The 91,371-nt window shown below is 71.9% G+C and carries 77 protein-coding genes, 1 pseudogene and 1 riboswitch; of the genes and pseudogenes, 39 read left to right on the forward strand and 39 right to left on the reverse strand.

The features are described from left to right. The coding region (locus tag AZE13_RS37430) for a hypothetical protein (protein WP_220127555.1) at window positions 1-202 on the reverse strand (202 nt) is incomplete at its 3' end. 178 nt (window positions 203-380) lie between these two features. Between AZE13_RS37430 and AZE13_RS03285 the strand changes: the two genes are divergently transcribed. The 6 genes and pseudogenes from AZE13_RS03285 to def all read left to right on the forward strand — a co-directional run bounded on the left by AZE13_RS03285 (window position 381) and on the right by def (window position 6,919). Beyond that, complete coding sequence (locus AZE13_RS03285) at window positions 381-1,085, forward strand: sigma-70 family RNA polymerase sigma factor (RefSeq protein ID WP_220127556.1); 705 nt, start codon at window positions 381-383, stop codon at window positions 1,083-1,085. Next, window positions 1,082-1,507 (forward strand): mycothiol system anti-sigma-R factor, encoded by a 426-nt coding sequence (gene rsrA, locus AZE13_RS03290; protein WP_066926564.1) that lies wholly within the window; start codon window positions 1,082-1,084, stop codon window positions 1,505-1,507. The genes AZE13_RS03285 and rsrA overlap by 4 nt, the downstream gene beginning before the upstream one ends. A gap of 305 nt (window positions 1,508-1,812) precedes the next feature. After that, a pseudogene (locus AZE13_RS03295) lies at window positions 1,813-3,186 on the forward strand (HD-GYP domain-containing protein); the annotation flags it as partial. 263 nt (window positions 3,187-3,449) lie between these two features. Further along, window positions 3,450-4,793 (forward strand): HD-GYP domain-containing protein, encoded by a 1,344-nt coding sequence (locus tag AZE13_RS03300; protein WP_107288224.1) that lies wholly within the window; start codon window positions 3,450-3,452, stop codon window positions 4,791-4,793. Window positions 4,794-5,203: 410 nt separating this feature from the next. After that, window positions 5,204-6,205 (forward strand): tetratricopeptide repeat protein, encoded by a 1,002-nt coding sequence (locus tag AZE13_RS03305; RefSeq protein WP_066926566.1) that lies wholly within the window; start codon window positions 5,204-5,206, stop codon window positions 6,203-6,205. A gap of 69 nt (window positions 6,206-6,274) precedes the next feature. Then, entirely contained in the window at window positions 6,275-6,919 is a 645-nt protein-coding gene (gene def / locus AZE13_RS03310; RefSeq protein WP_066926568.1) for a peptide deformylase, read from the forward strand. A 113-nt stretch (window positions 6,920-7,032) separates the two neighbouring features. Here the strand turns inward: def and AZE13_RS03315 are convergent, their stop codons facing one another. The 6 genes from AZE13_RS03315 to AZE13_RS03340 form a co-directional block, all read right to left on the reverse strand. Then, on the reverse strand, window positions 7,033-8,946 hold the full coding sequence (locus AZE13_RS03315; RefSeq protein ID WP_066926570.1) for a transglycosylase domain-containing protein: 1,914 nt from the start codon (window positions 8,944-8,946) through the stop codon (window positions 7,033-7,035). A 142-nt stretch (window positions 8,947-9,088) separates the two neighbouring features. Continuing rightward, entirely contained in the window at window positions 9,089-10,144 is a 1,056-nt protein-coding gene (locus AZE13_RS03320; protein WP_066926572.1) for a ribonucleotide-diphosphate reductase subunit beta, read from the reverse strand. 2 nt (window positions 10,145-10,146) lie between these two features. Continuing rightward, entirely contained in the window at window positions 10,147-12,600 is a 2,454-nt protein-coding gene (locus tag AZE13_RS03325) for a ribonucleoside-diphosphate reductase subunit alpha (RefSeq protein ID WP_107288225.1), read from the reverse strand. 180 nt (window positions 12,601-12,780) lie between these two features. Further along, window positions 12,781-12,882: riboswitch (cobalamin riboswitch) on the reverse strand. A gap of 212 nt (window positions 12,883-13,094) precedes the next feature. Beyond that, window positions 13,095-14,711 carry a monocarboxylate uptake permease MctP gene (gene mctP / locus AZE13_RS03330; protein WP_181690254.1) on the reverse strand — a complete coding sequence of 539 codons (1,617 nt, stop codon included), beginning with the start codon at window positions 14,709-14,711 and terminating at the stop codon, window positions 13,095-13,097. Between the two features lie 86 nt (window positions 14,712-14,797). Next, window positions 14,798-15,064: a DUF3311 domain-containing protein gene (locus AZE13_RS03335; RefSeq protein ID WP_079123691.1), complete on the reverse strand. Its 267-nt coding sequence runs from the start codon at window positions 15,062-15,064 to the stop codon at window positions 14,798-14,800. 234 nt (window positions 15,065-15,298) lie between these two features. Then, complete coding sequence (locus AZE13_RS03340; protein WP_066926577.1) at window positions 15,299-16,057, reverse strand: GntR family transcriptional regulator; 759 nt, start codon at window positions 16,055-16,057, stop codon at window positions 15,299-15,301. Window positions 16,058-16,298: 241 nt separating this feature from the next. Here AZE13_RS03340 and AZE13_RS03345 point away from each other — a divergent pair, with 241 nt between their 5' ends. Genes AZE13_RS03345 through AZE13_RS03360 form a run of 4 tightly spaced genes read left to right on the forward strand, consistent with a single transcriptional unit; the run spans window position 16,299 to window position 21,008 of the window. Next, window positions 16,299-17,567, forward strand: coding sequence for an extracellular solute-binding protein (locus AZE13_RS03345; protein ID WP_066926578.1), 1,269 nt, complete (start codon window positions 16,299-16,301; stop codon window positions 17,565-17,567). Window positions 17,568-17,614: 47 nt separating this feature from the next. Then, window positions 17,615-18,616, forward strand: coding sequence for a carbohydrate ABC transporter permease (locus AZE13_RS03350; protein ID WP_079123646.1), 1,002 nt, complete (start codon window positions 17,615-17,617; stop codon window positions 18,614-18,616). Next, window positions 18,613-19,443, forward strand: coding sequence for a carbohydrate ABC transporter permease (locus tag AZE13_RS03355; protein WP_066926580.1), 831 nt, complete (start codon window positions 18,613-18,615; stop codon window positions 19,441-19,443). Before AZE13_RS03350 ends, AZE13_RS03355 begins: the two co-directional genes overlap by 4 nt. Before the next feature lie 8 nt (window positions 19,444-19,451). Continuing rightward, a complete protein-coding gene (locus AZE13_RS03360) occupies window positions 19,452-21,008 on the forward strand; it encodes a glycoside hydrolase family 3 protein (RefSeq protein ID WP_066926582.1) in 1,557 nt (518 codons plus the stop codon). A gap of 86 nt (window positions 21,009-21,094) precedes the next feature. Here AZE13_RS03360 and nagB read toward each other — a convergent pair whose 3' ends face one another. Then, window positions 21,095-21,877 (reverse strand): glucosamine-6-phosphate deaminase, encoded by a 783-nt coding sequence (nagB, locus tag AZE13_RS03365; protein ID WP_066926584.1) that lies wholly within the window; start codon window positions 21,875-21,877, stop codon window positions 21,095-21,097. A 140-nt stretch (window positions 21,878-22,017) separates the two neighbouring features. Continuing rightward, window positions 22,018-22,791, reverse strand: a complete 774-nt coding sequence (locus AZE13_RS03370; protein ID WP_066927204.1) for an SDR family oxidoreductase — start codon at window positions 22,789-22,791, stop codon at window positions 22,018-22,020. A 140-nt stretch (window positions 22,792-22,931) separates the two neighbouring features. Here AZE13_RS03370 and AZE13_RS03375 point away from each other — a divergent pair, with 140 nt between their 5' ends. Both AZE13_RS03375 and AZE13_RS03380 read left to right on the forward strand, forming a co-directional pair. Then, the gene (locus tag AZE13_RS03375; protein ID WP_066926586.1) at window positions 22,932-23,588 is read left to right on the forward strand and encodes a TetR/AcrR family transcriptional regulator; all 657 of its coding nucleotides are present in this window, start codon (window positions 22,932-22,934) and stop codon (window positions 23,586-23,588) included. A gap of 395 nt (window positions 23,589-23,983) precedes the next feature. After that, window positions 23,984-25,456 carry a sensor histidine kinase gene (locus tag AZE13_RS03380; RefSeq protein WP_066926588.1) on the forward strand — a complete coding sequence of 491 codons (1,473 nt, stop codon included), beginning with the start codon at window positions 23,984-23,986 and terminating at the stop codon, window positions 25,454-25,456. Window positions 25,457-25,669: 213 nt separating this feature from the next. Here the strand turns inward: AZE13_RS03380 and AZE13_RS03385 are convergent, their stop codons facing one another. Then, window positions 25,670-25,927, reverse strand: a complete 258-nt coding sequence (locus AZE13_RS03385; RefSeq protein WP_003983230.1) for a WhiB family transcriptional regulator — start codon at window positions 25,925-25,927, stop codon at window positions 25,670-25,672. Between the two features lie 319 nt (window positions 25,928-26,246). Then, window positions 26,247-27,230 (reverse strand): diacylglycerol/lipid kinase family protein, encoded by a 984-nt coding sequence (locus AZE13_RS03390; RefSeq protein WP_066926590.1) that lies wholly within the window; start codon window positions 27,228-27,230, stop codon window positions 26,247-26,249. A gap of 187 nt (window positions 27,231-27,417) precedes the next feature. On the opposite strand from AZE13_RS03390, the gene AZE13_RS03395 reads away from it, so the two are divergent. After that, window positions 27,418-27,888 (forward strand): hypothetical protein, encoded by a 471-nt coding sequence (locus AZE13_RS03395; RefSeq protein WP_066926592.1) that lies wholly within the window; start codon window positions 27,418-27,420, stop codon window positions 27,886-27,888. A 31-nt stretch (window positions 27,889-27,919) separates the two neighbouring features. Here the strand turns inward: AZE13_RS03395 and AZE13_RS03400 are convergent, their stop codons facing one another. From AZE13_RS03400 to AZE13_RS03420, 5 genes are all read right to left on the reverse strand, one after another. After that, entirely contained in the window at window positions 27,920-28,576 is a 657-nt protein-coding gene (locus tag AZE13_RS03400) for a hypothetical protein (RefSeq protein ID WP_066926594.1), read from the reverse strand. A 56-nt stretch (window positions 28,577-28,632) separates the two neighbouring features. Further along, a complete protein-coding gene (locus AZE13_RS03405; protein ID WP_066927206.1) occupies window positions 28,633-29,592 on the reverse strand; it encodes an RNA polymerase sigma factor SigF in 960 nt (319 codons plus the stop codon). Window positions 29,593-29,635: 43 nt separating this feature from the next. Then, on the reverse strand, window positions 29,636-30,049 hold the full coding sequence (locus AZE13_RS03410; protein ID WP_030413515.1) for an anti-sigma regulatory factor: 414 nt from the start codon (window positions 30,047-30,049) through the stop codon (window positions 29,636-29,638). Window positions 30,050-30,693: 644 nt separating this feature from the next. Continuing rightward, window positions 30,694-31,605 carry a 1-aminocyclopropane-1-carboxylate deaminase/D-cysteine desulfhydrase gene (locus AZE13_RS03415; protein ID WP_066926596.1) on the reverse strand — a complete coding sequence of 304 codons (912 nt, stop codon included), beginning with the start codon at window positions 31,603-31,605 and terminating at the stop codon, window positions 30,694-30,696. Between the two features lie 129 nt (window positions 31,606-31,734). Beyond that, window positions 31,735-31,968 carry a hypothetical protein gene (locus AZE13_RS03420; RefSeq protein WP_066926598.1) on the reverse strand — a complete coding sequence of 78 codons (234 nt, stop codon included), beginning with the start codon at window positions 31,966-31,968 and terminating at the stop codon, window positions 31,735-31,737. A 187-nt stretch (window positions 31,969-32,155) separates the two neighbouring features. Here AZE13_RS03420 and AZE13_RS03425 point away from each other — a divergent pair, with 187 nt between their 5' ends. Both AZE13_RS03425 and AZE13_RS03430 read left to right on the forward strand, forming a co-directional pair. Beyond that, window positions 32,156-33,091 (forward strand): glutaminase, encoded by a 936-nt coding sequence (locus tag AZE13_RS03425; RefSeq protein ID WP_066926600.1) that lies wholly within the window; start codon window positions 32,156-32,158, stop codon window positions 33,089-33,091. A gap of 100 nt (window positions 33,092-33,191) precedes the next feature. Then, window positions 33,192-33,425 (forward strand): hypothetical protein, encoded by a 234-nt coding sequence (locus AZE13_RS03430; protein WP_066926602.1) that lies wholly within the window; start codon window positions 33,192-33,194, stop codon window positions 33,423-33,425. An 82-nt stretch (window positions 33,426-33,507) separates the two neighbouring features. Here the strand turns inward: AZE13_RS03430 and AZE13_RS03435 are convergent, their stop codons facing one another. The 3 genes from AZE13_RS03435 to AZE13_RS03445 form a co-directional block, all read right to left on the reverse strand. Continuing rightward, the gene (locus AZE13_RS03435; protein ID WP_066926603.1) at window positions 33,508-34,470 is read right to left on the reverse strand and encodes a beta-ketoacyl-ACP synthase III; all 963 of its coding nucleotides are present in this window, start codon (window positions 34,468-34,470) and stop codon (window positions 33,508-33,510) included. Window positions 34,471-34,670: 200 nt separating this feature from the next. Beyond that, the gene (locus AZE13_RS03440; protein ID WP_066926605.1) at window positions 34,671-36,983 is read right to left on the reverse strand and encodes a heavy metal translocating P-type ATPase; all 2,313 of its coding nucleotides are present in this window, start codon (window positions 36,981-36,983) and stop codon (window positions 34,671-34,673) included. A gap of 155 nt (window positions 36,984-37,138) precedes the next feature. Next, entirely contained in the window at window positions 37,139-38,119 is a 981-nt protein-coding gene (locus AZE13_RS03445; protein ID WP_066926607.1) for a helix-turn-helix transcriptional regulator, read from the reverse strand. A 114-nt stretch (window positions 38,120-38,233) separates the two neighbouring features. Between AZE13_RS03445 and AZE13_RS03450 the strand changes: the two genes are divergently transcribed. Further along, complete coding sequence (locus AZE13_RS03450; protein WP_066926609.1) at window positions 38,234-39,799, forward strand: MFS transporter; 1,566 nt, start codon at window positions 38,234-38,236, stop codon at window positions 39,797-39,799. Between the two features lie 157 nt (window positions 39,800-39,956). Next, on the forward strand, window positions 39,957-41,042 hold the full coding sequence (locus tag AZE13_RS03455) for a magnesium and cobalt transport protein CorA (protein WP_066926611.1): 1,086 nt from the start codon (window positions 39,957-39,959) through the stop codon (window positions 41,040-41,042). Between the two features lie 35 nt (window positions 41,043-41,077). Here AZE13_RS03455 and AZE13_RS03460 read toward each other — a convergent pair whose 3' ends face one another. Continuing rightward, on the reverse strand, window positions 41,078-42,376 hold the full coding sequence (locus AZE13_RS03460) for a CynX/NimT family MFS transporter (protein ID WP_398780090.1): 1,299 nt from the start codon (window positions 42,374-42,376) through the stop codon (window positions 41,078-41,080). After that, window positions 42,373-43,128, reverse strand: a complete 756-nt coding sequence (locus AZE13_RS03465) for a FadR/GntR family transcriptional regulator (RefSeq protein WP_066926613.1) — start codon at window positions 43,126-43,128, stop codon at window positions 42,373-42,375. The genes AZE13_RS03460 and AZE13_RS03465 overlap by 4 nt, the downstream gene beginning before the upstream one ends. A 130-nt stretch (window positions 43,129-43,258) precedes the next feature. On the opposite strand from AZE13_RS03465, the gene crcB reads away from it, so the two are divergent. Further along, window positions 43,259-43,696 carry a fluoride efflux transporter CrcB gene (gene crcB / locus AZE13_RS03470; protein ID WP_066926614.1) on the forward strand — a complete coding sequence of 146 codons (438 nt, stop codon included), beginning with the start codon at window positions 43,259-43,261 and terminating at the stop codon, window positions 43,694-43,696. A 260-nt stretch (window positions 43,697-43,956) separates the two neighbouring features. Here the strand turns inward: crcB and snpA are convergent, their stop codons facing one another. Continuing rightward, window positions 43,957-44,622 carry a snapalysin gene (gene snpA / locus AZE13_RS03475; RefSeq protein ID WP_066926616.1) on the reverse strand — a complete coding sequence of 222 codons (666 nt, stop codon included), beginning with the start codon at window positions 44,620-44,622 and terminating at the stop codon, window positions 43,957-43,959. 219 nt (window positions 44,623-44,841) lie between these two features. On the opposite strand from snpA, the gene AZE13_RS03480 reads away from it, so the two are divergent. After that, window positions 44,842-45,801 carry a LysR family transcriptional regulator gene (locus tag AZE13_RS03480; protein ID WP_066926619.1) on the forward strand — a complete coding sequence of 320 codons (960 nt, stop codon included), beginning with the start codon at window positions 44,842-44,844 and terminating at the stop codon, window positions 45,799-45,801. Window positions 45,802-45,861: 60 nt separating this feature from the next. Here AZE13_RS03480 and AZE13_RS03485 read toward each other — a convergent pair whose 3' ends face one another. After that, window positions 45,862-46,290 carry a DUF4440 domain-containing protein gene (locus tag AZE13_RS03485; RefSeq protein ID WP_066926621.1) on the reverse strand — a complete coding sequence of 143 codons (429 nt, stop codon included), beginning with the start codon at window positions 46,288-46,290 and terminating at the stop codon, window positions 45,862-45,864. A gap of 437 nt (window positions 46,291-46,727) precedes the next feature. Between AZE13_RS03485 and AZE13_RS03490 the strand changes: the two genes are divergently transcribed. The 3 genes from AZE13_RS03490 (at window position 46,728) to AZE13_RS03500 (ending at window position 49,606) form a co-directional block, all read left to right on the forward strand. Beyond that, entirely contained in the window at window positions 46,728-46,994 is a 267-nt protein-coding gene (locus tag AZE13_RS03490) for an acyl carrier protein (protein ID WP_066926623.1), read from the forward strand. Between the two features lie 13 nt (window positions 46,995-47,007). Continuing rightward, window positions 47,008-48,228, forward strand: a complete 1,221-nt coding sequence (locus AZE13_RS03495; protein ID WP_066926625.1) for an aminotransferase class I/II-fold pyridoxal phosphate-dependent enzyme — start codon at window positions 47,008-47,010, stop codon at window positions 48,226-48,228. 154 nt (window positions 48,229-48,382) lie between these two features. After that, a complete protein-coding gene (locus AZE13_RS03500; protein WP_066926627.1) occupies window positions 48,383-49,606 on the forward strand; it encodes a beta-ketoacyl-[acyl-carrier-protein] synthase family protein in 1,224 nt (407 codons plus the stop codon). 150 nt (window positions 49,607-49,756) lie between these two features. Here the strand turns inward: AZE13_RS03500 and sodN are convergent, their stop codons facing one another. Beyond that, the gene (gene sodN, locus AZE13_RS03505) at window positions 49,757-50,152 is read right to left on the reverse strand and encodes a superoxide dismutase, Ni (protein ID WP_066926630.1); all 396 of its coding nucleotides are present in this window, start codon (window positions 50,150-50,152) and stop codon (window positions 49,757-49,759) included. Window positions 50,153-50,348: 196 nt separating this feature from the next. Here sodN and sodX point away from each other — a divergent pair, with 196 nt between their 5' ends. Beyond that, a complete protein-coding gene (sodX, locus tag AZE13_RS03510; protein WP_066926632.1) occupies window positions 50,349-50,810 on the forward strand; it encodes a nickel-type superoxide dismutase maturation protease in 462 nt (153 codons plus the stop codon). Here the strand turns inward: sodX and AZE13_RS03515 are convergent. From AZE13_RS03515 to AZE13_RS03535, 5 genes are all read right to left on the reverse strand, one after another. Further along, complete coding sequence (locus tag AZE13_RS03515) at window positions 50,714-51,379, reverse strand: CGNR zinc finger domain-containing protein (protein ID WP_066926634.1); 666 nt, start codon at window positions 51,377-51,379, stop codon at window positions 50,714-50,716. The genes sodX and AZE13_RS03515 overlap by 97 nt on opposite strands. Before the next feature lie 212 nt (window positions 51,380-51,591). Next, on the reverse strand, window positions 51,592-51,906 hold the full coding sequence (locus tag AZE13_RS03520) for a hypothetical protein (RefSeq protein WP_147264599.1): 315 nt from the start codon (window positions 51,904-51,906) through the stop codon (window positions 51,592-51,594). A 95-nt stretch (window positions 51,907-52,001) separates the two neighbouring features. Continuing rightward, the gene (locus AZE13_RS03525) at window positions 52,002-52,754 is read right to left on the reverse strand and encodes an amino acid ABC transporter ATP-binding protein (protein WP_066927214.1); all 753 of its coding nucleotides are present in this window, start codon (window positions 52,752-52,754) and stop codon (window positions 52,002-52,004) included. A 101-nt stretch (window positions 52,755-52,855) separates the two neighbouring features. Next, window positions 52,856-53,800: an amino acid ABC transporter permease gene (locus tag AZE13_RS03530; protein ID WP_066926638.1), complete on the reverse strand. Its 945-nt coding sequence runs from the start codon at window positions 53,798-53,800 to the stop codon at window positions 52,856-52,858. A 75-nt stretch (window positions 53,801-53,875) separates the two neighbouring features. Then, on the reverse strand, window positions 53,876-54,850 hold the full coding sequence (locus AZE13_RS03535) for an ABC transporter substrate-binding protein (protein WP_066926640.1): 975 nt from the start codon (window positions 54,848-54,850) through the stop codon (window positions 53,876-53,878). 555 nt (window positions 54,851-55,405) lie between these two features. Between AZE13_RS03535 and AZE13_RS03540 the strand changes: the two genes are divergently transcribed. The 5 genes from AZE13_RS03540 (at window position 55,406) to AZE13_RS03560 (ending at window position 60,033) form a co-directional block, all read left to right on the forward strand. Then, window positions 55,406-56,635, forward strand: a complete 1,230-nt coding sequence (locus AZE13_RS03540) for an NADP-dependent malic enzyme (protein WP_066926642.1) — start codon at window positions 55,406-55,408, stop codon at window positions 56,633-56,635. Window positions 56,636-56,803: 168 nt separating this feature from the next. After that, a complete protein-coding gene (locus AZE13_RS03545) occupies window positions 56,804-57,766 on the forward strand; it encodes a zinc-binding dehydrogenase (protein ID WP_066926644.1) in 963 nt (320 codons plus the stop codon). Window positions 57,767-57,951: 185 nt separating this feature from the next. Then, on the forward strand, window positions 57,952-58,161 hold the full coding sequence (locus AZE13_RS03550; protein ID WP_066927217.1) for a helix-turn-helix domain-containing protein: 210 nt from the start codon (window positions 57,952-57,954) through the stop codon (window positions 58,159-58,161). Between the two features lie 3 nt (window positions 58,162-58,164). Next, window positions 58,165-58,749, forward strand: coding sequence for a Clp protease N-terminal domain-containing protein (locus tag AZE13_RS03555; protein WP_066926646.1), 585 nt, complete (start codon window positions 58,165-58,167; stop codon window positions 58,747-58,749). 117 nt (window positions 58,750-58,866) lie between these two features. Next, window positions 58,867-60,033, forward strand: a complete 1,167-nt coding sequence (locus AZE13_RS03560; RefSeq protein WP_066926648.1) for a serine hydrolase domain-containing protein — start codon at window positions 58,867-58,869, stop codon at window positions 60,031-60,033. Between the two features lie 103 nt (window positions 60,034-60,136). Here AZE13_RS03560 and AZE13_RS03565 read toward each other — a convergent pair whose 3' ends face one another. From AZE13_RS03565 to AZE13_RS03575, 3 genes are all read right to left on the reverse strand, one after another. Further along, window positions 60,137-61,354, reverse strand: coding sequence for a PadR family transcriptional regulator (locus AZE13_RS03565; RefSeq protein WP_066926651.1), 1,218 nt, complete (start codon window positions 61,352-61,354; stop codon window positions 60,137-60,139). A 2-nt stretch (window positions 61,355-61,356) separates the two neighbouring features. After that, complete coding sequence (locus AZE13_RS03570; RefSeq protein WP_066926653.1) at window positions 61,357-62,307, reverse strand: DUF4097 family beta strand repeat-containing protein; 951 nt, start codon at window positions 62,305-62,307, stop codon at window positions 61,357-61,359. A gap of 208 nt (window positions 62,308-62,515) precedes the next feature. Next, a complete protein-coding gene (locus AZE13_RS03575) occupies window positions 62,516-62,698 on the reverse strand; it encodes a DUF6104 family protein (protein ID WP_066926655.1) in 183 nt (60 codons plus the stop codon). A gap of 385 nt (window positions 62,699-63,083) precedes the next feature. Here AZE13_RS03575 and AZE13_RS03580 point away from each other — a divergent pair, with 385 nt between their 5' ends. The 7 genes from AZE13_RS03580 (at window position 63,084) to fxsT (ending at window position 75,963) form a co-directional block, all read left to right on the forward strand. Then, a complete protein-coding gene (locus AZE13_RS03580; protein ID WP_066926657.1) occupies window positions 63,084-63,527 on the forward strand; it encodes a CU044_2847 family protein in 444 nt (147 codons plus the stop codon). Then, the gene (locus tag AZE13_RS03585; protein ID WP_066926659.1) at window positions 63,527-65,806 is read left to right on the forward strand and encodes a trypsin-like peptidase domain-containing protein; all 2,280 of its coding nucleotides are present in this window, start codon (window positions 63,527-63,529) and stop codon (window positions 65,804-65,806) included. Before AZE13_RS03580 ends, AZE13_RS03585 begins: the two co-directional genes overlap by 1 nt. Window positions 65,807-66,217: 411 nt before the next feature. Beyond that, complete coding sequence (locus AZE13_RS03590; RefSeq protein ID WP_066926661.1) at window positions 66,218-67,318, forward strand: AAA family ATPase; 1,101 nt, start codon at window positions 66,218-66,220, stop codon at window positions 67,316-67,318. A 5-nt stretch (window positions 67,319-67,323) separates the two neighbouring features. Next, entirely contained in the window at window positions 67,324-70,953 is a 3,630-nt protein-coding gene (locus tag AZE13_RS03595; protein ID WP_258527551.1) for an SAV_2336 N-terminal domain-related protein, read from the forward strand. Window positions 70,954-71,057: 104 nt separating this feature from the next. After that, complete coding sequence (locus AZE13_RS03600; protein WP_066926663.1) at window positions 71,058-71,270, forward strand: YxD-tail cyclophane-containing RiPP peptide; 213 nt, start codon at window positions 71,058-71,060, stop codon at window positions 71,268-71,270. A gap of 285 nt (window positions 71,271-71,555) precedes the next feature. Then, on the forward strand, window positions 71,556-72,746 hold the full coding sequence (locus AZE13_RS03605; protein WP_066926665.1) for an FxsB family cyclophane-forming radical SAM/SPASM peptide maturase: 1,191 nt from the start codon (window positions 71,556-71,558) through the stop codon (window positions 72,744-72,746). 133 nt (window positions 72,747-72,879) lie between these two features. After that, window positions 72,880-75,963: an FxSxx-COOH system tetratricopeptide repeat protein gene (fxsT, locus tag AZE13_RS03610; protein ID WP_079123648.1), complete on the forward strand. Its 3,084-nt coding sequence runs from the start codon at window positions 72,880-72,882 to the stop codon at window positions 75,961-75,963. Between the two features lie 7 nt (window positions 75,964-75,970). Here the strand turns inward: fxsT and AZE13_RS03615 are convergent, their stop codons facing one another. The 5 genes from AZE13_RS03615 to AZE13_RS03635 all read right to left on the reverse strand — a co-directional run bounded on the left by AZE13_RS03615 (window position 75,971) and on the right by AZE13_RS03635 (window position 84,176). Next, a complete protein-coding gene (locus AZE13_RS03615) occupies window positions 75,971-77,170 on the reverse strand; it encodes a GDSL-type esterase/lipase family protein (RefSeq protein ID WP_066926667.1) in 1,200 nt (399 codons plus the stop codon). Window positions 77,171-77,292: 122 nt separating this feature from the next. Next, window positions 77,293-81,114, reverse strand: a complete 3,822-nt coding sequence (locus AZE13_RS03620) for a multifunctional oxoglutarate decarboxylase/oxoglutarate dehydrogenase thiamine pyrophosphate-binding subunit/dihydrolipoyllysine-residue succinyltransferase subunit (RefSeq protein ID WP_066926670.1) — start codon at window positions 81,112-81,114, stop codon at window positions 77,293-77,295. Between the two features lie 250 nt (window positions 81,115-81,364). Next, entirely contained in the window at window positions 81,365-82,567 is a 1,203-nt protein-coding gene (locus tag AZE13_RS03625; protein ID WP_258527552.1) for an ATP-binding protein, read from the reverse strand. Continuing rightward, window positions 82,564-83,304, reverse strand: a complete 741-nt coding sequence (locus AZE13_RS03630; protein ID WP_066926671.1) for a response regulator transcription factor — start codon at window positions 83,302-83,304, stop codon at window positions 82,564-82,566. The genes AZE13_RS03625 and AZE13_RS03630 overlap by 4 nt, the downstream gene beginning before the upstream one ends. 74 nt (window positions 83,305-83,378) lie before the next feature. Continuing rightward, window positions 83,379-84,176, reverse strand: coding sequence for a spermidine synthase (locus AZE13_RS03635; protein ID WP_066926673.1), 798 nt, complete (start codon window positions 84,174-84,176; stop codon window positions 83,379-83,381). 158 nt (window positions 84,177-84,334) lie between these two features. Here AZE13_RS03635 and AZE13_RS03640 point away from each other — a divergent pair, with 158 nt between their 5' ends. The 3 genes from AZE13_RS03640 (at window position 84,335) to lon (ending at window position 88,757) form a co-directional block, all read left to right on the forward strand. Beyond that, the gene (locus AZE13_RS03640; RefSeq protein ID WP_107288243.1) at window positions 84,335-85,219 is read left to right on the forward strand and encodes a rhomboid-like protein; all 885 of its coding nucleotides are present in this window, start codon (window positions 84,335-84,337) and stop codon (window positions 85,217-85,219) included. A gap of 161 nt (window positions 85,220-85,380) precedes the next feature. Then, window positions 85,381-86,193: a pentapeptide repeat-containing protein gene (locus tag AZE13_RS03645; RefSeq protein WP_066927227.1), complete on the forward strand. Its 813-nt coding sequence runs from the start codon at window positions 85,381-85,383 to the stop codon at window positions 86,191-86,193. A gap of 137 nt (window positions 86,194-86,330) precedes the next feature. Next, window positions 86,331-88,757 (forward strand): endopeptidase La, encoded by a 2,427-nt coding sequence (lon, locus tag AZE13_RS03650; protein ID WP_066926675.1) that lies wholly within the window; start codon window positions 86,331-86,333, stop codon window positions 88,755-88,757. A 200-nt stretch (window positions 88,758-88,957) separates the two neighbouring features. Here lon and AZE13_RS03655 read toward each other — a convergent pair whose 3' ends face one another. After that, window positions 88,958-89,917: a lysozyme gene (locus AZE13_RS03655; RefSeq protein WP_079123650.1), complete on the reverse strand. Its 960-nt coding sequence runs from the start codon at window positions 89,915-89,917 to the stop codon at window positions 88,958-88,960. A gap of 281 nt (window positions 89,918-90,198) precedes the next feature. Here AZE13_RS03655 and AZE13_RS03660 point away from each other — a divergent pair, with 281 nt between their 5' ends. After that, window positions 90,199-90,705 carry a MarR family winged helix-turn-helix transcriptional regulator gene (locus AZE13_RS03660; RefSeq protein ID WP_066926678.1) on the forward strand — a complete coding sequence of 169 codons (507 nt, stop codon included), beginning with the start codon at window positions 90,199-90,201 and terminating at the stop codon, window positions 90,703-90,705. A 101-nt stretch (window positions 90,706-90,806) separates the two neighbouring features. Here AZE13_RS03660 and AZE13_RS03665 read toward each other — a convergent pair. Next, on the reverse strand, window positions 90,807-91,371 hold a 565-nt coding region (locus AZE13_RS03665), incomplete at its 5' end, for a hypothetical protein (RefSeq protein ID WP_066927231.1).

Raw genomic sequence — 91,371 nt, forward strand, 5'->3', positions numbered from 1 at the left:
CGCCGCCCGCCGCCCGCCGCCCGCCGCCCGCCGCCCGCCGCCCGCCGCCCGCCGCCCGCCGCCCGCCGCCCGCCGCCCGCAGCTTGTGGTCCGCCGCCCGTGGTCCAAGGGCGGCCGGAGAAAAGGCGGCGAGGGCGGGAATGATCCGGTGGACCGTGCTGTTGAGGCTGTCGTACGCACTCGAGTACGTCCGGTGAAGCACGAGAACGGGAGACCGCCGCATGGGAATCGCTTGCCCGGCCCGCACGGCCGCTGACCTGCCGTGGTCGCAGATGCAGGTGGCTCAGTCCGCCCTGGCTGGAGCGGCGGCGGCCCCGGATCGTCGTCTATTCTCCGAATCGGGTGGGTCCGTTTCCGGATCCGCGACGGTGTTGGAGGAGGTGGGTTCGGTCACTGGTACCGACGCAGGGGCCGACGGCACGTCTGAGGAGCAGTCCGCGCGCCGCCAGGAGAGTGTGGCCGAACGCAACGCGCGATTCGAACGGGACGCCCTCACCTTCCTGGACCAGATGTACTCCGCCGCACTGCGCATGACGCGGAATCCGACGGACGCCGAGGACCTGGTGCAGGAGACGTACGCCAAGGCGTACGCGTCCTTCCACCAGTTCCGGGAGGGCACCAACCTCAAGGCCTGGCTCTACCGCATCCTCACCAACACCTTCATCAACTCCTACCGCAAGAAGCAGCGGGAGCCGCAGCGCAGCGCCGCCGACGAGATCGAGGACTGGCAGCTGGCGCGCGCCGAGTCGCATATGTCGACGGGGCTGCGCTCCGCCGAGTCCCAGGCGCTCGACCATCTCCCCGACTCGGACGTGAAGGCCGCCCTCCAGGCGATCCCGGAGGAATTCCGTATCGCCGTGTACCTCGCGGATGTCGAGGGCTTTGCGTACAAGGAGATCGCGGACATCATGGGGACACCCATCGGCACGGTGATGTCCCGGCTGCATCGTGGGCGGCGCCAGCTGCGCGGGATGCTGGAGGATTACGCCCGTGAGCGCGGGCTGGTTCCGGCGGGGGCGGCGGCCGTGGACCCGCAGGCCGCGCGGACGTCGGAGTCGCACGACCGGAAAGGCTCGGGATCATGAGCTGCGGAGAGCCGCACGAGAAGGACTGCTCAGAGGTCCTCGACCACCTCTACGAGTATCTCGACCGCGAGATGCCCGCCGGGGAGTGCGTGGAATTCCAGGAACATCTCGACGAGTGCCACCCGTGCCTGGAGAAGTACGGTCTGGAACAGGCCGTCAAGAAGCTCGTCAAGCGCTGCTGCGGCCATGACGACGTCCCCAGCGATCTGCGCTCCAAGGTCATGGGCCGGATCGAGCTCATCCGGGCCGGCGAGGCCGTCCCCGAGGTGAACGTCCTCGATCAGGCCCGGCACGAACAGGCACAGCGGGAGCGGGCCGAGGCGGCCGCCGCCTCGGCGCAGGCGACCGGCCGGCCCGAGGAGACCGGCGGCGCCGACACCCCCGACGCGCGCACCGACGCGGACGCGGACGCCGCGCGCTAAGGCGCTAAGGCCTGTCTCTCCGGCGTCGCGAGGCTGGGGGGCACCTCCCTGTTCGAGAGAAGCCGAGAGCTCGGGGGGAGGGGTGACGACAGGGCCCGGGCCCTGTCGCCTCCGAACCATCGGGCACGCCGGCGTGAGCGGTATCAGGTGCGGTTCACCCTAAGGGGTGAGGGGTGGGGCGATTCCTCCCGCCCGATCCGCTGATGGGCCCTTCCCGCCGCCCCGGCGCCTCTATTCTCGCCGAACCCCATTGCCGCACGGACGGACAGCCGTCCGCATGCGAGGGGCACGGTGAGGAGGGCGCGATGCGGGAACTTCCGGGGGCCGCGCGATGGTATGTCGGCTGTGCGGCCCTGGCCGCCGCGCTGTGTGCCGCTCCCGCCTTACGGCTCGGCGCCGACGCCCCCTGGAGCACCGCCCTGGCCCTGGCCGTTCTCTACGCACTGTGCGAACAGGTCCGCCGCTGCCCGCCGTTGGGCGGCCGGGCGCTGTACGGCGGAGGCGCCGGTCCGGAGCCCGGCGGCTTCCCCGCCCGCTGGGCGAGCCCCGTCCTGCTCGCGGCGGCCGGGCTGCTCCCTCCGCCGCTGGCCGCCCTGGCCGCCGTCCCCGGGGCGCTGCTCGCCCCGGCCGAGGAGCGTGCGGCCGCCGCCCGCAGGATCTGGCACGCCGCCGAGCCGGCGCTCGCCTGCTACGCGGCCGCCCAGGTCTTCCGGATCATCGGCCACCACCCGCTGTCCGCACCGCAGTTCCCCGCTCTGCTGCTGCCGGCCGCGGCGGCCACGGTGGCCTTCTGCGCGGTGCTCTCCGCGCTCGACGGCGGGGTGCTGATCGCCGCCGAGCGGCATCCCGTACGCACCGCCTGGCGCGGACTGCTGACCCGCTCGCTGGGGCCGTACCTGGTGCACGGTCCGGCCGGGCTGATGATGGCGGTGCTGTGGGGCAGCCCGTACGGGCCGCCGGCGGCGCTGCTGGTGCTGCCGCCGATGTACCTCTCCTGCTGGGGCTTCGACCGGTACCACCGCGAACGCGCCGCCCATCGGGCCACCGTCCGCGCCCTCGTACAGGCCGTGGACATCAAGGACCGCTACACCCGCGGGCACAGCGAGCGGGTCGGCCGGGCCTCGGTGATGATCGCCCGGGAGCTGGGTATGCCGGAGGACCGGACGGAGGTGCTCAGGTTCGCCGGCACCCTGCACGATGTCGGCAAACTCGGCGTGCCCACCCGGCTGTTGCGCAAGGACGGGCCGCTCACCCCGGAGGAGCGCCGGGTCATCGAGCTGCATCCGGAGTACGGACACGAGATCGTGCGCGGTATCGGCTTCCTGGGGGAGGCGCGGTCGGCGATTCTGCACCACCACGAGCGGCTGGACGGCCGTGGCTACCCCTATGGCCTGAAGGGACATCAGATCCCCGAGTTCGCACGGGTGGTGGCGGTCGCCGATGCTTTCGACGCGATGACCTCCACCCGCTCCTACCGTCGGGCCAGGCCGGTGCCGGCGGCGCTAGCCGAGCTGCGCCGGTGCGCCGGCGCGCAGTTCGACCCGCGGATGGTGCGGGCGCTCGCGGCGTCGCTGGACCGGTACGGCTGGGACCCCGGTCCGGGGCCCGGGCCGGTGGCGGCGGAAGCGGCCGCGGCGGAAGCGGCTGCGGAGCCGGCCGCGGTGCCGGGCACGCCGGGCGTGGTGCGGGACGGCGTGCGGCACGCGATGCGGGGCGGTGGAGGAGGCAGAGGAAACGTCACATCTGAGGGGGTCGCCGGGGTCGCCGGGGTCGGTGGCGCGGCGGTGCGGGACGCGGCGCAGGATGTGGCCGTGGCCGTGGCCGTGGCGCCCGGGCCGGCACCGGAACGGGCCGCCTCTTCTCGCCCCTCAGGCCTCTCAAGCCCCTCAGGTCCTTCAGGCCCCTCGGCCCCCTCGGGCCCCGCCGGTCAGGGCGGTGGCCGATGACGCCCGCGCCCGAGGAGCCCCCTGACGCCTGCCGGGCCGGGAGCCCGCCCGGCCCGCGCCGCCGCGGCGTCCCCGCCGTCCGCGGCCGGGTCGTGGCCGCCGCCGTCCACTTCCCCGCCGCCGCCCTGGCGTGCTGGTCGCTCGGCCGGACGCTCTGGGACGGCCTGGCCCGGCCGGGTGTCGCGCTGGCCTTCGGGGCCCTGATCGCGGTCGGTGAGCTGGCGGGACGGAGCCCGGCGCCGGCTACCGGGTACGGCCGGGCACCGGAGGAGCGGTCCGGCGCACCGCTCGCCGCCGCCGGTGCGCTGGCGTACGCGTTGCTCGGCGAGGCCGGCGGACGGCCGACGGCGCACGGCGTCCCGCAGACCGTGGCCGTCGTCCTGGCGGCCGGTCTGGTCGGCCTCGTGCCGCGGGCCGCCCGGGGCCGCGGGCCCGCGCTGGACCCCCTGGCCCGCCGGGTGCTGACCGTCGGGTTCGCCGCCACCTGCTCCCAACCCCTCTATGCCACCGGGGCGTTGGGAAGCCGGCCGGCCTCGGGGCCGGCCCATCCGCTCTTCCTGGTCGTCCTGCTGGCGCTGGCCACGCTGTGCGACGCGGTGCTGGCGGCCGCGCTGGCCCGGGCCCGTACCGGCCGGCCGTACGGGCCGCTGCTGCGCGACGAGTTGCGGGCGCTGCCCGGACCCGGCGCCGCCGTCTGCGCCACCGGGGTGGTGATCGCGCTGGGCACCGCCGTCGCCGGGCTCTGGGCGCTGCCGGTGTGCGGTCTGCCGCTGCTGCTCACCCAGTTCGCCTTCCGCCGGTTCGCGGCGGTTCGCGCCACCTGCCGCCAGACCATCGCCTCGCTGGCCCGGTCGACCGAGATCGCCGGGTACACCCCGTACGGCCACGCCCGCCGGGTGGCCGCGCTCAGCCGCGCGGTGGGCCATGAACTCGGCCTGAACGCACCGGACCTGGACATACTGGAGCACGCCGCCCTGATGCACGACATCGGCCAGCTCTCGCTGCTGGACCCGGTGCCGGGCGGTGCCACCGCCCCGCTGCCGCCCGCCGAGCAGCGCCGGATCGCCCTGCTGGGCGGTGCCGTTGTCCGGCAGACCGGGGCCCCCGCCGAGGTCGCGGCGATCGTCGAGCGGCAGGCCGATCCGTACCGGGACCAACCGGTCACGGCGCGTATCGTCCGCACCGTCAACGCCTACGACGATCTGTCCGGCGGGAGCGCGGGGCCCGGCGGACGGCTGTGCGCCCTGGAACGCCTGCGGCTGGCCACCGCGCGGGACCACGAGCCCGGGGTCGTCGAGGCGCTCGCCCGCGTCCTGGCACGCGACGGCCGGGCCGGGTGAGGGCCCGGGGGCGCCTGGAGCGTACGGGACGTGTGGAGGTGCGCCGGGGGCGGGGAACGGGGCGCCGATCAGGGCACCGGCCCGGGCCGCGGGCGCATGCCTGGGGACGGGAAACCCTGGGCAGAATCCCTGTGCGGGCGCCTGCGCCGGCGCCGCGGAACCGTGGCCCATGTCATGGAACCCACGGGTAATGAGCGCCCCGCGAGATGGGCATGGTTGGATGCGAAGGAAGCCCCTCTCAGGGGGATTCAGGGGGTCGGCGAAGAGCGACGGGCCGCCGGGGGCGCAGCAAACCAGGCTGAGCCCGACGGCAATCTGTGGCAGGTTGTCGAGTGGGCCCCCAATAGGGCCCGGGGCGCCGCTCGGGGCACCACCGGAGCGGCATCGAAAGCAACCAGCAGGCGGGAATCGTGAGGATCTTCGGCAAGGTACGGCACCGGCCCTCCGCCTCGTGGCGGCAGGCGACCGACCGCGCTTTCACGCTGATCGGCGACGGCCGTTACGAGGACGCGGGCGCGCTGCTGACCCGCGCCGCGGACCTGGAGCCGTGGCTGTCGGAGTCCTGGTTCAACCTCGCGCTGCTGCACAAGTTCCGGCATGACTGGGAGCAGGCCCGGGCGGCCGGGCTGCGCGCGGTCGCGCTGCTGGACCGTGAGACCGGGGCGCCCGACTGGTGGAACGTCGGGATCGCCGCCACCGCCCTCCAGGACTGGCCGCTGGCCCGCCGCGCCTGGCAGGCGTACGGCCTGAAGGTCCCGGGCGAGGGCTCCCCGTCCGGCGAACCGCTCGGTATGGCCCTGGGCAGCGCCGCCGTCCGGCTCTCCCCGGAGGGTGAGGCCGAGGTGGTCTGGGGCCGCCGGCTGGACCCGGCCCGTATCGAGGTGCTCTCCATCCCGCTGCCGTCCTCCGGGCGGCGCTGGGGCGAGGTGGTGCTGCACGACGGCGTCCCGCACGGCGAGCGCACCACGGCCGCCGGTGACGGCGGTGCCACCAGGGCGTATCCGGTGTTCGACGAGATCGAGCTGTGGGCGCCCTCGCCGGTCCCCACCTGGGTGGTGCTTCTGGAGGCCGCCACGGAGGCCGACCGGGACGCCCTGGAGCGGCTGGCGGCCGACGCCGGTTTCGCCGCCGAGGACTGGTCGTCCTCCGTGCGGCTGCTGTGCCGTACCTGCTCGGAGAGCCGGATGCCCAGCGACGAGGGCGACGGCGAGCATCTGGACCCGCACGATCACAGTGAGCCGGGTCACCCCGGCCCGCTGGGCCACCGCACCGCGGGCTCGGGCTCGCTCTGGGTGCCGGAGCGCGAGTGCGGTATCGCGGCGCCGTCCGGCCTGGTCCGCGGGCTGCTGGACGGCTGGGTCGCGGACAGCCCGGACACCCGGGAATGGCGCGATCTTGAAGAGGTCTGCTGAGCCGCCTCGCGTGCCCCCGTAGGCTGTATGCGACTGATCAGGGTTTTGTGAGGAAGGCGTACGGCGGAGATGGCCCAGCAGCCGGTGTTTGATCAAGAGGGTGACCAGCGCGTGGACGAGGAGTTCCTCGACGACGTCACGGACGCGGCGGAGCGGGAGGCGGCCCACCGGGAGCGCGGCACCTCGCGGCCGATCACGGTGGTCGGCAATCCGGTGCTCCACAAGGAGTGCAAGGACGTCACGGAGTTCGACGACGGGCTCGCCCAGCTGATCGACGACATGTTCGCCAGCCAGCGCACCGCCGAGGGCGTGGGCCTGGCCGCCAACCAGATCGGTGTGGACCTGAAGGTCTTCGTCTACGACTGCATGGACGACCAGGGCGTCCGGCATGTCGGCGCGATCTGCAACCCGGTGCTGGACGAGCTGCCCGCCGACCGCCGGGTGCTGGACGACTCCGGCGAGGGCTGCCTGTCCGTGCCGGGCGCGTACGCCGACCTGGCCCGGCCCGACTACGCCGTGGTGCGCGGTCAGGACGCCAAGGGTGAGGCGGTCGTCGTCCAGGGCACCGGCTACTTCGCGCGCTGCCTGCAGCACGAGACCGACCACCTCTACGGCTACCTCTACATCGACCGGCTCAGCAAGCGGGACCGCAAGGACGTGCTGAAGCAGATGGCCGAGCGGGAGCCGCGCTACCCGGTCGTCGCCAACGACTGAGGCCGGCAACTGAGGCCGGCGACTGAGGTCAGTGGTCGGCGTGGGGCGCCCGGTGCTCGGTACCGGGCGCCCCGTCGCTGTTCCAAGGGCGTCCTGTCCCCGTCCCGCCGTCGTCAGGCCGTCCCCTGGCAGGCGCTCCAGATCTGCGGCGGCAGGGCCGTGCCCAGTGTCTTGTCGTCGCCGCCGACGCCCTGCAGGGGCAGCAGGTCGGGCGCTCCGGGCTGGTTGCGGAACAGGGTGACGGCCGTGGTCGGCTCGTCCTTCCCGCCCGTGCCGCCGGCCGTGGTGCCGAAGGCCGGGCCGGCCGCCGGGCTGCCGACGAACCAAGCCGACTTCATCCGGTCGCCCGGCTCCGTGCGGCCCGCCACGACCGGCCGGGCCCCGGACAGCCCCGGGCTCCGCCGGCCCAGCCCCTCCAGGGTCGCCGAGACCTCCTGGGCGACCCCGGCGTCGATGACCTGCCGCGGCTCGGCGCGGTCGAAGCCGCTGATCGCCGTGCCGTCGTGGGTCACTTTGGACACCGCGTACGGGTCGGCGTGCAGCCCGTCGTTGACGAAGGTGGTGTAGGCGCTCGCCAGCCGTATCGCGCTGGGTGCCGAGGTGCCCAGCGGGAAGGTCTGCTCCAGGCGCGCCAGGCTGTCCTCGTGCAGTCCGGCGGCCACCACGAGGTCCTTGATCCGCTCCAGCCCGATCCGCTGCCCGGCCTGCACGAACGGCAGGTTCTCGGCCGTCAGCAGGGCCCCGCGCAGATCCCCGGGGCCGCGCCGCCGGTCCGCCGGGGCGGCCTCGGCCGCGTCGGTGCCGTCCCAGGCCTGGTCGGCCTGCCGCTGGAGCGCGGCCGCGAGGACGAACGGTTTGAACGCCGAGCCGACGGGGACCGCCGTGGTGTCCGCGTTGTTGGTGAAGTGCCGGGTGGCGTCCGCGCCGCCGTAGAGCGCGACGACCGCGCCGTCCCCGGGCCGTACGGAGGCGGCGCCGAACTCCACATAGGCGTCGGCGGCGCGCTTCTTCGGGTCGAGGTTCTTCCGGCGGACGTCGTCGACCGCCTTTTCCAGGCGGCGGGTGCGCTCCTTGTCGAAGGTGGTGTGCACGCGGTAGCCGCCGCGTGCCAGGTCCTTGTCGGTCAGCCCGGTGGCGGCCCGGACGAACTTGTTGGCCACATCGACGAGATAGCCGGTCTGGCCCGCCTGGCTGGTGGGTTTCGACGGCGCCCGGGGCTCCGGGAAGACGGTGTACCGGGCGCGTTCTTCCTCGCTCATCGTGCCGGTGGCGACCTGCCGGTCGAGTATCCATTTCCAGCGGTCCACGGCCCGTTCGTGGTTGGCCTCGCTCAGTCCGGGGTCGTACTGTTCGGAGCCTTTCAGTACGGCGGCCAGCAGGGCGCCCTGACTGGGATCGAGGTCCTTGGCGTCGATACCGTAATACGCGTGGGCGGCGGCCTGGATTCCGTACGAACCGCGGCCGAACCAGCTGGTGTTGAGGTAGCCGCGGAGAATCTCCCGCTTGGTCTTCTGGTTGCTCACCTTCAGCGCGATGATGAATTCCCGCACTTTACGGGTCACCGTCTGGTCCTGTGAGAGATAGGTGTTCTTCACATACTGCTGGGTGATGGTGGAGCCGCCCTGGGTCTCCTCGCCGGAGACCATATTGACCGCGGCGCGGGCGAGGCCCTGGAAGGAGACCCCGGCGTCGTCGTAGAAGGTGGCGTTCTCCGCCGCGATCACGGATTCCTGGACGGATTCCGGCACCTTGTCGAGCGTGACGTTCTGCCGGTTGACATCGCCCACGCTCACCATCTGGCTGCCGTCCGCCCAGTAATAGACGGTGGCTTCCTTGCCGGCCAGCGCGTTCTCGTTCGGAATGTCGATCTTCGCGTAGACGAGGGCGAACAGCCCCGCCAGGCAGAGCACGCAGAACGAGAGGGTGCCGAGCCACAGCCGCCATGACGGCAGCCAGCGGCGCGGACCCTCTCGTCCCGTGCGCGGATAGTCGATGAACCGGCGACGACGCCCCTTCGTGCCCTTCATGCCCACTGAGATGTGGCGGCCGGTGCCCCGGTTGCCGAGGTAACAGAACGCTCACATTGGCGGGTTCCCAGGCCGTGGGGCCTAAGGACGGAAGGGGTGAAGCGGACGAAGGGGGTGAAGAGGCGTCGCCGGTCCGGGAGTTCTAGAACTCGTCGTCGAAGGAGACCGAGCCCTCGACCGCCACCTGGTAGGCGGAGGCCCGGCGCTCGAAGAAGTTCGTCAGCTCCTGGACGTTCTGCAGCTCCATGAAGGAGAACGGGTTCTCCGAGCCGTAGACGGGCGCGAAGCCGAGCCGCTGCAGCCGCTGGTCGGCGACGCACTGGAGGTACTCGCGCATCGACTCGGTGTTCATGCCCGGCAGGCCGTCACCGCACAGGTCCCGGCCGAACTGCAGCTCCGCCTCGACGGCCTCCTTGAGCATCTCGGTGACCTGCTGCTCCAGCTTGTCGTCGAAGAGGTCGGGCTCCTCCTCGCGGACCGTGTCCACCACCGAGAACGCGAAGTCCATATGCATGGATTCGTCGCGGAAGACCCAGTTGGTGCCGGTGGCGAGCCCGTGCAGCAGACCGCGCGAGCGGAACCAGTAGACGTAGGCGAAGGCGCCGTAGAAGAACAGGCCCTCGATGCAGGCGGCGAAGCAGATGAGGTTGAGCAGGAAGCGCCGGCGGTCGGCCTTGGTCTCCAGCCGGTCGATGCTCTCGACCGAGTCCATCCACTTGAAGCAGAACTGGGCCTTCTCCCGGATGGACGGGATGTTCTCCACCGCGGCGAAAGCGGCCGCGCGGTCCTCCGGGTCGGGGAGGTAGGTGTCCAGCAGCGTCAGATAGAACTGGACGTGCACCGCCTCCTCGAACAGCTGACGGCTCAGGTACAGCCGCGCCTCGGGGGAGTTGATGTGCTTGTAGAGGGTCAGGACCAGGTTGTTCGCCACGATCGAGTCGCCGGTGGCGAAGAAGGCCACCAGACGGCCGATGAGGTGCTGCTCACCGGGGGAGAGCTTGGCGAGGTCGGCGACGTCCGAGTGGAGGTCGACCTCCTCCACGGTCCAGGTGTTCTTGATCGCGTCGCGGTAGCGGTCGTAGAAGTCCGGGTACCGCATGGGGCGCAGGGTCAGCTCGAAGCCCGGGTCGAGGAGGTTCTTCTCACCGGTGGTGGCGGTGTGGGCGGCGGCCGCGTTCTTCTCGGGTGCAGTGGTCATGATTACTGGCATGCCTCGCAGGACTCGGGGTTTTCCAGGGAGCAGGCGATGGCCTCGGGGTCGGCCGCCTGCGGGGGGACGGTGGCCGCGGCGGCGGTGCCGCGGGCGGACTGGGCGATCCGGGTCGCCGGACGGGAGCGCAGGTAGTACGTGGTCTTGATGCCGCGCTTCCAGGCGTAGGCGTACATCGAGCTGAGCTTGCCGATGGTCGGCGAGGCCATGAACAGGTTCAGCGACTGGCTCTGGTCGAGGAACGGGGTACGGGCCGCGGCCATGTCGATCAGGGCGCGCTGGGGGATCTCCCAGGCGGTGCGGTACAGCGCCCGGATCTCCTCGGGGATCCAGCCGACCTCCTGCACCGAGCCGTTGGCCTCGCGCAGGGCGTCACGGGTCCGCGCGTCCCACAGCCCGTGCGCCTTCAGGTCCTCCACCAGGTAGGTGTTGACCTGGAGGAACTCACCGGACAGGGTCTCCCGCTTGAACAGGTTGGAGACCTGCGGCTCGATGCACTCGTACACCCCGGCGATGGAGGCGATGGTCGCGGTCGGGGCGATCGCCAGCAGCAGGGAGTTGCGCATTCCGGTCGTGGCGATACGGGCGCGCAGCGCCGCCCAGCGGTCCGCCCAGCGGGGCTCGGCGTTCGGATAGTGGTCCGGGTGCAGCACACCGCGGGCGGTGCGGGTCGCGGACCAGGCCGGGTGCGGGCCGTGCCGCTCGGCGAGGTCGGCGGAGGCCTCGTACGCGGCGAGCATGATCCGCTCGGAGATCCGGGTGGACAGCTCCCGCGCCTCGGGCGAGTCGAAGGGCAGCCGCAGCCGGAAGAACACGTCCTGCAGGCCCATCAGGCCCAGACCGACCGGGCGCCAGCGGGCGTTGGAGGCACCGGCCTGCTCGGTCGGGTAGAAGTTGATGTCCACGACGCGGTCGAGGAAGGTGACGGCGGTGCGGACGGTGGCGTCCAGCTTCTCCCAGTCCATCACCTCGGCCCCGGCGGCACCGTCCGCGGCGAGGTGCTCGGCGAGGTTGACCGACCCCAGGTTGCAGACCGCGGTCTCCCCGTCGTTCGTCACCTCCAGGATCTCGGTGCACAGGTTGGAGGAGTGCACGACCGAGCCCGGCTCGGCGGTCTGGTTGGCGGTGCGGTTGGCGGCGTCCTTGAAGGTCATCCAGCCGTTGCCGGTCTGCGCCAGGGTGCGCATCATCCGGGCGTACAGCACCCGTGCCGGGATGGTCTTGACGGCCCGGCCCTCGGCCTCGGCCCTGCGGTAGGCGGCGTCGAACTCCTCGCCCCACAAGTCCACCAGCTCCGGGGCGTCCGACGGGGAGAACAGCGACCAGTCGGCGTCCGCCTCCACCCGGCGCATGAACTCGTCCGGGATCCAGTGCGCGATGTTCAGGTTGTGCGTACGGCGGGCCTCCTCGCCGGTGTTGTCGCGCAGCTCCAGGAACTCCTCGATGTCCGCGTGCCAGGTCTCCAGGTAGACACAGGCGGCGCCCTTGCGCCGGCCGCCCTGGTTCACCGCCGCCACCGAGGCGTCCAGCGTGCGCAGGAACGGCACGATGCCGTTGGAGTGCCCGTTCGTACCGCGGATCAGCGAACCGCGGGCGCGGATACGGGAGTACGAGAGGCCGATGCCGCCGGCGTGCTTGGAGAGCCGGGCCACCTGGTGGTACCGGCCGTAGATGGAGTCCAGCTCGTCCAGCGGCGAGTCCAGCAGATAGCACGAGGACATCTGCGGGTGGCGGGTGCCGGAGTTGAACAGGGTGGGGGAGGAGGGCAGGTAGGACAGCGAGCTGGTGAGGCGGTACAGCTCGGCGACGTCCGCGAGCGCCCTGGCGGAACGGTCCTCCGCCAGTCCGCAGGCCACCCGCAGCAGGAAGTGCTGGGGCGTCTCGATGACCTGGCGGGTGGTGGGGTGGCGCAGCAGGTAGCGGGAGTGCAGGGTGCGCAGCCCGAAGTAGCCGAAGCGGTCGTCGGCCCCTTCCGCCAGCGCGGTGTCGACCAGCGCGTCCAGCCGCTCCGCGTGCGCGCGCACGAACTCCGCCGTCTCGTCGGCGATCAGCCCCTCACGGTGGCCGACCTCGATGGAGGCGGAGAAGGCGACCGCCCCCTGTCCGGCCGCCTCCTCCGAGATCGCGAGGGTGAGCAGGCGCGCGGCGAGCCGGGAGTACTGCGGCTCGTCACCGATCAGCCCGGCCGCGGCGTCGATGGCCAGCGACCGCAGCTCGGCCTCGTCGGAGCCCGGGTGCCGGCCGCGGAGGGCGGCGGCGGCCACCTTGCCGGGGTCGGTCGCGGTGAGGTCCTCGGTCAGCCGGGTCAGGGTGCGCAGCAGGGCGACACCGGGACCGTCCTGCCCGTCCACGGCCGGTACGCCGTCGGCGGGGGCGGCAGGCGTGGTCACCGCAGGCGGCGCGGCCTCGGCGTCTGACGCGGGCTCCGTTGGCGCGATGGTCACGTGATGTCTCCCTCACTCGGCGGGGGCCTGGAGGGGAGGGCGCGACGGGCGCACGCGGGCATACCGCACCCCGTTACGGTCAGGGGTGCGCGGGCACACCGCGCGGCGTCCACCGGCCCAACCCTCGGGACCCGGACGTATCGACATCCGCGCCGATGGTGGCGCGGACGTACCGTCGGCAGGTCCTCGGACTTCACGGGCGCGCGGCCGGGCCGGCATCGGGCCACTGGCGCGCCGCCTTCACCGTTGCGGGACAGTTCCGGACTCCCACCGGATTCCCCTGCGACGACAGCGAGGACGAGCATACATGTGGTGGTGGCTCATCGCGTGCACCCCCACATCTAGTGTGTTGTGAGTGATCGCACGGTGTCTGTCAGTGGTCTCGCCCGGGCCGCGGGCCGGGGCGGGCACCGGGGCCGCGCACCGGGGCCGGGCGCGCGAACGGGCCGCCGCGCCGGGGGCGCGACGGCCCGTGCCCGTCAGCTGTCGGTGGCTCAGTGTCCGCTCGGTGCGCCTGCCGTCGCCGCCGGCAGGCCGGCCGTGGCATCCTCCTCGCCGGCGTCCGCCGTGTAGTCGGCGGGGCTGGTCTCGTCGGTGCCGTCGGGGGCCTTGACCGCCTTGAGGACGAGCGTGAGGACGACCGTCACCACGACGTTCAGCGCGAAGGCGGTCAGGCCGATGTAGCCGATCTCACCGATGCCGGGGATCTCCGCGCTGGAGCCGCCGAAGTGGGCCTGGGTCGGGCTGGCGACCCCGTAGGCCGCGAGGGTGCCGTAGAGCATGCCGGCCGCCCAGCCGGCGAGCAGCGCCCACCGGTGGAACCAGCGGGTGAACAGGCCGCCGACCAGCGCCGGCATGGTCTGCAGGATCCAGATGCCGCCCAGCAGCTGGAAGTTGATGGCGACGGTTTTGTCCATGGTCAGGACGAAGACCAGGGCGCCGACCTTCACCAGCAGCGAGACCAGCTTGGCGACCTTGTGCTCCTGCTCGGGCGTGGCGTCCCGCTTGAGGAAGTCCTTGTAGACGTTGCGGGTGAACAGGTTCGCCGCGGCGATGGACATGATGGCCGCCGGCACCAGGGCGCCGACACCGATCGCGGCGAACGCGACGCCGGCGAACCAGCTGGGGAACACGTCCTCGAACAGCTGCGGGATGGCCAGTTGCGGATTGCCCTGGATGTCCGTACCGGCCTTGATCGCCATGAAGCCGAGCAGAGCCAGGAATCCCAGCAGCAGGGAATAGAGCGGCAGGATCGTGGTGTTGCGACGGATGACGTTGCGATTCCGGGAGGAGAGCGTGGCGGTGATGGAGTGCGGGTACATGAAGAGCGCGAGCGCCGAGCCGAGCCCCAGCGTCGCATACGCCCATTGGGCGTTGGGGCCGCTGACCAGCTCGCCGCGGGGTTTGCCGGGGACGGCACCGGGCTGGGCGAGCGCCTTGTCCGCTGCGTCGAAGATCGCGTCGAACCCGCCCAGTTTGATGGGGATATAGATGATCGCCACGATGATGACCAGGTAGATCAGGCCGTCCTTGACGAAGGCGATCAGCGCGGGGGCGCGCAGGCCGGACGAGTAGGTGTAGGCGGCCAGCACCGCGAACCCGATCAGCAGCGGCAGGTCCTTGACGAACCAGTTGGTGTGTTCGCCGCCGCCGATGCCCATCACGTCCAGCACGGCCTGGATACCGACCAGTTGGAGCGCGATGTACGGCATGGTGGCGAGGATGCCGGTGAGCGCCACGGCCAGTGACAGGCCCTTGGAGCCGAAGCGTCCGCGCACGAAGTCGGAGGTGGTGACGTAGCCGTGCTTGTGCGAGACCGACCAGAGGCGGGGGAGGAAGGTGAAGATCAGCGGATAGACGAGGATGGTGTACGGGACGGCGAAGAAGCCGGCCGCGCCCGCCGCGTAGATGGCCGCCGGGACGGCCACGAAGGTGTACGCCGTGTAGAGGTCACCGCCGAGCAGGAACCAGGTGATCCAGGTGCCGAAGCTGCGTCCGCCCAGGCCCCATTCGTCGAGGCTGGCCGACTGCTCGGCCTTGCGCCAGCGGGCGGCGAGGAAGCCCATGACCGTCACGGCCAGGAAGAAGAAGACGAAGACGGCGAGCGCGATGCCGTTGACGCCCTGGGTGGCGGAGGCGGCGAGCGCGGCCGGGGCATCCGGGGCGTACGGTGCGCCCGCCGGGGGGCCGTTGAAGGTCACTGGGACGCACCGCCCTTGCGGGCGCGCTGCTCACGCTGGACGAGTTTGTACGCCACCGCCGTCAGCGCGGTCGAGATCGGCACCCACAGCATCTGGTACCAGTAGAAGAACGGGATCCCGATGACCTTCGGCTCGACCCTGGCGTACGAACTCACCCACAGTATGGCGATGAACGGGGCGAGCAGGCACAAACCGGCAACTATCCGGGTCGGGGTGACGATCTGTCTGCTGGTCGGCGATCCGACCGGTCCTGGTTCTGGCATCAGCGCGGCTCCGTCCGTGGCGATGTCCCTGGTGATCTCCTGTGCGATCGGCTGGAAATCTAGGACAGGGCCGCGGTGCCCGTCACTAGCTGTCCGCATATCGGTACGCCGTCTACGCACAGCGGGCGGCGTGGTCCGGAGAGCCGCCCGCTCCGGATGCCACGCCGCCGTGGGGCGAGGCCGCACTGCCGTGGGTGGGGCGACGTCGCGCCGCCGTAGGACTGGCCCGGCCTCTCAGTCCGCGGGCCGCCGCAGCCGCGCCACGAACTTGTAGCGGTCGCCGCGGTAGACCGAGCGCACCCACTCCACGGGCCGGCCCTGGGCGTCGAGCGAGTGCCGGGAGAGCATCAGCATCGGCAGGCCGACGTCGGTGCCCAGCAGGCCGGCCTCGCGCGGCGTGGCCAGCGAGGTCTCGATGGTCTCCTCGGCCTCCGCGAGGCGGACGTCGTAGACCTCGGCCAGCGCGGTGTAGAGCGAGGTGTACTTGACGAGGTTGCGGCGCAGCGCGGGGAACCGCTTGGCGGACAGATGGGTGATCTCGATGGCCATCGGCTCACCGCTGGCCAGCCGCAGCCGTTCGATGCGCAGCACCCGGCCGCCGGGCACGATGTCCAGCAGCCCGGCGAGCCGGTCGTCGGCGGTGACATAGCCGATGTCCAGCAGCTGGGACGTCGGCTCCAGGCCCTGGGCCCGCATGTCCTCGGTGTACGAGGTCAGTTGCAGGGCCTGGGAGACCTTGGGCTTGGCCACGAAGGTGCCCTTGCCCTGGATGCGCTCCAGGCGGCCCTCGACGACCAGCTCCTGAAGGGCCTGCCGCACGGTCGTGCGCGAGGTGTCGAACTCCGCGGCGAGGGTGCGCTCGGGCGGGACGGGGGAGCCGGGCGGGAGGGTCTCGGTGATCTCCAGCAAGTGCCGTTTGAGGCGGTAGTACTTGGGCACGCGGGTGGTCCGTGTGCCGCCCCCGTTCTCGGCGCTGCCCCCGTCGGTTTCCATGACCCGCCCCTCCGACTCCTGTCGTGCTGCCGTCACCGGCTCCTCCGTACATAGCGGCTCACATCGTGGCACGGGCGGGTGCTCCGTGCTCCTTCGCAGGTCCCGGCGTGCCAGATGTCGGTCCGGTAACGGACCTGACAGCGACTCTTATACACCCTTGACACCCCAAAAGGTCTAGGCCAAGCTGCGGGAACTGGTCTAAACCATTAAAGACCACACCCGGCCTTTAGGGGAGAGCGCGATGAAGCGTGGACTCATAGCGGCGACTATGGTCGCGGGAATGCTGGTGAGTGTCGCTGCCTGTGGGTCCAGCGGCGGGAACGAGGCGGGCGCGGATGGCTTCAAGGGCCAGAAGCTGACCGTTTGGGTGATGGACGGGTCCAATCCGCCGGAATGGGCCAAGCGGGTCTCCGAACAGTTCACGAAGAAGACCGGAGCCACTGTCGATTTCAAGGTCCAGCAGTGGAACGGAATTCAGCAGAAGCTGAGCACCGCGCTCTCCGAGGACACCCCGCCGGACGTGGTGGAAATCGGCAACACCCAGACCGCCGCCTACGCCAAGGCCGGTGCCCTCGTCGATCTCGGCGATCTGAAGAAGGAGATCGGCGCCGACTGGAACGACGCCTTCAACAAGGCCTCGGTGGTGGACGGTACGCAGTACGCACTGCCCTGGTTCGCGGGCAACCGCGTGGTGATGTACAACAAGAAGATCTGGGCGCAGGCCGGCCTCAAGGAAATCCCCAGGACCCGCGCCGAGCTCTTCCGGGCCTTCGACGCCATCAAGCGGAAGACCGACGCCGAGCCGCTCTACCTCCCCGGCCAGAACTGGTACTTCTTCGACGGCCTGACCATCGGCACCGGCGCCGACCTGGTGAAGAAGGAGGGCGGCAGGTGGGTCTCCAACCTCGGCGACCCCAAGGTCTCCAAGGCCATGGACATCTACCGGCAGTACCAGGCCTTCAGTACCGCCCCGAAGAACAAGGACGAGGCCACCCCGCAGCAGGCCGACGTCTTCGCCAAGGGGAGGACCGGCGCCGTCATCGGCATGGGCTATGAGGCGGTCACCGCCGTCAAGGCCAACCCGGATATCAAGGACGACATCGGTTTCTTCACCATTCCGGGGGAGACCGCGGACAAGCCCGAGGGCGTATTCCTCGGCGGCTCCAACTTCGCCGTCGCCGGTATGGGCAAGAAGCAGGAACTCGCCAAGGAATTCCTGAAGATCGCCCTGTCGAAGGAGAACGACGCGCAGATGGTCAAGGAGTCCGGCTGGACCCCGAAGTCCCCGGCCCTGGCCGAGGCCGCCAAGGAGAATCCGGCTGCCGCGGCCGCCGCCCCCGCGGCACTGAAGTCCGGCGGCACCACTCCGCTGATTCCGCAGTGGGCCGCGGTGGAGAACGTACCGAACCCCATCAAGAACTATATGACCGCCGTGCTGAACGGTAAGTCCCCGGCCGATGCCGCCAAGGACATCGAATCCGAGATCAACGCACGGCTCGCCAAGCAGTAATCCCCGGACTCGGGGAGACCGGACGGCAAGGAGGGGGAGCAGGGCCCATGGCAGTGCAGCTCGACGACGCGGCGGAGCGGACCGCGCCGCACCACGACAGGGGAGGAGGCGCGCCGCCCGCCCGTGGCGGCAGACGCGCCCAGCCGGCCGTGAGCGGCGCGCCCTACCTCCTGCTGCTGCCGGCCCTGCTCGCCACCGCCGTCTTCCTGGGCTGGCCCATGGTCCGCAATCTGGTGCTCTCCTTCCAGAACCTCAACATGAAGGAGCTGATCCAGCGCCTCACCGACTGGCGCGGGCTCGGCAACTACCAGGAGATCCTGGGCAGTGAGCAGTTCTGGCGGGTCACCCTCCGCACCCTCGTCTTCACCGCGGTCAACGTCACCCTGATCATGGTCCTCGGCGCACTGATCGGACTGCTGCTGGCCCGGCTCGGCAGCAAGATGCGCCTCACGCTGTCCCTCGCGCTGGTGCTGGCCTGGGCCATGCCGCACATCGCCGCCACCACCATCTTCCAGTGGCTCTTCGACTCCCGTTACGGCGTCGTCAACTGGGTGCTGGACCGGCTCGGCTGGCACGCGATGGCCCACTACGACTGGGTCGGCACCCAGCTGTCGACCTTCTTCGTCATCACCGTGCTGATCGTCTGGCAGTCCCTGCCGTTCGTGGCGCTCAACCTCTACGCGGCCACCACGACCGTCCCCCAGGAGCTCTACGAGGCGGCCCGGGTGGATGGCGCCGGGGCCTGGAAGGTCTTCACCTCCGTCACCTTCCCGTTCCTCAAACCGTTCTTCCTCGCCACGACGTTCCTGGAAGTCATCTGGGTCTTCAAGGCGTTCCCGCAGATCTTCGCGATCAACGAGGGCGGCCCGGACCGGCTCACCGAGACGCTGCCGATCTACGCCTTCACCGAGGGCGTCGGCAACCTCCACTTCGGGATGGGTGCTGCGATCTCGCTGCTGACGATCGTGGTGCTGCTGGCCATGACCGCGTACTACCTGCGCCTGACGCTCCGGCAGGAAGCGCGGGAGGAGAAGGAGGACGCGCTGTGAAGCGCTCGCTCGCCGGCCGCGTCTGGCCCAACGCCGCGGCGGCCGTACTCGCCCTCGGATTCGCCTTCCCGGTCTACTGGATGTTCAACACGGCCTTCAAACCGACCCGGGAGATCATCAGCGAGGACCCGGTGTGGTTCCCCTTCCACGGCACCGTCGAGCACTTCGCCACGGCCGTGCGGGCTCCCCACTTCTGGACCCTGGCCGGCAACTCGGTCGTGGTGACCGTGCTCGCCGTCGGCCTGTCGCTGGTCATCGCGCTCTGCGGGGCGTTCGCCGTCACCCGGATGCGGTTCAAGGGGCGCCGGGGCATCCTGCTGACCTTCATGGTCGCCCAGATGGCGCCATGGGAGGTGATGGTGATCTCGATCTACCTGATCGTCCGGGACGCCGACCTCCTCAACAGCCTGGTGCCGCTCACCGCCTTCTACACCATGATGGTGCTGCCCTTCACGCTGCTGACGCTCCGGGGCTATGTCGCCGCGGTGCCCAAGGAGCTGGAGGAGTCCGCGATGGTCGACGGCTGCTCCCGCCGCCAGGCCTTCCTGAAGGTGGTCTTCCCGCTGCTGGCCCCCGGCCTGATGGCCACCTCCCTCTTCGGCTTCATCACCGCCTGGAACGAATTCCCGCTGGTACTGGTCCTCAACAAGGAACCCGCCATGGGCACCCTGCCGCTGTGGCTCTCGCAGTTCCAGAGCCAGTTCGGCGACGACTGGGGTGCCACCATGGCCGCCGCCTCGATCTTCGCCGTCCCGATCCTGGTCCTCTTCCTGTTCCTGCAACGCAAGGCGGTCGGCGGTCTCACCTCCGGCGCAGTGAAGGGATGACGCAGTCCATGACCTCTCTCTCAGGTTCTGCACGCTCGGTACGCTCCGCCGACACCCTCACCCGCGACGCGCTCACCGTCCTGCAGCCCGGCTTCACCGGCACCACCGCCCCGGACTGGCTGCGCCGCCGGCTCGGGGAGGGCCTGGCCGCGGTCGGCCTCTTCGGTCGCAATGTCCACGACCCCGAACAACTCGCCGCACTCACCCGGCAGTTGCGGCGGGAGCGCGACGACGTCCTGGTAGCCATCGACGAGGAGGGCGGCGACGTCACCCGCCTCGAAGTGCGCGGCGGCTCCTCCTTCCCCGGCAACCACGCCCTGGGCGCCGTCGACGACACCGCGCTCACCCGCCAGGTCGCCCGGGAACTCGGCCGCCGGCTGGCAGGCTGCGGGATCAACCTCAACTGGGCGCCCTCCGCCGACGTCAACTCCAACCCCGCCAACCCGGTCATCGGCGTCCGCTCCTTCGGCGCCGACCCGCACCTGGTCGCCCGGCACACCGCCGCCTACGTCGAGGGCCTGCAGTCCGCCGGTGTCGCCGCCTGCACCAAGCACTTCCCCGGACACGGCGACACCGCCGTCGACTCCCACCACGACCTGCCGCGGATCACCGCCGACCTGGCCACCCTCCAGGACCGCGAACTGGTGCCGTTCCGCGCCGCCGTCGCGGCCGGTACCCGGGCCGTGATGAGTGCGCACATCCTGCTGCCCGCCCTGGACGGCGACCGCCCCGCCACCCTCAGCCCCGCCGCGCTGCACGGCCTGCTGCGTGCCCCCGCCACCGAGGGCGGGCTCGGCTTCGACGGGCTGATCGTCACCGACGGGATGGAGATGCAGGCCATCTCCGCCATCTACGGCATCGAGCACGGCAGCGTACTGGCCATCGCGGCCGGCGCCGACGCCATCTGCGTGGGCGGCGGACTCGCCGACGAGGCCACCGTCCTGCGCCTCCGCGACGCCCTGGTACGGGCGGTGCGCACCGGCGAACTGCCCGAGGAGCGGCTCGCCGACGCCGCGGCACGGGTGCGTGCCCTGGCGCGCTGGACCCGGGGTGCGGGCGCGGGGGAGGGGGCCGCGCCCGCACTCGGTATCGGTCTCACCGCCGCCCGGCGCGCCCTGCGCATCACCACCGGCGACCGTCCCTACGAGCCGCTCACCACCCCCGCCTATGTCGCCGCCTTCACCCCCCTCGCCAACATCGCGGTCGGGGACGAAACCCCCTGGGGCGTCGCCGCCGAACTCTCCTGCCTCGTCCCCGGCACCGCGACCGCCACCTACCCGGCCACCGCCCCCACCGGCACCGGCTCCCAGGTCGACGGCCTGCTCACCGCGGCCGGCGACCGCCGGATCGTCGCCGTCGTGCGTGACGTCCACCGCCACCCCTGGATGGCCGACACCCTGCGTGCCCTGCTCGCCGCCCGCCCGGACACCGCCGTCGTCGAGATGGGCGTCCCCCAGTCCGCGCCCCAGGGCGCCCTCCACATCGCCACCCACGGCGCCGCCCGCGTCTGCGGCCAGGCCGCCGCCGAGGCACTCACCACCCGGACCCCGCCCGGCGCGGGGTGAGCCCGCCGGTCCCGGATGCACCGCGGCCGGGGCACCCCGTGGGACCGCCCCGGCCACGGCACCGGCGCGACTCCGCCGGGATCTGCCTAGAGCCCCTGCCACTCCGGCTTCGCTGCGTAGGTGGCGCGGAAGTAGTCGGCGAGCTTCAGCTTGGAGGCCGCGGCCTCGTCGACGACCACCGTGGCGTGCCGGTGGAGCTGGAGCGCCGACGCCGGGACCAGCGCGGCGACCGGGCCCTCGACGGCGTGGGCCACGGCGTCCGCCTTGCCCTCGCCGGTGGCGAGCAGCACCAGGTGGCGGGCCTCCAGGATGGTGCCGATGCCCTGGGTGATGACGTGGTGCGGGACCTCGTCGAGGCTGTCGAAGAACCGGGCGTTGTCCTCCCGGGTCTGCTGGGTGAGTGTCTTGATGCGGGTACGGGAAGCCAGCGACGAGCAGGGCTCGTTGAATCCGATGTGCCCGTCGGTGCCGATGCCGAGCAGCTGGAGGTCCACTCCGCCGGCTTCGCTCAGCGCACGGTCGTACGCCTCGCAGGCGGCCTGGACGTCCTGTGCCGTGCCGTCGGGACCCATGAACGCGTCCTCGTCGAGACCGAGCGGCTCGACCACCTCGCGCAGCACCACCGAACGGTAGGACTCGGGGTGCCCGGCCGGTAGGCCGACATACTCGTCGAGCTGACAGATACGGGTCCGCGAGGCGTCCACCACGCCGCCCCGGACCTTCTTCGCCAGCGCCTTGTAGATGGGCAACGGGGTCGAGCCGGTGGCCACACCGAGCAGCGCGTCGGGCTTGCGGCGCACCAGGGTGGCGATTGCCTCCGCGATCAGCTCGCCGCCTGCCGTGGCGTCCGGAACGATGACAACTTCCACGCTTTGGCCTGCCGTTCTGGAGAGTGGTCCTCTGCGGTCATGTGGTATAGACCAATCTATCAGAGGGCGGATCCCCGGTCCCGGTGGTATGGGCGGCCCCGGTGGTGCGGGTGGTCCGGTCCGGCGGTGTGGGCAGGGCGTCAGAGCAGGGCGCCTCCCGTCGTATCGATCCACTGGCCCGTCACCCACCGGCTGTCGTCCGACGCCAGAAAGGCGATGACGTCCCCCACGTCCGTCGCGTCCGCCAGCCGCCCCAGCGGTGACATCGCGCCCGCCGCCCGCCGCCCCTCGGCATTGGCCGCACCCCGCAGCCGGTCGGCGTTCATATCGGTGTCCACCACGCCCGGCGCCACCGCGTTCACCGTTATCCCCCGTGGGCCCAGGTCCTTGGCCAGGGTCGAGGTGAAGACGTCGACCGCACCCTTGGTCATCGCGTAGGCGATCAGGTCGGGCCTGGCGGCGCCGCGCGTCAGCCCCGTCGAGACATTGATGATCCGCCCGCCGTCCCGCAGGCGGGACAGCCCCTGCTGGACGATGAAGAAGGGCGCCTTGGTGTTCACCGCGAAGAGGTGATCGAAATCCTCCGGCGCCACTTCGCCGATGCCCTTGAGCGTCCCGTCCAGCGCCTTGTTGATCCCGGCGTTGTTGACCAGGATGTCCAGCCCCTCGGCCTGCTCGTCGAACGCCGCCCACAGGGCTTCGGCGTCCCCCGGCGCGCCCAGTTCGGCCTTGATGGCGAAGGCCTCGCCGCCCGCGGCCACGATCGCGCCGACCGTCTCCTCGGCCGCGGTCCTGTCCCGGCCGTAATGCACACCGACCCGCGCGCCGTCCCTCCCGAGCCGCTCCGAGACCGCCCGGCCGATGCCTCGGCCGCCGCCCGTCACCAGTGCCGTCCTGCCGCTGAGTGCACCCATCGTGATGCCCCTCCCCTTGTCCATGGCCGGCGCCCCCTTCCGCGGGAGCGCGCAGCTCTCATCCGGCGAGCAATTTCTGTATCGCTCGCTACATAAAAACCGTAGCAGGCTTCCGTACCGACCGCTATAAAATTCCTCCCATGGCGTCCAAGGAAACGAAGCAGCGCGGCCGACCCCGGTCCTTCGACCGCGAGACGGCCCTCGAACAGGCGGTCCGGTCCTTCTGGGAGCAGGGCTACGAATCCACCTCGATCGCCGACCTCACCCGCGCCATGGGCATCAGCGCCCCCAGCCTCTACGCCGCCTTCGGCGACAAGCGGGCGCTGTTCGACGAGGTCGTGGCCGAGTACGGGCGTCACTACGGCGGTTTCATCTCGCGCGCCGTGGCCGAGGAACCGACCGCCCGCAGTGGGGTCGCACGGGCACTGCGCGAGGCCGCGATCGAGTACACGCTCCCCGGCCGCCCCCGTGGCTGCCTCGTGATCAGCGCCGCCCTGAACATCTCACCCGGCTCCGCCGAAGTCGCCGCATCCCTGCGGGAGATGAGGCGGTCGAACATCGGTGAGATCGAGAGCGCCGTCCGCGCGGACATCGCCGCCGGTGAGCTCCCCACGGATACGGACGCCACCGCGCTGGCCGACTACGTGGGCGCGGTCATCCAGGGAATGTCCCAGCAGGCGCGGGACGGTGCCGAGCAGTCGTCGCTGGAGGCCGTCGCCGAACTGGCCATGAAGGCCTGGCCCGAACGGCCGGCGGCCCGGCCGGAGGCCCCCGCCGTCGCCCGCCCCGTTCCGTAGCGAGACCGCCGGCGCACGCACCGCCCATGGAGGCCGGGGGAGGAGGCGCGGGAATTCGGGCCGAAAACACCCGCGGGCCGCGGCACCGGGACAGGACCCTCAGCCTGTCCGGCACCGCAGCCCGGAGCTGACATCGGCCGGCCCGCCGTACGGGCGGGAGAGCGACCCCTGTGCGGCAGGGGCGCCGCCCCGTCCTGGGGGCCGGTCGATCGGAGGCCTCGGCGCAGTCAGGGCAGAGAGCGCCTCGGGCCTCGTTCCGCTCTCCTGTGCGGGGAGAGCGGAGGCCTTTGCTGAATTGTGGACTAGACCATTCGTGGTTGTCCATGGGTATGCGGGCACAAGACGGACCCGCACCACGGACACCGTACGCCGGTAGGCTCCAAGGTGTGCCCTCCATGAACGATCTCGTACGCCAGCACACCGCTCTGAGCGACTCCGACCTCGAGTGGCTCCACATGCTGGTTTCGGAGTGGCAGCTGCTCTCCGACCTGTCCTTCGCCGATCTCGTGCTGTGGGTTCCCACCCTCGACGGCACCCGCTACGTCTCGGTCGCCCAGATGCGGCCCAATACGGGCCCCACCTCCTACCAGGACGACATGGTGGGCCATCTCGTCCCCCGGGGGCGCCGTCCGATGCTGGACTCCGCCTTGGATGAGGGCCGCATCGTACGCGAGGGCGACCCCGAGTGGCGAGAGGAGGTACCGGTACGCGTCGAGTCCATCCCGGTACGTCGGGACGGCCGGGTGCTCGGGGTGATCGCCCGCAACACCAATCTGCTGACCGTGCGCACTCCCAGCCGGCTGGAGCTCACCTACCTCCAGAGCGCCTCCGACCTCGCCCAGATGATCGCTGCCGGAACGTTTCCGTTCCCCGGTCAACAGGTCGACATGGATGCCTCACCGCGCGCCGGCGACGGGCTGATCCGGCTCGACGCGGACGGCGTCGTCCAGTACGCCAGCCCCAACGCGCTCTCCGCCTACCACCGGCTCGGCCTCGCCGCCGATCTGGTGGGCCACCACCTCGGCCGGACCACCGCCGAACTGGCGCCCGCCCGCGGCCCGGTGGACGAGGCCCTGGTCAAGCTCGCCAGTGGCTGGGCACCCCGGGAATTCGAGGTCGAGGGCAACGACGGGGTGATCCAGTTGCGCGCCATTCCGCTCAAACCGAAGGGTGTGCACATCGGTTCGCTGGTGCTGCTGCGCGACGTGACCGAACTGCGCCGCCGTGAGCGGGAGCTGATCACCAAGGACGCCACCATCCGGGAGATCCACCACCGGGTGAAGAACAATCTTCAGACGGTCGCCGCGCTGTTGCGGCTGCAGTCCCGCCGGATGGATTCCGAGCAGGGGCGCGAGGCCCTCAACGAGGCGGTACGCAGGGTCGGTTCGATCGCCATCGTGCACGAGACGCTGTCCCAGAACCTCGACGAACGGGTCGAGTTCGACGACATCGCCGACCGGGTGCTGGCCATGGTCGCGGAGATCTCACCCGGCAAGGTGATCACCCGTCGCACCGGACGCTTCGGCATTCTGGACGCCGAGGTGGCCACACCGCTGTCGATGGTGCTCACCGAAGTGCTGCAGAACGCCCTGGAGCACGCCTTCGACCAGGCCGAACAGGGCGTCGTCGAGGTCGGCGCGGTGCGCGGCGGCAGCCGTAAGGAACCGCGGCTGCTGGTCACCGTCCAGGACAACGGCCGGGGGCTGCCCGAGGGGTTCGATCCGCACCGCGCCGGAAACCTGGGGCTGCAGATCGTACGCACCCTGGTGGAGGGGGAGTTGGGCGGGCAGTTCGACATGGTGCGGGCGCCCGAGCGCGGCACCAAGGTCCTGCTCGATGTGCCCGTACGGCCCGAGAAGCAGCACTGAGACCGTCCGCAGTACTGAGACCGTCCCGAGGCGGCATCGATACCGGGGCGGGGCGGCCGGCGCCGGACCCCCGGCGCACAGCAACAAGCCCCGGACCACATGGTCCGGGGCTCAAAGCTCTCGCGATGCGATAACGGCCGGGCTTCTCGGCGCCGGTGGCGCATCGGGGGTACTGCGCGCTGCGGCTCGGGGGCCACGGGGCGGGCGGCTGGCTCAGGCGCTGGCGTTGCGCGCCCGGTTGCGAGCTGCACGGCGCTTCATCGCGCGGCGCTCGTCCTCGCTCAGACCACCCCAGACGCCGGAGTCCTGGCCGGACTCGAGCGCCCACTGCAGGCACTGCTCCATGACGGGGCAGCGGCGGCAGACGGCCTTGGCTTCCTCGATCTGCAGCAGCGCAGGACCGGTGTTGCCGATGGGGAAGAAGAGCTCGGGGTCTTCCTCGCGGCAAACGGCGCGGTGACGCCAGTCCATGGCTGCTTCTCCTCGTGTGACGGGATCGTTGCTTGTGAATGTGAACGCTTTCACGAATCCCTCCACAAGGGAAGGCCCGAACTCCAGTTGCGAACTGGTGCGGTCCCGTGGGATGAGGAGGAGGATTCGGGCTCTCAAGGAAGGGCCGTCAGAGCGGCCGTCCCGATCGCCATGAAGAGACTCGCAAACCTCGGCTGCGGATACAACCCCTTCCGGAAACTTTTTTTTGATTCCTTGGTGTCGCCTCGGTCACAGCCGTCATTCCAGGGGGTGGGAACCAGTCTAAACGTTCGAGTGAAAGGACTTTAGGCCCTACTGCTCACACAATCACACGCAGTGCACGGCGAACGCCTGTGAACGTCACGCTCGTACGCACGCCCAGATGGTCACCGTCCATCTGAAAGGGCAGCGGAACCTGCGAATGCAAGGTGAAGCTTGTGAGGTCGTGAAGCGAGAGCGCGTGCTTGCCGTGGGGGCCGCGATCGGGCGTCGACGTCAGCAGCTGGGTGGCGTAGCGGGCCACCGCGGACGACGAGAGCTTGCTCAGTGCGAACAAGTCGAGCCCGGTGTCGAACGAGGCCTCCGGGGACGGGTAGATCGGGCGATTGCCCAGGTAGGACCAGGGTGCGGTGTTGCAGATTATGGCCATGGCGAGGTTCTCGACGACCTCCGGGGCGCCCTCGTCACCGCCCGGACGTTCGAGGGTGATCACCCCGCGCCGGCGGTTCGCCTCGCCCAGGAACTGCCGTACGACCTGTCGCATGTAGAGGGCATGGGTCGAACGCTTGCCGCGTTCCCGCTGCTGCTCGACCCGGCCGACGACACCGGCGTCGAAGCCGAAGCCCGCGCAGAACGTGAACCAGCGCTCCGGCACCCCTTCGTCCTCGGTGCCCGGTGTTCCCGCGGCCAGGCCCAGACCGATGGTGCGCTCACTCCCGTCCCGCAGCGCGTCCAGGAGCGCACCGGTCGCCTCCACGACGTCATTGGGCAGTCCCAGCGCGCGGGCGAAGACGTTGGTGGAGCCGCCGGGAACGACCGCCAGCCGGGGGTGCGAGTCCGGATCGGGTCCGTTGGCGAGCAGCCCGTTGACGATCTCATTGACCGTGCCGTCACCGCCGAGCGCCACGACCAGCTCGGTCTCCCCGCCCTCGGTCGCCTGCCGGGCCAGATCCCGGGCGTGCCCGCGGTACCGGGTCTCGGCGATCTCCAGCTTCAGATCGCTGGCGAGGGCGTGGGCGAGGACTTCACGGGTGCGGGCACTGGTGGTGGTAGCTGCGGGATTGACCACGAGGAGTGCGCGCATGTGCAGAGCGTACCTACTTGCCGGTACCCGGCCTCACGCCCCGTCCCGATCCCGCTCCGGGGCCCGCCCCGATCCGGTCTCACGGCCTGTCCCGATCCGGTCTCGCGCCCTGTCCCGATCCGGTCTCGCGGCCCGTGCCCTACGGGGCGTACCCGGCTCGGCGGGTCGCCACCGCTACCCTGCTGGGGTGAGCAGTCAGCAGAAGAAGTCCGCCAAGAGCGCCGCCGGCACCGCCGCCGCGGCCGCGCCGGCCGCGCCGAGCGGGCCGCGCCCCGCCCGGCTGAGCGCCGCCGCGGCGGTCACCGGAGCCGAGGGGCTCGCGCTGGCCGCCCTCGGCGCGTACATGCTGATCATGGGGCTGGTCGGTTCACCGGACAGCCCGCGGCAGGCGGAGACGGGCGGGCTGACCGTGCTGGCGCTCGCGGTGCTGCCGCTGGTGGCCGCGCGCGGGCTGTGGCTGCGCCGCCGCTGGAGCCGGGGCCCCTCGCTGATCACCCAGATCGTGGCCCTGCCGGTGGCCTGGACGCTGGTCAAGGGCGGTGGCGCGCTGATCGCCGCCGGCGCCGGGCTGGCGGTGGCCGCACTCACCGTGCTCGTTCTGCTGGTCAACCCGACAGCCACCGAAGCCCTGGGCATCGGACCGCGGGAGACACCGTAGGATCCTGGCCGCGGCTGAAGCAGATCCGCTCCTAGGGCCGCGGTGTGCTGTCCGAGCGCCACATGGTGAGGCGAGGGTGTCCCGGCAGTTCGGCGCGGCCGGTGGACCACAACAGGGTGAGCCAGGGATCCGCACCGCCCGGAGCCTCGGGAAACAGACGGGCGAGCACCCGCGAGCAGAGAGCGGAGGGCGGGGTCCAGGCAAGCCCGAAGCCTTCCGCCACATCGTGCATGTGCACCAGCGTTTCCTGCACCCCCAACGCCGCGAAGCCTTCGGGGTCCGACACCCCGGCGGCGTGGTGGGCGCGGACCCGGGGCGGGGTCGTCCGCACCATGGCGACCAGCAGCGCGCCGCACGCCTCCAGCACTTGCACCAGGCCGGCCGGACCCGCGTCACGGTCCGCGTAGGCGAAGACCATGGGTCCGTCCGGCCTCTTCTGACGCAACGCGAAAGGCACATGGGTGTCCAGCGGCGGGCTCTGCGGCCCCAGCTGCACGGCGTAGTAGAACAGGTCGTTGGCGAGGTGCTCGACGGTCTCCCAGCAGTCCCACTCCAGCGAACCGGCCTTACCGCCCCACCCCTCCGGGGGCGCGTCCCGAAGGGTGTCCACGGCGAGCCGCACGGCAAGGCCGACGTCGTCCGCGGTGACGGGAGACCGGACTGATCCGGTGTCGGCTGATCGAGACATGACAGCACCGTAGCGCGGGAGAAAAGGGCGCCCCCTTCCCACCGGCCAGGGGCGGGTCACTCCTCCACGAGGAGTTTGTCGCGGAGCTGGGCGAGGGTGCGGGCCAGCAGGCGGGAGACATGCATCTGGGAGATGCCGACCTCCTGGGCGATCTGCGACTGGGTCATATTGCCGAAGAAGCGGAGCAGCAGGATCTTCTTCTCGCGCGGCGGGAGGTCCTCCAGCAGCGGTTTGAGGGATTCGCGGTACTCCACGCCTTCCAGCGCCTCGTCCTCGGCGCCGAGGGTGTCCGCGACCGCCGGGGACTCGTCGTCCGTGTCGGGGACGTCCAGGGAGAGCGTGCTGTACGCATTGGCGGACTCCAGACCCTCCAGGACCTCCTCCTCGGAGATCGACAGATGCTCGGCCAGCTCGTGGACCGTGGGCGCCCGGCCGTGCCGCTGGGAGAGCTCCGCGGTCGCCGTCGTCAGCGACAGCCGCAGCTCCTGGAGGCGGCGCGGTACGCGGACCGCCCAGCCCTTGTCGCGGAAGTGCCGCTTGATCTCGCCGACGACGGTGGGGGTGGCGTACGTGGAGAACTCCACGCCGCGCTCCGGATCGAAGCGGTCCACCGACTTGATCAGGCCGATCGTGGCGACCTGGGTCAGATCGTCCAGCGGCTCGCCGCGGTTACGGAAGCGGCGGGCCAGATGTTCGACGAGCGGGAGGTGCATACGGACGAGGGTGTTGCGCAGCTCGGCCCGTTCCGGGGAGCCCTCGGGCAGCTTGCGCAGCTCGTGGAACATCGCCCGGGCGCCGCCGCGGTCCGGTGGCTCCTGGGAATGCTGTTGATCCCGCAGCGTCTTGTCGGCGGCCGGCGCGTCGTGCTGCTGCGCCTGCCGGCCCTGCTGCTCGCTCTGGTCCATGTGGTCCGCCCGCTCTGCCTGCTCCGCCGCGTCCAAATGGCCGCCGTGGTCGTCCACGCCCACCGGATGCCGCCGGGCGTGCTGCTCGGGGATGGTCGCACTGGACGCCATCCGCCCGCCGCGTTCGAGATCTTTCACGGGGCCCCCTGTTCGGTCATGACGGTCCGGGACCGGCGCCGCGCTCCTTGTACAGACTGATGGTGACCGTCCGGTCCTCGGCGACAGTGGAATCGACCTTGCCGGCCAGTGCGGAGAGCACCGTCCAGGCGAAGGTGTCCCGCTCCGGGGCCCGGCCGTCGGTCGTCGGGGCGGACACGGTCACCTGCAGTGCGTCGTCGATGAGGCGGAAGACGCAGCTCAGCACACTGCCGGAGACGGCCTGTTGCAGCAGGATCGCGCAGGCCTCGTCGACCGCGATGCGCAGATCCTCGATCTCATCGAGGGTGAAGTCCAAGCGGGCTGCGAGCCCGGCCGTGGCCGTACGCAGCACAGACAGGTAGGCACCCGCAGCGGGCAGACGGACTTCCACGAAGTCCTGAGTCCCGGGCTCGCCTGCGATCTGGGACACCCTCACCTCCAAGGTGGCACAAGCTGGTTGAGCTGTAATTGCGCGATATTCGCGTTATTGGGGATATTTCACGCCGGTCCTTTCTCCTGTCGGGTTGAAAGGAGAACGATTCGGCGCTGCACATGGTTCGGCTGTGACGCTATCGCGATCCGTGGGCCGGTGTCGCCCGGAAGGAGCACGACCCTCCTCCGGGGGAGGCGCCGTCCTCCGGTCGCCGGACGCCACCGCTGTCACTCATTGTAAAACTATGGGTACGTACAGTGGCTAGGGGGTGTGCGCTGCCAATTCGAGGCTGATTACGCTCTGTTGACGCGCCAGGCGCCCGCGAGGTTGTGCAGCGCACTTCCAGTGAGCCGGAAGACCGCCCGTTCGTCCATGGGCCGTGCACCGCTCGATCGGTAAAAACCGATGGACGGTTCATTTCATTCCGGGACTGACCACGCGAAACCCTCGTGGCCGCGGCCCATGTGGATCTTCGTGGGGGTGGTGTGTGGTGCCTTGTCCCGGCCGCCGCCGTACATCCCGGGGTGCGGCCGCGGGCCTCCGGACGGAATACCCTGCGTGCCCATCTCTCCCACCACGTTCCGGTCGTCACACCACGCGCCTGAAGGAGCCCGGAGGATCCTGCGGGGGCCCGCGTGGGGTCAGGGGGCGCCGGTGACGACCGCGGCGACCGTGCTGCCGCGCGGGAACGCGCCCTCCTCGGCCAGGCTGGTGAGTCCGTAGAGCAGCTTGGCGACGTAGCTCCGCTCCAGGGGGAGGCGGTGGCGCTGCTCGAAGGCGTCCGCGAAGGCATCGAGCTCGGGGGTGCGGCGGGCGTATCCGCCGCAGTGGAAGCGGTCGTCCAGGCGCCAGCTGCCGCGCGGGCCGCCGAACGCCGCCTGCTGCAGCCGCTCGACCGCCTCCTGGAGGAAGTGCGGACGGCCTCCCTTGAGGACCGGAATGCCGATCGCGTGTCCGTCCTCTCCCAGGCCGGCAGCGAGGCCCGCCAGGGTGCCGCCGGTGCCGCAGGCCACCGCGACCGTGCCGGCGACCCCGCGGAGCTCCTCGCCCAGCGCCACGCAGCCCCGGGCGGCCAGCGCATTGCTGCCGCCCTCCGGTATCAGCCGGAACGCGCCGAACCGGTCGTGCAGTGCGGCGAGCACCTCCGGGTCGTCCTTGCGGCGGTACCGGCCCCGGTCGATGAAGTGCAGCCGCATACCGTCGGCGGCACAGCGGGCCAGGGAGGGGTTGAGCGGTGCGTCGGCCAGCTCGTCGCCACGGACCACGCCGATGGTGGCGAAGCCGAGGAGGCGGCCGGCCGCCGCCGTGGCCCGCAGGTGGTTGGAGTACGCCCCGCCGAAGGTCAGCAGCGCGTGGTCACCCGCGGCGGCCGCGGCCCGCAGGTTCGGCTCGAGCTTGCGCCACTTGTTGCCCGGAAGATCCGGGTGGATCAGATCGTCCCGCTTGAGCAGCAGCCGTACGCCGCGCCGCGCGAAGGCCTCGTCGTCGATCTCCTGGAGGGGAGAGGGCAGCTGCGGGCGCAGCGCGGCGGCGAGGTCGACGGGGGCGGTCATCCCTCCATTGTGCGGGTGTGCGGGCCGACGAACGCCGGGCCGGGCCGCAGTCGGTGCGACCCGGCGCAGCCGGAGTGAGGGCCGCAGCCAGGACGACCGGACGCAGTCGGGATGACCGCGTCCGTCCCGTCATCCGCGCAGGAAGCCGTCCCCATGGGTGGAGATATGGGCCTCCAGGGTGCTCAGCGCCTGCTGTGTCGCCTCTCCCGAGCCGCTGCCCCGCTTCTCGGCGTAGTACGCCGCGCCCAGCTTTCTCAGCAGGTCGTTGCCGGCGCGCATCGCCTGCACCTCTTCGACCTTCTGCTTGCCCTGCTCCAGCCCGTGACGGGCCTGTTCCTTGGCGCGATCCAGAAACCCGGCCATAGAGCCACCTCCGTGTGGTCCGTGTCGTAAGGGATCAACGGCTCGGGCGGCCGTGGGGTTCCCGTGCCAGGCTGGTGGATCACGAGGAAGTGCGCGACCCGGAGGGGCCATTCGGTGTACCGGCGTACCGAGCGCCGGCGGGGGGCTCCGATGGGGGCACCGCTCACCTCGGGTTAGCGTGTCCGACATGGACTACCAGGGCGTTCTCGAGGAGGTGGCGGCCTACGCCAGGCCGTTCGTACGGCACGGAAAGGTCGCCGACTACATACCCGCGCTGGAGCGGGTGTCGGCGGACCGTTTCGGGATCGCGATCGCCGACATACACGGTGCGGTGTACGGCGTGGGCGACTGGGAGGTGCCGTTCTCCGTCCAGTCCATCTCCAAGACGTTCTCCCTGGCGCTGGTGATGGCGCAGAGCCACAGCAGTCACGGGAGCCAGGGTGACCACGACATCTGGAAGCGGGTCGGCCGGGAGCCGTCCGGTACGCCGTTCAACTCGCTGGTCCAGCTGGAGGCGGAGAACGGCATTCCGCGCAATCCGTTCATCAACGCCGGCGCTCTGGTGGTCACCGACCAGCTGCAGACCCTGACCGGTGACGCGAGCACGTCGATGCTGCACTTCCTGCGCGAGGAGAGCGGCAATCCGGACGTCGCCTTCGATCAGGCGGTGGCCGACTCCGAGGCCGCGCACGGCGACCGCAATGCCGCACTGGCGCACTTCATGGCGTCCTTCGGCAACCTGGAGAACCCCGTCTCCAGCGTCATCGAGCACTATTTCTGGCAGTGCTCGATCGAGATGAGCTGCCGCGATCTGGCCGTCGCGGGCGGCTTCCTGGCCCGCCACGGGCTGCGCGCCGACGGCAGCCGGCTGCTGGAGGCGCGCGAGGCCAAGCGGATCAACGCGGTGATGCTGACCTGCGGGACGTATGACGCGGCCGGGGAGTTCGCCTACCGGGTGGGGCTGCCCGCGAAGAGCGGCGTCGGCGGCGGCATCATCGCCGTCATCCCCGGCCGCTGCACGCTGTGCGTATGGAGCCCCGGCCTCGACGCCCGCGGCAACTCCGTCGCGGGGGCGGCGGCCCTGGACCACTTCACGACGCTGACGGGTTGGTCGGTGTTCTGACGCGCCGGGGTTTTGGGGGTCGGGGGTTGCCCCGGTCGCGGGGCTGGCGTTGTGGCCGTCGATCCGCTGGCGCATCGTTGGCGTGAGGAGGTGCACCGCCATGGAGCACGAGATTCGCGCCGAGTACGAGGAAGGTGTCCTGCCGCACGAGGACACCCCGGTCAAGCTCTGGCACATGACGCGGGTCGGGACCACCACGGCCATGTGCGGGCGGGACCTCGCCCCGGCCGCCGCCACCCTGCCGGCCGACGCCTGGGGCGATGCCGGCGCCAAGCCGTTCTGCCGCCTCTGTGGCGTGCTGTACATGGGTGAGCATCCGGCCGATCCGGCGTAGTGCAGCGGACGGCATCCTGACGCCCGGATGCCCGCACGTACAGGATGCTGTCCCGCAGCCCTGCCCCCCAGCCGCTAGCGCCTCACGGGCAGCGGATGACCTGGCCCGCGTACGAGAGGTTGCCGCCGAAGGCGAACAGCAGGACCGGGTCACCCGGGGCGATTTCACGGCGTTCGACCAGTTTGGACAGGGCCAGCGGCACGGATGCCGCGGAGGTGTTCCCGGAGTCGACGACGTCCCTGGCGATCACCGCGTTGACCGCGCCGAGCCGCTCCGCGAACGGCTCGATGATCCGCAGATTGGCCTGGTGGAGCACCACACCGGCGAGGTCCTCGGGCCGGATCCCGGAGCGTGCGCAGACCTCCCGGGCGATGCCCGGCAGCCGGGTCGTCGCCCAGCGGTAGACGGTCTGGCCCTCCTGGGCGAAGCGGGCGGGCTCGCCCTGGATCCGTACCGCTTCGCCCATCTCCGGAACCGATCCCCACAGGACCGGTCCGATCCCCGGTCGGTCCGGCCGCTCCGGCCCGTTCTCGTCGCAGGCGGTGACCACCGCGGCTCCGGCCCCGTCGCCGACCAGCACACAGGTCGTACGGTCCGTCCAGTCCACGACGTCGGTGAACTTCTCCGCCCCGATGACCAGCGCATGGGTCGCGGCGCCGGCCCGTATGGCGTGGTCGGCGGTGGCCAGGGCGTGGGTGAAGCCGGCGCAGACCACGTTGAGGTCCATGGTGGCAGGGGCGGCCATCCCGAGGCGGGCGGCGACCCGGGCCGCGGTGTTGGGGCTGCGGTCGGTGGCCGTGCAGGTGGCGACCAGGACCAGGTCGATGTCCTGGGGGGCGAGGCCGGCCGCGGCCAGGGCCTTGGCCGCGGCGGCGGCCGCCATCGCGTCGACGGTCTCGTCGGGCGCCGCGACATGGCGGGTGCGGATACCGACCCGGCTGCGGATCCAGGCGTCGTCGGTCTCGACGATGCCGGCGAGATCGTCGTTGGTGAGCACGCCGGAGGGCTGGTAATGGCCGAGAGCCAGGACGCGTGACCCGGTCATGAGTTCAGTTCCCCTGTACGTGGACGGTGGCTGCTGCCTCACCAGTCTCACCCGCCGGTCCGGGCCGGCGGGTGAGCGATCCGCCAACGTTCCGGCGCCAGATCTGGAGACAGGTGCCAGAACCGGAGGTCCCGGTGGTGCCGGAACCAGAGGTCCCGGTCCCGGCCCCGGCGGTGCGGCTCGGCCCCGTACGGCTGGGCTCAGCCCCGTACGTCCTCCTGGACCAGTGCCCTGAAGCGGCGCAGCCGCAGGCTGTTGCCGACGACGAAGACCGAGGAGAAGGCCATCGCGGCGCCGGCGATCATCGGGTTGAGCAGTCCCGCGGCGGCCAGCGGGAGCGCCGCCACGTTGTAGCCGAACGCCCAGAACAGGTTGCCGCGGATGGTGCCGAGGGTGGCCCGGGCCAGCCGGATGGCGTCCGCGGCCACCCGCAGGTCGCCCCGTACGAGGGTGAGGTCACCGGCCTCGATGGCGGCGTCGGTGCCGGTCCCCATCGCCAGGCCCAGGTCGGCGCGGGCGAGCGCGGCCGCGTCGTTGACGCCGTCGCCGACCATCGCCACCGAGCGGCCCTCCGCCTGGAGCCGTTCGACCACGGCGACCTTGTCCTCGGGCAGGACCTCGGCGATCACCTCGTCGATACCGACCTCGGCGGCCACCGCCTCGGCGACGGCCTTGTTGTCCCCGGTCAGCAGCACCGGCGTCAGGCCCAGCGCGCGCAGGCTGCGGACCGCTTCGGCGCTGGTCGGCTTCACCGCGTCGGAGACGACCAGCACCGCCCGCGCCGCACCGTCCCAGCCGACGGCCACCGCGGTACGGCCCTCGGCCTCGGCCGCGGCCTTGGCCTCGGCCAGCGCGGTCGGCAGGGACTGCGACCACTCGGTCAGCAACCGCTCGCGGCCGACGAGGACGGCATGCCCCTCGACCACGCCCTGGACGCCCAGGCCGGGGACGTTCGCGAAGTCCTCGGGGGTGGGCAGCGCGGCGCCGGTACGGGACGCGGCGCCGGTCGCGATGGCGCGCGCGACGGGGTGCTCGGAGGCGTGCTCCAGCGCGCCGGCCAGCCGCAGTACCTCCGCCTCGTCGGCGCCCTCGGCGAGGTGCACGTCGGTCAGCGTCATCACGCCGGTGGTGACCGTGCCCGTCTTGTCCAGCACGATGGTGTCGGCCTTACGGGTCGACTCCAGCACCTCGGGACCCTTCAGCAGGATGCCGAGCTGGGCGCCGCGGCCGGTGCCGACCATCAGCGCGGTCGGCGTGGCCAGCCCCAGCGCGCACGGGCAGGCGATGATCAGGACGGCGACGGCCGCGGTGAAGGCGGCCACCGCGCCGGCCCCGGCGACGAGCCAGTAGCCCAGGGTGCCGAGGGCGAGCACGATCACGACCGGGACGAAGACCGCGGAGATCCGGTCCGCCAGCCGCTGCGCCGCGGCCTTCCCGTTCTGCGCGTCCTCCACCAGCCGCGACATCCGGGCGAGCTGGGTGTCCGCGCCGACCCGGGTGGCCTCGACGACCAGCCGCCCGCCCGCGTTGACGGTGGCCCCGGTGACGGTGTCCCCGGGGGAGACCTCTACCGGGACGGACTCGCCGGTGAGCATCGACGCGTCGATCGCGGAGGAGCCCTCCAGGACCGTGCCGTCGGTGGCGACCTTCTCCCCGGGGCGCACGACGAAGTGGTCGCCGACGCTCAGTTCGGCCGTGGGGATACGGGTCTCCTTCCCGTCCCGTAGCACCGCGACGTCCTTGGCGCCCAGCTCCATCAGGGCCCGCAGCGCGGCGCCCGCCTTCCGCTTCGAGCGCGCCTCGAAGTAGCGCCCGGCCAGGATGAACGTGGTCACGCCGGCCGCGGCCTCCAGGTAGATCGCGCTGCTGCCGTCGGTACGGGTGAGGGTGAAGGCGAACGGGTGGGTCATTCCGGGCATACCGGCATGCCCGAAGAACAGCGCCCACAGGGACCAGCCGAATGCCGCGAGAGTGCCCATCGAGATCAGGGTGTCCATTGTGGCGGCGCCGTGCCGCAGGTTGGTCGCGGCCGCCCTGTGGAACGGCCAGGCGCCGTACACCACCACCGGGGCGGCCAGGGTGAGCGAGAGCCACTGCCAGTACGTGAACTGCAACGGCGGCGCCATCGCCATGAGCACCACCGGGACGGTCAGGGCGAGGGAGATCAGCAGCCGCTGCCGGAGTGCGGCGAGCCCGGCGGCGGCCGGTTCGTCCGGGCCGCCCCGGCCCGCGCCGGCGGCGGGCTCGTCCGCCGGGCCCGCGGCCGGCGCGGGGGCCGGCGGCTCGGGGACCGTGGCGGTGTAGCCGGTCTTCTCCACGGTGGCGATCAGGTCCGCGGTCCGGACCTCGGCGCCCTCCGCCACCGCCACCTGTGCCTTCTCGGTGGCGTAGTTGACGGTGGCGGTGACCCCCTCCATGCGGTTGAGCTTCTTCTCGATGCGGGCGGCGCACGAGGCGCAGGTCATCCCGCCGATCTCCAGCTCGACGCGGTGCTCTCCGATCGCGGTGGCCATGCGTGCTCCTCGGTGTGCGGCGACTGCGCGCCGCTCGGTGCCGCTGTGCGCGGCGTGCGGTGCGGCGACGGTGGTGGCTGCCGTGCTGCGCGGGTGGCGACTCTCTGCCACGGTGCGCCATCCAGGGCAACCATATACCCCATGGGGGTATTCCGTCACGAGGGATCCGCCGCGCTCCCGCCCGCCGCCCGGCTCACCCGGCCGCCCATCTCCCGCAGGTACGCCACCAGCTCCGGCGGTTCGTCCACGGTGAACTCGCGCCCCAGCAGCGCCAGCCGCATCGCCAGCCACTCCAGTGACTCAGAGGTGCTGTGCCAGCGGCAGGACGCCTCGTCGAGCGCCTCGACCTCGCCCGCCGCCGGTCCGCCGAGCCGGGCGGCCACCTCCGCGGCGGGCGCGTACACCGTCGCCACCGCCCGGTGCGTCCGCGTCATCCCCTGCATCCGCGCACGGACATACGCGCCCGCGTCGGCGGCCGGCAGCTCCCGGGGCGTGGCCCGGACGCCGGTCGGGAACGGCTCGCTCAGCCGGTCCACCCGGAAGATCCGCCAGTCCTCGCGGTCGTTGTCGTACGCGACCAGGTACCAGCGCCGCCCCGCCGCGACCAGCCGGTGCGGTTCCACCAGGCGCTTGCTGACCGCCCCGGCGCCCGCCCGGTACCGGAAGCGCAGCCGCTCGTGGTTGGTGATGGCCGCGGCGAGCACCGTCAGATGCTCCGGGTCGACGGTCGGCCCGCCGTCGCCGGGCATCGGGACGGTGGCCGTGCCGAGTGTGCCCACCCGCCGCCGCAGCCGGGCCGGCAGGACCTGTTCGAGCTTGGCCAGCGCCCGTACGGACGCCTCCTCGATGCCCGCGATGGTGTGGCCGGCCGTCGAGCGCAGGCCGACCGCGATGGCCACCGCCTCCTCGTCGTCCAGCAGCAGCGGCGGCATAGCGGTGCCCGCGGCCAGCCGGTAGCCGCCCTCCGCGCCCATCGTGGCGTGCACCGGATACCCCAGGTCCCGCAGCCGCTCGATGTCGCGGCGGATCGTCCGGGAGGTGACCCCCAGTCGCTCGGCCAGCTCGCGGCCGGGCCATTCGCGCGGGGTCTGCAGCAGGGACAGCAGATTCAGCAGTCGTGCCGACGTCTCACTCATGGCACCGATGATGCCCGTCCTAGTAGGACCACAGCTGTCCTACATCACGTCTACTGTCGAGGACGAACGCCATCCGGAACATCCGGAGCCACCACCCTTGGAGAACCGCACCCCATGACCACGACCGCCCCCGCGCCGGCCGACCGCAGACGCTGGATAGCGCTTGCCGTCGTCCTCACCGCCAGCTTCATGGACCTGGTGGACGCCACGATCGTCAACATCGCCATTCCGAGCATCCAGCGGGACACCGGCGCCACCTTCAGCGCGCTCCAGTGGGTCACCGCCGGATACGCCCTCGCCTTCGCGCTCGGCCTGATCACCGGCGGCCGGCTCGGTGACATCTTCGGCCGCAAGCGGCTGTTCCTGCTGGGCATGGCCGGATTCACGGTCGCCTCCGCGCTGTGCGGGCTCGCCGCGACCCCGGGGATGCTGGTCGGCGCGCGGGTGCTCCAGGGCGCGATGGCCGCGCTGATGGTGCCGCAGGTGCTGGCGATCATCCACGTCAGCTTCCCGGCGCACGAGCGCGGCAAGGTCTTCGGGATGTTCGGCGCGGTGATCGGCCTCGGCGCGGTCTGCGGCCCGCTGATCGGCGCGCTGCTCACCGAGGGCAACCTCTTCGGCCTGGAGTGGCGCCCGATCTTCCTGATCAACCTGCCGGTCGGCGTGGTCGGCATGCTGCTCGGCCGCCGCTTCATCACCGAGTCCCGCTCCCCGAACGCGCTCCGCCTCGACCTCGTCGGCACCGCACTGGCCACGGCCGGTCTGCTGATGCTGCTCTACCCGCTCACCCAGGGCCGCGAGTCCGGCTGGCCGGTGTGGGGCTTCGTCTCGATGGCCGCGAGCCCGCTCGTGCTGGCCGGGTTCGTACGGTACGAGCGCGCCAAGTCCCGCAAGGACGGCTCGCCGCTCGTCGAGCTCTCCCTCTTCAGGGTGCGGACCTTTGCCGCCGGTGCCGGTGTGCAATTGACCTTCGGCGTCGTCACCGGCCTCTTCTTCCTGATCTGGACGCTCTACATGCAGCTGGGCCTGGGCTGGAGCCCGCTGCGCGCCGGGCTGACCGGCGTGCCGTTCTCGCTCGCCTGCTCGGTCGCGGCCGGCATGTCCGTCCAGAAGCTGGTGCCGCGTCACGGCCGCAAGGTGCTGCAGGCCGGTGCGCTGATCATGCTGGCCGGTGCGCTCCTCTACATCTGGCAGGCCGGGCACTACGGCACCGCCATGCAGTCCTGGCAGATGGCGCCGGCGATGCTGCTGATGGGCGCCGGTATGGGCCTGATCGTCGCCCCGATCACCGATGTGGCGATCTCCGAGGTGCCGGCCGAGCACTCCGGTTCGGCGTCCGGCATCTTCAACACCACCGGCCAGCTGGGCATGGCGCTCGGCCTCGGGCTGTCCTCGGTGGCGTTCTTCGGCGTCGTCGGTGACGCGGGGGAGAGCGGCGGGGCGGCGGCCGGCGCCGCGGCGGGCACCGCGTTCATCGACGCCACCACCCACGCCCTGTGGTGGGTATCCGGCGGCCTGGTCCTCGTCTTCGGCCTGCTGTTCCTGCTTCCGCGGCGGGTCCGTGCGCAGCATCCCGCGGCGGCGGACACCGTGGCGGACAGCGCGACGGACACCACGACGAAGACCACGACGGACGAGGCCGCGGGGGAGCGGGAAGCGGAGCCGGCGCTGACGTCCTGAGCGCCCGGGGCCCGGTGGTCCGGCGGCCGGCGGTCCTGGGGCGCTGATCCTCGGGCGCCGGCCCACGGTGCCGGATGAACGAGGGTCCTGGGCAGGCCAAAACCCGCCCAGGCCCTACGCCCCGCCACCCGCCGCGGGCCATACTGTCCGGGTGTCGATGATCCGCAACCTCCGCAAGGCCGTCCGGCTGCCGCAGCCGCGCAGCCGGGGCGTCGACCTGAGCCACCCGGCACGCTCGCCGCTCGGCACCGCCGTGGTGAACTGCGCGGTCTACGTGGACGGCGTACGCCAGGACGGCGACCACCCGGCCGACGCGGCGATACGCCGGGTCCGGGACACCGGCCGGGGGTTCGTCTGGATCGGGCTGCACGAGCCGTCCGAGCGGGAATTCTCCGGCATCGTCGAGCTGTTCGGGCTGCACCCGCTCGCCATCGAGGACGCGGTCCACGCCCATCAGCGGCCGAAGCTGGAGACCTACGACGACTCGCTGTTCACGGTGTTCAAGACGGTCCGCTACGTCGAGCACGACCGGCTCACCGACACCAGCGAGGTGGTGGAGACCGGCGAGATCATGGTCTTCACCGGCACCGACTTCGTGATCACGGTACGGCACGGCGGGCACGGCTCGCTGGGCCCGCTGCGCGAACAACTGGAGTGCGACCCCGAGCAGTTGGCGCTCGGCCCGTCCGCCGTGCTGCACGCCGTCGCCGACCTGGTCGTGGACGACTACCTCGACGTCACCGCCGCCGTCCAGGACGACATCGACGACGTCGAGAGCGAAGTCTTCTCCGTCCGCGGCAGCCGCGGGGCCGGCCGGATCTACCAGCTCAAGCGCGAACTGCTGGAACTCCGGCGCGCGGTGGCCCCGCTGGACCGGCCGATGCGGGAACTGGCGACCCGGCCGATGCGGCAGGTCGACTCCCGGATCAAGACGTACTTCCGGAACGTCGCCGACCACCTCGACCGGGTCACCGAGCAGATCACCGGCTTCGACGAACTGCTCAACTCCATACTCCAGGCCCACCTCGCCCAGGTCACCGTCGCCCAGAACGAGGACATGCGCAGGATCAGCGCCTGGGTCGCGATCCTCGCCGTACCGACCATGGTGTGCGGCGTCTACGGCATGAACTTCGATCACATGCCGGAGCGGCACTGGACATTCGGCTATCCCCTGGTGATGTCCCTGACCGTGGCCCTCTGCTGGGCCATCCACCGCGGCTTCAAACGGAACGGCTGGTTGTAGGCGGAACGCCTGGCCGCCGTCGTGGCCGCAGGCGGCTACCGCCCGGCCACATGCCGGGGGCGGGCCGCGCCCCAGCCCGCCGCGATCTGCGGGATCAGCAGCGCCAGCAGGACCGCCAGCGGCACCGTCCAGCTGCCGGACGCGTCATGTACGGCGCCCAGGACGGACGGGCCGGTCGCGGCGAGGATGTAGCCGAAGCACTGGGCCATGCTGGAGAGCTGGGCGGTGTGCCGGATGTCCGGGGCGCGCTGGACGATGAAGAGCAGCGCCAGGCTGATCGCCGCGCCCTGGCCGAGCCCGAGCAGCACCGTCCAGACGTACGCGCCGCCGACCGGCGCCACCAGTACGCCGGTGAACGCCGCCGCACACAGCAGCGCGGCCAGGGCGGCCAGGGCGCCGGCCCGCAGCCGCCGGCCGACGATCACCGGGGCGAGGAACGAGCCCGCGATGCCCAGCAGCGAGGAGAAGGACAGCATCCAGCCGGCGTCACCGGCGCTCATCCCGGCGTCCGTGAACATCGTCGGCAGCCAGGCGGCCGCCGCGTAGTAGCTCAGCGACTGCAGGCCCATGTAACCGGTGACCTGCCAGGCCAGCGGGTCACGCCACAGCCCGCGCACCGGGTGCGCCGCCTCGCGGGCCGCGCCCGCCGGAACCCGCGTACGGGCGCCGGTCTGCGGCAGCCAGAACACCAGCGCCAGCAGCGCCGGCGTACCCCAGCAGGCGAGCGTGGCCTGCCAGCTGAGGCCGGCGGCCTGCTGGACGGGCACGGTGATGCCGGCCGCCAGGGCGGCGCCGCCGAACAGCGACATCGAGTACAGGCCGGTCATCAGCCCGGCCCTGGCCGGGAAGTCCCGCTTGATCAGGCCGGGCAGCAGGACGTTGGCCACGGCTATCCCGGCACCGATCACGATCGTCCCGGCGAACAGCGCCACGACCGAGTCCAGCAGCCGCAGCGCGGTGCCCGCGCAGATCAGCGCCATCGTGCCGAGCAGCGAGCGCTCCATGCCGAACCGCCGCCCCAGCCGCGGCGCGACCGGTGCCAGCAGGCCGAAGCAGAGCAGCGGCAGCGCGGTGAGCAGACTCGTGGCGGCGGCCGACATCCCGCTGTCGGTACGGATGGTGCCGGCCAGCGGTGAGACCGCGACCAGCGCCGGACGCAGGTTCAGGGCCAGCAGGATGACACCGACGCCGATGTACAGGGCGCGCCGCCGCCCGGCGATGCCCGGGGCGGCGCCCGTGGACCGGGGCGGCGCGGCCGGCGCTCCTGTGGAGGCGGTGCCCGTATCGGGGGCCGTATCGGGGGCCGTACGTGTGGCGGTCCGGTCCTGGATCACTTCTGCGCTCCCTTCGAGCGGTCGGCACCGGCACCGGCAGCGGCGTCGGGGGTTGCGGTGTCGGGGGTGTCGCGCAGCGCCGCCATGCCCTCGGAGAGATGCGCCAGCGCCGCGCGTTCGGCGGCCTCGGGGTCCTGTGCCTCGATGGCGTCGACGATGGCCTCGTGCGAGGCGTACTGGTTGCGTACGGACTCGGGGACCGGGGCGCCGACGACGGACTGGAGCGTCGAGCGCAGCGCGTCACTGAGGTGGTCGTACAGCTCGGCGAGGACGCTGTTGTGCGCCGCACCGGCGACGGCCCGGTGGAAGTCCATGTCCGCGTCGACGAAGGCGGCCAGATCACCGCTCTTCCAGGCCCGATCGCGGACGGCGAGGGCGGTGCGCAGCGCGGTGACGTCCTCGTCGGTACGGCGCTGGGCCGCGTAGCGCGCGGCATCCCGCTCCAGCGAGGCGCGCACCTCGAACGCCTCCAGGTCGCCGGCCCGCCGCAGTCTGCGCTGGACGGCGGCGCCGAAGCCGCTGCTGGCGCGGACGTAGGTGCCGTCGCCCTGGCGTGGCTCCAGCATCCCGGTGTGCACCAGGGCGCGGACCGCCTCGCGGACGGTGTTACGGCCGACGTCGAGCTGTTCCACGAGCACCGGTTCGGCCGGGATCTTCGTCCCGACCTGCCATTCGCCACTGGCGATCAGGCTCTCCATCTGCTCGATGACCAGATCCACCAGGTTGGTACGGACAGTGCTCCGCAGCGGCATGGGCCATCCTCCGATCTCATTTCACCGGTGATGGGAACATCCCATGTTTGGTGCTGTCAAACGGCCGGGGGCGCAAACCGGCGGTCGGCGGGCGGGTTAGCCTGAGGGCGCCGATGATCTCGGGAGACCTATGAACGAGCGAGCCCGCCGGGCCAGGCCCTGGCAGGGGCAGTGGCCGGTGATCGGCGCGGTGTCCGCGGGCGGTGCCGTGGGGGCCGCGGCCCGTTACGGCGCCTCGCTGCTCTGGCCCGCCGGGCCCGGCGCCTTCCCCTGGACGACCCTGGCGGTCAATGCCGCCGGCTGCGCCCTGATGGGTGTGCTGATGGTGCTGATCACCGAGGTCCGGTCGGCCCACCGGCTGCTGCGCCCGTTCCTCGGCACCGGCGTGCTCGGCGGCTTCACCACGTTCTCCACCTACGCGGTCGACGTCCAGCGGCTGGTCGGCGACCGGCAGCCGCTGCTCGCCCTGGCCTACCTCGCCGGTACCGTGCTCGCCGCGCTCGCGGCCGTATGGCTCGGGGCGGCCGGCACCCGCGCCCTGCTCGTACCGGGGCAGCGGACGGGCTGAACCGGGACGCGTCGACGAGCGGAACGCGCGGAAGCGGGCGAACGCGCGGAAGCGGTGGGGCCCGGGAAGGGCCCCACCGCTCTGGGCGGCGCAGGAGATGCGAGGGCTGGTGGGGATACGGGGGCCGGCCGTCAGGTTCCGGCGCCCGTCAGCCCCAGGCCGGTCGCGGACCGCGCACCGTCGGCCCGGTCCGGACCGCGGGCCACCGCCGGACTCATGAAGCGGGCAGCCGCTTCACGGTGCGGGCGCTGTGACGCCCGTCAGGACGTGGCGCCGGTGCGGATGCCCTTGAGGCCGTTGGCCCAGAGCTGCTCCACCTGGCCGCGCTCGTTCTCGTCCGGCTGGGTGTTCTGGCAGGACGGGCCGGGGCCGCCGCCGGACATCAGCTCGCTGCACGGACCCTCGTAGTGGTCCGGCAGGCCCAGCACATGGCCGGTCTCGTGCGCGGTCACGCGGGTCGAGTTGTACTCCTGGTTCTGCTTGTAGTCCAGGAAGACGAAGCCCTTGCCGTGGCCGTCGGTGCTGGCGTACGAACCGCGCGGGTCGTCGCCCTCGCGGTACTGGAAGTCGCCGCCGCTGCCTTCCTGCAGCTGTACGTTCTTCACGGCGCTGTTCCAGATCGACGCGCTCTCGGCTATCTGGCTCTTGAACGTCGGGGCCGCGCTGGCGTCGTAGGTCACGGTGACCGAGGCCGCGCCGGGGTTCGCCTTCAGCTTGGCCCGGGCCGACTTCACCACGGCCTCGAAGAAGGCCTTGGTGTCCGCCTTCTCGGCCGCCGAACCGTTGTACGCGGCGATCGAAGCGGGGGTGCTGTGGCCGGAGTTGGCGGGCGAGGGGGAAGCGGCCGAAACCGGCGCCGCTGCGGTGAGCGCGGCGGCGAGGCCCAGACCGAGCGCCGCCGACAGCGCCGTCTTGGGAGATCTCATGTGGGGGGCTCCTTAATTTCCGAGGGCCGTACGGTCGCCGTGTGGGGCGGCGACCGGGGCCCTGCGGATTTCTTGGTGCCGTTGAGTGTGGAGGGAATTCACCCGGAAGACGGAGATGCCAAGTAGCGATAGTGCGAGCCAATACCCCGGGGAAAAAGGCAAGTTACGGCCGGTTTGAGAGTCTGGTGTGAGGGGCACCGTCGTCGTTATGCTCCGGACGTGGAGCTTGAGGTAAGGCATCTTCGCGCGCTGTGCGCCATCGCGGACTCCGGCAGCGTACGCAAGGCGGCGCGGCAGCTCGGCATGACCCAGCCGTCTCTGACGACCCAGCTCCGCCGTATCGAAAAGGCCCTGGGCGGCCAGCTCTTCTTCCGCGAACCGACCGGCACCCGGCCCACTCCGCTGGGGCATTCCCTGCTGTGCCGGGCCAGGCCGATAGTGGCCGAGATGCAGGCGCTGGTGGACGAGATCGCTTCGGCCTCGTACCGTGAACAGGGCGCCCGGCTCCGCATCGGCAGTACCAACAGCCCCGCGGTGGCGGGCTGGCTGCGCCGGCTGCGGGTGCGGCTGCCGGAGACGGACACCACGATACGGACCGATGTGTCCGCCAACGCGCTGCTGCACATGGTCGCGTCGGGTCAGCTCGACGTCGCGTTCGTGCACGAGGTCGAGGGCTCGCCGCTCCGCGTCCCCGATGGTCTCGTCGAGCATGAACTCATCGCCAGGGAGCCGCAGTTCATCGCCCTGGCGGACACCCACCCGGCGGCCGCGCAGGAGGTCGTCCGGGTCGCGGACCTCGCCGAGGACCACTGGATGGTCGATCCGACGGTGGACGGCGAGTGGGCCGGCCTGCGCCGCATCTGGACCGCGGCCGGTGTCGACCCGCGGGTGGTGCACGGCGACTACCTCACCACCGTCGACCTGGTCACGGCCGGTGAGGTGGTCACCCCCTGCCAGCCGACCGCCCGTTCCCGGCCCGGCATGGCCATCCGCCCGCTGTACGGCGACCCGCTCGCCGTACGCCTCTTCATGGCCTGCCGTCAGGACGGCGCCCTGGCCGCCTCCCCCGAGGATCTCTTCGCCGACCTGACGGCCTCCTACATGGAGATCGCCTGGGCGAGCGACGCCTACCGCGAGTGGCTCATCCGCCACGACCCCCCGCTGCCGGTTCCCACGTGATCCGGCCAGGCCGCCCGGTCGGTACCGGGTGGCCTGGCCGGCCCGAACGGCCTGCGGCCGCTACAGGTTGTCGCCCCAGCCGCCCTGGATCATGGTCTGGAACGCCCATGCCCCGTCCCGCCTGACCAGGATGTCGGCGTAGCGCAGCCGCTGCGTCCGGCCCTCGGCCGTCATGACCGAGTCCGAGAAGACCACGGCCATGGCGGGCGAGAGGAAGACGGGCGTCCGGGTGGACTCGAAGGTGATGTCCTCGCTCCCGTCGCCCATCACGTGGGTCATCGTCGCGACGAACTGCTCGCGGTCCCACTGCGCCGAACGGCCGTTGCCGGCCGCGTCGTCGCTGACGAGGTTGAGGGGGAAGACCGCCATATCCGCCATGCGCTCGATGTCACGCCGCGCGCTCCGGGCGTCGTACTCCGCGAACCAGGCGTCCAGGCTCGCGCGGTCCTCGTCGGTCGGCACATACCCGGCATCGGGGAGAAAGGTCACGCAGGCTCCTCTCCAAGGCCGTCGGCCCCGAGGCCTCCGACCCTGCGCTGATCAAGTTTGACTACGACGGAGGAGGGTATGCCCTGCGACGGCATTAGTCAAACTTGAGTAGCCAGAGGTTCCGTAACCCGTTCGGCTGGTCGGGCGGGCAGCCTCCGTCCCCCGGGTGCAGGATCGGTCTCAGGCGGCCGGCCGGACCGGTCGCGGACAGGCATTGTCAGCGTGCGCGATCGCTGCACTCTCTGGCGCGGAATTCAGCGAATTTCAGCGGCAATTCGGCGGAGATTCGGCGGGATTCGCCAGAAGGCGACGTGCCGGCTGAGTCTCAGCCGCTACGCGCGGCGCACGGGCTGCGGTGACACACTCCACAGGCAGAAGTTCCGGAGTTCGTGGTCCGGGCCGCAGGGAAATCGCCAGTACGAGAAGGGTGTTCCTTAATGTACGAGACACTGGCTCGGCTGTTGGTCCAGGAGTTCGGGATAGAAGCCGACTTGGTCCGTCCCCAGGCCACGGCCCGGGACCTCGAATTGGACTCGTTGTCCTTGTCGGAACTAGCAGTGATGATCACGGAGAAGACGGGGCTGCAGTTCGACGAGGCCGCCGTGGACCTCGACAGCACCCTCGAAGAGATCGCGACGCACTTCCTCCCGGCCGAGGAAGCCGCCTCTCAGCGCCGTGAGCCCACGGCCACGGCCTCGGATTAGGCAGGCACCGCCGATGACTGGCTGGATCGCTGATGTCCCCATCCTCGACTACTTCGTGACCCGTCGCGACATCTACCCCTACTACCTCGTGATCGAGGACCGGCCGACGCCGGCGGAGGTCGTCGTCCAGGGCGTACGCGCGGTCAACGCGGCCTCGACGGACTACCTCGGACTCTCGGCCGACTCCGGGGTCCGCTCCGCGGCCTCGCGCGCGGCCGCCGAGTTCGGCACCTCGTGCACCGGATCGCCGATGCTGGGCACCATGGGAGTCCACCACGAGCTGGAGGACGAACTGGCCGACTTCCTCCGCCGCCCCGCGGTCATGCTGACCATGACGGGATTCCAGGCCAACCTGACGCTGTCCGCGCTGTTCGGCAGCGGCCACATGGTGATCGCGGACCAGCACATCCACGCCTCCCTCCTGGAGACCACCCGCCTCGGACGGGCCGAGCACCGCCGGTTCGGGCACAACGACGTCTCCCACGCCGAACGGCTCATGCGGGCCGCCACCGGCAAGGGCAAGATCCCCGTGATCCTCACCGAGGGCGCGTTCTCACTGGGCGGAGACCTCTGCCCGGTTCCGGAGCTCGCCGCACTCACTCAGCGCTACGGCGGCGCCCTGATCGTCGACGGCGCGCACGACATCGGCGTGGTCGGGACCAACGGGCGGGGCGTCGGTGAGCACTTCGATGCCGAAGAGTCGATCGACCTCGTCACCGGCACCCTCTGCAAGGCGTTCGGCTCGGTCGGCGGGTTCGTCGCGGGCTCGGAGAAGGCCATCCGCAACCTGCGCCACTACGGTGACGCCGCGATGTACTCGGCGTCGATGGCACCGCCGTCGGCAGCCGCCGCGCTGGTGGCCGTACGGACGGCGCGCGCCCGGCCCGAACTCCGCGCCGCGCTCTGGGAATCGGCCCGGCGGCTGCACCGCGGCCTGGCGCAGCAAGGGCACCGCATCCCGGACTGGCCGGGCCCGTCGATCTCGCTTCCGGCGGGGGAGCCCGAACAAGGCCTGAAGGCATGGCGCGCGCTGCTCGAAGCGGGGGTCTTCACCGGGGCGTTCCTGCCCCCCAGCGTGGCGGGGGACCAGGTCGCGCTCCGCATCTCGGTCACGGCCATGCACACGGCGGACCAGGTGGACCGGATCCTGGAGGCCGTCGGACGGCACCTGCCGCCCCGGCCCGGTGCGGCGGAGTCCGGCGGTTCCTCCCCGTCCCACGCCGCCGCCAACTGAGCGCACGTCAGCTCCACCGGGCCTCACCCGCGATCCGGGCGACCCCGCGCGAGCCGTCGGCCCCTCCGGTGGTACGTGCCGGCGCGGCCTCCGGGGGGAAGCGGAGCCGGCTCGCTCCGCCGCCACGTCGCCACACCCTACGAAGGAGACCGACATGCGCTGCGAGGCCGCTGTCACCGGCATCGGGATGATCACCCCGGCCGGACTCACCACGGAATCCACCTGGGCCGCGGTGTGCGGGGGTCGGAGCACGGTGCGTACGGACCCGGACCTGGCGGGGCTCCCCGTGGACATCTCCTGCCGGATCGACCACTTCGACGCCGACGCCCTGCACGGCCGGCGGCTGGCGCGACGCCTGGACCGCTTCACCCAGCTCGCGCTCGCCGCCGCCCACCAGGCGGTCCGGGACGCCAAACTCGACCCGTCCGCCTGGAACGCCCCTCGGGTGGCGGTCGTGCTCGGCGTCGGCAGCAACAGCCTGCATTCGTACTTCCATGAGTTCGACGTCCTGAACCAGGGCCGCCCGGAGCTGGTCTCTCCGCTCGCGCTGCCGCGGAGCGTGCCGAACATGGCCGCCGCCGAGGTCGCGATCGCCCTGGACGCCCGCGGCCCGAACTTCACCGTGGCCAGCGCGTGTGCCTCCGGCGCCACCGCCCTGGCGGTCGCCGCCGACCTGGTCACCTCCGGTGCCTGCGACATCGCGCTCGCCGGCGGTGCCGAATCCGGCCGCTCCCGGATGACCGTGACCGGCTTCCACCAGATGCACGCCCTCTCCCAGCGCACCGACGCTCCGCACCTCGCATCCCGGCCGTTCGACGTGGACCGGGACGGCTTCGTCCTCTCGGAGGGCGCCGCGGTGCTCGTCCTCGAACGCCCGCAGCACGCCCTGCGCCGGGGCGCCGGCCAGCGGGCACGGCTGTGCGGGCACGCCTGCACCAGCGACGCCTACCATCCGGTCGCCCCGCACCCCGAGGGCATCGGCGTCGAACACGCCCTGCGTACCGCGCTGGAGGGAGCCGGCCTCGCACCGGGCGACATCGGGCACATCAACGCCCACGGCACCTCGACCCCCACCGGCGACGTGGCCGAGGCCCGTGCCCTGCAACGGGTCTTCGGGCCGGAGCCGCCCCCCGTCACCGCCCCCAAGAGCATTCTGGGTCACGCGCTCGGCGCGGCCGGTGCCATCGAGGCGGCCCTGACCGTCCTCACCCAGCAGCACCAGCTCATCCCGCCCACCGCCAACCTCCTCCGCCAGGACCCCGACTGCGAACTGGACATCGTCACCCAGGCGCCCCGGGCGGCCGCGTTCGGCGCCGCCATCAGCAACTCCTTCGGCTTCGGCGGGCAGAACACCGTCCTGGTCTTCACAGCGGAGTAACAGCGGAACAACAGGCGCGCCGTCATGTGACGGCACACAGCAATCCGCACCCGGTCCGGGCCGGCCACCGTAGTCGGCGGCCGGCGGACCGGGTGCGGACGGCACCCCTGGCGATCGGGGACATCGCGGGGCGAGCGGCGCGATGCGCGGTCAGGCCTGCTTGGTCGCCCAGAAGATCTTGTCGATCTGGGCGATGTAGTCCAGCGCCTTCTGGCCGGTCGCCGGGTCGTTCGAACCCTTGGCGGCGCTGAGGGCCTTGAGGGTGTCGTTGATCAGCTGGTGCAGCTCCGGGTACTTCTCGAAGTGCGGCGGCTTGAAGTAGTCGCTCCACAGCACCGAGACGTGGTGCTTGGCCAGCTCGGCGCGCTGCTCCTTGATGAGGATCGCGCGGGTGCGGAAGTCCGCGTCGTCGTTGGCCTGGTACTTCTCCTGGACGGCCTTGACCGACTCGGCCTCGATCCGGGCCTGGGCCGGGTCGTAGACCCCGCAGGGCAGGTCGCAGTGGGCGCTGACCTTGACCTTGGGGGCGAACAGGCGGGAAAGCATGTTCAGTCCTTCCTCGTGATCGTCTTCTCAGGTGCGAGATTACTCGGTGCGGGAAGGCTTTTCTCGGGTGGCCCGGAGGCTTAGGGCAAAAGTCCGGTGTCCTACCGGGACCGAGGGAGGATGGACCGGTGAGCAGGTCCGACCTGGTCCGGACCGGGCGATACAGGGACGGACCGGGTGGTACGGGAGGTATGGGATGCAGCCGGAGCGGGTGCGTGAGCGTGGCCGGGGGGCGGATGCGGGGCGGACGCGGGGCGGGCCGCTGCGGGCGTTCGGGCTGGCCGAGGTGTACAACCCGTCAATGGTGCCGACGCTGCTGCCCGGTGACCAGCTGGTGGTGCAGTACGGGGCGGCGGTGCGGCCCGGGGACGTGGTGGTGCTGAAGCACCCGTTCCGGCAGGACCTGCTGATCGTCAAGCGGGCCGTGCGGCGGCGCGACGGCGGCTGGTGGGTCCAGGGCGACAACCCGTTCGTCGAGAACGACAGCCGGGAATTCGGGGTGGTCCCCGACGAACTGGTCGTCGCCCGCGCCTGGGTGCGGATCCGGCCGCCCCGGGGGATTCAGCGGTCGGTCGCCGGAGTGCTCTCCTGGGCGGTGTCGGCGGTCCGCCCGGTACGGGCCGAGCGCTCGCTCTCCAGGCGCTTGCGGGCGCGGTAGGCGGCGACGTTGGCGCGGGTGGCGCAGCGGTCGGAGCAGTAGCGGCGCGAGCGGTTGGTGGACGTGTCCAGGTAGACGTTGCGGCACGGCGCGGCCTCACAGATCCCCAGGCGGTCCACGCCCAGTTCGGTGAGGTGGAAGGCCAGGCCCATGGAGGCGGTGGCGGCGAAGGCGGCCGTGGCGCTGGCGGCGTGGTCGGCGATGTGCATATGCCACTTGGGCCGGCCTCCCCCACTCTCGGCTTCGCTCGAGCGGGAGGTGCCCCCATCGTCCCGAAGCTCATGGCCGGAGATCTGCGGGCTGACCGGGAACTCCATCATCAGCGCGTTGAGCAGGTCGACGGCCCGTACTTCGTCGCCGGCCGCCGCCGCCTCGAAGACCGCGCGGAGCCGGGCCCGGACCCCGCGCAGGCGGGTGACGTCGCTGTCGCCCGCCCGCCGGGCGGCCTGCTGCATCGGGCCGAAGAGTTCCCGCACGGCCTCGACCGAGGTGAGGCCGTCCTCGCCGCGGTCGGGCCGCTCGGTGTTGACCAGTCGCACGGCATAGTCCGAGTAGTAGGCCAGTTCCACTTGTAGTCCTTACGGCGGGGCCAGAGCCTGTCCGATGGGTCCGCGTGGGCCCATCGGACAGGCCCCAGTGCGCGGGTACGTGCTCGTAGTAATGGGTATTCTCACTACGAGGGTATTACGTCCCCGTGATCCCGAGGAACGGTCCCGGACGATGCCCGGTGGGCACCCGGAGGCCGCGGGCCGCAGGCCTCAGCCGCGCAGAGGGCGACCCGTCAGGTTTCGCACAGCGCGTACACCGTTCCGCGCACCTTCGCGTGGGGGTCGGCCGGTGCCGCGATGCGGCCGTACCAGGCGAGGTCGTCGTCACTGGGGCGGGAGGCCGCCACCCAGTTGTGCTGTTTGGCGCTCGTCGCGACTCCGCCGCCCGTGACGTGCATGCCTTCGGGACATCTGGCGTGGGCGTGCGCCACCCCGTATCCCTGGAACTTCTTCTTGACGGTGGTGTGTTCCACGGCCTCGGCAGATGTCCCGATGCCGGCCAGGGCCAGCACCAGACCGGCCACCACAGTGACGCGACGAATAGCCATACCGGCTCCTCGGGTTCGAGTGGATCTCCGAGTCGAGTTGTACACCCTGGGGCGGCGCGGATCCCGGTACGCCCCGCCCCAGGGCAGAAGTCGTCCTACAGCACCTTCGACAGGAACGACTTCGTGCGCTCGTGCCGCGGATTGGTGAGCACCTCGCGCGGGTGGCCGGACTCGACGACCACACCGTCGTCCATGAAGACCAGCGAGTCGCCCACCTCGCGGGCGAAGCCCATCTCATGGGTGACGACGATCATCGTCATGCCGTCTGCCGCCAGGTCCTTCATGACGTCGAGGACGTCACCGACCAGCTCCGGATCGAGGGCCGAGGTCGGCTCGTCGAAGAGCATCAGCTTGGGCTCCATCGCCAGCGCACGGGCGATGGCGACGCGCTGCTGTTGGCCTCCGGAGAGCTGAGAGGGGTAGTTCCCGGCCTTGTCGGCGAGGCCGACGCGGTCCAGGAGCCTGGCCGCGCGCTGCCGGGCGGTGGCCTTGGCCTCGCCCTTGACCTGGACCGGCGCCTCCATGACGTTCTCGATCGCGGTCATGTGCGGGAAGAGGTTGAAGCGCTGGAAGACCATGCCGATGTCCCGGCGGCGGGCGGCGACCTCCCTGTCGCGCAGCTCGTAGAGCTTGCCGTGGTGCTCCCGGTAGCCGACCAGTTCGCCGTCGACGGACAGCCGGCCGGCGTTGACCTTCTCCAGGTGGTTGATGCAGCGCAGGAACGTCGACTTGCCGGAGCCGGACGGGCCGATCAGGCAGAAGACCTCGCGGGGGGCGACCTCCAGGTCGATGCCCTTGAGGATGTGTGCCGCGCCGTAGGACTTGTGCACGCCCTCGGCCAGAACCATCGGGCCGCCGCTGGTGCCCGCCGCCCCGGCGGTCGTGCCGGCGGACTTGTCGCTGGTGGTCTTCTTGGTGGTCTTGGTGCTCTTGGTGGTCTTCTTGCTGGTCATCCGACACCTCCGGCGGAACGGTTGAAGCCGCCGGACAGCTTCGCCCTGGCGCGCTGGAGCGGGGTGGGCGGGAGCTGGCGGCTGGCGCCGCGGGCGTAGTAGCGCTCCAGGTAGTACTGCCCGATGCTGAGGACCGTCGTGGCGATCAGGTACCAGGTGGCGGCGAGGATCAGCATCTCGACCACGACGCCCGAGTCCCGGCCGACGTTCTGGGCGGACTGCAGCAGGTCGTAGTACTGGACGGCGATCACCAGCGAGGAGGTCTTCAGCATGTTGATGACCTCGTTGCCGGTCGGCGGCACGATCACCCGCATCGCCTGCGGCACGATGATCCGGCGCAGCGTCTTGCCGTGGCTCATGCCCAGCGCGTGCGCCGCCTCGGTCTGGCCCTCGTCGACGGAGTTCAGGCCGGCCCGGCAGATCTCCGCCATGTACGCGGCCTCGTTGAGACCGAGACCCAGAAGGGCGCTCATGAACGGGGTCATGAAGTCCGACCACTCGTCCTTGTAGATCGGCATGATGTCGACGTACTCGAAGACCAGGCCGAGGTTGAACCACAGGAACAGCTGGACGTACACCGGCGTACCGCGGAAGAACCAGATGTAGAACCACGACACGGACGCCGTCACCGGGTTCTTGGACTGGCGCATCACGGCCAGCACCACACCCAACACAATGCCGATGATCATCGAGAGTACGGTGATCAGCAGGGTGTTGCGCAGGCCCTTGAGGATGTCCCCGTTGAACATGTACTGGGGAATGGCGCCCCAGTTGACGTTCCCGGAGGCGAAGGCGCGGACGAGCAGGGCGATCAGCCCGATGACGACGACCGCCGCGACCCAGCGCCCGTAATGGCGGACCGGGATGGCTTTGATGGGCTCGGGGTGGGGCGGCGGAGCGTCCGCCGGCGGCTGGGCCGACTTGTCGACGTCAACTGACACGGAGGTTGCCTTTCAGCGTTCGGCGGGGGTGGCCGAAGGGACGGTGGAGTGGCTGAAGGGGTGCTGACGGGCGGCTCAGCTCCCGCCGTTGAGTTTCACTTCCTCGACCGCCGCGTCCTTGATGTCCCACTTCTCCAGGACCTTGGCGTACGAGCCGTTCCGGATCACGCGTTCCAGGGCGGCCTTCAGCGCGTCGCGCAGCTGCTCCTGGCCCTTGGGGACCGCGATGCCGTACGGAGCCGCCTTGAGCGGGGCGCCGCCGACCATCTCGAAGTCCTTCCCCTTGCCGGAGACCTGCACCGCGTACGCCGCGACCGGGTAGTCGCTGGAGACGGCATCCGCGCCGCCGGTACGCAGCCGGGTCTGGGCCTCGGAGTCGTTGTCGAAGGCCTCGATGGAGATCGGCTGCTCGCCGTTCTCCTCACAGGCCGTGGACTTGTCCTTGGCCAGGTCGTGCGAGACCGTGCCGCGCTGCACCGCGATCTTCTTGCCGCACAGCGTCTCCCAGCCGTCGACGCCGTTGGTCTTTCCCTTGCGGGTGTAGAGCGAGACGCCGACGTCGAGGTAGTCGATGAAGTCGACGCCCTGGCCGATCTTCTTGCCGGTGTTGCTGTCGATGCCCTGCTGGCGCTCCTTGGTGTCGGTCATCGCCGACATGGCTATGTCGTAGCGCCTGGACTTCAGACCGCCCATGAGGGTGTCGAAGGTGGCGTTGTTGAAGTTGAGCTTGATGCCCAGCTCCTTGCTCATCGCCTCCGCGAGGTCCGGGTCGATGCCCATGATCGTGCCGTCGGAGCGGAACTCCACCGGCTTGTAGGTGATGTCCGAGCCGACCTGGAGCATGCCCTTCTCCTGGACGGCCTTGGGCAGCTTGCCGAACAGCGGGGCGTCGGTGTTCCGGTTCTTCAGCGCCTCACGCTTGGCGATGGCCGCGTCCGTCTGGTCGCCGCAGGCGCTCAGCAGCGTCAGCGAGGCGACGGCCGCGGCCGCGGCGGCCAGCGCTCGGCGTGGCCGGCCGGGGGCCGGGAGACGGGTGGTGCTTGCGGTCATCATGATCCTCCTGCGTATGGAGAAGACGACGAGACGTGACTGACGGGCCGGGGCACACACCTTCGAGCGTCGCGACCGGGTGGGGTGACGGAATCCTGCCATCCGGGCTCCGGTATTCGGACTGCCGTACAGGTCAAAATCGGATAACGGACGAGAGTGGTGCGGTGAAACCCTTGTGGGGCAAGGGGCGACGGTCGCTCGACGGGGCAATTGGGGCGGGCCGCGCTCCTTGGCCGTCTCGGAATCCGGACCGTGGTCAGGGGGCGTCAGGAGGCAGGACGCCGGATCTTCTGAGGGTTTCGCGTATTTCGCGGCTATTGTCGAATCCCTGTACTCGAGGGTAATGAATCCGACTCGTCGGCGCCCGCGCCCGTCCGGTAGAAAGGTTCGTTACACCCCTCATCCGGGGCTCAGGGCGCGTGTGCGGCGCGCCCGGCGTCCGTACCTCCCCTGCGGGGCGGCCATCCGCCGGCAGGGCGCGGACGCGGTGCCCGCCCACCCCTCAACCAGGGAGTGGACACCCTCAGCAGATTTACGAATAAAGGGGTAAGACAAGTGGCAGCGGAGATCGTCAATCCTCGCAGCGACAGCAATACGGGCGCGGGCGAAGGGCCGGGCACGGCGCCCGACAGCACCTTCGATCCGGCCTTCGCGCTGCATCGCGGCGGCAAGATGGCCATTCAGGCCACGGTGCCGGTCCGCGACAAGGACGACCTGTCCCTCGCGTACACACCAGGCGTCGCCAAGGTGTGCAGCGCTATCGCCGAGCAGCCCGAACTGGTCCACGACTACACCTGGAAGTCCCAGGTCGTCGCCGTGGTCACGGACGGCACCGCGGTGCTCGGCCTCGGCGACATCGGCCCGGAGGCCTCCCTTCCCGTGATGGAGGGCAAGGCCATCCTCTTCAAGCAGTTCGGCGGGGTGGACGCGGTGCCGATCGCGCTCTCCACGACCGACACCGACGAGATCGTGGAGACCGTCGTCCGGCTCGCCCCGTCCTTCGGCGGCGTCAACCTGGAGGACATCTCGGCTCCCCGGTGCTTCGAGATCGAGCGCCGCCTCCAGGAGGCCCTGGACATCCCGGTCTTCCACGACGACCAGCACGGCACCGCCGTCGTCACACTGGCCGCGCTGCGCAACGCCGCCAAGCTCACCGACCGGTCGCTCGGCGAGCTGCGGGCGGTCATCTCGGGCGCCGGTGCGGCCGGTGTCGCGATCGCCAGGATCCTCATCGAGGCGGGCATCGGGGACGTCGCGGTCTGTGACCGCAAGGGCGTCGTCTCCGCCGACCGCGGCGACCTCACCGACGTCAAGCGGGAGCTGGCCGGCTTCACCAACAAGGCCGGGCTGACCGGCTCGCTGGAGCAGGCGATGGACGGCGCGGATGTGTTCATCGGCGTCTCCGGCGGCACGGTGCCCGAGGACGCGGTGGCGAAGATGGCGAAGAACTCGCTGGTCTTCGCGATGGCCAACCCCACCCCGGAGATCCACCCCGATGTCGCGCACAAGTACGCGGCCGTGGTCGCCACCGGGCGCAGCGACTACCCGAACCAGATCAACAACGTGCTGGCCTTCCCCGGCATCTTTGCCGGTGCCCTTCAGGTCCGGGCCGCCCGGATCACCGAGGGGATGAAGCTCGCCGCCGCCGAGGCGATCGCCGCCGTCGTCGCCGAGGAACTCAGCGCCGACCGGGTCATCCCGTCGCCGTTCGACGAGCGCGTGGCGCCCGCCGTCACCGCCGCCGTCGCGGCCGCCGCCCGCGCCGAGGGCGTGGCGCGGCGCTGACCACCGGGGCCCGGCGCGCCGTTCGGCCGCCGGGCCCGCCGCCGGGCCGTTGTCGTATGCCGCCGGCCCGTCGTTGCATGCCGCCGGGCGGGGCCGGGCGGGCGGGCGCGGTGCGCGTCACACGTCCGTCCGGTACCGCGGCGCCCGGCAGCGGCCTACGTTGGGATCATGTTTGCTGCCTATGCCGCCCGCATCGACCGTGACCAGCCGCTGAACGGCCTTGAGTTGGGGGAGCGCCCGGCCCCCGAGGTACGCCCCGGCTGGACGACCGTCAACGTCAGGGCCGCCTCCCTGAACCACCACGACCTGTGGACGCTGCGCGGGGTCGGCATCACCGAGGAGTCCCTGCCGATGATCCTCGGCTGCGACGCCGCCGGTGTCGACGCGGACGGCAACGAGGTCGTCCTGCACTCCGTCATCGGGCAGACCGGCCACGGCGTCGGCGCCCGGGAGAAGCCCTCCATCCTCACCGAGCGCTACCAGGGCACGTTCGCCGAGCAGGTCACCGTCCCCGCCTGGAACGTCCTGCCCAAGCCGAAGGAGCTGTCCTTCGCGGAGGCCGCCTGTCTGCCGACCGCCTGGCTGACCGCGTACCGCATGCTCTTCACCAACGCCGGTGTACGGCCCGGGGACAGCGTCCTCGTCCAGGGCGCGGGCGGCGGCGTCGCGACCGCCGCCATCGTCCTCGGTGCCGCCGCCGGCCTGCGGATCTTCGCCACCAGCCGGGACGAGGCCAAGCGCGAGCGCGCGCTGAAGCTCGGCGCGGAGGCGGTGTTCGCCACCGGGGAGCGGCTGCCGCAGCGGGTGGACGCGGTGATCGAGACCGTCGGCGCCGCCACCTGGTCGCACTCCGTCAAGTCCCTCAAGCCCGGTGGCACGCTGGTGATTTCGGGCGCCACCAGTGGCTTCACCCCGAAGAGCGGGGAGCTCAACCGCATCTTCTTCCTGGAGCTGAAGATCGTCGGCTCGACGATGGGCAGCAAGGAGGAGCTGACCGGATTGCTGAGCTTCTGCGCCGCCAAGGGCATCCGCCCGGTCATCGACTCGACGCTGCCGCTGGACCGCGCGCGCGAGGGCTTCACGAAGATGGCCGAGGGAGAGCTGTTCGGGAAGATCGTGCTGACGGTGTGAGGACACCGCACCGCGCCCTTCAGGGGCCCTCGATGGCCGAAGGCCCTTGAAGCCGAAGGCCTCTGAGGCCGAAGGCCCCTGAACGGTCCGCCAATTGAACGGCCTGCCAACTGGGCGACCTGTCGGCCGAAATCGCCTGTCAACAAAGGTTGACGAAGTCCGGCGTGTCAACGTATATTGACGCCATGACCAAGGCGACAGATCTCGCCGAGCGGGCGGGTGATCGGGACCCCAGGATCGGGCTGCGTGCCGTGGCCGCACTGCGGCGGTTGTTGGAGCAGCTCGAAGCCGTCCAGGTGCGCAGCGCCCGGGCGAAGGGCTGGTCGTGGCAGGAGATCGCGGCCGAGCTGGGGGTCAGCAGACAGGCGGTGCACAAGAAGCACGGGAAGGGCTGACCGATGTTCGAGAAGTTCACGGCCGATGCGCGTGCGGTGGTGCGCGATGCGGCCGAGCAGGCCGGGCGGACGGGCAGCGGCACGGTCGGCGAACCGGAGTTGCTGCTCGCACTGTTGGACCGTAAGGGGTCACCGGCCGCGACGGCACTCGGCGCGCTCGGCGTCCACAAGCGCCGGGAGTCGGTGGCCGAGGCCCTCGCGGCGGTCCGCCGGCGTGGGGGGATCTCGACGGCCGACGCGGCGGCGCTGGCCGGGCTCGGCATCGACGTCGACGAGATCGTGGCGCGGGTGGAGCAGGCGCACGGAGTGGGCGCCCTGGCCGCGGACGGGGCACCCGGACGCCGGAAGCGGGCGCGCAGGCCCTTCACCGCGGAGGCGAAGTCGGTACTGGAACGCGCGCTGCGGATCGCGGCCGGCCGCGGCGAACGCCGGCTCGGCGACGAGCATCTGCTGATGGCTCTGACGGCCAGGCCGGGACCGGCCGCCGCGGTGCTCGCCGAGCACGGGGTGACGTTCGCCGATGTGCTGCGGGTCGTCGGCGAGGGCGGAAAACCGGTGGAGCGCAGAGGGCGACGAAACCTATCGTGACCAGGCCGAACGTACCGCGCCCGGTCAACGGCCCAGGAGGCCGTCAGGGCCACTGTGTAGGTCGTCACGACCGCCGTGAGGCCGTCACGACCGCTGCGAGAAAGAGAGAGCTGCACGATGTCGCACCACGGATGGGCCGACGAGGGATACGGTCCCGTCGCGGACGAATTCGCGCGGAACTTTGCCGAGCGAGGTGAACTCGGCGCCGCCGTCGCGGTGTACGTGGGCGGCCGCAAGGTCGTCGATCTGTGGGGCGGCATCGCCGACGACCGGACCGGACGGGACTGGGAGGAGGAGACCACCCTTCCGGTGATGTCCTGCGCCAAGGCGGTCGTCAGCGTCTGCGCCCATCTGCTCGTACAGCAGGGGCGTCTGGACCTCGACGCGCCGGTGGCCGGCTACTGGCCGGAGTTCGCACAGCACGGCAAGGAGCGGATCACCTCCCGTCAGGTGCTCGCCCACACCGCCGGAATCCCGCTCGCGGAGAAGCGGCTGACCTTCGCAGAGGTGACGTCCTGGACGCCGGTGATCCGCGCGCTGGAGGAGCAGCGTCCGCTCTGGGAACCCGGCACCGCGTACGAGTACCACGCGCACGCCTTCGGCTTCATCATCGGCGAGGTCATCCGGCGGCTCACCGGGCTCACCCCCGGCGCCTACTTCCGCCAGGCCATCGCCGACAACCTGGGGCTGCGCACCTGGATCGGCCTGCCCGAGGAGGAGGTGGCGGGGATGGCCCGGCTCGTCGAGGCGGCGGACCGGCCGGGCCTGCCGGACGCCGACGCACTGATCATGCGGGCGCTGACGATGAACGGCGCGCTGCCGTTCCCCGGCCTCGACGATCCGCACGGCTACAACTCGCCCGCGCTGCTGACGGCTGAAATCCCCGGCGCGGGCGCAGTCTCGACGGCGCGCGGCCTGGCGCGGCTGCACGCGGCGGTGGCCACCGGCGTGGACGGCTCGGCGCGGCTGCTGTCCGAGGACACTGTCACCGACGCGGTCCGGCAGCTGTCCGGTGGACCCACCTGGTCCGGGCTGCCGGACCTCGGCGCGCGCTACGGCTCAGGCTTCCTCCTCGACTCGCCGTTCCGCCGGCTGCTCGGCCCGCGCTCGTTCGGCCACAGTGGAGCGGGCGGCCAGTTCGCCTTCGGCGATGACGCGTTCGGGGTGGGCTTCGCCTACACCGCCAACATGCTCGGCGGCAGCGGCGACCAGCGCGCCGTGCGGCTCATCGGCGCGCTGCGCGATTGCGTGGGCGCCGAGGCGACGGAGCGAACGGACCACTGAGGGCAGGGCCTGAGCCTCCCCTGAGGGATGGAGCCTCAGGGGAGACAGCCCTGGGAACGAGCGGCAGCCTGGCTGTGTGCGTGTGTGTTCGCGGATCAGCGGATTACTCGTCCGGGCCCGCGGACGATGCGTACTGCTCCGGATGCCGCAAGAGTGCTCCGATGTGGGCGGCGGTCGTGGACAGCCGGCGGCGGGACTCCCCGAGCTGGTCGGCCGTCACGCCGTGGTCGCGCGCCGCGTCCCTGAGGTCGTCACGGAAGCGGTCCAGCAGCCGGTCGAAGTCGCGGGCCGGGTCACCGCTGGTCGGCTCGTGTGCCCACGCCGGAGCCGGCGGGGCCTCGACGGTCGGGCCTTCCTGGCTGCCGTCCTTGGTCAGGTCGATGCGCTCGACGGTCACCCGGGGCGCCGTCCCGCCGGCGTCATCGGTGCGGCCGCCGCTCCGCTGGTCGGCGTTCCGCTGGTCAGCGCTCCGCTGGTCAGCGCTCCGGGCCTCGCGTTCGGCGCCCCGGGCCCCGTCGGACCAGTCGCCGGTGAAGCGGCCGACCTCGCGCGACACCTCGGACAGCGCCTCGCGCACCATGCCCGGCCAGTCGCCGGACCGCATGGCGTCCTGGGTCTGTTCCTGCACGCGCTTGATGACCCGCTGGACCTCCTCACGCGCGAAGACCTGGGCGTCCCTGGCCTGCTTACGGGCCCGCTGGGCTTCCTGCCGGGCCCGCTTGCTCTCCTCCTTGGCCCGCCGCGCCTGCTCCTTCCACTCGTCCTTGGCGCGCCGGAACTCCTCCTTCGCCTGCCGCCAGGCCTCCTTGTCGCCGTACGCACCGTCGAAGTGGTCCGAGGCATCCGGGAACGGGCGGCGGCCGGCGTCCTCGCCGCCGGAAGTCTTCTCCCCGGCGCCCTCGCCGTTCCGCCCGGTCCTCCCGCCGGAGCCCGCGCGGGCCTGCCGGGCGGCCTCCCGGATCTCCCGGCGCAGATCCCGCGCCGAACCGCTCACGTCCTCGCTGATGTCGGAGGCGAGCGCGGAGACCGACTCTCTGATCTCCAGCTCCAGATCGGCCAGTTCACCGCTCCGGCCGGCGAGTTCGGCCCGGCCGGCTTCGGTGATCGAGTAGACCTTGCGGCCGCCCTCGGTCGTGAGCGTCACCAGCCCCTCGGCCGCCAGTTTGGCCAGCCGAGGGTACACCGTGCCGGCGGAGGGCGCGTACAGGCCCTGGAAGCGCTCCTCCAGGAGACGGATGATTTCGTAGCCGTGCCGCGGGGCCTCGTCCAGCAGCTTGAGGAGGTAGAGCCTGAGGCGGCCATGGGCGAAGACGGGAGGCATGCTCAGAGCACCTTCTTCTCGGCGGGCGGGTCGCTGGGGGAGTCCTCGGACGGGCCGGAGGCCGGTCCGCCGTGGGGGCCGTCGCCGAGGTCACCGCCTCCATTCTCCCCGTCCTCGTCGGCACGGGCGGGGCGGGGCACCAGGGTCAGGCTGCCGGAGACAGAGGTGACCTTGAGCGAGCCGGTGCCCGCGCCCAGCGCCCCGGTGATCTTCTTCGCGCCCCACTGGCCGCTGACCCGCAGCTCGTCGAAGGCGTTGGCGACCGTGCCGGACGTGGTGTTGGCCTCCACTCGCGCGTCGGCCGGATCGGGGAGCCGGATGGCGACGTCCCCGGAGACCGTGGTCAGCGCGATATCGGCGCCTTGGGCCGGGTCGAGATCGAGGACCATGTCGCCGCTGACCGATTCGGCGCGCACCCCGCAGCCCGTGCCGTCGATGACCGTCAGGTCGCCGGAGACGGAGTTGAACCGCAGATCGCCGGTGAGCGACTGCACCTCGACATCGCCCGACACCGTCTCCGCCCGTACCGCTCCGGTCAGCCCGACGAGCGTGCTCCTGCCGGAGGCGCCCCGGACCTCCGTACGGCCCGAGATGCCGGAGACGACCGTACCGGCGCTGATCGCGCCGACCTCGACGTGAGTGCCGGCCGGCACCGTCACCGAGATCACCGCGCTGCGCTCCCACCCTCTGCGGTCGAGGAACTTCAGGAAATTCCGCCACGGGAGGTCCTCGTAGGCGACGGAGAGTGTGCCGTCGGCGCACGAGACGGTCAGCGGCGGGCCGTGCAGCTCGCTGATCTCCAGGCGGGCGGGGCCGTCGTCCGGCGTGCCGACGACATTCACCGTGCCGCCGAACACGCGGACCCGGAGCGCGCTGACCGGCTCCGCGATCTCCATCGTGCGTGGTTCGGCCACCTGCGTCTGATTCTGTGACCACGCGGTCCGTGCTGACATTCCCGGCCTCCCCTGGGTAGCACTGCAACGCAACATATCGCGTTCTCGATAAACACGATATATCGCGGGAGGGGGAAGTCAAGCGATCCCCACCCTGAGCCCACCCTGAGTCGTCCCTGACCTTTCTTGTCGTTGCCCTCAGGGGTGTGGGGTGGGTCCCGTAGGGGGCGGCCGGGCGGGGGGGGATCGGGCCGCTTCTGCTCCTCGGCTACTCGTCGTCGTCCTCGTCGTCCAGCCGCGCCAGCCAGGTGGCCAGGCGCTCCACCGGCACCTCGAAGTCAGGGTTCAGGTCGACGAACATACGCAGCTGATCGGCGAGCCAGGCGAGGGTGACCTCCTCCTCGCCGCGCCGGTTCTCCAGCTCTTCGATGCCACGGTCAGTGAAATACACGCGCTCTCCACCAGGGGTCATGGGATTTTCCCGGCCAGGATAGGCAGGCCCGCAGGCTCACGCTGCCTGGTGGTCCAGCGGTCCCTTCGTGGTGTCCTGCGCTATCGTCGTCAGCCACGCGCCGGCGGGTCGGTATGGCAATCCGCTCCGACATCCGAAGTGACGTTGCGCACCAGAGTTGTTGGGGCTTTCCGAAGCGGGGCGGTGGGGCTCCGCGGCGCAGATTCAGGGATGAGCTTGTTCCCCGTAACCCGTAACCGGGGGAGCCTGCACTCAAGAAGAGGGACAAGAAGAGGGACAAGAAGAGGAACAAGAAGTAGGGACAACGGGACAACGGCCCTGCGGCAATAGGGGAATTGCCGTCCAGGGGGAGCAGGAGGCCGTGATGCAAGATCGTGCACAGCGCATCGAACTGCCCGACGGTACGGAGGTCTGGGCCCGGGTGTCCCGGCTGGACGTCCCGGGGCTCGACGGGGCGGACGGGGAGTGGGCCGACGGTTCGGCCGACGGGGAAGGCGGGGAATTCGAGGACGTCGGCGCCTGGGACGCGCTGGGTGCCCGCGTCGAGGGGCTCCGCGAGCTGATCGGCGGAGTCGCGGCGAGCGTCCGCCAGGCCGCTGAGCGGGTCGCCCCGCACGAGACGAGTGTGACCTTCGGTGTGGAGCTCTCGGCCAAGCCGGGCAAGGCCGTCGCCCTGCTCGCGGACGGAGAGGGCAAGGCGGGCCTCTCCGTGACGCTCACCTGGCGCCGCGACGGCGGAGCGCCGGCACCGGAGGAGCGGCCCGGGACAGCCGACGGCCGCCGGGAGCCCGACGCTTCGGACCGCTGATGGCGCGCCCCGAGGAACCCATCGGCCGCCGCGCCGACCGTGCCCGCTACGCACACCTCCTCGACCACGCCGGACGCACCACCGTCGGACTCCGCGCCGGACCGGACGCGGCCGACGGCCGACTCTGGGGAAGCGGTGTGCTGATCGCGCCAGGGTGGGTGCTGACCTGCGCTCATGTGCTCGCCGAGCGCGACGGGCGGCCCCGTGGCGCGGGCGCCGACGGGGTCGTCGGGGTGGTCGGGGGCCCGTTCGGCGGCCGGGTGGTGGCTGCGCGCCGGGTGTACGACCTCAGCCGGCCCGCCCGGGAGGCCGGACGCGCCGCGGCGCGCACCGATCTCGCCCTGGTGTGTCTGCTCGATACGGAGATCCAGCACCCGTGCGCCTGGCTCAGCGATCAGCCCGCGACGCTCCTGGAGGACGCGTACATCTTCCGGGGACATGACCAGCAGGGGGGAAGCGGTCAGCAGGGCGGTCGTGGCATGCCGGGTGCCGGCGACGGAGTGGACGCCGTGGGTGGGGTGGACACCGTGGGCGGTGTGGACGGCGCGGGCGGGGCGGCACCCGTGGTGCGTGAGCCGGGTGGAGGGCGGCGCGGTGTCGACGGGGCGGCCGGAGGCCGGAGCGGTCCTGTCGCGCCCGCCGTGTCCGTGGATCCGTTCATCGCGGTCCGGTTCGGCGCCCGGGACGCCCGTGGTCTGCAGTTCGGCAGCGATGTCCGGGTGACGCCCGGAGCGTCCGGCGGGCCGTTGCTCGACTGCGACCGCGGTGAGGTGGTCGGCATCGTCAAGGGCCGCCATCAGCAGGACCATGTGGGGCTCGCGGTGCCGGTCACCGCGCTGCGCGGGCTGGGCCCCGAGCATCTGGTCGAGGGTGCCGGGGGCGCCGAGGGTGCCGAGGACCTCGGGGCCGATCCGTATCACGCGTTGCTGAGCCTGCACGACCGCTGGCACTGGGCCGGCCAGGACCTCGGCCGGGCCGGCGAGCCCACCTGGTTCGACGCGCAGCATGCGATCATGTCGGGCCGTGGCCGGCTGTGGGGCGTACAGGAGCGGCTGCAGGCGCTCGATCTGCTCGCCCGGCTGCCCGCGCCACGCGACCCGCTGATGGTGGAGGCCGCGGTGGGCGAGGTACTGGAGCGCGGGGCGCGGCCCGGTGCCTGGTCGCTGCGTACCTGGCGGGACGGCCATGGGGCGCTCTATCAGGGCAGCGACCCGTACACCGAACTGCGGACCTTTGTGCACTATCTGCGGATCGTGGCCCAGGTGACGGCCGACGAGGTGCGTGACGTACCGGGCGAGGAGGCCGCGGCGGTACGCGAAGAGGCGGACCGGCTAGAGCGGTTCGTCCGGGACAAGGCGGTCGTGCTGCATGCGCAGGACCGCCACAGGATCGGGCCGGTGCGCCGGCGGCCGCGCTCCGTGCTCGTGGAGTTCGAGCCGCTCCACTACGGGGAGGGCGCGCACGAGCTCTACAACTGGTCGGTCAGCGAGGGGTACGGCCAGGGGCAGTGGCTGCGGGTGGACGTCCAGGAGTCGGCCGGCGGGGTGCCGTTCGAGAAGGCGAGGGAGCAGGTGCTGCGGCGGCTCGGCGGCCGGCTGCTGCAGGCCGACAGCGCCGCCGGGCCGGGCGCCCGGGTGCGCCTGGAGGTCGCCGTCCCCGAAGGCCGCTGGCACACCGCCGCCGGCCAGTGGGAGGTCGCCGCCTCGACCCGGCGCACCGCCCGGCTCCGGCCGGTGGGCCCGGTGCGCGCGGTGATCCTGCGCGACCAGGGGCGGCCGCTCGACCCGGCCTGGCTGCGCCGCTGGCAGGACCTCACGGCGGCCCCCGCGCTGCGGGCGCTGCGCGTCCTGCCGTCCGAGGGCGCCGGTGTGCGCCCCGGTGCCGGCTCCTCCGCCGCGTCGTTCTGGCGGCTGCTGGAGACGGCGGACGAGGGGGCGCTGCCCGCGCTGTGCCACACGGTCGCCGACGGGCTCGGACGGGACGCGGTGGGCGCCGCCCTGGACACCGGCTTCCCGGCCGCGCTGTGGCAGGCCGACGGCCATGGCGGCGGGCGGGGGTGCGATGCGTCCTGCGAGGAATTCCACCGTGGGATACGGGAGTTGCTCGCGGCCGCGGGCGGCGTGGCCCAGCTGCCCGAGCTGGTCCGGGAGCTGCGCGCGAAGGCGGCCGAGGCCGCGGAGGAGGGTGCGCGCTGGGCCCGGGATCTGGTGCTCCTCTACGACGATCCGGAGGACCCGATACCGCAGCTGTGCACGGACCGGCCTCAGGTGTCGCCGTGATGACGGGGCGGCGCCTGAGGCGGGTCCGGAGCCGCCCCGGGGCGGCCGGGCACCGGTGTGCGCCCCGCAAGGCGTGGGCGCGCCTGGCGCTCGCCCGCGCCGTGCCTCCGGGCGTTCCGTCCGGAGGGGGCCGGGGAACAGGTACAAGTGGCGGGTATCGCAGGGTACTTGACCGCCCCGCGACGTCATGGCGCGAGACCGGAAAACGCCCCGGGTGCTTCCGTGCGGCCGGTTACTGTCATAGCGTCGTGGAAGACTTGTTCGTGATGACGTGACGACGTGATGGCGCGTGATGACGTGAGTGTGTGCGGCGGACGCGGGGGAAGGCCGGGGCGTGTGCCGACGTCTCCGGCGGTGCTCCCGGTTCAGCGCTCCTGACCGAATGCCGGGCCGGCGACGAGGAGTTCCGACGTGAGCGACTGGCTCATCTACCGTGGCGCGGGGGCACCGCACGACGGCATTGAGCACCTTCCGCCGCCACCCCCATGGCGCGATTTCGACGGCGGCCCCCTGGTGGCGCCGCCGGTCCCGCTCGATCCCGCCTCCGAGCGCAGGCTCGGCGTGCGGCACCGCGAGGCCAGCCACCACCGCCCCGGCGAGACCGAGCGCGAGCTGGTCAACGCCGCGCTCTATCTGCGCAGACCACTGCTGGTGACCGGCGCACCGGGCAGCGGCAAGAGCACCCTGGCGCACGCGGTCGCGTACGAGCTCGGCCTGGGCCGGGTGCTCAGCTGGCCGGTCGTCAGCCGGAGCACGCTCCGCGACGGCCTCTACGACTACGACGCCATCGGCCGCCTCCAGGACCTGCAGATAGCCCGCGCTGCCACCGCCGCCGGACCTGGTGCCGCCACCGCCGCCGGCCCGGGTGGCGAGGCCGGCGCCGGACCCGGTGGCGAGGCCGGCGCCGATCCGGCCGACGAACCCGGCGGCGGCATCGGCCGCTATATCCGCCTCGGCCCGCTGGGGACGGCCCTGCTGCCCGCCGCCCGGCCCCGCGTACTGCTCGTCGACGAGCTCGACAAGAGTGACATCGATCTGCCCAACGACCTCCTGAACGTCCTGGAGGAAGGGGAGTTCAGGGTTCCGGAGCTGGAGCGGCTGGCCGGATCCGCCCCCGAGGTGCGGGTGCTCAGCGACGACGGCACCCGGGTGACGGTCCGCGACGGCCGGGTGCGCTGCCACGCCTTCCCCTTCATCGTCCTGACCAGCAACGGTGAACGGGACTTCCCGGCACCCCTGTTGCGCCGCTGTATCCACCTCCACATCCCGGCCCCCGACAAGGAGCGGCTGGCCGGTATGGTGCGGGCCCACTTCGGCGAGGGGGCCGCCGAACGCTACGAAGCGGTGATCGACCGCTTCCTGGACCGCGAACCGGGCGATGTGCGCGCCGTCGACCAGCTCTTCAACGCCATCCACCTCACCCAGAAGGCGGGCTGGACGGACGAGGACGAGGAGGAGACCCGACGGCGCCTGACGGTGGAGCTGATGCGGCCGCTCGACCGGACGAGGTGACTGCGGTGCCGCCCGGGGAGCCCGGTTCCGCTGCCGGGCCCCTCGACGAGCTGGTCGGCCGGCTGACCGCGGCGGGGGTGCCCGCCGATGCGCGGGCGATGGCCGACGCCCTCTGGCTCGCCCAGTGGATCACACCGGACGAGGAGGCGGCCGGAGAGGCCGCCGGTGCCGAAGCGGCCGGTGTGGCCGGTGGGGCAGGTGCGGACTGGCCGGATGGTGCAGATCCGGCCACTTTCCGGGTGGGGCCGGGTGGCCCGGGGGACCTTCCGTCCGCGGGGGCGGATCCGGCGCGCGACGGCGGATCGCCGCCCGGCGGCGCGTCCGGAGAGCACGGGGCGGACGACCCCGCCCTCCGGGACGGCACCCGCCGCCGGGTCGCCGGACTGCTGTCCGCCCGGGACATGAGGGAACCGCCCACGCCGTCAGGGCAGTGGGGGAGGGGCGCCGACCCGGACCGCCACCGCCTCGGCGAGGTCGCCGTCCCGATCGCCTCCGCCTTCGGCGGAACGCTGCCGTTGCAGCGCGCCCTGCGCCCCGTCCAGCGCTACCGCGCGCCGTCCGCCCCGCTCCGCCACCGCCTCGACGAGCCCGCCACCGCCGAGCTCTCCGCGCACGCCGAAATGATCATCCCGGTGCTGCGCGGGGTGCACCGCCGTGCCGCCGCCCTGCGGCTCCTGATGGACGGATCGTCCTCGATGGCCGTCTGGGAGCAGCTGCTGCACGACCTGCGCCAGGTCTGCGAGCGGGTGGGCGCCTTCCGGGACGTCACGGTGCACTACCTCCACCCCCACGGCCCGGACGTCGGCGTCACCGTGGCCCCGGGGCCGGGCCACCCGCCGCGCCCCGCCGACCAGTTGCACGACCCCACGGGCCACCACCTCACCCTCGTCATCAGCGACTGCGCCGGTCCCCTCTGGCAGGACGGCCGGATGCAGCGGCTGCTGTACCGCTGGGCGGCCGACGCCCCGCTCGCCGTCGTCCAGCCGCTGCCCCAGCGGATGTGGGCGCGTACGCTGCTGCCCGCCGTCCCCGGCACCCTCGTCCGCCGCCAGGGCCCCTATCGGGCGCTCGACTTCACACCCGCCAGACGCCGCCGGCAGCCGGTGGCCCCGGACGCGGCGTCCGGAGCACCCCGAGAACGCGCCATCCCGGTGCTGTCCGCGACCCCGTCCGCCCTCAGCTCCTGGGCCCGGCTGGCCGCCGCCGAGGCGGGCCTCTCCCTGCGCGGTGCGGCCTCCGTCGTCCGTGCCGACCACGGCGCGGTGGCCCCGGCCGGCCTGCCGTCGACGACCCTGCCGGGCGAACCGGCCCGGATGGTCCGCGAGTTCGACCAGCAGGCCTCGCCCGCCGCCCGGCTGCTCGCCGTGCACCTCTCGGCCGTCCCGCTGGCCCTGCCCGTCATCCAGCTCGTGCAGCGCGCGATGCTGCCGCAGACCGGCCCGGCCGAGCTCGCCGAGGTGCTGCTCAGCGGACTGGTCGTCCAAATCCCGCCGGCCGTGGGGCCGTCCGGGGCGGGGACCCCTCCACTCTCCTCACGGGACGAGGGGAAGGGCACGGCCACCGGCCCCTGGTACGACTTCGTGCCCGGTGTCCGCGACGAACTCCTCGGCCGGCTCAGCGCCGGAGAGGCAGCCCTGGTCCTCAAACACTGCTCGCTCTACATCGAGCGCACCTTCGGGCGCAGCGCCCGCAACTTCCCGGCCGTCGCGGTCGCCATGCTCTCCGGCAGCGGACGCGAGCCGGAGACCGGCCAGCGTGCCGTCCCCGAACCCTTCGCCCGGGTCTCCGAACGAGTGCTGCGCCGCTTCGAACCGGCCCTGCGTCCACCCGGTGATCCGCCGTCGTACGTATCCGACGGCCCGGCCTCGCAGGGCACGGCCCTCCTCCAGCGCTACGAGCAGGACCGCACCGTCCGCGATCTGATCGAGGCCGTCCGCCTGCTGCGTGCCGCCGCCGAGCGCCTGCCGCCGGCCGGTACCGACCTCGCCCGCGCCCTGCTGCACGCCTGGGCGCGCTGGCGCCAGCCGGACGCCCTGGAGGAGGCCGAACGGGCCGCCCGGGCGGCGCTCGGGGCCGCCCATGGGGAAGGCACCGACGGGGCCGGGGCCGGGGGCGACGTCACCGGGGGCGAGGCGACCGGGGATGAGGCGACCGGGGACGACATGACCCGGGAGGCCGAGCGCGCCCGGGCGCTGATCGTGCTCGGCCGGGTCGCCCACGCCCGGGCCCGCGAACGCCGCTCCGCCGGCACCCCGGCCGAGGAACGTACCGCCCTCACCGACGCCGCCCGCCATCTGCGGGCCGCCTGCGGGCTGATGAGCCTGATCGACCCCCGTGTCCTGGAGAGCATGGTGCTGCGCACCGAGGTGCTGCGGCGACTGGCCGCGCTGCCCGGGCCGGAAGACGCGGGACCGGAGGGCACCGGTCCGGAGGAGGGCACCCACGCTGCGGAGGCCCAGGCCCAGGCAGGCGCAGGGGCAGGGGCGGGTACCCGCGCTCCCGACCCCCTCGTCGAGGCCGAGCGCTCCCTCACCACGCTCCTCGACCAGTGGCCCAGCGGCGAGCAGGTCCCCGGTGAGGCCTACGCCGCCCGGGGCGCGGTGCTGCTCGACCAGGCCCGCCGGGCCGCCCCGGCCCCCCGTGGTCACAAGGACCGGGGAGGCTCTCCCGTCCCGGCGGGCCCGGGACCCGCCGAGGCGCTGGCGGTGCGGGCCGCCGACGACCTCGACACCGCCGTCGTCCTGCTGCGCCGCCGCGGCAGCACCGCCGACCGGCTGGTCTGCGAGACCCTGCTCGGCCTGGCCGCGGCCCGTGAGCTGCACGGCGGCGCGGTCCTGCCGTCCGTGCTGCCCACCCTCGAACGCGCCCGGGAGATGGCGCACGCCCTCGACGACCCGGCGCTGGAGGCCGCCGGCCTGCGCCGGATAGCCGCCGCCCAGCGGGCTGTCCACACCCGTACGGGCTCACCGGCCGCGCTGGACGCAGCCATCGCCGCGCTGGCCGCCGCGCTCCGCCTGACGGCTCCCGATTCCCCCGAGCACAGCGCACTGCTCACCGAACGCGGCGCGGCGCTGCTGCTGCGAGCCCGGCTGGAGCCCCCCGACGGCGCCGGCAAGCGGCTGGCCGACGAGGCGGTGCACGTCCTCCGGGAGGCGCTGGCCCGGGTCTCCCCGCAGGACCCCGACCTCGGCAGCCACCGGCTGCTGTTCGGCCGCGCCCTGCGGCTGCGGCACGAGCGCCAGCCCTCGCTCGCCGATCTGCACGAGGCCGACTGGATCCTGGAGCTGGCCGCCCGCGGCACGGACGTCCCGGACGCGGTCTGCGCCGAGGCCTGGCTCGAAGTGGGCGATGTGCAGCTCCTGTTGGACCGCCGGTTCGGTTCCCAGGAGCGCCACGACCGGGCCGCCGCGTGCTACCGCCGGGCCGCCGCGGCCGCCACCAGAGCCGGCAGCGCCCTGCTGGCCGCCCGCGCCCACCACCGCCGCGCCGGGGTGCTGGAGATCACCGCGGGCCCGCGCACCGCGCTGCACGCCTACCGCGAGAGCTGGGAACAGTGGCAGCGCGCCGCCGAGGACTCCGGCCCCGAGGCCCAGCGCACCCGCGCCCGGATGCGCGCCCTCGGGTCCACCGCCTGAGCGCCCCCGGCTCCGGGCGGCCCGCCGCCGTCCGGAGTCCGCCCGTGTTTCCGCGGACGGGAGTACGGGAACACGAACGTCCAGCCGGCCCAGAGGAGAGCAGTGTGGCGACCACCCCCCGCACCGAACCGGCTACCGCCGTTCCGGCCGGTCCGTCGACCGAGCCGCTGCCGGACTTCGCCGGGGTCGATGTGGGCGCGCTGGCCACGCGGAACGACCATCCGGTGCTGGGCGCCGTGGCGACGCTGCTGCTGCGCAACTGGCCCTCGGCGCAGGACGCGGTAGCGTACTACGAGGACAGCCCGAACATGCGCTGACCGCTGGGGAGGCGGTCCGGGAACGGTGTTTTTTGGGCAACGTGCCGTGGAATCAGGACAGTTGTCGGAGTGAACGACCCGCCGTCCGTTGGCGGGGCGGGGGACCGGGCAGGAAACCCGTCGGACGGACGAGGCGCGTCGGACGGTGGGCGTCCACGGGCGCGTCGGGCAGTGGTCGTCCAAGGGAAGTGTCAGGTACGGGCAGTGGTCAGGTACGGGGCAGGGGCAGGGCGGAGTGGGCGCCGCGCGACCCGCGGCCCGTACCGCGAGGGACGGGGGCGATGCGTGGCGGGGGAGACGACCGGCCGGACCGCTGCCGTACCCTTCCGGCAGTTCGTCCTGAAGGTCCACAGCCGCTGCAACCTCGCCTGCACCTACTGCTACATCTACGCCGGCCCCGACCACACCTGGCGCCGGCGCCCGCGGATCGTCCCGCCCGCCACCGTCCGGCAGACCGCGCTGCGCATCGCCGAACACGCCCGCACCCACCGGCTGCGCGAGGTCCGCATCGATCTGCACGGCGGGGAACCGCTGCTCACCGGCCCCGCCCCGCTGCTCGACCAGGCCGCCGCCGTCCGTGCCGCGCTGCCGCCCGGCTGCACCGCCGACTTCGCTGTCCAGACCAATGGCACGCTGCTGACCCGGAGCGCGATCGACGCGCTGGGCACGGCCGGCTTCCGGATCGGCCTCAGCCTCGACGGCGGTACCCCCGGCCTCAACCGCCGCCGCATCGACCACGCCGGCCGGCCCTCCTGGCCCGCGGCCGCCCGCGCCGCCGGTCTGCTCCACGACCGCCCCGACACCTACGCCGGCATCCTCTGCACCATCGACGTCACCACCGACCCCGCCGAGGTCTACCGCTCGCTGTGCGCGCTGGACCCGCCGATGCTGGACTTCCTGCTGCCGCACGCCAACTGGTCCAGCCCGCCGCCGGGTACCCCCGCCTCGCTTCTCCCCCAGCCTCCGGCCGGGGGGACCCCCACCTCGCTGCGCTCGCCCTACGGCGACTGGCTGTGCACCGTCTTCGACCTGTGGTGGGACGGCGGGGCCGGGCCCCGGGTGCGGGTGTTCACCGAGATCCTCGGCCTCCTGCTGGGCCGCCCCAGCTCCAGCGAAGCGGTCGGCCTCTCCCCGGTCGTCGCCCTGATCGTGGACACCGACGGCGCCATCGAACAGGTGGACTCGCTCAAATCCGCCTACGAGGGCGCCGCCGCCACCGGTCTCGACGTCTTCCGCCACAGCTTCGACGACGCCCTGGCACACCCCGGTATGGCCGCCCGCCGGGCCGGCCGGGACGGGCTCGCCGCCGCGTGCCGGAACTGCGCCCTGGTGGACGTGTGCGGCGGCGGGAACTACGCCCACCGCTACCGGGCCGACTCCGGCGGATTCCGCAACCCGTCCGTGTACTGCGCCGACCTGGAACGCCTGATACGCCATATCGCCACCCGGCTGGCCGCCGCCGTACCGCTCAACTGACCTGTCCCCTGGATGACCTGACGCACTGTCGTCATACCGGGCGGCACTTGGGCTATCGTGCGAAAGGGCCAGGGCGTGCCCGACGAAGCACCCTCCGCACGCGCGCAGCATCGCACCTCAGGGAGACGATCGCATGGTCGATCAGTCCGTTTCTTCTGATTCCTCCGCTTCTTCTGGTTCTGCTGGTTCTTCTGGTTCTTCCGGCGCCCTCCCCGGTGCCGCGGCCGCGCAGGCGCACATCACCATCAGCTACGCGGGCTTCGCCCGGCCGTGGGCCGCCTGGATCTCCCACCAGCTGGAGCAACAGGGCCACGGCACGACCCTGCTGCGCTGGGACCCGCACGTGGACACCGAGCTGGCCGAGGAGCTGACCGGGCTGCTGGCGGCCGAGGGCCGGCTGCTGATGGTGCTGGACGACTGGTACTTCCGGCTGGGCCCCAAGACACCGGACGAGTGGACGGCCGCGCTGCGGGAGGTGGTGCCCGTCCACGCCGACCGGTTCGCCGCGGTCAGCGTGGCCACCCAGAGCCTGCCCGCCACGGCCTCCCTGCTGCGCCCCGCCGACCTCCGGGACCTGGACTCCCGCGAGGCCGTCCGCCGGCTGCTCCAGCGGCTGGGCCTCGGCACGCCGGTCCGCACCGCCGACGAGAACGCCCCCGGCGAGCCCCGCTTCCCCAACAACCCGCCCGAGATCTGGAACATCCCCCGCCGCAACAACCGCTTCACCGGCCGCGACGACGTACTGGAGGCGCTGCACGGCAAGCTGGCCGGCCCCGGCGTGACCTCGGGCCCGCCGATGGAGACCCGTATCGCGCTCTACGGCACCTCCGGCGTCGGCAAGAGCCAGATCGCCGCCGAGTACGCGCACCGCTTCGGCAACGACTACGACGTGGTGTGGTGGATCAGCGCCACCAACCGCGGCGCCGCCCGCGAACAGCTCGCCGAACTGGCCACCCGGCTCGGCCTCCGGGTGGGCCGCGAGCTGGGCGACCGCATCCGCGCCGTCCACGAAGCGCTGCGGATCGGCCGCCCCTACGGCCGCTGGCTGCTGATCTTCGACAGCGCGGACGATATGGAGCAGGTCGAGGACCTGATCCCGGACGGCCGCGGCCACGTCCTGATCACCACGCTCACCCGGGACTGGTCGGGATCCGGCAGCGCCCAGGAGATCGAGGTACTGCCCTTCGCCCGCGTCGAGTCCGTCGCCTACGCCCGCCGGCGCGCGCCGCGGCTCACCCCGGTCGAGGCCGACCTGCTCTCCGAGGCCGTCCAGGACCTGCCGCTGCTGCTCGCCCAGACCGCCGCCTGGCTCGACGCCAACCCGATGTCCCCCAAGGAGTACATCGAGCTGATCCGCCGGGGCGAGCCCAGCCTCGTCGGCATCCGGATCTCCTCCGACTACCCCATGGCCTTCCAGACGAGCTGGGCCATAACGCTCAACACCCTGCGCGAGCGCAGCCCCGCGGCCGTCGAACTCCTCAAGCTCTTCGCGTTCTTCGCCCCGGATGCCATCCCGGTCCCGATGCTCGCCAGGGCCCGCCGCGGCGACCTTCCCGAACACCTCGTGGACCTCGCCGCCGAACCGATCAGCTGGAACACCGCACTGCGCCGGCTGACCGAGTCCACCGCCGTACGCCTCGACTACCAGGTTTCCGAGGACGACGACCCGGCCGTGGAGACCGCGCAGATGCACCGGCTCTACCACCGGTTCCTGCGCGGCGACATGACCGAGGACGAGCGGGACCAGATGTCGGCGACCGCCTGCCGGGTCCTGGTCAGCGCCGACCCCCAGGATCCCGCCGACACCCGCTACTGGGAGCGCTACGCCGAACTCATCCCGCATCTGGAGCCGGCCGGCGTGCTCGACAGCCCCGACCCGGCCGTCCAGCAGCTGCTGATCAACTGCGTCGAATACCTGCGGACCCGCGGGGAGTACCGGATCGGGCTGCGGCTGTGCGAACAGTTCATGTCCCGCTGGCGCACCCGGCTCGCCGCCACCCAGCGCACCATGCTCGTCCTCACCCACCAGCACGCCAACATGCTGCGCAGGCTCGGCCGCTACCGGGAGGCCGAGGCGGTCGGCAGCGCCGTCGTCGACCAGCTCGCCGCCGAACGCAGCCTCTCCGACGCCGACCTGCTCCGGGCCCAGGACGGCCTGGCCGGCACCCTGATCGCGCTCGGCTCGTACGAACAGGCCTATGAGCTGTTCGACGCCGTGTGGCGGGCCTACACCGAGCTGCTCGGCCCGGAGGCGCCGCGCACCCTCTCCTCCCGGCACAACCTCGGCAATGTCTTCGCCCTGCTCGGCCGCTACGAGGAAGCGCTGGTCACCCACCGCGAGGTACTGGCGGTCCGGGAACGCGAGCTGCGCAACCGCCACCACCTCACCCTCAACGCGGGCACCGCCTACGCCCGGATGCTGCGCCTGATCGGCCGCTACCGCGACGCCACCTCCACCCAGGAGCTCAACGCCCGCCTGCACCAGCAGGTGATGGGCGCGCACACCCCGCAGACGCTGCGCGCCGAGCACAACCTCGCGCTGTGCTGGCGCCGCACCGGCGAGGTCGCCAAGGCCGCGGCCCTGCTGGCCGATGTCGTCGAGCGGTCCCGCCGGGTGCAGGAGCCGCGCCACCCCGAGACCCTGATGGTCCTCGCCGACCAGGCCACCTTCCTGCGCGAGCACGGCGATCTGGGGCAGGCCCGCGACCTCGCCGAGGAGGTCGCCGACCGCTACCGGACGCTGGCCGGCGACTGCCACCCGTACACCGTCGGCACCCTCGGGAACGTCGCGCTGGTCCGCGGGGCGTTCGGGGAGACGGCGGACGCGCTGGACCTCGCCGAGCGGGTGCTGCGCGCGATGACCCGGGCCATGGGCCCGGACCACCCCTGGACCCTGGGCTGCGCACTGAACGCCGGCGCCGCCCGCAGCCGGGGCGACGACGAGGACGGCGCGGTGGACCTGGGCCGCGACACCCTGGCACGCGCCAAGGTGATGCTCGGCGATCTCCACCCGCTGACCCTCTCCGCCAAGACGGCCCTGGCCGAGGACCTGCGGGCGCTCCACCGCGGCGGCAGCCGGCGCGGCCAGGAGGCGGCGAAGCTGGAACAGGAGGCGATCCAGCAGCTCTCCGAGACGCTGGGCGCCGACCACCCGCACACCCTCTCCGCCCGGCGCCGGCGCCGCCCGTACTGGGACTTCGAACCGCAGCCCGTCTGAGCCCCGGTCAGGCGCCGCGGTGCGCGAAGGCGCCGTCGGGGGCGAAGGCCAGCTCGGCGAAGTGTTCGCCGATGCGGCGGTGGCCGGCGGCGTCCGGGTGGAGCTCGTCGGGCAGCGGCAGTTCGGCCGCGTCGGGCTCGCCGTAGAGGTCACGGCCGTCGAGGTAGTGCAGGGCCGGGTCGTCGGCCGCCCGCTGTGCCACGATCCGGGCCAGCTCGTCCCGGATGACGCCCAGGGTGAGCTTTCCGCTCGCGCGCTCCGCCGGATCGCCCGTGGCCCGGAATCGCAGCCGCCCGGTGCTGAGGGCGGTGAAGTCCGGGGCACAGGGACCGGGGGTGTCCTCGTGTATGGGACAGAGGATCGGCGAGACGACCAGGAGCGGCGCGGTGGGGTGGCCCTCGCGAAGGGTGTCGAGGAAGCCGTGGACCGCGGGGGTGAAGGCGCGCAGGCGCATCAGGTCGGCGTTCACCAGATTGATGCCGATCTTGACGCTGATCAGGTCGGCGGGGGTGTCCCGCATGGCGCGGGCGGTGAACGGGTCGAGGAGGGCGCTGCCGCCCAGGCCCAGGTTGATCAGTTCCACGCCGCCGAGGGAGGCAGCGAGGGCCGGCCAGGTGGTGGTGGGGCCGGCGGCGTCGGAGCCATGGCTGATCGAACTGCCGTGGTGCAGCCACACCCTGCGGCCCCGGTCCGGCGCGGGCTCGACGGGGAAGTCGGTGCGCAGGGCGATGAGTTCGGTGGCCTCGTTGTGCGGCAGCCAGATCTCGACGTCCTTGGTGCCGTCGGGCTCCGTGCCCTCGGGCAGGCCGGTGAAGCGGACGGTGCCGGCCGGGCCGGGCCGCTGCTCGGCGGTCCCGGCGGCCATGTCGATGGTCAGGGTGTTGCCGCCCGGCACACTGGCCCGGCCGGCCGGGCGGCCGTCGACGAGCAGCTCGTACACACCGTCCGGGCGGGGCGGGGCACCCACATAGACCCGCTTGGTGGGCAGGGTGTCCAGTTCGACGGCGGTGGCCCGGGTGCGGAAGACCAGCCGTACGCCGGAGGGCTGGGCCTCGGCCATGGCCAGTTGCCCGTCGGCGCACTGGGCGCGGGCCCGGGCGGGCAGCCGGTGCGGCAGCAGGCCGTGCGCGGTGCGCTCCACCTCCAGGGCGCCGCGCAGGAGGTCCGTGGTGACGGGCGTGGTGATCCAGTTGTCCTTGGCGTGCATGACCCCAACCTGTTGATCGAAGTGTCCGGGAAAGGGGGCGGCCCCGTGGAAGAACCTTCTTCCACGGGGCCGCCCGTGATGCGTCGCCTGCTGCTGTCAGGCACCGATGGCCGGTCGGGCCGTCAGGCCTCGAAGACCTCGTTCAGCAGGGCCTGCTGCTCCGCCTGGTGGCGCTTGGCCGAGCCCACCGCCGGCGACGAGCTGTGCGGCCGCGAGATGCGGCGCAGGCGCTCGCGGGCCGGGATGTCCTCGCCGACCGCCAGGTCGAGGTGGTCGATCAGGTTGAGGCCGAGGAACGGCCAGGCACCCTGGTTCGCCGGCTCCTCCTGCGCCCACAGGAACTTCTCGGCGTGGGAGAACTTGGCGATCTCCGCCTGGATCTCCTTGCCGGGCAGCGGGTAGAGCCGTTCGAGACGGACGATCGCCGTGTCGTACGCGCCGCGCTTCTCGCGCTCCGCCTCCAGGTCGTAGTAGACCTTGCCGGAGCACAGGACGACCTTGCGGATCGCGGAGGCCTCCACCGTGCCCGCGGCCACCCCGGTGTCGCCGATGACCGGGCGGAACCCGCCGGAGGTGAACTCCTCGGTCTTCGACGCGGCGGCCTTCAGGCGCAGCATCGACTTCGGCGTGAAGACGACCAGCGGCTTGTGGTGCGGGTTGTGCACCTGCCAGCGCAGCAGGTGGAAGTAGTTCGACGGCAGCGTCGGCATCGCGACCGTCATGCTGTTCTGCGCGCAGACCTGGAGGAACCGCTCGATCCGGGCCGAGGAGTGGTCCGGGCCCTGGCCCTCGTAGCCGTGCGGCAGCAGCAGGGTCACGCCGGAGCGCTGGCCCCACTTCTGCTCCGCCGAGGAGATGAACTCGTCGACGATCGTCTGGGCGCCGTTGACGAAGTCACCGAACTGCGCCTCCCACATGACCAGCGACTCCGGGCGGGCCAGCGAGTAGCCGTACTCGAAGCCCATCGCCGCGTACTCGCTCAGCAGCGAGTCGTAGACGTTGAAGCGGGCCTGGTCCTCGGAGAGGTAGAGCAGCGGGGTGTAGTCCTCGCCGGTCAGCCGGTCCACCAGCACCGCGTGGCGCTGGCCGAAAGTGCCGCGGCGGGAGTCCTGGCCGGCGAGCCGGACCGGGGTGCCCTCCATCAGCAGCGAGCCGATCGCGAGGGTCTCACCGGTGCCCCAGTCGATGGTGTCGTCCTCGATCGAGGCGGCACGGCGCTGCAGCTGCGGCAGCAGACGCGGGTGGACGGTGATGTGCTCGGGGATGTTGACCTGGGACTCGGCGATCCGCTTGACGACCTCCTGGGAGATCGCGGTGTCCACGTGGACCGGGAACTCGGCCTGCGGCTCGGGCACCTCGGGCACCGCCGGGGCGGAGGTGGCGTCCCGGACCTCGGTGAAGACCTTCTCCAGCTGGCCCTGGAAGTCCTGCAGCGCGCCCTCGGCCTCCTCCAGCGTGATGTCGCCCCGGCCGATGAGGGACTCGGTGTAGAGCTTGCGCACCGAGCGCTTCTTGTCGATCAGGTCGTACATCAGCGGCTGGGTGAAACCGGGGTTGTCGGTCTCGTTGTGGCCGCGGCGCCGGTAGCAGATCAGGTCGATCACGACGTCCTTGTTGAACGCCTGGCGGAACTCGAAGGCCAGCCGGGCCACGCGGACCACGGCCTCCGGGTCGTCACCGTTCACGTGGAAGATCGGCGCCTCGATCATGCGGGCCACGTCGGTGGCGTACATGGAGGAGCGGGAGGCCTCCGGCGCGGCGGTGAAGCCGACCTGGTTGTTGATGACGACGTGCACGGTGCCGCCGGTGCGGTAGCCGCGCAGCTGCGACATGTTGAGCGTCTCGGCGACGACGCCCTGGCCGGCGAACGCCGCGTCGCCGTGCAGCAGGATCGGCAGGACGGTGAAGTCCGTGCCGCCCTTGTTGATGATGTCCTGCTTGGCGCGGGCCACACCCTCGACGACCGGGTCCACGGCCTCCAGGTGGGAGGGGTTGGCGGTCAGCGAGACCTTGATCTGCTCGCCGTCGAGGCCGGTGAAGGTGCCCTCGGCGCCCAGGTGGTACTTCACGTCGCCGGAGCCGTGCATCGACTTCGGGTCGAGGTTGCCCTCGAACTCACGGAAGATCTGGGCGTACGACTTGCCGACGATGTTGGCGAGGACGTTGAGGCGGCCGCGGTGGGCCATGCCGATGACGACCTCGTCCAGCCGCGACTCGGCCGCGGAGTCGATGACCGCGTCCAGCATGGGGATGACCGACTCGCCGCCCTCCAGCGAGAAGCGCCGCTGGCCGACGTACTTGGTCTGGAGGAAGACCTCGAACGCCTCGGCGGAGTTCAGCCGGCGCAGGATGCGCAGCTGCTCGTCGCGCTCGGGCGACCTGTGCTGGCGCTCGACCCGGTCCTGGATCCACCGGCGCTGCTGCGGGTCCTGGATGTGCATGAACTCGATGCCGGTGGTGCGGCAGTACGAGTCGCGCAGGACGCCCAGGATGTCGCGGAGCTTCATCATGGACTTGCCGGCGAAGCCGCCGACCGCGAACTCGCGCTCCAGGTCCCACAGGGTGAGCCCGTGCTCGGTGATGTCGAGGTCGGGGTGCTTGCGCTGCTTGTACTCCAGCGGGTCGGTGTCGGCCATGACGTGGCCGCGCACCCGGTAGGAGTGGATCAGCTCGAAGACCCGGGCGGCCTTGGTGACGTCGTCGTCGTGCGAGGCGTCGATGTCCCGCATCCAGCGGACCGGCTCGTACGGGATCCGCAGCGACTTGAAGATCTCGTCGTAGAAGCCGTTCTCGCCGAGCAGGAGCTGGCTCATGATCCGCAGGAACTCGCCGGAGGCGGCGCCCTGGATCACCCGGTGGTCATAGGTGCTGGTCAGCGTCATGACCTTGGAGACGCCCATCTTGTTCAGGGCGTCCTGCGAGGTGCCCTGGAACTCGGCGGGGTAGTCCATCGCGCCGACGCCCATGATCATGGACTGGCCCGGCATCAGCCGCGGCACGGAGTGGACGGTGCCGATGCCGCCGGGGTTCGTCAGCGACGCGGTGACTCCGGTGAAGTCCTCCATCGTCAGCTTGTTGTCGCGGGCCCGGCGGACGATGTCCTCGTACGCCTGCCAGAACTCGAAGAAGGTCAGCGTCTCGGCCTTCTTGATGGCCGCGACGACCAGCTGGCGCTCACCGCTGGGCTTCACCAGGTCGATGGCCAGACCGAGGTTGACGTGCTCGGGCTTGACCAGCGTCGGCTTGCCGTCCTTCTGCGCGAAGGAGTAGTTCATCGACGGCATGGCCTTGAGGGCCTGCACCATCGCGTACCCGATGAGGTGGGTGAAGGAGACCTTCCCGCCGCGGGCGCGCTTGAGGTGGTTGTTGATGACGATGCGGTTGTCGAACAGCAGCTTCACCGGGACCGCGCGGACGGACGTGGCCGTCGGCAGCTCCAGGGAGGCGTTCATGTTCTTCGCGACGGCGGCCGACGGACCGCGCAGGGTGACGAACTCGGGGCCGGCGGCCGGAGCCTCGCCGTTGGCCGACGCCTTGGCGGCGGGCGCGGGCTTCGCGGGGGCCTTGGCGGCGGGCGCGGCCTGCGCGGCGGGCGCGGGCTTCGCGGCGGGTGCGGGCGCGGCGGCGGCCGGAGCGCTCGCGGCGGGCTTCGCCGGGGCGGCCGGAGCCTGCGGCGCGGCCGGGGTCTGCGGGGCCGGGGCGGCCGCGGCGGGGGCCGGGCCCTCCGCCGGCTGGGGCGGCGTGGTGGCGCCGCCGCCCGGCTTGTAGTCGGCGAAGAAGTCCCACCAGGCTCGGTCTACTGAGTTCGGGTCCTGGAGGTACTGCTGGTAGATCTCGTCGACGAGCCACTCATTGGGACCGAACGCGGCAGCAGGGCTCTTACCCCGCCCGTCTTGATCAGCTTCGGTCGAGATGCTCGAACTGTTGGGGGACTGTAGCGACACGGCGGCAACCGCCCTCTTCCGCTTCCTAAGGTGGTGGACAGCGGAAATAAAGGCTACGCCTGTTGTGACCTTCGGTGCAGTCCGGGAGGGCCACACGTCGTGCACGTCACATTTGGCACGGGGTTTCAGGGCGTGATCTGGCGGGAAACACACTGGGTTCGCCCGCGTACGGGTAGCACCCATCGCCGTCGCACCCACGAGATGAGTGCTCCTGGCACCGACCCTACGTCAGGTGCCGTTCATACGGACGTCAGCTCCGCGATGACTCCAGCCCCGGAAGAGTGACCCGGATCCGGCAGCCCCGGGTCGATTCGGCCACTCCGATCCGTCCACCGTGCAGATCCACCGCCCAGCGGGCGATCGCCAGGCCCAGGCCCGTACCGCCGTCCGTACCGGGGCCGGACGGTCCCGGGCCGCCGCGGTTGAACCGCTCGAAGACCCGGTAGCGCTCCGACTCCGGAATGCCCGGCCCCTCGTCCTGCACCTCCAGCTCCAGGCTCTCCGGGGCCTCCCCGCGCCGGGCCCGCACGGTGACCCGGCCATGACGCGGGCTGTGCTTGATCGCGTTGTCGATGAGGTTGGCGACGACCTGATGGAGCCGCTCGGCGTCGGCGTGCGCGGACAGCTCCGGCGGCGAGACGTCGAGGTGCAGATGGACGTCCGTACGGGTGTGGGTGCCCGAGCCCGCCGTCCCGGACAGCGTGGCGGCGCCGCGGCTCATATTGGCCTCCTTGAGCACCCCGGACAGATACGGCCAGACCTCGAACCGCCGGACGCGCAGCGGCACCACCCCGTTGTCCAGCCGTGACAGGTCCAGCAGCTGCTCCACCAGCCGCCCCAGCCGCTCGGTCTGCCGCAGCGCCGTCCGCATCGTCTCCGAGTCGGGTTCGCAGACCCCGTCGACGACGTTCTCCAGGACGGCGCGCAGCGCGGCGATCGGGGTGCGCAGCTCGTGGGAGACGTTGGCGACCAGCTCCTTGCGGTGGGTGTCCACCGCCTCCAGGTCGGCCGCCATCCGGTTGAAGGCCTGTGCCAGGTCGCCGAACTCGTCGCGGCGGGCCGAGCGCACCCGGCGGCTGTAGTCACCGTGCGCCATCGCGCGGGTGACCTCCGTCATCTCGTCGAGCGGGGCGGTCAGGCCGTTCGCCACGAACTGGGTGATCAGGAGCGAGGCGATGATCGAGAAGATCGTGATCACCCGCAGCTCGGTGGCCGAGTGGATGGCGACGAACACCAGAAGGGTGGTGATGATCACCGAGACGCTGACCAGCGCGCCCAGCGCGGCCTTGACCGAGCGGTACGGGTCCAGAGGCCGCAGCGCCTCCCAGAGCCGTCGCCAGAGGCGCCGGCCGCGTTCCGACGGCTCCGGTGAGCGCGCGCAACGCCGCACCGGGGGGCGCCAGTTGTGCAGCAGCTGGCGTGATTGCCGCACCGGAAGGCGCCACGGGGTCATGCGGCCGGCGCCTCCAGGGCGTACCCGACGCCATGCACCGTACGGATGCGCTCGGCGCCGATCTTGCGCCGCAGCGCCTTGATGTGGCTGTCGACCGTACGGGTGCCGGAGGCGTCCGCCCAGTCCCACACCTCGGCCAGCAACTGCTCGCGGGAGAGCACCGCACGCGGGGTGTTCGCCAGGCAGACCAGCAGATCGAACTCGGTCGGCGTCAGATGCACATCGGCGCCGCGCACCCGGACCCGGCGCTGGGCGTGGTCGATCTCCAGCTCGCCGAGGCGCAGGATGCCGCTGCGCGGGGTGTGTGCGGCCAGCGCGGCGCGCTCGACCCGGCGCAGCAGGACGTGCACCCGGGCGGCCAACTCGCGCATGGAGAACGGCTTGGTCATGTAGTCGTCGGCGCCGACGCCGAGGCCCACCAGCATGTCGGTCTCGTCGTCACGGGCGGTGAGCATCATGACCGGCACCGGGCGCTGCGCCTGGACCCGGCGGCAGACCTCCAGGCCGTCGAAGCCCGGCAGCATGACGTCGAGGACCAGGAGATCGGGCTGCCAGGCCTCGGCGGTCTCCACCGCGGCCGGCCCGTCGGAGGCCGTCTGGACCTGGAAGCCCTCGGCGCGCAGCCGGGCCGCGATGGCGTCGACGATCGTCGGGTCGTCCTCCACGACCAGGATCCGGCGCTGGGCGCCTGGCGTGGCAGCGGCGGTGCCGCCTTGCGTTGTCTGCGTCTGGTCCATCGCCCGCCCCTGCATTGCCCCTGCGTGGTCGCGTTGTGCTGGGCAGCAGCGTACGGGCATGGTGCGACTGTCGGCTACGCACCCTTCCGCGCGAGGTGGACCGCGTCGGGGACGCCTCGGACAACGGGGATTTCTTCCGTACGTACGTCGGTGAAACCGGCATTTCGCAGGGCCTCCTCGAAGGCCGGCGAGGGCTGGGCGGACCAGACGGCGAGCACTCCGCCGGGTGTGAGCCGGTCGCGGCAGGCGGCGAGCCCGCCGGGGGAGTAGAGGCTGTCGTTGTCCTCGGTGACGGTCCAGTCGGGGCCGTTGTCGATGTCCAGGCACAGGGCGTCGTAGGCGTCCGGGCACGGGGTGTCGCCGGTGTCCGGACGTGGGGTGTCGTCGGCGTCCGGGCCCGCGTCGGTGTGCAGGTGGGTGACCAGGTCGGTGTGGAGGATCTCGCAGCGCGGATCGGCCAGCGCGGCCGCGGAGACGGCGGACAGCGGGCCGGTGCGGTGCCAGTCGATGACCGCCGCCTCGCGTTCGACGACCACGATCCGGCCCCAGCGCGGCTGTTCGGCGGCCCGGGCCAGGGAGAAGCCGACGCCCAGGCCGCCGATCAGGACGGCGGGCCGTTCGCGTCCGGAGGGGAGCGCGGCCAGCGCGGCGTCGATCAGCAGCCGCTCCGAGCGGCCGTCGGAGGTGTCCATCAGGAAGCAGCCGTTGGCGATGATCTCGTAGACCACGGGCTCCGCCGGCGTACCGGGGGAGGCGGGCGGCCCGCCGCGCTGCCGCAGCACCACCTCTCCGTACGGGCCCGCGCGGCGGTCGAGCGTGCGCGGGGTCCGTGAGGGATCGGCGGTACCTGGAACGGGAGTTACGGGAGCCATGGCGTCATCGTGGCCAAGAGGAACGGCGCCGGTCCACGTCTTTCCTCACGCCACGCGGTGTGACGCATCTCACTCTCTCAGGTTCTTCAAAGGTTGACCAGGCAGGCTGGTACGCGACGTTGTGCAGGGCAGGCGAGGAAGGGAAGGTGCCGCGGACCGTGAGCGGGCTGGCAACCACCGGGGGAGCGCAGGGGGATGAGGCATCGGGTGATCGCGCCCCGGCCCCGCTTCCGGGCGTTCCCCGGCAGCGGCCGGCCCAGGGGCGGCGGCCGGTCCAGGAGGGGCAGGTCCGCGCGGACGAGCCGGAACCGGGAACGGGGCCGGAGTCCGGACCGGCTCCGGCCCCTCCGCGGGCACGTGGCCGGCTCCGGCCGGCCCGGCGGCTGCTCCCCACCCCCACCGGCACCCCGTTCACCTTCAGCTACACGGTCCTGCTCCTGGCCACCTCGCTCTTCGCCGAGTACGGCGACCCCGGGCTGGTCTCCGAGCTGCTCCGGGACTCCAGTACGGACGTGGTCCACCTCATGCGGGCGCCGCTGCTGGTGCTCGTCGCCAGTGCGCTGTGGAGCGCCGGCGGGCTGGTCTCCGCCTACGCCCTCGCCTTTCCCTTCGTACTGACGGCGCTGGAACGGCGGATCGGCGGACTGCGCACCGCCGCGGTCTTCTTCGGCGGCCATGTGCTGGCCACCCTCGCCACCGAAGTGCCGGTGGCCTTCTCGGTCGCTGCCGGCCAGTTGCCGGAGAGCTCGTTGCAGCGCCTCGACTACGGCATCAGCTTCGGCGTGATGACCTGCATCGGAGCCCTCGCCGGCATGCTGCCCGGCTGGGCGCGCCTGCCCCTGCTGGCGGGCGTCGGCTTCCTGTCCCTCACGGACCTGCTCGCCTACGCCGACCCGATGGCCAACTGGGGCCACCTGCTCTCGCTGGCCGTGGGCGTCGCCGCCTGGCCCGTCCTGCGCCACTGGCGCGCCCGCCGCACGGGGCCCCCGCCCCTCCTCGGCGATCTTGGGCACCCGGCGCTGCGGAGCGCGCGGACGCGGTGAGTGCGGCGCCTGGGAGAATGGGCGGAACGGAATGATTCTTCCGGGCGCGGCACTCCGCGGCGTCCGTCGGCCGCAGGAGTAAACGCACCGTGTCCGCAGACCGCACGACCGGCCATCGGCAGCCGGCTCAGCCGACCCAGTCCACCGAGCCGGCTCCATCGATTCCCGACGCCGCCGGGCTCGGCCTCCTGTCGGACTGCGGCAGCTGCTTCGGGCTGTGCTGTGTCGCGCTGCCGTTCGCGGCCTCGGCGGACTTCGCGATCGACAAGGACGCCGGGCGACCCTGCCCGAACCTGCAGACCGACTTCCGCTGCGGGGTCCACAGTGACCTGCGCCGGCGCGGCTTCTCCGGCTGTACGGTCTTCGACTGCTTCGGCGCCGGGCAGAAGGTCTCGCAGGTCACCTTCGGCGGCCAGGACTGGCGGCAGGCCCCGGGCACCGCCCGGCAGATGTTCGACGTCTTCCCCGTCATGCGGCAGCTGCACGAACTGCTGTGGTACCTGGCCGAGGCGCTGGCCCTCCCGGCGTCCCGCCCGGTCCACGCCGACCTGCGTGCCGCCCTGGAGAAGACCGAACGCCTCACCCGGGGCAGTGCCGAGGAGCTCGCCGCGCTCGACATGCCGGCCCACCGGGGCGACGTCAACGTCCTGCTGCTGCGCACCAGCGAGCTCGTACGGGCCGGGGTCCGCGGCCGGAAGAAGAAGGAGCGGCGGGGCGCCGATCTCATGGGAGCCCGTCTCAAGGGCGCCGACCTCCAGGGGGCCAACCTGCGTGGGGCGTACCTGATCGCCGCCGACCTCAAGGGCGCCGATCTGCGCCGGGCGGACCTGATCGGCGCGGACCTGCGAGACGCCGATCTCAGCGGCGCCGACCTCACCGGCGCCCTCTTCCTCACCCAGTCCCAGCTCAACGCGGCCCGGGGCGACGCCACCACCAAGCTGCCACCGGCACTGACCCGCCCCACCCACTGGTAACCGCCCCACTGGCATCACCCCTCCCACTGGCAACCGTCCCGCCGCTGATCGCTCACAGCGAACGCGCCTCGGGGAACATCTCCCGCCCCCTCGGCATTGAGCGAGTAAAGCTCAACTTGCTTGCCGAAGGGGAGATCATGGCTTCGACGTCCGCATCGCTCACCCTGCCCGTGCTGCCCCTCGATGACGAGGTGGTGCTTCCCGGCATGGTGGTGCCCCTGGACCTGTCCGACGCGGAGGTCCGCGCCGCGGTGGAGGCCGCACAGGCCGCCGCCTCGTCGGGGAGCAAACCGCGGGTGCTGCTGGTGCCCCGCATCGACGGCACGTACGCGGGCATCGGCACCCTCGGGCGGATCGAGCAGGTCGGCCGGCTGTCCGACGGCGACCCCGGGGCGCTGATCCGGGGCCTGGGCCGGGTGCGGATCGGCGCCGGCACCACCGGGCCCGGTGCCGCCCTGTGGGTGGAGGGCACGACCGTCGAGGAGCACGTCCCCACCGGCCCCGACGGCACGGGCCTGCCCGGTGCGGTCGCCGAACTCGTCACCGCATACAAGGCGCTGGCCACGAGCTGGCTGCGCAAGCGCGGCGCCTGGCAGGTCGTCGACCGCGTCCAGCAGATCGAGGACGTGCCCGCCCTCGCCGACAACTCCGGCTACTCGCCGTTCCTGACCGTCGAGCAGAAGGTCCAGCTGCTGGAGACCGTCGACCCGGTCGCCCGGCTGAAGTTCGCGACCGAGGCGCTGCGCGAACACCTCGCCGAGCAGGATGTCGCCGAGTCCATCGCCAAGGACGTCCAGGAGGGCGTCGACAAGCAGCAGCGGGAATTCCTGCTGCGGCGGCAGCTGGAGGCGGTCCGTAAGGAACTCGCCCAGCTGAACGGCGATCCGGAGGACGAGAGCGACGACTACCGCGCCCGGGTCGAGGCCGCCGAACTGCCCGAGGACGTCCGCAAGGCCGCCCTCAAGGAGGTCGAGAAGCTGGAGCGGGCGAGCGACCAGAGCCCTGAGGGCTCGTGGATCCGCACCTGGCTGGACACCGTCCTCGAACTCCCCTGGAACGAGCGGACCGAAGACGCCTACGACATCGCCGGCGCCAAGGAGGTCCTGGACGCCGACCACGCCGGCCTGGAGGACGTCAAGGAGCGGATCACCGAATACCTGGCCGTCCGCAAACGGCGCGCCGAACGCGGTCTCGGCCTGGTCGGCGGCCGCCGCGGGGGAGCGGTGCTGGCGCTCGTCGGGCCGCCCGGTGTCGGCAAGACCTCGCTGGGCGAGTCCGTCGCCCGTGCCATGGGCCGGAAGTTCGTCCGGGTCGCGCTCGGCGGCGTCCGCGACGAGGCGGAGATCCGCGGCCACCGGCGGACCTACGTCGGCGCGCTGCCGGGCCGTCTCGTCCGGGCCGTCAAGGAAGCCGGCTCCATGAACCCCGTCATCCTCCTCGACGAGATCGACAAGGTGGGCGCCGACTTCCGGGGCGATCCGGCCGCCGCCCTTCTGGAGGTCCTCGACCCGGCGCAGAACCACACCTTCCGCGACCACTACCTCGAGGTCGAACTCGACCTCAGTGATGTGGTCTTCCTCGCCACCGCCAACGTCCTGGAGGCCGTCCCCGAGCCGCTGCTCGACCGGATGGAGCTGGTCCGGCTGGACGGGTACACCGAGGACGAGAAGGTCACCATCGCCCGGGACCACCTGCTGCCACGCCAGCTGGAACGGGCCGGGCTGGCGACCGGGGAGGTGGTCCTGGAGGACGCCGCACTGCACAAGCTCGCAGGGGAGTACACCCGGGAGGCCGGCGTGCGGAACCTGGAGCGCGCCCTCGCCCGGCTGCTGCGCAAGGTCGCCGCCCAGCACGAACTCGGCGAGCGGGAGCTGCCGTACACGGTCGGGGTGGACCAGCTGCGCCCGCTGATCGGGCGGCCGCACCACACCCCCGAGTCGGCCCAGGACCCGGCCGGACGGCGGACGGCGGTGCCCGGTGTGGTCACCGGCCTCGCGGTCACCGGCACCGGCGGGGACGTCCTGTACGTGGAGGCCTCGCTCGCCGATCCGGAGAGCGGCGCGTCCGGGGTGCAGCTGACCGGCCAGCTCGGTGAGGTGATGAAGGAGTCCGCGCACATCGCGCTGTCGTTCCTGCGCTCCCACGGCGCCGAACTGGAGCTTCCGGTGGGCGATCTGAAGGAGCGCGGAGTGCATCTGCACGTACCGGCGGGTGCCGTGCCCAAGGACGGACCGAGTGCTGGCATCACGATGACGACGGCGCTCGCCTCACTGCTGTCGGGGCGGCAGGTCCGGCCGGATGTCGCGATGACCGGTGAGGTCTCGCTGACCGGCCGTGTCCTGCCCATCGGCGGCGTCAAGCAGAAGCTGCTCGCGGCGCACCGGGCGGGGATCACCACAGTGATCATCCCGCAGCGCAACGAGCCGGATCTGGACGAGGTACCGGCCGAGATCCTGGCCGCGCTGGAGGTCCACCCGGTCGCCGACGTCCGGCAGGTACTGGAGCTGGCGCTGACCCCGGCGTCGAGCGGGGCGGTGCCACCGGAGGTCGCCGTGGCGGCATAAGGCCCTGTCACACAGCGAACGGGCTGCACAGCGAACGGGCCGCACGGTGAACGCGCCGGCTCCTGCGGACGGGCCGGGCCCCTGCCCGCACGGGGGTGCGGCAGGGGCCCGGTCGTGCGGACGGCCGGACGTGGGTGGGGCCGTCCGCACGGCGGTGGGGTGCCCTCCGGTTGATCGGCTGCAACCGTCCGCCGTCGGCTTCAGCCGTTCGCCAGGGCCTTCAGGCGGTCGTACGAGCCGTTGAAGCGGTTGTGGTCGCCGACCGTCGGGCCGGACGAGGTGTACTGCCAGATGGTGTGGAAGGCCCAGCCGTTGGGGAGTTCACCGACCGAGGAGCCGTAACGCGGGACCCACAGTGGGTTGATCTTCCCGAAGGCGGACGAATTGCCGGTGCACTGCTTCCACCAGTTGGTGGAGGTGTAGAGGACCGCGTCCCGTCCGGTCCGCGCCTTGTACGTGGCGAACCAGTCCTTCATCCAGGTGACGAGTCCCGAAGGGCTCTTGCCGTAACAGGTGTCGCCGTAGGGGTTGTACTCCATGTCCAGCGCCCCGGGCAGCGTCTTGCCGTCCTTGGACCAGCCGCCGCCGTGGTCGGCGAAGTACTTGGCCTGGGCGGCGCCGCTGGAGGTGTTGGGGGTGGCGAAGTGGTACGCGCCCCGGATCATGCCGGCCTTGTAGGAGCCGTTGTACTGCTGGGTGAAGTACGGGTTGGTGTAGCTGGTGGATTCCGTCGCCTTCACGTAGGCGAAGCGGGCGCCGCTGCTCCAGAGCGTCGACCAGGCCACGTTGCCGTTGTGGCTGCTGACGTCGACGCCCTCGACGGACGCCGCGAGCGAACCCGGCGGCGACGCCGGACCGGCCGCCGTGCCCTCGTGCTCCGCGATCTGGGAACCGGCCCAGTCCCGTTCGGGGTGGGTGGGCTCCGGTGCGCGCCCGGTGGGTGCCGCGCCGGCGGTGCCCGGCAGTCCGAGGAGGAGACCGAGGACGGCGAGCAGCGCCCCGGCCGCGGTCGCGGAGGAGCGCGCGGACCGGCGGGGGGATCGGGGGGAGCGGGAGGAGCGGGGGGAGTTGACGGAGTCGGGGAGGCCGTGGAGGCCGGGGAGGTGGGAGGAGTGGGGGATGCAGGGAAAGTGGGGGGAGCCGGATCTGAGCACGGACATACGTGTCTCCGGAGATCTCGGTGGGGATCAGAGGGGGGGAGTGGGGTGATCCGTGGAGGTGAGCCGTAAGCCGGTGAGCCGGTGTGCGGTGCATGACGTGCGGCGGGCCCGTGACGCCCGGCCGGCACTTGGTGTGGTCATGCCATATACCCACGATACGCGCGTAGACCGGCGCGGCAAAGGGGGTCGGTGTGCTGCCGTTGGTCTAATCCTGCGAAATACTGTCCGAACTGCGGCTTTGGCCGCCGAGGGCGGAAACTTTCAGAAGAGGGAAAGTGGGCATGGGCGCTGACGTGCACGACACCGGAGCCGACGGGACCACGGCGGAGGGGGCGCCGACTGGTGTGGACCACGTATTCCTCGCCCTGGAACGCGAATTGTCGGTCTTCCTCCGCCGGGCCCGGGCCTCTTCCGGCGAGATGGCCCGTGAAGTACACCCCGATCTGGAGCCCTCCGCGTACGGGCTCCTGGTCCGGCTGGCCGACGCCGGCGCGCAGCGCGCCACCGACCTCGCCGGCTTCTTCGGCGTCGGCAAGGCCACGATGAGCCGTCAGCTGCAGGCCCTGGAGCGGCTGGGGCTGGTCGCCCGCGAACCGGACCCGGCCGATGGCCGCGCCGTCCTGGTGCGCCTCACCGACGAGGGCCGTGCCCGCTTCACCCGCGTCCGCGAGGGCCGCCGCGCCCAGTACGCCCGCCGCCTCGCCTCCTGGGACCGGGGAGAGGTGGCCGAACTGGCCCGGCTGCTGCACCGGCTGAACACGGAGCAGGAGGGCGAGGAGGGGCAGTAGCGGGAGAGGGCGGCAGCAGCAGAAGAGGGCGACAGTAGCGGGAAGGGTGGCAGCGGCGGAAGAGGGGGCGCAGCAGCAGGCGGAGACGCCCCCCGGACGACTCACGGAACGACGAAAATCACCGCCGCGTCGTCCCGCCCCTTCCCCCGGGGGTGGACCGTGCCGTCCGGATCTGCCGCCTCCGCCGCCCGGACCTCGTCGATGAGGGCCTGGGGCCCCTGCTTGGCCACCAGCCCGACGCAGTCCGCCCAGGTGCCCTCCCGGAAGACCTCGACCCAGCGCCCGGCACCGTCGGTGAGCGCGGTCAGTGAGCGGATCCCGGAGCGCGGGGTGCGGCCGGTGACCGCGCGGGCGGCCACGGCCGGATCGGCGGCCGCGGTGAAGAAGCCCCCCTCGGCGTTCCGCAGCGCCTCCACCGCACGGGTGTACTCCCGGGCCGCGGCGGCCCGTTCCGCCGAGCCGTGGGGCAGCGCCCGTACGGCGGCGCGCCGTTCCCGCACGGCGGGCGGCAGCTCGTCCAGCCGCGGATCCCGTACGGGGTGCACCGAACCGTCCGCCCGTTCCAGCAGCAGGACCGAATCGGACAGTACGAGGTACTCGACGGTGTCCTCGGACCACCGGGCGGCGACCACAGTTGCCTGCGGAGTGCGGACGTGAGAAAGGTCT

Source organism: Streptomyces sp. NBRC 110611, assembly GCF_001590865.1.
Classification (GTDB): Bacteria; Actinomycetota; Actinomycetes; order Streptomycetales; family Streptomycetaceae; genus Streptomyces.

Excerpts from the sequence above, each read along its gene's own strand:
- rsrA (WP_066926564.1), top strand. The coding sequence starts at position 1,082 with ATGAGCTGCGGAGAGCCGCACGAGAAGGACTGCTCAGAGGTCCTCGAC.
- AZE13_RS03300 (WP_107288224.1), top strand. The coding sequence starts at position 3,450 with ATGACGCCCGCGCCCGAGGAGCCCCCTGACGCCTGCCGGGCCGGGAGC.
- def (WP_066926568.1), top strand. The coding sequence starts at position 6,275 with ATGGCCCAGCAGCCGGTGTTTGATCAAGAGGGTGACCAGCGCGTGGAC.
- AZE13_RS03315 (WP_066926570.1), bottom strand. The coding sequence starts at position 8,946 with ATGAAGGGCACGAAGGGGCGTCGTCGCCGGTTCATCGACTATCCGCGC.
- AZE13_RS03320 (WP_066926572.1), bottom strand. The coding sequence starts at position 10,144 with ATGACCACTGCACCCGAGAAGAACGCGGCCGCCGCCCACACCGCCACC.
- AZE13_RS03335 (WP_079123691.1), bottom strand. The coding sequence starts at position 15,064 with ATGCCAGAACCAGGACCGGTCGGATCGCCGACCAGCAGACAGATCGTC.
- AZE13_RS03340 (WP_066926577.1), bottom strand. The coding sequence starts at position 16,057 with ATGGAAACCGACGGGGGCAGCGCCGAGAACGGGGGCGGCACACGGACC.
- AZE13_RS03345 (WP_066926578.1), top strand. The coding sequence starts at position 16,299 with ATGAAGCGTGGACTCATAGCGGCGACTATGGTCGCGGGAATGCTGGTG.
- AZE13_RS03350 (WP_079123646.1), top strand. The coding sequence starts at position 17,615 with ATGGCAGTGCAGCTCGACGACGCGGCGGAGCGGACCGCGCCGCACCAC.
- AZE13_RS03360 (WP_066926582.1), top strand. The coding sequence starts at position 19,452 with ATGACCTCTCTCTCAGGTTCTGCACGCTCGGTACGCTCCGCCGACACC.
- AZE13_RS03370 (WP_066927204.1), bottom strand. The coding sequence starts at position 22,791 with ATGGGTGCACTCAGCGGCAGGACGGCACTGGTGACGGGCGGCGGCCGA.
- AZE13_RS03375 (WP_066926586.1), top strand. The coding sequence starts at position 22,932 with ATGGCGTCCAAGGAAACGAAGCAGCGCGGCCGACCCCGGTCCTTCGAC.
- AZE13_RS03380 (WP_066926588.1), top strand. The coding sequence starts at position 23,984 with ATGAACGATCTCGTACGCCAGCACACCGCTCTGAGCGACTCCGACCTC.
- AZE13_RS03385 (WP_003983230.1), bottom strand. The coding sequence starts at position 25,927 with ATGGACTGGCGTCACCGCGCCGTTTGCCGCGAGGAAGACCCCGAGCTC.
- AZE13_RS03390 (WP_066926590.1), bottom strand. The coding sequence starts at position 27,230 with ATGCGCGCACTCCTCGTGGTCAATCCCGCAGCTACCACCACCAGTGCC.
- AZE13_RS03400 (WP_066926594.1), bottom strand. The coding sequence starts at position 28,576 with ATGTCTCGATCAGCCGACACCGGATCAGTCCGGTCTCCCGTCACCGCG.
- AZE13_RS03405 (WP_066927206.1), bottom strand. The coding sequence starts at position 29,592 with ATGGCGTCCAGTGCGACCATCCCCGAGCAGCACGCCCGGCGGCATCCG.
- AZE13_RS03415 (WP_066926596.1), bottom strand. The coding sequence starts at position 31,605 with ATGACCGCCCCCGTCGACCTCGCCGCCGCGCTGCGCCCGCAGCTGCCC.
- AZE13_RS03420 (WP_066926598.1), bottom strand. The coding sequence starts at position 31,968 with ATGGCCGGGTTTCTGGATCGCGCCAAGGAACAGGCCCGTCACGGGCTG.
- AZE13_RS03425 (WP_066926600.1), top strand. The coding sequence starts at position 32,156 with ATGGACTACCAGGGCGTTCTCGAGGAGGTGGCGGCCTACGCCAGGCCG.
- AZE13_RS03430 (WP_066926602.1), top strand. The coding sequence starts at position 33,192 with ATGGAGCACGAGATTCGCGCCGAGTACGAGGAAGGTGTCCTGCCGCAC.
- AZE13_RS03435 (WP_066926603.1), bottom strand. The coding sequence starts at position 34,470 with ATGACCGGGTCACGCGTCCTGGCTCTCGGCCATTACCAGCCCTCCGGC.
- AZE13_RS03440 (WP_066926605.1), bottom strand. The coding sequence starts at position 36,983 with ATGGCCACCGCGATCGGAGAGCACCGCGTCGAGCTGGAGATCGGCGGG.
- AZE13_RS03445 (WP_066926607.1), bottom strand. The coding sequence starts at position 38,119 with ATGAGTGAGACGTCGGCACGACTGCTGAATCTGCTGTCCCTGCTGCAG.
- AZE13_RS03450 (WP_066926609.1), top strand. The coding sequence starts at position 38,234 with ATGACCACGACCGCCCCCGCGCCGGCCGACCGCAGACGCTGGATAGCG.
- AZE13_RS03455 (WP_066926611.1), top strand. The coding sequence starts at position 39,957 with ATGATCCGCAACCTCCGCAAGGCCGTCCGGCTGCCGCAGCCGCGCAGC.
- AZE13_RS03465 (WP_066926613.1), bottom strand. The coding sequence starts at position 43,128 with ATGCCGCTGCGGAGCACTGTCCGTACCAACCTGGTGGATCTGGTCATC.
- crcB (WP_066926614.1), top strand. The coding sequence starts at position 43,259 with ATGAACGAGCGAGCCCGCCGGGCCAGGCCCTGGCAGGGGCAGTGGCCG.
- snpA (WP_066926616.1), bottom strand. The coding sequence starts at position 44,622 with ATGAGATCTCCCAAGACGGCGCTGTCGGCGGCGCTCGGTCTGGGCCTC.
- AZE13_RS03490 (WP_066926623.1), top strand. The coding sequence starts at position 46,728 with ATGTACGAGACACTGGCTCGGCTGTTGGTCCAGGAGTTCGGGATAGAA.
- AZE13_RS03495 (WP_066926625.1), top strand. The coding sequence starts at position 47,008 with ATGACTGGCTGGATCGCTGATGTCCCCATCCTCGACTACTTCGTGACC.
- AZE13_RS03500 (WP_066926627.1), top strand. The coding sequence starts at position 48,383 with ATGCGCTGCGAGGCCGCTGTCACCGGCATCGGGATGATCACCCCGGCC.
- sodN (WP_066926630.1), bottom strand. The coding sequence starts at position 50,152 with ATGCTTTCCCGCCTGTTCGCCCCCAAGGTCAAGGTCAGCGCCCACTGC.
- sodX (WP_066926632.1), top strand. The coding sequence starts at position 50,349 with ATGCAGCCGGAGCGGGTGCGTGAGCGTGGCCGGGGGGCGGATGCGGGG.
- AZE13_RS03520 (WP_147264599.1), bottom strand. The coding sequence starts at position 51,906 with ATGGCTATTCGTCGCGTCACTGTGGTGGCCGGTCTGGTGCTGGCCCTG.
- AZE13_RS03525 (WP_066927214.1), bottom strand. The coding sequence starts at position 52,754 with ATGGTTCTGGCCGAGGGCGTGCACAAGTCCTACGGCGCGGCACACATC.
- AZE13_RS03535 (WP_066926640.1), bottom strand. The coding sequence starts at position 54,850 with ATGACCGCAAGCACCACCCGTCTCCCGGCCCCCGGCCGGCCACGCCGA.
- AZE13_RS03545 (WP_066926644.1), top strand. The coding sequence starts at position 56,804 with ATGTTTGCTGCCTATGCCGCCCGCATCGACCGTGACCAGCCGCTGAAC.
- AZE13_RS03550 (WP_066927217.1), top strand. The coding sequence starts at position 57,952 with ATGACCAAGGCGACAGATCTCGCCGAGCGGGCGGGTGATCGGGACCCC.
- AZE13_RS03555 (WP_066926646.1), top strand. The coding sequence starts at position 58,165 with ATGTTCGAGAAGTTCACGGCCGATGCGCGTGCGGTGGTGCGCGATGCG.
- AZE13_RS03560 (WP_066926648.1), top strand. The coding sequence starts at position 58,867 with ATGTCGCACCACGGATGGGCCGACGAGGGATACGGTCCCGTCGCGGAC.
- AZE13_RS03565 (WP_066926651.1), bottom strand. The coding sequence starts at position 61,354 with ATGCCTCCCGTCTTCGCCCATGGCCGCCTCAGGCTCTACCTCCTCAAG.
- AZE13_RS03570 (WP_066926653.1), bottom strand. The coding sequence starts at position 62,307 with ATGTCAGCACGGACCGCGTGGTCACAGAATCAGACGCAGGTGGCCGAA.
- AZE13_RS03580 (WP_066926657.1), top strand. The coding sequence starts at position 63,084 with ATGCAAGATCGTGCACAGCGCATCGAACTGCCCGACGGTACGGAGGTC.
- AZE13_RS03585 (WP_066926659.1), top strand. The coding sequence starts at position 63,527 with ATGGCGCGCCCCGAGGAACCCATCGGCCGCCGCGCCGACCGTGCCCGC.
- fxsT (WP_079123648.1), top strand. The coding sequence starts at position 72,880 with ATGGTCGATCAGTCCGTTTCTTCTGATTCCTCCGCTTCTTCTGGTTCT.
- AZE13_RS03615 (WP_066926667.1), bottom strand. The coding sequence starts at position 77,170 with ATGCACGCCAAGGACAACTGGATCACCACGCCCGTCACCACGGACCTC.
- AZE13_RS03625 (WP_258527552.1), bottom strand. The coding sequence starts at position 82,567 with ATGACCCCGTGGCGCCTTCCGGTGCGGCAATCACGCCAGCTGCTGCAC.
- AZE13_RS03630 (WP_066926671.1), bottom strand. The coding sequence starts at position 83,304 with ATGGACCAGACGCAGACAACGCAAGGCGGCACCGCCGCTGCCACGCCA.
- AZE13_RS03635 (WP_066926673.1), bottom strand. The coding sequence starts at position 84,176 with ATGGCTCCCGTAACTCCCGTTCCAGGTACCGCCGATCCCTCACGGACC.
- lon (WP_066926675.1), top strand. The coding sequence starts at position 86,331 with ATGGCTTCGACGTCCGCATCGCTCACCCTGCCCGTGCTGCCCCTCGAT.
- AZE13_RS03655 (WP_079123650.1), bottom strand. The coding sequence starts at position 89,917 with ATGTCCGTGCTCAGATCCGGCTCCCCCCACTTTCCCTGCATCCCCCAC.
- AZE13_RS03660 (WP_066926678.1), top strand. The coding sequence starts at position 90,199 with ATGGGCGCTGACGTGCACGACACCGGAGCCGACGGGACCACGGCGGAG.